Raw genomic sequence first — 115,343 nt, forward strand, 5'->3', positions numbered from 1 at the left:
AGACGATCAAGCGGCTGAAATCACACTCGAGATTGCAGAAGAATGCTTACAAAAGAAGAGCTTCGTCCACGACAAAGGCGGCGATGCTCATTATGATGTATTATCAGCATTTCAAAAATCAGTGCGCGGAAGTGATGTAAATGCAGCACTCCATTATTTAGCACGCCTTATTGAAGCAGGTGATTTACAAAGCATTGGCAGACGCCTTCTTATTATGGCTTATGAAGATATTGGACTTGCTAGCCCACAAGCTGGACCACGTACACTAGCTGCAATTGAATCAGCTGAACGAGTTGGATTCCCAGAAGCACGCATCCCACTTGCAAATGCCGTTATCGAGCTATGCTTATCACCAAAATCAAATTCAGCTTATAAAGCACTTGATGCTGCATTACACGATTTACGCAACGGTCAAACAGGTGACATTCCAAGCCATTTAAAAGATAGTCATTACAAAGGCGCAGAATCACTTGGAAGAGGCATTGGATATTTATATCCGCACGACCATCCAAACGGCTGGGTAAGGCAACAATACTTACCTGATAAAATAAAAAGCAAGCAATATTATAAACCGAAAACGACAGGAAAATTTGAGCAAGCACTTTCTACTGTTTATGAAAGATTACAAACTTCGAATAAAACGAAAAATAAAGGGTAACATAAACGAAAACGTCACCATTATGGAGGCTTCGCTTATGAAAACACGTCAAGATGCATGGACAAAAGAAGATGATCTCCTTTTAGCAGAAACTGTTTTACGACATATTCGCAGCGGAAGTACACAAATAAAAGCATTTGATGAAGTTGGCGATACGTTGAACCGGACTTCAGCAGCTTGCGGCTTTAGATGGAATGCTGAAGTAAGACCGAATTACGAGGATGCGGTGCAGCTTGCAAAAAAACAACGTAAAGAATTAAAACGTTCTGAAGCTAATATAGAAAAAGATCGGTTCACGAAAACGAAACAACTCGTAATTGACGCCGATTTTTCAGAAGATATTACGCCAAGTAAACAAGATCTTACGATGCAAAATGTCATCTCATTTTTGCAAAACTTGGAGCATAATAACCCTTCACTCGCAAAGTTGCAAACGGAAAATGATGTATTACAAGCTCAGCTCACTTCTCTGCAAAAAACGAATCATGAACTTGAAACGAAATTAGCGGTACTCACAAAAAAACAACAAGCAATCGAAGAAGATTACGCGATGCTTGTTCGAATTATGGATCGTGCTCGAAAACTTGTTTCAGTCGAAGAGCAAGAAGAGCAAATTGCCCCAATTTTCAAAACTGATCAAAATGGGAATTTAGATATTATTTATTCTGCAGAGAATTAAAAACAGGGATGTCACTTTTTTAACTGAGTGACATCCCTGTTTGTTTTCGGTGAGCCATATATAGATATCGGTAAATGAAATTATATTAACGGTTTTTCGAATATATCTATCACAACTTGCAATATATCAACGATTTTTCAAATATATCTATCACAACTTGCAATATATCAACGATTTTTCAAATATATCTATCACAACTTACAATATATCAACGATTCAATAAAGGATATCGATTTAACGACAAAGATTGACAATAACATTCCTCCTTGTCATACAAGGAAACTCCTAAAACTGATTGGATATTTTTTACTAAAATGTCATTATAAACATATACCTTTAAAGGGAGATGGTTGCTATTTCATTAATAATCTTCAAAATAACTCTTGGCCTTCTCGTCCTAACTTTAGCTCTTTTCACCATTAACAGTCTAAAAAAGACATCCGCCTATAAATCAGATAAATATGATTATTGCTTACTAACCTTACTTACATTTGAACTAGTAGTGATGCAAATATTCATATTTCTTTAATACATATAAAAAAGCATATACCCAAAATGGATATATGCTTTTCTTTTATTCTTGCCCTACACGTTTCACTTCTACGTTTTTAATGCGTTCACGTACAACGTGACTTGCCATAATTAAGCCTGCCACAGATGGTACGAATGCATTTGATGAAGGCGGTAATTTCGCCTTACGAATTTTTGCATTCTCGTCTGGTACAATTTCTTTACGTACTTCTTCACGAATTACGATTGGGTTTTCGTCAGAGAAGACAACTTTTACACCTTTTTTAATACCCTCTTTACGAAGCTTCGTACGAATGACTTTCGCAATTGGATCTGTATGTGTTTTAGAGATGTCCGCAATACGGAAACGAGTTGGGTCCATTTTATTCGCTGCACCCATACTTGAGATAATTTTAATTTTACGACGTAAACATTGTTTAATTAAATGAATTTTGAACGTAATCGTATCAGATGCATCCACTACAAAGTCTAAACCGTACTTAAAGAACTCTTCATATGTTTCATCTGTATAAAACATTTCTAGTCCAATTACTTCACACTCTGGGTTAATGTCCGCGATACGCTCTTTCATTAATTCTACTTTTGAACGTCCTACAGTAGATACTAAAGCGTGAATTTGACGGTTTACGTTTGTAATATCTACAACGTCTTTATCAACTAATACGAGACGTCCTACGCCAGAACGTGCTAACGCTTCAGCTGCAAAAGAACCTACACCGCCAATTCCTAAAATACCGACTGTACTATTTTTTAATATTTCAAGTCCTTCTTTACCGAAGGCTAATTCATTACGTGAAAATTGATGTAACATTCAGCTCTACACTCCTATTACAAAAATGGTCTACCATGTATTCTAGCGTTTTTCCGACTATTTGTATAGAAAAAGTTATAGAATTCTTAAAAATACATATTTCGAGAATGAAAACATAGACCAGAATTTTATTTCTTCCTAAATACACGTTTAAAAAAGAGGATTTAGAGAACCGAGCAGATCGAGGCGCTGAAGCCAGGAGGAGCGCAGTGTAGAAACACTACTCGAGCACCGGACTGGCGAAGCAACGATGAGATGCGACAGTTATCTGAACCAGACTTTTTAAACTTCCTTTCAATACACGTTTAAAAAGGAGGATTTAGAGAACCGAGCAGATCGAGGCGCTGAAGCCAGGAGGAGCGCAGTGTAGAAACACTACTCGAGCACCGGACTGGCGAAGCAACGATGAGATGCGACAGTTATCTAAACCGGACTTTTTAAACAACCTCTCAAAAAAAGTCTAGACGGTTATAGTATAACCATCTAGACCCTATTCTTACTTCTCTTCTTTCAAGCTTAATTTTAAGTTCAGTTCTTCAAGCTGCGCTTCTGCAACTGGGCTTGGAGCTTCTGTTAATAAGCAGCTTGCGCTTGCTGTTTTCGGGAATGCAATTGTATCACGAAGGTTCGTACGGCCTGCAAGTAACATAACAAGACGATCTAAACCTAATGCGATTCCGCCGTGTGGTGGTGTACCGTATTCGAATGCTTCTAATAAGAATCCGAATTGCTCTTGCGCTTCTTCTTGTGAGAATCCAAGTGCTTTGAACATTTTTTCTTGTACGTCACGCTCGTAAATACGAAGTGATCCACCACCAAGCTCATAACCGTTTAATACAAGGTCATATGCTTGTGCACGTGCTTTTTCTGGTGCTGTTTCTAGTAACTCAACGTCTTCACGGAATGGCATTGTGAATGGGTGGTGAGCTGCGAAGTAACGATCTGCATCTTCATCGTACTCAAGTAGTGGCCAATCAGTTACCCATAGGAAGTTAAATTTACTTTCATCAATTAACTCAAGCTCTTTACCTAGACGTAAACGAAGTGCGCCTAAGCTATCTGCAACAACGCTCTTCTTATCTGCTACGAATAGTAATAAGTCGCCAGCAGTAGCTTCTAATGTGCTCATTAACACATTTGCATCTTCTTCACCGAAGAATTTCGCAATCGGTCCTTTTAGGCCGTCTTCTTCAACTTTAAGCCAAGCTAGACCTTTTGCACCGTATACTTTCACGAATTCAGTTAATGCATCGATGTCTTTACGAGAATATTTACTTGCAGCACCTTTTGCATTAATTGCTTTTACTTGTCCGCCGCTTTCTACAGCACTTGTAAACACTTTAAAGCCACAATCTGCTGCAAACTCAGATAAGTCTGTTAGTTCCATTTCAAAGCGTGTATCTGGCTTATCAGAACCGTAGCGAGCCATTGCATCAGCATATTTCATACGAGGGAATGGTGCACTCACTTCTACACCTTTTGCATCCTTCATAACTTTCGTCATCATACGCTCCATCATATCTAAAATTTCATCTTGTGTTAAGAATGAAGCTTCGATATCGATTTGCGTGAATTCTGGTTGACGATCCGCACGTAAATCTTCATCACGGAAACAACGTGCTACTTGATAGTAACGCTCAAATCCGCCGACCATAAGAAGCTGTTTAAATAACTGTGGTGACTGTGGTAATGCATAGAATTCACCATCATGTACACGACTTGGCACTAAATAGTCACGAGCTCCTTCTGGCGTGCTTTTCGTTAAAATTGGTGTTTCTACTTCTAAGAACTCTTCTGTATCTAAGAAGTTACGAATTGTTTTTGTTACATCGTGACGCATTTTGAATGTGTTGAACATTACAGGACGACGTAAGTCTAAATAACGATATTTTAAACGCACATCTTCTGATGCATCTGTATCATCAGCAATGATAATTGGCGTTGTTTTCGCTGCATTTAGTACATTTACTTTTGTTGCTTGTACTTCAATACGACCAGTTGCCATATTGTCATTAATTGCGCCTTCACCACGTTCAACAACTGTACCTTCTACGTGTAATACGTATTCGCTACGAATTGTTTCTGCTACTTCTAACGCTTCTTTTGATGTTTCTGGGTTAAATACAACTTGTACGATACCTGTACGGTCACGTAAATCGATAAAGATTAATCCACCTAAGTCACGGCGTTTTTGTACCCAACCTTTTAATTGAACTGTTTGTCCAACAGCTTCTACTGTTACTTTTCCACATGCATGTGTTCTTTCAGCCACTGTAAGTTCCCCCTATATTAATTTCTCTGCTACGTATGAAGCAAATACATCTAACGCTACTTCTTCTTGTTCACCTGTTGCCATATCTTTTAAGTTAATGATACCTTTATCTAGCTCATCTTCTCCTAATACAGCTACAAATTTCGCCTCTAGACGATCTGCTGATTTAAATTGTGCTTTCATTTTGCGATCTAAATAATCTTTTTCAACTGACAATCCAGCTTTACGAAGATCGAACGCAACTTTTGCAGCATGGTCTTTCGCTTTTTCGCCAAGCGCTACAACGTAACAATCAATGCTATGTTCAAGTGGTAATTCAATGTTTTCAGCTTTTAGCGCCATAATTAAACGTTCAATACTCATTGCAAAACCGATACCTGGCATTTCTGGTCCACCGATTTCTTGTACAAGTCCGTTATAACGGCCACCACCGCTTAATGTAGTGATCGCACCGAAACCTTCTGCCTCACTCATAATTTCAAAAACAGTGTGTTGATAGTAGTCTAAACCACGCACTAAGTTCGGATCTTTTTCAAATGGAACATCCATCATCGTTAATAGTTCTTGAACTTTGTCATAGTATACTGCTGAATCTTCGTTTAAGTATTCTGTAATAGATGGTGCTGTTCCCATTAATTCATGGTTACGGTCTTTCTTACAGTCTAAAATTCGAAGTGGGTTCTTTTCTAAGCGAGATTGACAGTCAGAACAGAATTCGCCGATACGTGGCTCAAAGTGTGCGATTAATGCATCACGGTGTGCTTGACGGCTCGCTGCGTCACCTAAACTGTTTAATACAACTTTAATATTTTTTAAGCCCATGCCGCGGTAAAATTCAACAGCAAGTGCAATTACTTCTGCATCAATTGCAGGGTCATTACTGCCGATTGCTTCGATACCGAATTGTACGAATTGACGATAGCGACCTGCTTGTGGTCTTTCATAACGGAACATTTGACCGATATAGTATAATTTCGTTGGTTGTGTCGCATCACCAAACATTTTATTTTCAACGTAAGAACGTACAACAGGTGCAGTACCTTCTGGACGTAATGTTAAGCTACGCTCTCCACGATCTTGGAATGAGTACATTTCTTTTTGTACGATATCTGTCGTATCACCAACACCGCGTAAAAATAGCTCAGTGTGTTCAAAAATTGGTGTACGAATTTCTTTATAATTGTAACGACGGCAAATTTCGCGTGCTTGCCCTTCGATATACTGCCATAACTCAACAGTGCCTGGAAGAATATCTTGCGTTCCGCGTGGGATTTGAATAGACATATTCAGTTCCTCCTCAAATTGTTTTAATCTTAATAAAAATAAAAAAACTCCCGCCTCTACTGTTTAAACAGTAGGGACGAGAGTATTATACCCGTGGTGCCACCCTAATTGAAGCACGTATGCTTCCACTTTTTTAATAACGCTTAAATATGCGTTCATCCCTACTAAGCATATATGCCGTTCAAGTTGAAACCTCTAGAGTGTCATTCAATCAGTCATCATGCAGAAATGTTTTCAGCCTAAGACATTCCTTCTCTTTCCATGTGTGTCTCATTTACTCTTCTCTATCAACGGTTATATTCATATGTAAATATAAAATTACTATACGTTTGTTAAGTAGGATTGTCAAGTGCTCTAAGAACGTTCAATCTGCTTCTTTAAACGCTTTACATCTTGAAGAGAAATCCCAAACTCCGAAGCAAGCTCCATTGAAGTATTGTTTTGCTCTTTTGAAATAAAATCATGAAAATTCACGTTAAACAGTTGATTTGCACCATTTGTAACAGAATGCCCTTTTTCATTCATACGCATACGTATATCCCTCACATTCAATATGGATGTTTTACTTTTTATTGTTCCATATTGATGAGAGAGTTATACATAACCGAAACTGCTATTGATTCCAAATAAATGAACAAAACATACAACAATGTATAAAAAAGAGAGGATTATATAACCCTCTCTTTTTTATGAACACTATTTACTTTCTACAATTAAGGTCACCGGACCATCATTGATTAAAGAAACGTCCATCATTGCTCCAAACTTCCCTGTTTCCACATGTAATCCTTGTTTACGAACTTCTTCATTAAAGAAATCGTATAAACGCTCTGCATAATCAGGTTTCGCAGCATCCATAAAGTTTGGACGTCTGCCCTTGCGGCAATCTCCGTATAATGTGAATTGCGAAATAGATAGAACTTGTCCTTCTACATCAAGTACAGAATGATTCATCTTTCCGCTCTCATCTTCAAAAATACGTAAGTTTGCAATTTTTTCCGCAATGTAAGTTGCATCTTTTTCTGTATCTTCGTGCGTAATGCCAACTAGTAATGTTAAACCGAACGGAATTTGTCCTACGATCTCACCGTCTACTGTGACAGACGCTTTCTTTGATCGTTGTAAAACAACTCTCATCTTTCTACACTCCCTATTAATGCATCATGCGTCGTACTGCATAAATTTCTGGAACGCGTTTAATGCGTTCTACTACTTTTTTCAAGTGTTGTAAGTTACGAATCGAGATTGACATATTAATTGTTGCCATCTTATTACGGTCACTTCTACCAGAAACAGCTGAAATGTATGTTTTCGTCTCTGTAACAGCTTGCAGTACTTCATTTAATAAACCGCGGCGATCGTAACCTGAAATTTCAATATCAACGTTATACTCAATTTCTTTTTCAGGGCTACCTTCCCACTCTACCTCTAATAATCGTTCTACAGCTTCTTCTGTATGAACATTTACACAATCACGGCGGTGAATTGATACACCTCGGCCTTTCGTAATATACCCAACGATATCATCGCCCGGAACTGGGTTACAGCATTTCGATAAACGGATTAATAAATTATCAGCACCGCTTACCTTTACACCAGAATCCCATTTTCGAATTTTCATCGGTTTACGGACTTCTTTAACTTCAACAATTTCTTCTTCTTCGCGTTGTTTGCGGAACTTGTCCGTTAGTCGCGTAACAATTTGCGAAGCTGTAATTCCGCTATATCCAACTGCTGCAAACATATCTTCTTCATTTGCAAAGTTAAATTTCTCAGCGACGCGTTTTAAGTTATCCGGCGCCAATACTTCTTTCATCTCATACTCTAGACCACGTACTTCCTTTTCAACAAGTTCACGGCCTTTTTCAATATTTTCGTCTCTACGTTGTTTCTTAAAGAATTGACGAATTTTATTTTTCGCATGAGATGTTTGAGCAAGTTTTACCCAATCCTGGCTTGGGCCATATGAATGTTTCGACGTTAAAATTTCAATGATGTCGCCTGTTTTTAATTTATAATCCAGCGTCACCATTTTCCCGTTTACTTTTGCACCAATTGTTTTATTCCCAATTTCCGAATGGACACGATACGCGAAATCAATCGGAACAGATCCAAGTGGTAATTCCATTACATCGCCTTTCGGTGTAAAGACGAATACCATGTCAGAGAATAAATCAATTTTTAATGACTCCATAAATTCTTCTGCATTAGAAGCTTCATTTTGCCATTCTAATATTTGACGGAACCATGTGAGTTTCTTCTCTAATGTACCTGTTGTTTCTGCTGTTTTTCCTTCTTTGTATGCCCAGTGTGCCGCGATCCCGAATTCTGCAATTTCGTGCATTTCTTTCGTACGAATTTGCACTTCAAGTGGATCACCTTTCGGTCCAATTACAGTCGTATGAAGAGATTGATATAGATTTGCTTTTGGCATTGCAATATAATCTTTAAAACGACCTGGCATCGGCTTCCAGCACGTATGAATAATTCCAAGCACAGCATAACAATCTTTAATACTATTTACAACGACACGTACAGCTAATAAATCGTAAATTTCATTGAACTGCTTATTTTGCAGTGCCATTTTACGATAAATACTGTAAATATGTTTCGGTCTTCCAGAAATCTCAGGTTGAATTGCAACTTCTTTTAATTTCTCACGAATACCAGTCATTACTTCGTCTAAATATTCTTCACGTTCTGCACGTTTACGCTTCATTAAATTTACAATACGATAATATTGTTGTGGATTTAAATAGCGAAGTGACGTATCCTCTAGCTCCCATTTAATAGTACTAATTCCGAGTCTATGTGCCAAAGGTGCAAAGATTTCTAACGTTTCATTCGCTATGCGACGCTGCTTCTCTTGAGGCAAATGTTTCAATGTACGCATGTTATGAAGACGATCAGCTAGTTTAATTAAAATAACTCGAATATCTTGAGCCATTGCAATAAACATTTTGCGATGGTTTTCTGCTTGTTGTTGTTCGTGAGATTTATATTTGATCTTCCCAAGCTTTGTAACGCCATCAACAAGCATAGCAATTTCTTTGTTAAATTCCCGTTCAATATCTTCTAACGTAATCTCTGTATCTTCCACTACATCATGTAAGAAACCTGCTGATACCGTAGCTGGATCCATGTGTAAATCAACTAAAATACCTGCAACTTGAATCGGATGAATAATATACGGTTCACCCGATTTTCTATATTGTTCGCTATGCGCATCACGTGCATATTCATAGGCACGTGCCACTAGCTCAATATCTTCATCCGCTAAATATTGACTTGCTTTCTCGAGTACCTGTTCAGCTGTTAGTACCTGCTCATTTGCCATCGAATCACCTTTTATTGAAAATTGACTTTATCTTTATTTAATAGAATAAATTATATTCTATCATTATAACCCAATGATTGTGAATTGTGAAAAGGAAAAGATTTTACTGACATTTCACCATAATTTTTTGTTCAATTATACAAAAGTACCCGCTCCTCTCCAAGAGATTCACGGGTACTTTTTATCACCGTAGTTTTACCTATATAGTGATTAGTATTTTTCTAATACTAATACATCGTAACCATCTAACATTTTACGACCATCTAAGTAAGTAAGTTCTACTAAGAATGCAATTCCTGCTACAACTCCGCCTAGCTCTTCAACTAACTTAATTGTCGCTTCGATTGTTCCACCTGTAGCTAATAGATCATCTGTAATTAATACGCGTTGACCTGGCTTAATTGCATCTTTATGGATTGTTAAAACGTCTTTACCATATTCTTTACCGTAGTCAACTGTAATTACTTCACGTGGTAATTTTCCTAATTTACGAACTGGCGCAAATCCTACTTCTAACGCATAAGAAACTGGGCAACCGATAATGAAACCACGAGCTTCTGGTCCTACTACAACATCGATATCTCTTTCTTTTGCGTACTCAACGATTGCATCTGTTGCTGCTTTGTATGCTTTACCGTCATTCATTAAAGGTGTAATGTCTTTAAACACAATACCTTCTTTCGGATAATCCGGTACAATTGCGATATGTTGCTTGAAATCCATATTTCTGAATCCTCCTCAGATCTAAAAGGTTTGTAAATACAAATCCTTTACCCTAACTGTTCTACTTCTTTATGATTACGAATCGTTTCAAACCATGTATATAGTTGCTGATATGTGCTATAAACCAATTCTTTTTCTAATTGTAAGTGGTTCATTTTCTCACGATATGTGTTCGATTCAATTAAATCACGCTTTTGTTTTTTGTCTGCCATAAAAATGACGCCATCTTTTATTGTAACAAATTCTAACTCAAAAAACACCTGTGTCATGAAATTTACTGTATCTTTTGACCAACCTTTATGACGACATAGTTGTTCTCCATATTGTCTTAAAGAAAATGGTGTTTTTTGGCTTAAGAAAGAATAGTACCATTTAAAGTGTTCTCTCGTCGGAACTGTACTAAATAAGTGGTTATTCTCTTGATAAAATAGCGTATAAATTCGCGCTGGGAATCCTACCTTAAATAGCTCACGTAATTCATCTGTTCCTTTTGGTAAATCAAGTAACACGATATATTGATCATCTAAATGCGTTACTTCTGAAGCATGCATGAGCTTTTCTTTATAGCTCTCTAAAGAAAATTTATTCAATACCTCTTCAGAAAAATACACCATTGTTATTTTTTCTTTCGGAAGTTCTGCTAAATTTGCTTCTGCATTACGCATACTACGCCAATCAAATAATTGCCACGCCTCTACAGCAATATCTTGTACCATTAGTTGTGGCTTCTTAAAGTTATTCCATTCATTAATAGACGCTTCTCCTATTACAGATACTTTTGCAACTGGAGAGATTTCTTTCGCATATGCACCAAAGCCAAATCCAATTGTATCCAGTGTTGCTTGTCCATCACGAAGAGCCATTTTTAAATGAGAGCCATCTGATCCGATTGCGCGAATGCTTTCTAACTCTGCATCTTTTACTGCAATACGTGGTTTCGGATTTCCAACACCAAACGGGGCTAGTTTTTGCATATCTTCAATTGCCGCTAGCGTTACATCCTCTACTTTACAAAAAACATCAACTGCTGTAATTGGAATAAAATCTTCTTCTGTTAAAATCGCATCTGCTTGTTCATTTAAGCGGCGACGTAATTCATCTACATCATTCATATGTAGCGTCATTCCCGCTGCCATCGGATGCCCTCCGAAGTGTGGTAATAACTCTCTACAATCTGATAAATTTGCAAACAAATCAAATCCTGCAATACTACGTGCTGAGCCTTTTGCTGTTTCTTTTATAGGATCAATGCTTAATACAATCGTCGGACGATAAAAACGTTCAACTAATTTCGAAGCAACAATTCCAATTACCCCTGGGTTCCAGCCTTCTTTCGCAAGTACTAATACTTTATTTTCTTCTGGTGGGAAGTTATTTTCCACTTCAGCGATAGCCTCTTCTGTAATTTGCTTTACAATATCTTTTCGCAGTTTGTTCAGCTCATCAATTTCTTCAGCTAGCTCTTTCGCTTCCTCTGGATCATCTGATAATAAAAGGTGTACAGCCGGCGCAGCATCTTCTAAACGCCCAACCGCATTAATACGAGGTGCAATTGAGAAACCAATACTCTCTTCGGTAATTTCACTTTGCGAAACGTTAGCAACTTTAAACAATGCCTTCAAACCAATATTTCTCGTCATACGCATATGTTTTAAACCGCGTTTCACTAGCAACCTATTTTCACCATGAAGTGATACTAAATCGGCTACTGTACCGATTACTGCGATCTCTAATAAATGTTCTGGTACACGGCCTAATAGTGCATGCGCAACTTTAAACGCAACACCTACACCAGCTAAATAGTGAAACGGATATACACCGCCATCTAATTTCGGATGTATAATCGCAAGTGCTTCTGGCAATTCTGGCGGTGGCTCATGGTGATCTGTAATAATTAGATCTATTCCAAGCTCTTTCGCTACATTCGCTTCATGTACCGCTGCAATACCAGTATCGACAGTAATAATTAGCGAGAACCCTGCGCTATGCGCCCAACGAAATGCTTCTTCGTTCGGTCCATACCCTTCTGTAAAACGATTTGGAATGTAAAATTCTACTTCTGCACCTAATTCTTGAAGAGCAAGATATAAAACTGTCGTACTACTTACTCCGTCCGCATCGTAATCACCAAATATTAATATTTGCTCTCCATTTTGAATCGCCTTATTTACACGTTCTACCGTTCTATCCATTCCTTCTAATAAAAATGGATCATGAAATTCTTGATTTTCTGTATTTAAAAAATCTAAAATCTTATCTTCTGTATCGAGTCCTCTACCGAGGAATAACGAAACGACAAGTGGCGATAACTGTAATTTACTTGCTAATTCACTCACTCGCTCGTCATTATATTCTTTTTCTTTCCAACGCGTCTTCGGTTGTAACACGAAATCACCCCTTAACCTGTTCATTATACAAGACAGATTAAGGGGTGACAATATAATGCAAACTACGATGCAATATCTATATACTAAAATGTTAATGATGTTTAATTTGGAGAATACGGATTTATATGTACGAATACATTTTGTACATTATCTTGTTTCATAAGTATTTCTTTCACATGTTTTCCAATACGGTGTCCTTCTTCTACAGTAATGTATGGATCTACGGACACTTTAATATCGACAATAACATAATGACCATGCTCCCGTGCATATAAAGAACCAATTTTTTTCACACCATCTACTTGAAGAACTGCTTCTCTAAGCGGAATAACATCCTCCTCATGAAGAACATGGTCAAGCGTTGCATGAATTGCTTCCGCTCCAATGCTCCATGCCATTTTTACAACAAGAAGTGAAACAACTAATCCCGCAATTGGATCAGCGTATACAAGCCAGTCTATACCAAGCTTACCACCTATTATAGCTGCACAGATACCGATTAAAGCTGCAATTGAAGAAAATACATCCGAACGGTGCTCATATGCATTTGCAATAATTGCATCACTGTTTACTCTTTTCCCTAATCGGAATTTATATTGAAACATTCCTTCTTTCACGACGATTGAAAGAACAACAGCAAATATCGTAATTCCTTTCGGCGGTTCTAGTTCTTGCGAAAAAGCTTTTATAGACGAAATCGCGATTTCAAGTCCCACAATAAATAATAATACCGCAACAATAATCGCTGAAATCGATTCCGCTTTACCATGACCATACGGATGATCCTCATCAGGTGGCTGCTTTGCCGCTCGCAATCCAAAAAGTACAGCTAGCGAACCTATTACATCTGATGCAGAATGCACGGCATCCGCTAATAGCGCTTTACTGTTCCCAATATAACCAATTACCGCCTTTACAATCGCTAATATAATATTACCAACGATCCCGACAATAGCACCAAACTCGGCCTGTTTAAAACGTTCATCTTTTTCCATAATTAAAATCCCTTCTTTTCTTAACCTATCTTTTTATTTTAACAAAAACAGCGATAGCACCACCACTTTCTTCCATCTTCTTTCTGTTAAAAAGTTGCTATCTTATTGTATCCACAAACGAAAAAAGAGATGCCTCATAAAGAGACATCATCTTTTCTATACTTGCGGTTCAGATTCTACTTTCTCAACCTTCTTCTTGTTTTTTCCCTTTTTCAAACGACGGTTTTCAAGCATTAACCAAATTTGAGAGGCAACGAAAACAGAAGAGTACGTACCTACAATTAATCCAACAAGTAACGCAAACGAGAAGTTACGTAGTGACTCACTACCGAAGATAAGCAGTGCAATTACTGGGAATAACACTGTTAATACGGTGTTAATCGAGCGACCAAGCGTTTGGCGAATACTTGCATTTACGATTTCTTCTAGATCTTTTATATCGCGCACTCGTTTTTTCTGTTTGTATAATTCACGGTTTCTATCAAATGTAACAATCGAGTCATTAATAGAATAACCGATGATTGTTAGTACTGCAGCAATAAACGTTAAGTCTACCTCTAGTTGGAAAATACTAAACATAACAATCATAACGAATGCGTCATGTAATAATGCAAGTACCGCAGATAACGCATACGTAAAGCGGAAACGAATACTTACGTATAAAATGATAACCGCAGAAGCAATCAGTACTGCGATAAATGCATTTCGTGCAATTTCTTTACCGATTGTCGGTGAAACTGTACTTACGTTTGGATCTGTACCATATTTATCGTGGAAGAATGTTTTTGTTTTCGCAATTTCATCTTTTGATAAAACACCTAATGTACGAACTGCGAAACCTTTATTGTCATCTCCAGTCGGTACAATATTTTCTTCCTTCACATCAATGTTCAATTCTTTAAAATCTTTATGAACATCAGACACAGTAACGGCTTGTTTTGATTGCAAGTCGATACGTGTACCACTCGCAAAGTCAATACCAAGGTTCAATTTGAAAATTGGTAAGATAATTGCTCCTGCAATTACAACTACAATCGAGAAAATAAGGAATTTATGACCGATATTTACGAAATTAATACGATCAAATCTCGTTGGCGGATGTACTACACCTTTTGTTAATGGAATAATATCCTTTTGTTTCACACCAAAATATCCTGGTTTTTTATCAAAGTAACGGCTCTTTACAAGTAGACCTAGTAAGAAACGAGTACCGAATACGTTCGTAATAAAACCAACTAAAATACTTACGATTAAACTTGTTGCAAATCCTTTTACAGAGCTATTACCATAAACGAATAACACACCAGCTGCTGCAAGAGTCGTAACGTTTGCATCTAGAATTGTTGCTAATGAACGATGGTTACCAGCACGGAATGCCGACATCATTGACTTACCGATTTTCAGCTCTTCTTTCAGTCTCTCGTACGTAATAATATTCGCATCAACTGCGATACCTACTCCGAGCACTAACGCTGCAATACCTGGCAACGTAAGAACTGCATGCATCCAGTTAAAGACAAGTAATGTAACGAAAATGTATAAACCTAACATAATAACCGCTACAAGTCCTGGTAAACGGTAGAATACAAGCATAAATAAGAAAATAAGAGCGATACCAATCGCACTAGCGAAAATCGTTTGCTCTAACGCTTGTTGACCAAATTTCGCTCCAACAGATGTTGAATACATTTCTTTTAAATCAACAGGAAGTGCACCTGCATTTAATAAAGATGAAAGTTGTTTCGCACTTTCAACTGTGAAGTTTCCACCTACGATAGATACTTCAGCTTGGTTAAATACTTGGTTTACTGTTGCTGCTGATAAGAATTTCGGATTCGGTTTTGCAGATTCTGCTTTATACGAATCTTTTCCTTCTTCAAAGTCAAGCCAAATTACCATTAAATTCGTTGGTGGTGGCATTTTAGAAATTTTTTCAGTTACTTCACGGAATTTTTCAGCGCTTTTTAGTGTAAGACCTACGCTCGCACGGCCTTGCTCATCAAATGTTTGCTTCGCTCCGCCGCCTTTTAAATCCGTTCCATCCATAAGAAGGTTATCGTCCACATCACGGAATGTTAATTTCGCTTGTGTTGATAACATTTCACGTGCTTTTTGCTGATCTTGTACACCAGCAAGCTGTACACGAATTCGATCTTGCCCTTCGATTTGAATGTTCGGCTCACTTACACCGAGAACATTGACACGATTTTCAAGAGCACCTACTGTACTTACAAGTACATCTCGATCGATTTTATCACCTTTTTTGGCTGGTTTTACTTCATACAGAATTTCAAAACCACCGCGAAGGTCTAGTCCTAGACTAATTCCTTTTGCTATGTCTTTTCCTGCCGCACCAATTACTCCACCGATTAATAAGACGATGAGGAAAAAGGCGGCAATTCTCGTACCACGCTTTGCCATATGTACCCTCTTTCTGCTACTAACACTTTCAATAAATCTCTTACGATTCACTGCTATACGTGTGCATACGCCTAGTTAGTAGACTTCCTTTCTATAATTTTTGCTAGTTCATCACTAGCTCTATAGGTAAGCTTTTACACTACCTACACTTCCATCATTTATTTTCCTCTTCACTACCTCCTTTATATATAATCTTAGACATAATTATTTCCTCTTTATCAATACATATCATTATACTGCAAAAGGAAGAACAAACCAATTGCAGTCGGTTATTTATTTTCGTACTCATCAAATGACCAAAGTGGCGCTTGGTAAGCTTCAACAGTTAAATATGTCATATATTCATTAGCTGTTACTGTTAATACGTCATTAACTAATTCATACAATCTAACATCGCTGTCTATCTTCTTCCACTTTTTCACTTTAAGAAACTTCCAAATGTCATCATCTGTCACTCGGTCGTAACCAAACATTTGAAACTCTTCTACTTTACTTTCTAAAACGACTTGTAACTGTCCGCGGTATGATTCTACCAAAGCCTCTCTATCTAACATCTATAAACATCTCCTTCTTATTTCAGCACGAAAAAGTCGCTTTAATCCCGCTCTAATGGACAGCAATAACTACTTTCAAGAGCACTATCATACTTCACTCTCTTAAATGCTTGTCATTCTTGTCTCGTACGTGCATATAAATTATTGTAAATCATTCCATTGATTTTGAGAAGGTAGGAGAAGAACATGACGAGACAAAGCTTTTTAAAAGGCGCATTTATTTTAATGATAGCCGGCTTTATTACAAAAATACTCGGCTTTATCAACCGCATAGTAATGGCACGTATTTTAGGAGAAGAAGGCGTTGGTCTTTATATGATGGCCGTTCCTACATTCATTTTAGCAATTACATTGACACAAATTGGTCTTCCTGTCGCAATCGCAAAATTTGTAGCAGAAGCGGAAGCTGTGAACGATAAACAAAGAGTTAAAAAAATATTAACCGTATCACTAGCTGTTACATCCGTTATTAGTATCATTTTAACAATCGGAATTATGTTCCTCACACCTATTTTAGCAAAAACATTATTAACCGACGAAAGAACCTACTATCCATTAATGGCCATTTTGCCCGTTGTTCCTGTTATTGCTGTTTCTTCTGTGTTGCGTGGTTACTTTCAAGGGAAACAAAACATGAAACCTAGCGCTTATGCGCAAGTTCTAGAACAAGTCGTCCGCATTACCATTATCGCTATATGCATTCAATTATTTTTACCTTACGGCATAGAATATGCTGCAGCCGGCGCTATGTTATCAGCTGTTCTCGGTGAAGTTGCATCCTTATTATTTTTACTCACGTTATTTCAGCGAGAAAAACATTTATCAATACGCTCTGGATTTTTCACTACTGTAAAGGAAAGCAAAGGGACATTTTATTCTCTGATGGATATTGCCCTTCCAACTACAGGAAGTCGTTTAATCGGCTCCGTTTCATATTTTTTTGAACCTATTGTCGTTATGCAAAGCTTAGCAATCGCTGGTGTCGCTGCTTCTGTTGCAACCCAGCAATACGGTATATTAAACGGTTATGCATTCCCGCTCCTATCACTACCTGCCTTTATTACATACGCTCTCTCTACAGCGCTCGTTCCTTCTATTAGTGAAGCAATGGCAAAAAGACAACATAAATTAGTAGAGCACCGTTTACAACAAGCACTTCGAATTTCATTAATTACCGGCGGATGGTCTGTCGTTATATTATACGTATTCGCTTCTCCTGTTTTAACTCTTATGTATGGATCAGACAGCGCAACAGCATTCATTCAACTTCTTGCGCCTTGCTTTTTATTTCATTATTTCCAAAGTCCACTTACCTCTGTTTTGCAAGCTTTAAACTTAGCAAGAGCCGCAATGATGAATACATTTATTGGTGCCATCGTGAAATTAATCGTTATTTTTGTACTAGCATCAAGGCCAGAGTTTCAAATGATGGGGGTTGCACTTGCTATTGCTGCAAATATTGTAACAGTAACATTTCTTCACTACGCTACTGTTTTAAAAAAGATTACATTTACCATTTACGCAAAAGACTATATTTTCGGCGGACTTGCCATCGGTATCGCAGGCGCCTTCGGTTTTTATCTTCATAAATATATTATTTTCTCTCATTCCCTTGGCATACAAACATTATGGGAAATCACTTTAACAACAATTGTTTATATCGTACTTCTCTTCACTTTCAAACTCATTCGAAAAGAAGAGTTAAGTCGTCTCCCTATCATTCGTAAGCTTTCATTTTTGAAATAAGGTGAAACTTTAATCAGTGGGGTAATCTCCACTGATTATTAGTTATACTAATCATCCTTACTCTTCCAAAGGATAAGTCTCTAATTTTCTTTTACATCAACAAAAAATTGTCCATTTTGAAAACTACAGTATAAAATTTGTGTTATATCGTTATAACCTAAGTTTTTTAATTTCTCAATAAGCCATTCATCTGTATGCTCAATCATTTGTAAATGACTAGATTGAATTTCTCCATCAATAATAAGAGGAAGCGTAAACTGCAATGTATCTTGTTTATTTTTTTGTTTTTGAAAGACAGATAACTTCCCAGACGGTTCCAAAATAGCATATTCTACATCCCGAATATCTCCAACTCCTTGTTCCCTTAATTGCATCATTAAATCATCAATATTATATCGTTGGTTTCTCATCTTTTTTTCATCAATCTTTCCCGCATTAATAATAATTGCTGGTTCACCTTCTATTAAATGCCGAAATCGTTGAAACTTTAATGAAATGACTGACAAAATGATTTGTATGCACATAAGAAAAGTCATCGGAACTAATTGATGCAAAAGTGATTTATCGGTATTTTCAATTGCTACTACAGCCATTTCTCCAAGCATAATAAATACGACTAAATCTAATACACTTAGCTCTCCTATCTCACGTTTACCCATAAGACGAAAAATAATTAAGATGATGATATACAAAAGCATTGTCCGTCCAATTACCGATATCCATTCCATTTCTACATCTCCTTTTTTACGTATAGACTCCCCTATAAAAAAGAAACTAGTCTAACTTGAGCAAAAGGAAAATATGCTTGTATTAAAAAGGGGGAATGCATAAATGGATGGAACGAAAAAATTATCAACTGCAATTGGCTTCGGTATTGTTACGCTACTAATTCTCGCATCTATTACTAGTATGATTATGGCTCTTTTATTAAAGTTTACGAATATAAATGAAGGGACATTAACCGTTACTATTTTTATACTCGCTCTTTTATCTATGCTTATGTCTGGATTTACTGCCGGCAAAAAGGCTCAAGGAAAAGGTTGGCTAGTAGGTTTCACAACAGGGCTCACGTTCACTATACTCGTCTTTCTAGTTAACTATTTAGGCTTTTCTCAAACCTTATCGAACTCACAATTACTATATCAATTAGCATTAATGGGGGCGAGTACACTCGGTGGTATTTTCGGTGTAAATATGTCAAAGCAAAGTAACTAAAAAAGGCCCTGCACATTTCATGCAGGGCCTTCCACATTAGTTTTTCACAACTTCACGAATCGCATTGCGATCGAAAGTTAAGTGTGAACCACCAGATTTAATAACGATTTTTGTCTCATCTACTGATTCGATTGTACCGTGTAAACCACCGATTGTTACGATAGCATCACCTTTTGCTAACTCACTTTGCATTTGAGCAACTGCTTTTTGACGTTTTTGTTGCGGGCGAATTAATAAGAAATAGAAAATCGCAAACATCGCAACGATCATAACGATATTCATCATACCTGCATTCATCTTTTGTTCCTCCTTTTAAATTATGTATTAGAAGTTTTTAGCATTCGGTTTATTAAAGCCATACTGTTCAAAGAACTCTTCGCGGAAATCGCCAAGACGGTCTTCACGAATAGCTTGTCTCACCTGCTCCATTAAGTTTAACAGAAAATGAAGGTTGTGATAAGACGTTAAACGAATTCCGAACGTTTCATCACATTTCATTAAGTGACGAATGTACGCACGTGAGTAGTTTTTACATGTGTAGCAATCACAGTTTGGATCAAGCGGACCGAAGTCTCTTGCGAATTTCGCATTTTTTACAACAAGGCGACCTTCACTTGTCATACACGTACCATTTCGAGCGATACGAGTTGGAAGTACGCAGTCAAACATATCAATCCCACGAATTGCGCCATCGATTAACGAGTCAGGAGAACCTACACCCATTAAGTAACGAGGCTTATTATCTGGAAGAAGTGGTGTTGTAAACTCAAGAACACGGTTCATAATATCTTTCGGTTCACCAACAGATAAACCACCTACAGCGTAACCAGGGAAGTCCATTGAAACAAGGTCTTTCGCACTTTGACGACGAAGCTCTTCGTACTCCCCGCCCTGTACAATACCGAATAAACCTTGATCTTGCGGACGTTCATGCGCTTTTAAGCAACGTTCTGCCCAGCGGCTCGTACGCTCTACAGATTTCTTCATATATTCAAAAGTAGCCGGGAATGGTGGACACTCATCAAATGCCATCATAATATCTGAACCTAATGCATTTTGGATTTCCATCGCTTTTTCTGGTGATAAGAATAATTTATCTCCATTTAAGTGATTACGGAAGTGAACGCCTTCCTCTTCAATACGACGGAAGTCACTTAAACTGAATACTTGGAAACCACCAGAGTCTGTTAAGATTGCACGATCCCAGTTCATAAATTTATGCAAGCCGCCTGCTTCACGAATAATTTCATGACCTGGACGTAGCCATAAATGATACGTATTACTTAAAATAATGCCAGAATCCATTGCTTTTAATTCTTCTGGTGACATTGTCTTAACTGTTGCAAGTGTACCAACTGGCATAAATGTTGGTGTATCAAATGAACCGTGCGGCGTATGCACACGACCTAAACGGGCACCCGTTTGTTTACATGTCTTAATAAATTCATAACGAATTGCTGTCATAACTTACTCCTTTTATTTGTTTCTCATTTTAGCGTGAGATGCAACGAACATTGCATCACCGAAGCTAAAGAAACGATATTTTTCTTTTACTGCTTCATTATAAGCATGAAGTACATTATCTCTATTTGCAAATGCACTTACAAGCATAATTAATGTTGATTTCGGTAAATGGAAGTTTGTAATTAAACCATCAATTGCTTTAAATTCATATCCCGGATACATGAAAATATCTGTCCATCCAGAAGCGGCGCAGAGCTTACCGTCATGATCTGTTGCAATTGTTTCTAACGTACGAGTTGATGTCGTACCTACAGTAATAATACGTCCACCATTCTCTTTCACACGATTTAATAATGCCGCTGTCTCTTCAGACATATGATAATATTCTGCGTGCATATGGTGTTCTTCAATCGTGTCTGCAGAAACTGGTCTAAATGTTCCAAGTCCTACGTGAAGTGTAATGAATGCTAACTGAACGCCTTTTTGCTTTAACTTCTCAAGTAACTCTTCTGTAAAGTGAAGTCCCGCAGTCGGCGCTGCTGCTGAACCGATTTCTTTCGCATATACTGTTTGATAGCGATCGCGATCTTCCAGCGTCTCTTTAATATATGGAGGAAGCGGCATTTCCCCAAGTTCATCTAAAATTTCATAGAAGATGCCATCATATGAAAATTCAAGCTGGCGTCCACCTTGATCTGCAGTTCCTGTGCAAGTTGCTTTTAATTTCCCTTCGCCAAAAGAGATAACAGTTCCTTCTTTTACACGTTTCGCTGGCTTTACAAGCGTTTCCCAATTATCACCTTCTTCTTGTTTTAAAAGAAGTACTTCAATGTGCGCGCCTGTATCTTCTTTCACACCGTGCAAACGAGCAGGCATAACTTTCGTTTCATTTAAAACTAAGCAATCCCCCTCATGTAAGTAAGAAAGAATATCCGTAAAATGTTTATGCTCAATATCACCTGTTTCACGGTCTAACACCATTAATCTTGATGTTTCACGATCTTCTAACGGGACTTGTGCAATAAGTTCTTCTGGTAAATGAAAATCAAACAGATTTATATCCATAGCTATATCCACCTATTTCTTATTTAAATCGATTTATTATATACATAATAAAAGATAATACAATACTTAACACAATACATGTAATGATAGGAAAATAAAAGGTAACGTTTCCTTTTTTCACAAAAATATCGCCTGGAAGCCTTCCAATGAACTTCCAAGCTAATCCAACAACGATGAGTAAGATCCCGGCTGTAATAAGCAGCTTTGGCATCTCCGTCATACTTTTGGTATCTCCATTCCGAAATGTTCATACGCAAGCGGCGTTACAATTCGGCCCCTTGGCGTTCGTTGTAAAAAGCCAATTTGTAATAAATACGGCTCATACACATCTTCAATCGTATGAGATTCTTCTCCAATTGTTGCTGAAACCGTTTCTAATCCAACTGGACCGCCACGGAATTTCTCAATAATACCAAGCAGTAATTTATGATCAATATGATCTAGACCTAATTTATCTACTTGCAGTAGCTCTAATGCCATTTGTGTAATTTCCATCGTAACCGTTCCGTTACCGCGAACTTGCGCGAAATCACGTACACGTCTTAAAAGACGATTCGCAATACGAGGTGTACCACGAGCACGTCTTGCAATTTCTAATGCAGCTAACGAATCGATTTCAACTTCAAATACTTCTGCTGTACGTTCAACAATCGCAGAAAGCTGATCTACTGTGTAGTACTCTAACCTTGAAAGTACACCGAAGCGGTCACGAAGCGGTGCCGATAATGCTCCAGCACGTGTTGTTGCTCCAACTAATGTAAATGGCGGTAAATCTAGGCGTACAGAACGTGCTGAAGGCCCTTTTCCAATTACAATATCAAGGCAAAAGTCTTCCATCGCAGGATACAATACTTCTTCAATTGATCTATGCAAACGATGAATTTCATCAATAAATAATACATCCCCTGGCTGAAGCGCTGTTAATACAGCAGCTAAATCTCCTGGTCTTTCAATTGCGGGACCTGAAGTTGTTCTAACATTAACGCCCATCTCATTGGCAATAATATTCGCAAGCGTCGTTTTACCAAGACCTGGTGGTCCATATAAAAGCACGTGATCTAACGTTTCTTCACGCATTTTCGCCGCTTCAATAAATACTTCTAAATTATGTTTTGCTTTATCTTGGCCAATATACTGACGGAGCGTCTGTGGCCGTAATGAATATTCTAAATCCGCATCTTCATATGCAGATTCCCCTGAAAGGAGACGTTCGTCCATTATACTCACCTCTTACCATTTAGTAAAAGACTAAGTGCCTTTTTAATATACTGATCCGTCGTTAATGATTCTTTTAATAACTCTGGTACAACACGAGAAACTTCGCGTTCTGCGTATCCAAGTGCGCGGAGAGCTTCCAGTGCCTCATCAAGCTCAGCTGATGAACCTTTCTTCTCATCAAAACGTTCTGTGTCTGAGAATAAATCAACAAATGCATCTGGTACGACATCTGCTAGTTTTCCTTTTAAATCTAAAATCATTTGGCGTGCTGTTTTCTTTCCGACGCCTGGGAATTTCACTAAAAACTTCTCATCTTCATGCTCAATCGCTTGAACGACCTGTCCTGTTTGACCAGAAGCTAAAATTGCAAGAGCTCCTTTTGGCCCAATGCCAGACACGCCTAACAACTTTGTAAATAATAAACGCTCTTCACGTGTTTTAAACCCGTAAAGTGCCATAATATCTTCTCTCACATAATGATATGTATAGACACGGATTTCTTGCTTACTTCTTTGAAATACATACGGATTTGGTGTGAAAATTTGATAACCAATTCCATTATGATCAATTACGACATATTCCGGCCCTACATACTCCACGTAACCTGTAACATATTCAAACAAAATACGATCTCTCCCTCTTAAATCATGTATTCCATTTTAACATATTTAATGATAGAAAAGCGAGACTGCCCCAACAAATGTTCTCCACTTGAAACTTCTGTTATTTTCCATTGACAGAAAGGTTAAAGCACCTTAATATACAGGAGTCGATAATGATTATCAATACTAATTAAAGGGGTTACATCAGGATGAAACGTAAGCTATTTATTTTATTTACTATTATGCTCGTTGTTCTTTCTATCGTTGGCTGTTCTTCTCAAAAAGAAGAATCGAAGGCAAAAGAACAACCGAAAACAAAAGTTGTAAAACATGCTAAAGGTGAAGCTACAATTCCAGTAAATCCAAAGAGAATTGTTGACTTATCTGGATCAACAGAAGAACTATTACTTCTTGGACACAAACCTGTTGGTACAGCAAATACATATAAAGATAAAATCCAAAATCACTTAACAGACAAGTTAGATGGAGTAAAAGCAGTAGGTTGGTACTGGGCACCTAAAGTTGATTTAGAAGCTGTTACTGCTTTAAAACCAGACTTAATTATTTTAAACAACCGTCAATTAAAAATTTATGATCAACTAGAAAAGGTTGCACCTACAGTTGTTCTAGAAACAAACTTAGAAGACTGGCGTGGTAAGTTTAAAGAAGTAGGTAAGCTATTTGACGAAGAGAAGAAAGCAGACAAATGGATTGCAGACTACGATAAGAAAGCAGACTCTTTATCTAAAAAAATTAAAGAGAAAACAAAAGATGAGAACTTTATGTTCGTTGCAGTTACACCACAAAACTTCCGTGTATACGGTAGCTTCGGATACGGTGACATCATCTTTAATGACTTAAAACTTCCAGCAACAAAAGGTACGGATTTAAAACAAACGATGGCGCAAGTATCACTAGAAGGTCTAGTTGCATTCCAGCCTGACCAAATGTTTATTGTAAACTTCGGCGGCGAAGCTGATAAAGTTTACGAAGACTACAAAAACAGTGCCGTTTGGAAAGACAATAAAGCAGTTAAAAATAATCACGTATATGAAGTATCAAATGAAGTCTTCAATACGAAAGCATTCAATCCAATCGGAAAAGATATGCTAATTGATGAAATCGCAAAAGAAATTTTAGCTAAAAACAAATAAGAAAAAAAAGCAGCTCACCATGAGCTGCTTTTTTTCTTACTTTGAACTGCGTATTGCTTCATTTTTTCAATCGTCTTCACAAAACCTTCTTTTGATTTAATACGAATGCCACGTTTCAATTTCGCACGTTCATAGCTCTCAAGCTTTTTCATATCAATTTGAAAGAAAGAATGGATCGCATTATCACTTTTCGGTACACCTTTGAAAATTTGTAATATCCCTTCCTCTGAAACACCAAAATACCCGCTCGTTTTCAATAACGGAGAAATATCATCAACTTTCTTTTGCAATACAATTTGTACATCATCACGATCAACGAGCTGCCATTCTTTATACTGCTGTAAAAACTTTTCTAAATCCGTCACTTTTTCTGTAAGTATTTCTTCGCTTACTTCGCCATCAACATACATACGCTCTAATAAAATTGTAACCTCAGGTTCTTTTTTCGTTACTTCTGGTACTGGCCCTTCCGCCTTCACATTCGTTCCATAAACGAAACAAAACATCATAACGAAAGCTTGCATCGCAATCAGTATCCATTTCATTTCCGTTCACCTCTTTTAGGCAAGATCATACTTTCATTAGTAGTTTTTCCGGAAATGGGGGTTTTATCCATATTACATTTCTTTCGAAAAATAAAAAATGCAGATAAGGGTTTACCTCATCTGCATGTATCATTTACTTTTATATAAAATGAAAGACGCCTGCAAAGCAGGCGTCTTGATGCGTTTACGGCGAGAGACCAGGCGACCACATTCGCGTGTTTAGCACTTAAGCATATCTCTCGTCTTACGTAAATTAGCTCATCGCTTTGCTAATATAACATTAATAAAGTATAAGTGCAACATGTTTATAAAAATATTTTATTTCCTCTTTCATCCAAATTATTTTATGTAAATTATAAATTGATAATTGCAATATATATGTTACAATTAATGTGACAGCGAAATCATAATAAGCAGGGGATGAATATTATGAAAAAAATAAAGGATGAACGCCTCATTCTTCAAATGTTAAAAAACATACGTATTGTCTTTCTTTTTCAATACATTGGCGTAGTTGGAATTTTAGGCTATATCGGATTCATTGAAGGCATTGATCAAATTACGAAATCTCCATTGTGGCTATTATTTATGTTTACAAGTATTTTACTTGCTTATTTACAGTTAAGTGTTTCAATCGATGTAGAAGAAGGCGAAAAGGAAATACAGTTAACTCCTTATTACAAACTTGTCTTCCACTCCCTTATTGTAGGAATCGTTACGGCTATTATTTATATTATTTTCATTCCAGAAAGACCTCTATTTGAAGCTATTTCAACAGGTAGTATTCTTTTCATATGCTTTTTAGTTTCTTATTCCGTTAGTTATTTTATTAAAAAACGTCGCTTACAAGACAACGATGAATAAAGAGGAAGGGCTATCCCTTCCTCTTTTGTTTTGTTATCGCACTGTACCAGTTAAACCGTAACGAATGTCTCGGAACATATTCACTATGTCACGATTAAAATCGTTTGTAACTGTACCGTTACGTAGACGCGTACTCATTGCATCGACACGAGTAAACATATCATTTCTTACAGAAACATATACGTTTCTGTTTCCAACTTCATTTGCAACAGCTTGACGAATTTCGTTAGCCATCGCCGTTTCATTTGTCACTGTGTTACGTGGTTTTACCGCAATCGCTACATCGTTTCCATATACAACTGTAGACACACGGTCTACGTTATTCATACGTTTCACACGATTTGTTATTCTTTCAGCTGTTTTACCATCATTGTTAATGTATGAATTGTTCATTGTAATATTACGAGTTGGATGCGGATTAGCAATTTGTCCATTGTAATTTACATCTCGATAATAATTGTATCCTGTATCGTTACGACCATTTCTATATGTTACATAATCTGTATAACGATCATTACGTGTCACATTATCACGATACTGGTGTGTATCATTATAAGATGTACGCTCGTAATTGTAGTTACGTCCATCCATTGCATTGTTATCTTTCGGTGTACCACATGCAGCTAATGCACTGGTAACTAACAAAGAAGCAGCAATCACTTTTACTTTCGTATTCAATACAAAAACCCCCTCTGTTAGAATGAGCTTCTCTACTGAAAAGCTCCCTCTTATGATGAGTAACCGAGAAGGTTTTTACACTGTTAATATTTCACTGGGAATTTTCTAGCACTTCATAAAAAAACTTCATTTTCTTAATTAACAGGAATGTAAAAAAGGCGGGAATACTCCCGCCTTTTTAAACTTCTTCTTCGTCCTCTTCTTCTGAAACGGGCTCTCCAAATACATTCGGTGGATCTGGTTGATAATACATCGTTCCTGGCTGTGGTGCATATGCAGACTGAGTTGGTTGGTAATATAAAGGATTCGCATATTGCGGACCGCCTGGTTGTGGACTATATAGTCTACTTTCTCCTCCGCATCCACAATCTTCCTCACCCTGCACAAGCGGCGGCATATTATTATCCATTGGCATCATATTCTGGTTTGGCATAGACGTATATTGCGGTCCGAACGGCGCTCCTTGCTGATATGGCATTTGATATGGATTTGGTTGTTGATAATACGGATTCGGCGGCATCATGGGCTGTTGATACGGCATTTGATAGGGCATCATATTGGGTGGTTGATTGTTATCCATAATCGGCATCATATTCGGCATTTGATTGTTATCCATAATCGGCATTATATTCGGCATTTGATTGTTATCCATAATCGGCATCATATTCGGCATTTGATTGTTATCCATAATCGGCATCATATTCGGCATTTGATTGTTATCCATAATCGGCATCATATTCGGCATTTGATTGTTATCCATGATCGGCATCATATTCGGCATTTGATTGTTATCCATAATCGGCATTATATTCGGCGGCTGGTTGTTATCCATAATTGGCATTATATTCGGTGGCTGGTTGTTATCCATAATTGGCATTATATTCGGTGGCTGGCTGTTATCCATGATTGGCATTATATTCGGTGGCTGGTTGTTATCTATGATTGGCATTATATTCGGTGGTTGGTTGTTATCCATGATTGGTATTTGAATATTTGGCATTTGAATATTTGGCGGTATGACTTGTGGAATAACTACATTTTCTTTCGATACATTTGGCGATACTATATTCCCTACGTTTTCTTTTTTCACTTGCGGTGACACTATATTCCCTACATTTTCTTTTTTCACTTGCGGTGACACTATATTCCCTACATTTTCTTTTTTCACTTGCGGCGATACTATATTTCCTACATTTTCTTTCTTCACTTGTGGCGATACTATATTTCCTACATTTTCTTTCTTCACTTGCGGCGATACTATATTTCCTACATTTTCTTTCTTCACTTGTGGCGATACTATATTTCCTACATTTTCTTTCTTCACTTGCGGCGATACTATATTTCCTACATTTTCTTTCTTCACTTGCGGCGATACTATATTGTTTTTTTTCGTTTGCGGAGAAATGATATTGTTAGGTTTCATTTTACTAATTTGAGGAGCAATTAACTCGCTTCCTTTTTTTATTACATCTGAAATTTTATATTCTTTTTTCGGTTTTATTGGTGGTTGTGGCGGCTGCGGTAATACATTTACCGAAAACTTCGTGTTTTCTTTTTCCGCCGGTTTTTGTTTTTCTATCACAGGTGGTTTTTGAATAACAGACGGTTTTTCAACTGGTTTTTCTTTTTGAATTGGCTGTTCTTTTTGCACCTCTTTTTGCGGTTTCACCTGTACTTCTTTTTGTGGCTTTACCTGCATCTCCTTCTGTGGTTTCACCTGTACTTCTTTTTGCGGCTTTACCTGCATCTCCTTTTGCGGTTTTACTTGCACTTCTTTTTGTGTTTGTTGCATAGCTGGCTGCTGTGTAATTGGTGCTGATTGATACGTAACTTCTTCTTCATCTTCTATTCCAAGCGGAGTTGGTGTTGCTGCAAATTCTTTTTGCTGCACTTCTTTTACGTATTGCTTTGGAGGCGCTGAACCTGCTCCAGCCTGTTGTTTCATGTGAACACTCTTGGATGGCACTTTAATTTTCATACCTGGCATAATTAAATCTGGATTACTAAGTTGTGTATTTGTTTTTTTCAACGTGTCAAAATCCACTCCGTACTTTTTCGCAATTTTCCAAAGGGTATCCCCTTTTTGCACGATATGAATTTTCAAATTTTCCCCCTCCTGTATAACTTATCTATAAGTAACAAATCTCATGAAGTAACTCTTTCTAAATAACATTAACTTCTTTTCACTTTTATCACTTCTTCGATTTTCAATATCATTCGAAGCGGAATAAGCATAAAGAACCACAATGATTTCTTCAAAACAATGTATGCCCATTTCGTTCTCGTTATGATTATATGTATGAAAAAAAGCAACAGGAATACCGTTGCTTTACACACGCTCTAACATACGATTTAATGCAAGAACCGCTTCTGCCGTTACTTGTTTGTCTACGCTAATAACGTTAATTTCTTCTCCTCTTTCTATCGTTTCAAGTGTCCATAATAAGTGAGGCAGATCAATTCGGTTCATCGTTAAGCACGGACACATAAATGGATTAAGTGAAACAATTTCTTTATCTGGATGTTGCTGAATAATTCGGTTCACTAAATTCATTTCTGTACCAATCGCCCATTTGCTACCAGATGGCGCTGATTCAATCATATCAATAATATATTTCGTTGAGCCTGCATAATCTGAAGCAGCTACAACTTCATAGCAACATTCTGGATGTACAATAATATTCATATCAGAATGATTTTTTCGTACGCTCTCAATGTTCTTCACTGTAAAATTTTGATGAACAGAACAATGCCCTTTCCATAAAATTACTTGAATTTCTTCTATATCCCCATCGTACTCTAATGAATCTGTGTGTGGGTCCCATACTGCCATTTTATCTAACGGGATACCTAAATCGTACGCTGTATTTCTCCCTAAATGTTGGTCTGGTAAAAAGACGAGACGTTCTTTTTGAGTAAACGCCCAAGATACCATTTGCTTTGCATTAGAAGATGTTACTGTTGCTCCTCCGTTACGACCACAAAACGCTTTAATTGCAGCTGTAGAGTTCACATATGTTAACGGAATCATCGTATCTCCAAATAATTTCGTGAGCTCTTTCCATGCTCTTTCTGTTTGTTCAATATCTGCCATATCCGCCATCGAACAACCTGCACGCATATCTGGTAAGATGACAACTTGATCATCTGTCGTTAACATATCTGCTGTTTCCGCCATAAAGTGCACCCCGCAAAACACAATATATTTTGCGTCTTTATTGCTCGCTGCAACTTGTGCAAGCTGAAGTGAATCCCCTGCTGCATCTGAAAATTGTACCACTTCATCTTTTTGATAATGATGCCCTGGAATGAATAACATTTTCCCCATTTTCTCTTTAATTTCACGAACACGCTTTTCCATATCTTCCGTTGACATCGTGTAATAACGCTCTGGTAACATCGTTTCAATTGGCTGTACTTGTTCTAAAATACTCATATACGTTTCTCCCCTCTAAGCCACTTTCCTTATCCTTCAATATTGAAACTAATATCAAGTGCTTTCACTGAATGTGTTAACGCTCCAAGTGAAATATAATCTACCCCTGTTTTTCCGTATTTCGGTAAATCTTCAATTGTGATGCCCCCTGAAGCTTCTGTAACGATAGCACTTGGTACAATTTTTGAAAACTCCCGGATTTCATCTGGCGTACGATTATCGAACATAATAATATCAGCACCAGCAGCAACAGCCTCTCTCACCTGTTCCTCAGTTTCTGTTTCTACTTCTACTTTCACCATATGTCCTAACTTCTCTTTCACTGATGTAACAGCTTTTGTAATAGAACCAGCAAACGCAATATGATTGTCTTTAATCATGACACCATCATATAAACCGAAGCGATGATTAAATCCACCGCCGCACACGACTGCATGCTTATCAAACATACGTAGTCCTGGCATCGTTTTTCGCGTATCACAAATGCGAGTATGACTGCTATCTAAAGCAAGAACCGCTTTACGCGTCATCGTCGCTATTCCGCTCATACGCTGAATAACATTTAATATAACGCGCTCTGCTGTTAATAACGATGCAATTGGACCTTGCACAGTTGCAATGATTTCGCCTTTTTCTACAAGGTCCCCATCTTTTTTATGAAGCTCTACTTCAATTCTCTCATCAATTAATTTAAATCCTGATTCAATTACTAAACGTCCTGCAAAGACCCCTGTATCCTTCGCAAGAAACGTTCCTTTCGAAAGCAAGTTATCTGGAAAAATAAGCTGAGATGTTACATCTCTTTCCCCTATATCTTCTAAAAAAAATCGATTTAATGCTTCTTTAACTTTTATCGTGTTCATAAAGCCCCTCTTCCCCTCATTACACAAGTTGTCGTTTTCTCTTTACTCGAACAATCTCTTTCTTTCCTATATTTCTATCTGGATAATCACTCCGGTAATGCCCGCCAATACTTTCTTCTCTTTGCAAGGCTGACACAACTATAAGCTCACAAACCGTTAACATATTAATAAGCGTTATCTCTTCATTCGTAAGAACATCATGTTGTAATATCATATTTCGAACACCATACTTACTAAGCCATCTCTTCGCATAAGATAAACTTTGCTCTGTTCGCACAATCCCAACATATTTCATCATGCATTTTTGTATTTCTTCTTTCGTCGGTAAATGATTCAGAACGATAAACTTTGCTTCCTTTTCGGCTAGCATGTTCACCTTTTCTTTTGTCTCTCTAGATAAAATGTGTCGTCCGATTCTTTTTCCAAACACAAGACCTTCTAATAATGAATTACTCGCTAATCTATTTGCACCATGAACCCCGTTACAAGCTACTTCACCGACTGCGTATAAGTTCGGAATAGACGTCTCTCCATCACAGTTCGTTTTCACGCCGCCCATGTGAAAATGAGTACCAGGCACGACTGGAATAAGTTTTTTATTTATATCGACTCCATTTGTTTTACATATCGATGACACGGTCGGAAAGCGTTGTTCAAAGTTTTGAATCATTTCGATGTTTAAGTACACTTTTTCACCCGCAAGTAGCTGTTCATGAATAGCCCTTGCGACTACATCACGAGGCGCTAAATCCTGTTCGGAATGTATATCCATCATAAAGCGCTGCCCTTTTCCATTTACAAGGACAGCTCCTTCTCCGCGAACAGCTTCGGACACAAGACCAGAACAACGCCCACCCGCGTATAACATCGTCGGATGAAATTGTATAAACTCTAAATCTACAAGCTCTCCGCCTGCACGGTACACCATTGCAAGTCCATCGCCTGTAATCGTCTCATCATTAGAAGTAAAGGCGTATAAACCGCCAATACCGCCTGAAGCTAACACCGTATAATCTGCATTGTAACGTTTCAATTCTCCTTTATTGTTGCGAGTTAAAGCCCCAACACATTTATCTTTTTCTATAATAAAATCGAGCACCATTTCCTGTTCCACTACCGTAACGTATGGAGCTACTTCTTGAATAAGATGCTCTAATAAATTCTTTCCTGTTGCATCGCCACCTGCATGTAAAATACGACGTTTTCGATGCGCTCCTTCTTTTCCAAGATGAGGACCTGTTTCATCTCCATCAAATTTCATTCCATTTTCAATAAGGTTATTAATTTCTTTCGGTCCTTCCTCGACTAAATAACGGACCACTTCTTCATTGTTATAATGACACCCTGCTACTAGCGTATCTTCAAAATGATCATTAGGATTGTCGTATGTAGCTACCGCTGCGGCAATTCCACCTTGAGCTAAATGTGTATTATTATTACGTTTCGTCTCCTTTGTGATAATAATCACATTCTTTTCGTGACAAATCTCTTTTGCAACACGAAGTGCCGCAACGCCACTTCCAATAATTAAGACATCTGCGCTTGGCATAATTGTTGCCTCCTACTTTACACTTTTCAACTGTCTTGACACCTATATTTACATAGTTTTAAAATAATGACAAGAGTTTTTTTATAATTCTTATTTTCACTACCATTTAAAAAGTAAAAGAAATGTAACTCTTACTAGAGAGAGGAACTTACATGATGATATATCTTGACTATGCAGCTACTACACCTATGAGCGAGGAAGCGTTACAAACATATATGAAAGCAGCTTCACAATACTTCGGAAATGAACAAAGTTTACATGATATTGGAGGAACGGCTTCTTCTTTATTACAAGTTTGCCGAAAAACATTTGCGGAAATGATTGGAGGCAAAGAACAAGGAGTATTTTTCACAAGCGGTGGATCGGAATCGAACTATCTTGCGATTCAATCACTTCTAAATGCCCGAAATAAGAAGCATATTATTACGACACCTATGGAACATGCATCCATTCGAAGTTATTTTCAATCTCTAAAATCAAAAGGCTATACGATCACTGAAATTCCTATTGATAAAAATGGACTCATTTGTTTAGTAGATTTAGAGGCAGCTATTACGGAAGATACTGTGCTAGCAAGTATACAGCATGGAAACTCTGAAATCGGAACCGTTCAAAACATTACAGAAATCGGGGCACTTTTAAAAAAATATAATGTTTTATTTCATACGGATTGTGTGCAAACGTTTGGTAAACTGCCTATCCATGTTTTTGAGATGGGGATTGATAGTCTTTCTGTTTCAGCACATAAAATATACGGACCAAAAGGTGTCGGCGCTTGCTACATAAATCCGCAAACTCGCTGGGAACAAGTATTTCCAGGAACTTCTCACGAAAAAGGATTTCGCCCAGGTACAGTGAACGTTCCCGGCATCGCATCTTTTTTAACAGCTGCTGAAAATATATTAAAAACTCAATGGGAAGAAAGTTTACGTTTTAAAGAGTTACGATCCTACTTTTTAGAGCAAATACAAACACTTCCGCTAGAAATTGAAGTAGAAGGTCATTCTACTTCTTGTTTACCACATATTGTTGGGGTTACAATAAAAGGAATAGAAGGTCAATATACTATGCTAGAATGTAATCGCCATGGTATCGCCATTTCCACCGGAAGTGCTTGCCAAGTCGGTAAACAAGAACCTTCGAAAACTATGCTTGCAATTGGAAAAACGTATGAAGAGGCAAAACAATATGTCCGCTTCTCTTTCGGACAACAAACAACGAAAGATCAAATTGATACTACTATTCATGCACTACACACAATTGGAAATCAATTTTATAGAGGTGTTAAATCATAATGAAACAAAATGAACAAAAAAAGATTTTAGGTGAAGAAAGACGACAACTTATCCTCCAGTGGCTTCTTGCTGCAAATGAACCGTTATCGGGGAATGAACTATCGAAAAAGACGAACGTAAGTAGACAAGTTATCGTGCAAGATATTTCCTTGCTTAAAGCACGAAACGAACCAATTATTGCGACCGCTCAAGGTTATTTATATTTAAAGCCACAAGAGAAGCAACAAACTTTTGAACGCGTAATCGTATGCCAACATAAACCAGCAGAAGTACGTCAGGAACTTACAATGCTTGTCGACCATGGCGTTACGATTAAAGACGTAAAAGTTGAGCATCCTGTATACGGTGACTTAACAGCCTCCATTATGGTAAGCAATCGCTTTGATGTAGAGCAATATTTACAAAAAATCGAAAACACAAATGCTTCCTATCTTTCACAACTAACAGATGGTATTCACTTACATACAATCGAGGCAGATTCTAAAGAAAAATTAGATGCTGCTTGTGAGGCGTTAGATAAAGCAGGATTTCTCGTTTATTAATGTAAAGCACAGAGTTTTTATCATTCTCTGTGCTTTTTTAATGCTATAATATTGTAATCAATCGTAAAGGAGATCAAATATGGGAATTGAACTCGTTCACTTTAGCATTGGCAAACCGAAACAAATGAAATATGGCGAAGATAAAGAAATGATAACAGGTATATGTAAAGATCCTACAGAAGAGGCCTTTCTCTCAAAAGACGGATTTCGTGGTGATGACGTAGCGGATTTAAAACATCACGGCGGACCTGATCGCGCTGTTTGTGTGTACCCACACGAGCATTACGCACTATGGGAAGAGGAATTTCAAACTACGCTTCCCGCTTCCACATTTGGTGAAAACATTACCGTAACAAATATGTTAGAGCATGACGTATGCATCGGAGATACATATCAACTAGGCGAAGCAATCATTCAAGTAACGCAAGCTCGCGTACCTTGTAGCACAATTTCAAAACGTCTTGGCATCCCTGGCATACTGCCGCGTATTGTAGCAACTGGATTTACTGGCTACCTATGCCGCGTTCTTCAAGAAGGTACTGTACGTAAAGATTCAAAAATTACATTACTAGAACGTCCATCAAGCAATGTTTCTGTTTTATTCTCTAACGAAATTTATTTTCATAATAGAAAAGATAAAGATGGCATCGAGAAGATTCTTGCTGTTCCAGAACTAGCTGATATTTGGCGTGGTCAATTAGAAGATCGTCTTGCGAAGTTAAAATAAAGTGAAACTTTAATCAGCCCTCACCAATCGGGCTGCCCGGCAAATAGCGGGATAAAGAATCCCACCTTTTGCAGGTGGGATTTTATTAATCTATCAAAAAATATACTAGGCAATGAAATGATATGGACGATTAGGCAAATACAAATATTCCATCTACATCTTACAACCAATAAGAAGAATAACTCCCCAGTACAGTAACAGAAAAACCGAGTGCTTCAAGTTCCATCGTTACGCCTGGCAATAATACGTCATCGTATGCTTTATCGACATCGATTAAGAAAAAGTAATTTCCAAGACCTGTTTTCATCGGACGCGATTCGATTTTTGATAAGTTTAATTTTCTCCATGCGAAAGCTGATAACACTTGATATAGGGCACCTGCATAATCTGCAGGTAACGTTATCATAAGCGTCGTTTTCTCTCCGCAGTTCTCTCCGTTATTCGGGAGTACTGCTTTCTTTTTCTTATGGAGTACTAAGAAACGTGTGTGATTATTTTTATGCGTATGAATACTACGTCTCACAATTGTTAATCCGTATTTTTCTGCAGCCGCTTCATTTGCAATAGCGGCAATTTTCTCTTCAGGATGTTCTTTCACATATTGTGCAGCAGCACTTGTAGATGTCATATCTCGAACAGTTACTCCTTTTAATTCTTCATTTAAAAATTTATGGCACTGTGCAATGGCATGCGGATGAGAATGCACTGCATATACTTCTTCCCACACTTCTGCATACTGCGGATGTACAAGTAAATGCTGCTGAATTGGTACTGTAATTTCTCCTACAATGGAAAGCGGCTGCTCATGTACAAGGTAATCAACCGTTATATTCACTGAACCTTCTATTGCATTTTCTAACGGTACAACTGCGAAGTCTACATTTTCATTTGCAGCTGCATCTATACAATCTGGAATCGTTCGATACGGTACATGCTCTGCTTCCGGAAAAAAACGACTCACCGCCATATTTGTAAATGTTGCTTCTGGTCCTAAATATCCTACTCGAATCATCGTCTTTTCCCCTCTTTTTCGTTTTCTTACTGTTATACCATACTTTTTTATATTCTTCTATGTAAATTTCGAATATTTAAAAAAGACTAGCATTCGCTAGTCTAAATGTTTCTTATACTCTCTTTGAGCGAAGAAGAAATAAATGATACATGCTGCGATATAAAACAGAATGAACAAACCTACTTTTCTGAATGATCCATCCATAAAAAGCGTATTATGAAACGTATATAATGCAACTGCACTATGCATACTCCCTACTATAATTGGCGCAAAAAATAGCATACATAATTGCCAACGAGAAATTTTCCATACTTCTTCCTTCGTCATTCCAAGTTTAGAGAGTGCACCATACTGCTTTCGGTCCGATGCAATATTATGGAACCATTTAAAATACACGATACTACATGAAGTGAGAAAGAATAATATACTAATAAATGAGCCTACAAATAGAGTAATATCGCCGCCTTCTTTCATATTTACATACAACTCCATATTGCTTCGAAATGCATTATTATTATCTTGTTTTATATGTCTCCGTAAATCTTCATTTAATTTCTTCGTCTTTTCGATATTTGATAATGTGTAGCCTCTATATATCATTTTTTCAGAATCAGGAACCTGATTTGCTATACTGTCAAAATCTTCATCATTCATAACGAAGAACAGACCATTAATGTACGAAGGGTGATGGTTAAATTGAACCCCTTCTTTCTGACCGTTAAATACGAATTGATATGGTTGATTCATTACTTGCAATTGAATCTCTTTTTGATTATATACATTCGAATTATTGTATTTATTATAATAAACGAGTGTCACTGTACCTTTTTTAGGACGATACGTTTTCTGTCTTTGTTTCCTTGCTTCTTGGTTATATTCACTTTCTTTTATAAGCGGTACTATTGTTGTTTCTCCCTTATTAGACTGAAAGGATGCATAAACTCCAACAAAACTCATATATTGAAAATCATCATACTCATATTGATGCAGTAATTTTTCAACCGCACCTTCCTCAAAGACTTCATGAGTAGAAATACCTTTTTCTATGTACGAAAACGAGTGTACCCCTCCAGTTCGCCACATATCTTGCATGCTAGAAAAATATAAGAACACCGTACCTGTTGCTGTAACTACAAACGTCGTTGCCATAGACATCAGAAAGAAAAAGCGACCATTTTCCTTCATTCGATGTGACAATTGATTCACTATAAATAAATACGGATATGTATACATAATCTTTTTATTTCGCTTTATCATTTCTAACACTTGGGTAGCTCCATGTTTAAAAGAAAAGTACGTTCCAAAAAAGACAAGTATAGACACAGGGAAAAAGTATATTGCTATCGTAGTCATCGTCACTTGTAGCGCCAACGCATACCCGCCCACTAAACAAGCAAAACCGAATAAACAAAGCCACTTTGATGTTTTCTTCTCTTTTTTATCTGTTCGAAATTCTTTCAATAACCGAATGATTTTTATATTCCATATACGTAAAGCACTTATAAAAGATAACAAAATAAAAACGACCATATATGTAATAAATGTTACACCAATCGCCCTTACGTCAAATATCACAGGGAGTTCTTTCGGAAGCCCCAGTAACATACTAAATACCATGAAGAAGAGCTTTAAAAAGATCAAGCCCAGCCCTATACCGAAAATATTAGCAAAAATTCCAATTAATATTTGCTCGGTCATAATTACTCCTATTACGTTAGACTTCGTTGCTCCCATTAACATATATAACCCTAATTCTTTCTTACGTGCTTCTATGAAAATAGAAGTAGAGTACAAAATAAATATGACGAAAAAAGAAATGATTATAACATTACATATGATAAGTCCCCAACGTACGTTTTGATACCACATCGTCTCTTGCATATACGGATGCACAATGACAGACATATATGCGTAAGAAGCAAATATTGCAAAACAACTACTTAAGAAAAACACTTTATAATTACGCCAATTTCCTTTTATATTTTGCAGCGCTAGTTGCCAAATGTTCATCTATCGTCCTCCTGTAACTTACTACATAGGCAAAAAGCTAGAGGTTCCCCTAGCTTTTTACGTGTTTTAAATATCCTCTTTGCGCGATCATAAAGTAAATGGCAGAAGCTAAAATGTATGCTCCAATGACAAGCGCACCTGATTTCCATAAATCAATATAAAGCATTTTCCCTAACGTATGAAGAGCAACTCCACTATGAATGGAACCGATTAAAATTGGGATAAAGAAGATAACTCCCATTTGTCGAATCGCAATTTTGCGAATTTCTTTATCTGTCATACCGATTCTCTTTAACGATTTAAATTGAATACGATCTTGTTCTTTATCGTTAAACCATTTAAAGTATGTCATACTACAAGCGAAGAAGAAGAACAGTACCGCTACGAAGAAACCGATGAACATTGTAATTGCTCCACCTTCTCTTATATCCTTATACGCAAACACTGAATTTCTCAATTCTCCTTGCTTTTCTGGTGCAATTTCATTTTTCAAATCTAATACAAGATTTTCTGTATTTTTCCAATCCTCGATATAATAACCGTAATATTTCGTCTTTTCTTCATCTGGTACGAGTTTTGCATATTTCTCAAAATCTTGATCATTTACAATAAGATATTCACTATCATTAAAAACAGAATACTGCGTTGGATTATTTAATTGAACAGACTGCTTTTGCCCGTTAATTGTAAATTCATACGGTTTCGTACGATCTATCTTCATCAGTTCATTTGACATATCAACCATAACCATCGTTGCACTACCTGGTGCATTATGAACTTCTGTAGGTTGCTCTCTCTTTTGTTTGCGCACTTCTGCATTATATTCTTTTTCTGAAATAATCGTCATCGGTACTTCATGTTCACTATTAAACAACGTTATTTTCTGTGTTGCCGGTAGTTTAACGTAGGTTACTTTTCGCGCATCTTCAAACCCGTGTCTCTTCACAAGCTCCTGTACCTTTTCTTCATTAATAAGATTATGCGTATTTAACCCCTTTTCCTCATATGAAATAGCATGTGGTGTAAGTTCTACCGTTTTCGCACTCATATTTTCAAAATATACGTACAGTGTACCTACTGCTGAAGATACTACCGCCGTAATAATAGAAATTACAAATAGAAAACGAGCATTATCTTTCATTTTATAAATAAGATTGCTAAGAACAAACATATTTGGATACGTATAGAAAGATTGCTTTCTTTTTTGTAATGCTTTTAATACAACTGTACTACCTTGTGTAAATAATAAATACGTTCCGCCAATTGTCAGTCCTACCACCGGTAAAAAGAGGATGAGGAAATTCAGAAACGTTACTTGGAAGCTAAGTACATATGCAGCAATAATACATCCTATACCAACTACACATAACCATGTAAATGCAAACGGCTCTACTTTTTGCTTTCTAGCTTCTCTTAATAAATCAATAATTTGCAAGCGTCCTACCGTCCAAACGCTAAACAATGATAGGATTAAAAATAGGATAAAGTATACGCCAGCTGTAATAAGAACTGCTTTACTATTCCAAACAAGTGGAAGTGTCTTATCTATTTTCAATAATACGCTTAACGCTTGGAAAAATAATTTTGAACAAAGCATTCCAACCCCAATACCAATTACAATTGCAATACTACCTAACATCAGTTGCTCTAATATAATCATTCGGCCGAGCTGCGATTTCGTTCCGCCTATTAATGTTAGTAGACCAAACTCTTTTTTTCTTGCTCGTAAAAACGTTGAATTTGCATATAAAATAAAGAGTGCCGAGAAGATGACCACAATATAATTCATCGATTCTAATCCTTTTGTGATCATCTTTCTCATACTAATATTACCGCTTACGACATCTGGATGATAAATAAAAGAAGCATACATGAAAAATACGACAATCGATAAACAACTACTTATAAGAAACGCTTTATAGTTACGCCAATTTCCTTTTACGTTATTAAGCGCGAGCTGGCGAAAGTTCATGATATTCTCCTCCTAGCATCGCAAGTACGTCCAGAATTTCTTGGAAAAAGGCTTGTTTCGTTCTTCCTTTATGTATTTCCGAGAAAATTTCCCCATCGCGTATGAAAAGGATACGTTCACAATAACTAGCCGCTACTGGATCGTGCGTAACCATTGCAATCGTTACTTTCTTTTGCTCATGTAAATCTTGCAGAGCGCCCATTAGCGATTTCGCTGACTTCGAATCTAAGTTTCCAGTTGGCTCATCTGCTAAAATTAACGTCGGTTCATGAATGATTGCTCTCGCTGCTGCTGCACGTTGTTGTTGTCCCCCAGATACTTCGTATACTTTTTTATTTAAAATTTCTTCGATGTTTAAAAACTTCGCAATTTCCAGTACTTTCGCATCGATTTCATTTACAGATTTCTTCGCCATTACAAGTGGTAAAATAATATTTTCTTTAATCGATAGCGTATCAAGTAAATTAAAATCTTGAAAGATGAACCCTAAATGTGTACGGCGAAACTCCGCTAATTTTGCAGCACGCATTTGATTAATTTCTTCACCATTTACAAGCACATGACCTGAAGTTTGCTTATCAATTGTTGCTAATAAATTTAAAAGCGTCGTTTTCCCGCTTCCTGAAGGACCCATAATCCCTACAAATTCGCCTTCTTCTATTTTAAAATTTATATCGTTTAAAGCAGTCGTCGCTACTGAACCTTTTGATTGGTACACCTTCGTTAATCCTTTTACTTCAAGAACACTCATTTCTAATCCCCCTACGTGTTTTCTTCTTACATTTACTATAAGAAAAATAAGAAAAAGAAACGAGTGATTTCCCTTACAAAACGTTTTGTTATCTTACAGTTTTGTCATTTTTCTCATCAATGTATGATATTCTTCATCTTTTGCAAATTGGAACGTGAATGTTGTCCCTTCTCCTTCAGCCGATTGAACATACATTCCATGATGTAAATTATCGCAAATTTCCTTCGTAATATATAAACCCATTCCAGTCGCTTCTCTCGTTTTACGGCCATTTACCCCCGTAAAGAATGGATCAAATATACGCTTTACATCTTGCTCTGGAATACCGATTCCATTGTCCTTAATATGTAATAACACCTTTTGGTCTTTCTCTTCAATTTGAAATTGAATTTCTTTTTTCTCTGCCGCTGAAATTTTTGTATACTTAATTGCATTTACAACAATTTGACCTATAGCAATACTTAGCCATTTTCTATCAGAGGCAACCATACAAGTATCTTCTTCAAACATCACTTTCGGAAATACAGACGATTGAATGAAGGATTTCCGATTTTCATTAATAATACCTCGCACGACATCTATAACATTTACTACTTCTACCTTATAATCTTTCGCAAACTGCTCTAGTCTTGCCATATGTAACGCTAAATCTAAACCATTTAGTATACGATTATTTTCTTCACGAATACTTTCAACTGTTGCTCTTGCCTCACGATGCTCTTTGCCAAACTTTTGCAGCAATAATTCAATAACAGATACTGGTGTTTTCATTTGGTGAATCCATTGGTTCATAAATATCATTTGCTGTTGCTCTTTCGCATGCTGTTTATGAACTTCATTCATATATTGCTGTCTTAATAACGTAAAAGATTCAACGACCATTTCTTGCTCTGATGTATAAGATTCATCAATAAGTAAAGAGTCATGTAATGTATTTCCACCAGTAACATACTTTTCGATCCTCTTTAAAAACACACTCCGTTTTCGGTAATCGTAAATGAGGTATACAGTAAACACAACTGTTCCTAATAAAAGTCCATATAACCATGTACTCCAATCAATGGATCGCTTTTCTAAAAGACTTTGCAACTGTAAAACGAGCCCAAATAAACAAAGGCTAACAATATAAGAAAGAATTAAAGAAAAGCGGTCCATGAGGTAAATTTTAACCTTCATGCCCTTCGCCCCACTCCGTAAGAAGCGCATAACCATATCCACGTTTCGTTACAATTGCATTTTTAATGCCTAACTCCTCTAGTTTCTTCCTTACACGTTTTACATTTACGGTTAATGTATTATCATCCACAAATGCTACTTCATCCCATAGAGCTTCTAACAGTTCTTCGCGCGTTACATATTGATTCACCTGTTTCATTAAACACTCTAATAAGTAAAACTCATTTTTTGTCAGTTCAGTTTGTTGTCCTTGCCACTCAACAATATGCTGAGACGGGAATAACAACAGTCCATTTACACCTAAACAATCACTCTCAGCAGCAGAAGCATACTCTCCGTAACCACGGCGAAGCGCACTCTTCACCTTTGCCATTACGATATCTAAATGGAATGGCTTCGTAATATAATCATCGCCGCCATTTTCAATCGCCATTACTTGGTCCATTTCTCCTGTTCTTGCAGAAACAAAAATAATTGGCGCATTCGATACAGTACGAATTTGACGACACCAATAAAAACCGTCAAAGTACGGTAAATTAATATCAAGTAACACGAGATGAGGATTCACTTTTACAAACTCATCTTTTATTTGACGTAAATCACTTGCTCTAAATGATTGATAGCCATATCTTTCTAAATGCTCTTCTAATATTCCCGCGATTTTCTCATCATCTTCTACAATTAATATTTTATACATGTTCGTTTTCTCCCCATAAAAAATTCTTCTAAAAACCACTCCCTTTTTATTATAAATTGAAAATTTAATTAGTGGGGATTTTTTCCTATATAAATCCGATTTTTACGATATAAAAAAAGACTGCCGTATTTCGGCAGTCTTAATCGATAAATTCAAATTCATATTCAAGAATTTTTACAATATCTCCGTCTTTTGCACCACGTGCACGAAGCGCTTCATCAATACCCATTCCGCGCATTTGACGAGCGAAACGACGTACAGATTCATCACGTGAGAAGTCTGTCATCTTGAATGTTTTCTCGATATCGTAACCAGAGATAACAAACGTGCCATCACTTTCACGTGTAATTTCAAATTTAACACCTTCAGTATCAAATTTGTACATTACACTTGTATCAGACTCATCCGCAACTTCATGTATTGGGAATTCTGGTGTTGTTTCTATTAAGTTCGCTACTTCAAACAGTAAGTCACGAACACCTTGTCTTGTTACAGCTGAGATTGGGAAGATTTTTACTTCGTCTCCCACTTTCTCTTTAAATGCTTGTAAGTTTTCTTCTGCATCTGGCATATCCATTTTGTTTGCAACAACAACTTGCGGACGCTCAGTTAAGCGAAGATTGTATTCTTTCAATTCATTATTAATCGTTACGTAATCTTCATATGGATCACGGCCTTCTAAACCAGACATATCAATAACATGCACGATTACACGTGTACGCTCAATATGACGTAAGAATTGGTGTCCAAGTCCGACGCCAGCATGTGCGCCTTCAATTAGTCCTGGAAGGTCAGCCATAACGAAGCTGCGGTTATCACCAGTTTCAACAACACCAAGATTCGGAACGATTGTTGTGAAGTGATACTCTGCAATTTTCGGACGCGCTGATGATACAACAGATAATAATGTAGATTTACCTACACTTGGGAATCCAACAAGTCCAACGTCTGCTAGTACTTTAAGTTCTAGAATAACATCACGCTCTTGACCTGGTTCCCCGTTCTCAGCGATTTCTGGCGCTGGGTTCGTAGCTGTTGCGAAACGTGAGTTACCACGGCCACCACGGCCACCTTTTGCAATTACAGCAGTTTGTCCATGCGTTACTAAATCGGCAAGAATTTGACCAGTTTTTTCATCTTTTACTACTGTTCCTGGCGGAACCTTTACAAGTAAATCTTCAGATTTACGTCCGTGCTGACCTTTACTCATTCCGTGCTGACCGCGATCAGCTTTGAAATGACGTTGGTAGCGGAAGTCCATTAATGTACGTAAGCCTTCCTCAACTACGAAAACAACATCTGCACCTTTACCTCCGTCGCCACCTGCTGGGCCACCTTTTGGTACATACTTCTCACGACGATACGCAACCATACCATTACCACCGTCGCCGCCTTTTACATATATCTTGACCTGATCTACAAACATTATTTCACCACACTTTTTTCAATTGGTTGTAATATAACTGAGACTTCTTCGTCTCGCACTGTATAAGAAATGGAATACCATTTATTGTTTTGGGTCGCAAGCCAATTCTGTAGTTCTTCTACACTCGTTAGCTTACCACGAAAATCAAAAAAGAAACGAGCATTATCCGCGTCACATTCAATTGTGATACAAACATAATTTTCAACATATACGTCTAAACTATGCTGAAGCATCGAGAAAAATTGATTCGTCCATGTACATACAGTCTCATCTAAGTGAGATAAGTTATGTAATTTCCCTAATACTTCGTACTCCAATAAGCACGGCTGCTGTTTCCAATTATATGTTAAAATCCACTCTGAAAATAAAGGCATTGATAGCCCCATCAGATTGGATTCTTGTCTCGCTTCTTGGACAAAACGATCGATGAGACTATGAATTTCTTCCACTTTTCCAAGGGAAAGGTTTCCTTTCACCATCTGCATACGATTGAGCCAATCATGTCTTGAATGGCGCAATGCATCTATAATTGTCCATTTTTCATTCATTTAGATACCCCTTAATATAGAAAAACTCTAACCTGCACTCAGGTTAGAGTTTTCCGTGAGTTCTTATGCTTCTTGAGCAACAGGATATACGCTCACTTGTTTGCGGTCACGACCAAGACGCTCAAAGCGTACTACGCCGTCAACTTTCGCGTATAAAGTGTCATCGCCACCACGACCAACGTTAACACCTGGATAAATTTTTGTACCGCGTTGACGGTAAAGAATTGAACCACCTGTAACCGTTTGACCATCTGCGCGTTTAGCACCAAGACGTTTTGACTGAGAGTCACGACCGTTCTTTGTACTACCTACACCTTTCTTAGATGCGAAAAACTGAAGATCTAATCTTAACATACGTTACACCTCCTGCACTTTTTCTATTAAACGGATATACTTTCCGTAATCAAGTTCGATCGTCTTAAGCGAAACAACTAATCCTTCTAAAAGCGTTTGTGCTTTTTCTGCTGCATGAACGTCTAAATCATTAGGCAATTCATACGTTAAGAATCCGCCATCACTTCCGAGTTCAATAGTTGCTTGCACATTACAAAGTTCTTCCACTGCATTTATAGAACCAAACACAACCGCTGTAGTTCCAGCACAGACAAGGTCTTGTCCATGTGGCGCATAATCGGCATGTCCAGTCATTTTAAATGATTGGATACTTCCTAATTTCGTGCGACTTATCGTAATTTTAATCATGTTAACCAGAATTAAGCGTTGATAGCTTCAACAACTAGCTTAGTGTAAGGTTGACGATGACCTTGTTTCTTACGATTGTTCTTTTTCGCTTTGTATTTGAAAACGATGATTTTCTTAGCGCGACCTTGTTTTTCAACTTTCGCAGTAACTGTTGCACCTTCTACAACTGGGCTACCAACTTTAACGTTTTCGCCACCAACGAAAAGAACTTTGTCAAAAGTAACAGTTTCACCAGCTTCAACATCTAATTTTTCAATGTAGATTGCTTGACCAGCTTCAACTTTAATTTGTTTTCCACCTGTTTCGATAATTGCGTACATACTTGCACCTCCTCTTAATTACTAAGACTCGCCAAAAACGAGGTAGACATAAATGCCTTTAGGGAACCTGTCTTGTGCGGTTGTAGCATATAGCCGTTTAGGTGCTATAAACTATAACATAAAGATGTTATCATGAATCATAGACGGTTGTCAATAAATGTTCTGCTAACTATTTTTTCCGTTCTACAATTTCTTTTTTACTTCCAAAACGAACGATAGCATACTTTTCGATAATATCATCTTTGAAATAAATTTCAAATGGAATATTTTTTTGTAATCCTTTTTGCAAAAACTGTTTTTGCAGTTCTTTAGGCGCAGCGATTAATACTGCTTCATCTTCTATATTGCCATATGTGATTAGTTCTCTCTCTAACTCATACGCAATTGTTTCATGCGACATCACATAACCCGTCGCTTTGCAAGGTACACACTCTTTTAATAATACGTCCCGTAAAGAATGCTTTTTACGTTTACGTGTCATTTCCAAAATCCCTAGCTCCGTAAAGCCGAGCACCCTTGTATATGTTCGGTCATCTTGCATAGCAGCTATGAGACATTCTCTTACCTTTTCTTTATCTTCTCTTTTTTTCATATTAATAAAATCAATTAATATCATACCACCAATATCACGAAGTCTTAATTGGCGTGCAATTTCTTCAGCGGCTAGCTCATTTGTGCGAAGTACTGTATCTTGTAAATTTTGTTTTCCCGTAAACTTGCCCGTATTCACATCAATTACAGTCATCGTCTCCATTTGTTCTACAATTAAATAAGCACCATTTGGAAGCCAAACAATTTTTTGGAGTGCTTTCTCAATCTCACGCTCTATTCCAAAATGGTTAAACATCGAAGACTTTTCATTATAAAAAGATACTTTTTCTTTTCCAACTTTGTCTTCTAATTCCTTTACTATACTTCTTGTATCTACAACTACTTTTTCAATTGTTTCAATTGGGTTCTCTTGAAATACACGATCTAAAAAGGTCGCCGGTCGATGAAGTAATAACGGCACCTTTCCTTGACCCTCTTTTCTTTTTAACTCTTCATACAACTGTTGTAATCCTTGCATTTCAGCTTGTATTTCTTCAATTGCTCCTTTTTCAGAAGCAGAACGGAAAATGTACCCCCCCGTTCCCTCTATTTCAATTTGGAGTAACTGTTGTCTTCTTTTATTATTTTTTATTTTTCGAGAAACAGCGCGCATCTCATCAAACGGCATATAAACGACATATTTCCCGGTAAATTCTATATTCGCTGTCAATTTAGGCCCTTTCGTATCAATTGCCTCTTTCACAACTTGTACGAGTATCGCTTGCCCTTCATGTATACGATAAGAAGATGGTACATCATCGTATGAAAGGTAAGCATGTTTTTCTAAACCGATGTTTACAAAAGCTGCATTCATTCCAGCAATTGTTCTTACGACACGTCCAACATAAATATGCCCAACAATCTCTTGCTCTTCATTACGTTTCCATAAAAACTCAACAATCTTTTTCTTCTCTTCAATTGCAACGCGCTTTTCCGAACCAGCGTAATTCACATATAACGTTTTCAAAATTATTTCCTCACTTTATAATCTTCTTTGCTTTTACAATAATAAAAGGTTAGTGCTATCGTCAACACTAACCGATTAATTCTTCAACTGATGAAGTTGTTCGTTTTTCAGTAAAATATGCATAGAGCAATTCATTTTCATCCAATGTGTAATGCTCTTTATATTTTCCACGGACGATAATAGAATGCTTATATCCTCTACGAAATTTTGTGAAAATCGTATATAAACGATCTTCCGTTTGCACTTCAATAGGTGCAATCTTTTCGATTCCTCTTTTGTTTCCATAATAACGTTCTAATAAAAAACGCATAAATGCATACCGTCTTTGTTTCCACTCTTGATATAATGACACTGCTAAAAATATGAGTAGTACCCACATCATAATATTGTTACTATTCCAAAGTAACTGCCATCCTAATATTACACTAAAAAAAACACATGACAATTGCATCATCTTTTCATGTGCTTGTAAATAAGGGAAACGATATGATAATACATTAAACAATACTTTCCCGCCATCTAACGGCCAAATAGGAAGTAAATTGAATGCTAAAATAATTATATTATTCCACATGAAGAAATAATATAAATCTGCATTCAGCCAACCAGCTTTGAACAACATATAACCTACCAGCATCATCCAAACATGTTGAATCGGTCCTGCAATTACGACAACAAGTTCCTCTTTCAATGACTTATTACCATGTTCCTCAAGCTCGGCAACGCCACCAAACGGCAAAAGCTGAATTCTTTTTATACGCCAATTATAGTGTGCTGCTGCAAAAGCATGCCCAAGTTCATGAATAAGAACAATACAAAATAACAGTAGTAACTCTTTAAAACGCGCAGTAAAAATACCAATGACAATAATAACCCAAAATAATGGATGCACGGAAATTTTCGTTAAAACGTCCCTATATTTAATCAAATGATATCACCTGGATCGGATCAATAAATTTCTCATTCTTTTTTATCGCGAAATAAAACTTTCCATTTTTATCATTTGTATCATTACTCACCGTTCCAATTTTTTGTTTCTTTGAAACGTAATCATATAATTTCACTGACATATCGTTTAAGTTTGCATACCATGACTCCGTACCATCTGCATGTTGAATTTGAACTGTATTTCCAAGTTCCTCTTTCTTGCCTGCAAAAACAACTAACCCTTCATTTACTGACTCCACTTTTGCATTTGTAGCTGTTTGGACAAATACACCTTGGCCATTTTTTTGAAACCCTTGCATTACCTTTCCAGAAGCAGGAATTGCATAATCTTTTTGCTGAATACTTCCTTCTTTTTTCTCGTTCGGCGAATAGAATACAAGCGGTTTTCCAAATTGCTTTTCGTACCATTTCGCTACAGTAGCAAACTGAAATTCCTCTTTCATCACTTTTTCTGTAACAGCTTTAGCTCCATTGAATGAAGAAGGAGCATTCTTATATAAAATAGCAACCGAAAGAACTAATATTGCTGATAATAAAACTTTGAAGAAAAAGACTTCCTTTCGAAATAAAGGATGCATTTCCTTTTCTCCATCTTCAATAAATACTGCTTCACTATCAAAATTCCCTCCGTTAAAATACTGCTCTTCCTCCATCCTTTCTTGCTCGGCCTTCCTTTTTGCAATCCGCTTTTTAATTTCTTCTACGCGTCTATTCTTCATACTGTCTCCTTTCTTTCGTTAAGCTAATTTCATTAGAAACAGTTGTATACAGTTTGTACATATGTATGAGCTAAGAAAGAAAGATATTCGTGTGAAGAAAAAAGAAAGCACCTCGCATATGTGCGAAGTGCTCTTAACGGATTCCAAAGAAGTTTTTCACCTTTGCAAATACCGATACCTTTTCTTGTTCAAATGCTTGTAATGGTACATTCTCACCTAACAAGCGTCTTGCAATATTACGATAAGCCAACGCTGCTTTTCCGCTTGGTTGCAACGCCACAGGTTCACCTGTATTTGTAGCTCGAATAACTTCATCGTCATCTTCGACAACACCAAGAAGCTCGATTGACAATGTACGTACAATTTCATCAACATCTAACATATCCTGTTCATGAAGCATATGACTACGTACACGGTTAATAACAAGTTTGGGTGGTTCAATATCCTCTTTTTCTAAAAGCCCAATAATACGATCCGCATCGCGCATTGAGGATACTTCTGGAGTCGTAACAACGATTGCTTTATCCGCACCAGCTACCGCATTTTTAAATCCCTGCTCAATCCCCGCAGGACAATCGATTAATATGTAATCATAATCTTGACGTAATACTTGTATTAATTCATCCATTTGTTCAGGTGTTACCGCTGATTTATCACTCGTTTGTGCTGCAGGTAATAAATAAAGATCATCAAAACGTTTGTCTTTAATAAGAGCCTGAGGTAAACGGCAACGCCCTTCAACGACATCAACAAGATCAAATACAATACGATTTTCCAGCCCCATTACTACGTCTAAATTTCGAAGACCGATATCTGTGTCAATTAAGCACACTTTCTTTCCAGATAACGCTAGGGCCGTACCAATGTTCGCAGATGTAGTAGTTTTACCTACTCCGCCTTTTCCAGATGTAATTACTATTGCCTCTCCCACAGCTATACAATTCCCCTTTCTAACTTTGTTAAATTAGGTCTAAGATGAGTGAGAAGTTGCAGGCGATCGACAACAATGTGATTGTTCTCATTAATATACGCACATTCTGCCGCCTCCGCTCCGTCTTCTTTCTCTTCCGGAGCCCGCATTGCCACATCACTAATTCGAAGTTGCATCGGGTTCATAACAGATGCAGCGATTACAGCATCCGAATCCCCATAATACCCAGCATGTGCAATTCCTCTTAATGATCCTACGACAAAAATATTCCCCCCAGCGATAACCGTTCCGCCTGGATTAACATCTCCAATTAACAACAAATTTCCTTTTACATGTAAAACTTGTCCAGAGCGAACAATTTTGGAAATAGGGACAATTTCTGTTTCTTCTTTCCAAGCTATTGCTTCTGCTTTAGTGATAACATCACTTTCAATTGAATCCACAACAAGATTCTTTTTATTACGAATTAACGTACGAATCTCTTCTTGTTGGACTTCTGTTAAATAACGATTTCCTACTTTCACATGCACTTCAATTAAAGAGCGCCCATCACCATCGTAGTAATGTGTAGAAAGTTTTTCGTCTAATTCCATCAATAATTCTGAGAATGAACAACAATCATCTAAATGAAGCGTTATCCCATCTTTTGTCCCTTTTATCGTTACATTTTGTTGCTTTTTTTCTTCCACTAAAGTTCACCCCACCGATTCAATTCGACATAAAATTAGAAAATCCTTTTTTCTTTTTCTTCCATCGCTTTTGAAAGACGCACTATATATCGTCTCAGTGGGAAACAAACTATCAATAAGAAAATAGCATTTAACAATAAAGTAGAAAGGAGACGATCTGTGAAAAAGACATACGCTGGCATATGAGTACGTCCTAATAAAGTTAAGAATCCATACACATAATACTCTAGTGCTACAACGCTAGCTAATATGATAGAAACAACAATAAATAAATTCAATTGTAGTACTTTCATCACACTATATACTAAATAAGCTAAAATCGGATAAGCAAAAATATATATCCCGACAAGTTCTGTGTATACGGTATCAAATAAGAAGCCAAATAATAGTCCGTAATAAATCCCTTGGACCGGACTATAATACACTGTAATAAAACATAAGACGATTATAAAGAAATGCGGTGCTGCTATGCTGTCTTTCCAAAATACATCCGTTGGAACAACAGTAGCAAACATATTTTCAAATAGAAACACAAAAAGGAGCAAAAGAGGAAGAGCTGCTCTTTTTAATATCTTCATCATCTCTTCTTCTCCTCCTATTCTAATGGCGCTGAAGGTGTTGCACGTTTAGCAACCGTAATATGCTCTACGTCATTTAAATCAGCGGCAGGTTTTACATAAGCTGTTTTTGTTAAGCCATATGCATCCGGCTGAACTTCAACGATTTTTCCAATTACAAGACCTTTCGGGAAAATATCACCCAGTCCAGATGTTACAACTAGTTGATCTTTCTCTACCGGTGCATCAGAGCCAATCTTTGTGAAAAGAAGTAATTGCTTTTCTTTGTCATAACCTTCAATCAATCCAAAGATTTTCTCTTGCCCTTGTACAATAGCAGAAACGCGATTTGTTCGGCTCATAGAACTTAGTAATTCTACTGATGATGTAAACTGAGATACACTTTTCACTCTTCCAACTAACCCTTGTGAAGTTACTACAGCCATATCTTTTTTAATTCCTTGCTGTGCCCCTTTATCAATTCCAATTAAATCGTACCATTTATCTGGATTACGAGAAACAACAGTAGCTGGAATTTCAGTATACCCGCTATTTAACTCTTTTTTACCAGTTAGCTCTTGTAACTTCTTGTTATCATCTTCTAATTGTTTTACTTTCCCTGATAGACCTGCATAATTATCTAATTTTGCTTTTAATTCTTTATTCTCTTCATACGTGCGCTTTACATCCTCTACATTTTCGAAGAATCCAGCTACGTATTTCGCTGGCTTTTGGAATACACGTTCTACAACACCGACAGTATCTTTAACAAACTGCTCTGGCCATGTTAAACTGTTCCGTTCTTTCAATGAGATTCCAATCAATGCCACGAGAAGAATAATACTAACCAACAAAACAATTAATCTTTTGTTTAAGAAAAACTGTGGCACGTTCACACCCTCTTAATTTCACTGATTTTTATTTTGCAATATTATCGAGCAGCAGTTTTGAAAAGATCGATATTGTCTAATGCTTTACCTGTTCCAATTGCTACGCAATCTAATGGATCTTCTGCAACAAGAACTGGCATTTTCGTTTCTTCACTAATTACTTTATCTAAATTACGTAGTAATGCCCCGCCACCTGTTAATACGATACCGCGGTCCATAATATCAGCCGCTAATTCAGGTGGAGTTTTTTCTAACGTATTTTTAACTGATTCTACAATCGCATCTACTGTATCTTTTAATGCATCTGCAATTTCTTCTGGCTGAATTAGTACTGTTTTTGGTAAACCACTTACTAAATCACGACCGCGAATTTCCATAGGCTCGATACCTTCTGGCTCGCCTGCAGAACCAATTTCTAATTTTAATGCTTCAGCTGTTCTTTCACCGATCATTAAGTTATAGCTTTTCTTAATGTACTGAATGATTGAATCGTCCATATCATCACCAGCAACACGGACTGACTGGCTTGTTACAATACCACCTAGAGAAATAATTGCAACTTCTGTTGTACCGCCACCGATATCAACAACCATACTACCAGTTGGTTCCCAAACAGGTAAGTTTGCACCAATTGCTGCTGCAAATGGCTCTTCGATAGGATAAGCATCACGAGCACCCGCTTGACGAGTCGCATCGATTACTGCACGTCTTTCTACAGCTGTAATACCAGATGGTACACATACCATTACATACGGCTTACGTGAGAAGAAACCGTTTGATTTTTGAGCTTGTTGAATGTAATATTTCATCATTGTTGCAGTTGTTTCATAATCAGCAATTACACCGTCTTTCATCGGGCGAAGTGCCACAACGTTCCCTGGTGTACGACCAATCATTTGTTTTGCATCGCTACCTACAGCAACGATTTGTTTCGTATCAGTTTGTAACGCAACTACTGAAGGTTCACGTAAAACTACACCTTTTCCTTTTACATATACAAGCGTGTTCGCAGTTCCTAAGTCTATTCCAAGATCGCGAGTAAATCCACCAAATCCAAACATATTATTTATCTTCCTTTCTTGTTTTCACGGACTCATTTTTTCTTACTTTATATTATAAAAACAGTACGTTTTTTATATCTTTATCCTTTTTGTAGATAAATTTCTACAAAAAACTCATAAATCACATTATAAAACAAAATAAGTAAAAAGCATAGTCTTAAATATGACCTTTTTCCTTTAAACTCACGAATTTATGGTCACCTATTATAATATGATCAAGCACTTCAATTCCGATAATCTGGCCGCATTCTACTAAGCGTTTTGTTACTGCAATATCTTCACGGCTCGGCGTGGGATCTCCTGAGGGATGGTTATGAAGACATATGATAGAGGCTGCTGCACGACGGAAGGCTTCTTTAAAAACTTCCCTCGGGTGTACAATTGACGTGTTTAAACTTCCAATAAAGATCGTTTGCCTATGTATAACTTGATTTTTTGTATTTAAATATAAACAAACAAAATGCTCTTGTTGTAAAAAACGCATTTCTTCCATCATGTATTTCGCACAATCTTCTGGACTTCGAATACTATATCTATTTTGATATTCTAAACGTACCATTCTTCTGCCTAGTTCAAAGGCTGCCATAAGTTGCGATGCCTTTGAAATCCCAATACCATGTATACTAATTAGCTCTTCTAATGTTGCATCTTTCAACATACGTAAGCCATCAAATTGATGTAAAATTTTATCTGATAACTTTAAAACTGTTTCTTCTTTAGAACCTGTTCTGAGTAACACTGCGAGAAGCTCTCGATTTGATAAACTTCCAGCACCTTCTAACAATAAACGCTCCCGTGGCTGTTCTTCTCTTACAACATCACGAATACCGTTCATCTCTCCACCCCTTTATTTGTTCTCTCAAAGAAAACCCCATGCAATTTTACGCATGGGTTACATCAATATCAAATTGTTTTAATTCCCGAACGAGACGTGCAATTGGTAAGCCAACTACACTATAGTAGTCCCCTTGAATATTTTGAACGAAAATAGATCCTTTACCTTGAATCCCATAACTACCGGCTTTATCAAGAGGTTCTTTCGACGCGACGTATGTATCAATTTCCTCTTCTGTTAACTCCCAAAATGTAACTTCTGTACGCTCATAAAAAGTAACCGTTTTTTCTTTTGCTATAATTGCAACACCTGTATACACTTCATGTGTTTTCCCTGATAGTAATTGCAACATCTCTTTCGCCTCATCCTCATTAGAAGGCTTACCAAGAATACGCGACTCATATGTAACAATTGTATCTGCACCTAACACAATGTGATCACTATTATTTTCTGCCACCGCTGATGCTTTTTGCAAGGCAAGCGACATTACAATATCAGAAGGCGATGAATATGCACCAATTGTTTCCTCTACTTCACTTACAACGATTTCAAATGGCACACTAGCTAACTCAAGCAATTCCTTCCTCCGAGGTGACCCTGAAGCTAAAATTATTTTTCTCATATTTTCTCCTTCCTTTCTCACATGAAGCAGAACAATTTATATTAATCGTATCAAAGGAATAGTTTGTCCACAAATGAAAGAAATATTAATTTCTCTAACTAAAATAACACTTCTTTATTGCATACGATTATATTCCTGTCATAGAGAAAGCACTTTGCTCTAAATTCAAAAGAAAAGAAAGAAGTACATGTACTTCTTTCTTACTCATTTTATTATCCTATCATTTCACTTTCTACGAAACAATTTTTTCATACGAGAGTAAACCATCAATAATAACTTGATTTAATTTCGCCAAAGATTCCTTATCCATCTTCCCATCTTTTACTGTTTGTACAGCTACCGACGTATACATATACAGTTTCTTTGCTTCTTCTTGTTTCATACTTTTCCCTTCTTTTTCAACCTTTTTCCATTCTTTTTCAATTACTTCTATATCTTTTGCGCTGCTTTTTCCACCAACTTGTACGCTAGAAGCATATTTTGCTAAATGAGTGTATAATGGCTGCACTTTTGTTAAAAATGTTCCTACTTCTTTATCATCTTTCAGCAATGCTTTATCTGTTATATCCCAGTTCTTTTTTAAAACGGAGACACCATCATTTTTATACTTAGTCATTAATTGATTTATAGACTGTTCATCGCTAGCAATACCAACAACTATTGCATACTTATCACCGCTCGGTCTTAAAGCACCAATGCCCCCATTGCCTTTCCATTCTTCAAGAGCTGCCTGTCCCTTTTCTTCAGAAGAATAAAGCCCCCCTTGAACAAAAAATAATTTCATTGGATCCAATGACGTTCCTGCTTGTGCTTTTTGTTTTTCTTCTTTCGGTGCTGGTGTTTGTTCTGCCGTTCCACCCACCTTTGATTCTCCATTTCCAGTCGGCCTTGAAGCTGTCACTTCACTTCCTCCTGTCGTCCCTTGTCCAGTAAGTAAATGAAGCATCCCCATTCCAAACGCCGTACCGATAATGATTGCAGTTGCAACGATTACAATTAATGTATTACTCCACTTCTTTCGGTATTTTTCCACAGACATTGATTTCCCTTTTTGAAACGGAACAACATTTTTCGGTCGTTCACTTTCTACTACCATCCATTCAAATTCATCTTTCTTTTTTTCCTCATACTTCGCTTCTGTTCCATTCACTTTCACTGAGATCGTTCGTGATTGCTTGTCCATACACTCACACCTCACCTCTTATCGTTGTCCGCATCATATCATATTCATTTCATAAAAAAACGAGATATTTGTCAGAGGAATTCGCCAAATAACCCTATATATTTATCTTATATGTATGCATTTGACTTCATTTGTAGAACAAAAAAACTAGATAGCAAAGACTATCTAGTTTTTCTCGCAAATATATTTTCGTACTTCAGAAATGAAATAAAGAGAACCTGTTATGATAAAAACATCATTTTCTGCTATCATTTCAACTTTTGTATCAATTGCCTCTTTCCAATTTTCAAAAACTAATTTTGATTCTTTCTGTGAATATGATGCAAGCTTATCAGCAGAAATAGCACGATCAAAGGCGAATGTTGTAAAAATAATTTCATCTGCAATGGTTTCTAATTGGCCTACCATGTTATGTAATTGTTTATCACCAAGGGCAGTAAATAACACTATTACATTTTTATCTTTGTAATGCGCTTCTACTGTTTTCACAAGGCTTTCGATACCTTCTGGATTATGAGCACCATCTATAATAATATCTGGATTACTTTGCAGTTTTTCAAAGCGCCCCACCCAATACGCTTCCTGTAATCCAGTTCTTATTTCTTCTTCCTCAATTAAAAATGATAAGTATGTTTTTACATACATGACTGCCATAAGCGCAAGTGCTGCGTTTCCTACTTGGTGGCTGCCTTTCATTGTGATTCGCACATCTTCAAAAGAGGCGAAAGGACAAGTGAAATCGAACTGTTCTCCATCTTCACTAGACTGTTTATGTAATGCTGTAAAATGGTTGCCCATCTCGTATAAGTTTGCATGATTTTCCTTTGCAACATTTTGAATGACTTGCAAAGCTTCTTCATCTTGTACACCAGTAATTACCGGCACGCCAGACTTAATAATCCCCGCCTTTTCATATGCAATTTCTCCTAGTGTATTTCCTAAAATATGCATATGATCGTGACCGATATTCGTAATAATCGTGAGGACAGGGTGTATAACATTGGTAGAATCAAAACGTCCACCAAGCCCTGTTTCAAATAAAACAACATCACAGAAATTGAATTTGCCGAAATAGCAAATCGCCATAACAGTAATAATTTCAAACTCTGTCGCTTCCCCTAAATCCGTTTCATCTAGTTTTTCCACGACTGGTTTTACCAGCTTTACAAGTTCAGTAATCTCTTCGTCTGCAATTGGTGTTCCATTCACACTAATGCGTTCATTAAATGATTCGATGTAAGGAGAGGTAAACGTTCCTACCTTATATTTCGCGCCTTCTAACATGTAACGCATATATGTTAACGTTGAACCTTTTCCATTTGTACCAGCAAGATGAACACATTTTATATGACGCTCTGGATTTCCGAGCTCTTCTAGCATCCAATTCATTCTTTCTAATCCTGGTTTAATACCAAATTTCAATCGGCTATGAATCCACCCTATCGCTTCTTCGTATGTATGTATCACGTATGCTTTTCCCCTTTCAAAAGACAACTTTCATAGTTCTATTATACGCAAAGAAAAGAGACTCACCAATATAGTGAGTCTCTAAAAATATTTTTACTTTTCAAGATCTGCTAGACGTTGACGAACTGCTTCGCGTTTTTCTAGGTAATCTTGCTCTTTCGCACGCTCTCCTTCAATAACCGCTGCAGGAGCTTTCGCTACGAAACCTTGGTTAGAAAGTTTCTTCTGTACACGTTCTACTTCTTTATCGAACTTCTCAAGTTCTTTCTCAAGACGAGCTCTCTCTTCATCAAGATTGATAAGATCAGCTAACGGTAAGAATAACTCTGCACCTGATACGATTGCAGTCATTGCTTTTTCTGGCGCTTGTAAGTCCGTTTGAATTGTTAATTCGCTTGGGTTACAGAAACGCTCAATGTAAGAGCTATTTTTCGTAAGTTGAGCAAGTACAGCCTCATCTTTTGCTTTAATTTGCATTTGAACTTTTTTGCTCATTGGCGTATTTACTTCTGCACGGATGTTACGAACAGAGCGAATGATATCAACTAGAAGGTGCATTTCTGCCGCAGCCTCCGTATCTTGTAAATCTTCGCGAACTGTTGGCCACGCAGCTACTGTAATAGACTCGCCTTCATGCGGTAAATGTTGCCAAATTTTCTCTGTTACGAATGGCATGAATGGGTGTAATAGACGCATTGTTTGATCTAATACGTAAGCTAAAATAGAACGAGTTGTTTTCTTAGCTGCTTCATCTTCACCGTATAGTGGAAGTTTCGCCATTTCAATATACCAATCACAGAAATCGTCCCAAATGAAGTTGTATAATGAACGACCAGCTTCACCGAACTCATATTTATCCATGTTACGTGTTACGCTTTCGATTGTTTCGTTTAAGCGAGTTAAGATCCACTTATCCGCAACTGATTTTTCACCAGTTAAATCGATTTCTTCATACTTCATATCATCCATGTTCATTAATACGAAACGTGATGCGTTCCAAATTTTATTAATGAAGTTCCAAGTAGATTCTACTTTTTCCATGCTGAAACGTAAATCTTGACCTGGTGCACTTCCTGTTGATAAGAAGAAACGCATTGCATCTGCACCGTACTTCTCGATAACATCCATTGGATCAATACCGTTACCAAGAGATTTACTCATTTTACGACCTTGCTCGTCACGAACTAAACCGTGAATTAATACATCTTTAAATGGACGCTCGCCTGTAAACTCTAAACCTTGGAAAATCATACGAGATACCCAGAAGAAGATGATATCATAACCCGTTACTAGTGCATCTGTTGAATAGTAACGTTTGAAGTCTGCTGAATCTTCATTTGGCCAACCAAGTGTGGAGAATGGCCATAATGCTGAACTGAACCATGTATCAAGTACATCGTTATCTTGATTCCAGTTTTCAATATCTGCTGGTGCTTCTGTACCTACGTATACTTCACCAGTTTCTTTATGGTACCAAGCTGGAATACGGTGTCCCCACCATAATTGACGAGAAATACACCAGTCATGAATATTTTCCATCCAACGTAAATATGTGTTTTCAAAACGCTCTGGTACGAACGTTACTTTTTCTTCTTCTTTTTGTTGAAGCGCTACTGCTTTTTCAGCAAGTGGAGCCATTTTTACGAACCACTGTGTTGATAAATAAGGCTCAACAACCGCACCGCTACGCTCACTATGACCTACTGAATGCATATGTGGCTCGATTTCTACTAATACGCCAGCTTCTTGTAAGTCTTTTACTAATTCTTTACGGCATTCGAAACGATCCATACCGTTATACTTACCAGCTTTTTCGTTCATCGATCCATCTTCGTTCATTACTAAGATGCGTGGTAAGTCATGACGGTTACCTACTTCAAAGTCATTCGGGTCATGAGCTGGTGTAATTTTTACAACGCCCGTTCCGAAATCTTTTTCTACGTACTCATCAGCAATAATCGGAATCTCACGGCCTACGATTGGAAGTGTAACTGTTTTTCCGATTAAATGTTTGTAACGATCGTCTTCTGGATGAACTGCTACTGCTGTATCACCAAGCATCGTTTCTGGACGAGTAGTAGCAAGACGAATGTGACCAGAACCATCTGTTAACGGATAGTTCATATGGTAGAATGCACCTTGAACTTCTTTATGAATTACTTCAATATCAGAAAGAGCTGTACGTGTTGCTGGATCCCAGTTGATGATATATTCACCACGGTAAATTAAGCCTTTTTCGTATAATTGAACGAATACTTTATTAACCGCATCTGATAAACCTTTGTCTAATGTGAAGCGTTCACGAGAATAGTCTAGTCCTAAACCAACTTTCCCCCATTGTTGACGAATGTGAGAAGCGTACTCTTCTTTCCACTCCCAAGCTTTTTCAAGGAATTTTTCACGGCCAAGATCGTAACGTGAAATACCTTCTTCACGAAGTTTTCCTTCTACTTTCGCTTGTGTTGCGATACCAGCATGGTCCATTCCTGGAAGCCATAGTACATCGTATCCTTGCATACGCTTCGTACGAGTTAAAATATCTTGAAGAGTTGTATCCCAAGCATGACCTAAGTGTAACTTACCAGTTACGTTTGGAGGTGGAATTACAATTGTATACGGTTGTTTCTTCTCGTCTCCTGTTGCTTCAAAATATTTGCCTTCAAGCCACCATTGATAAAGGCCTTCTTCAACGGACATATGATCATATTTAGTTGGTAAATTCTTTTCCGTGTTTGACATTATTTTCCCTCCTTAAAATAAAAAATGTCCCTCATCCAAAAAGGACGAGGGACATCGCGGTACCACCTTTATTTACAAACAAATTCATAATTTGCTTATACTCTTAATTTGATAACGGACAAATCCGTCTTTTCCTAATAAGAACTATTCCGTTCAGAAAAGATGCTCCAGGGCTACCTTCTAACATAACTATCTAGAGAATCTCCCAGCTAATGATTCTCCTCTCTGAAGACGTTTCATGTTATACTCTTCCCCTTCAAGGCATTTATATGATTGTTAATTATTATATACAATAGTGTAAAAAACGAAACCTTATTCGTCAAGATAAATTTAAAACTACAGCTTTTGGTGCCAAAAAGAAGATAAGTAGAATCCTCTACTTATCTTCTTTACCCCGCTATTTGTGGGCAGTAAGACCTCCACCTCAAAACTCAGCTGAAGCAAAGAAGTTAGATGGGAGCCCTGGTGCCCGTAAACGCCCAATTAGTGAAGGCTAATCATCAGCGGGGAATGTTTACTTTATCCGTTCCCTTGCTGGGCAGCTTGTAATTGTGACAGGAAATATTCTATATTGCTAACGAGCCAATGCGATTGTTGCAAACTCTTTACTCCGCGCAGTTCATTTTCCTCGTTACGATTATCTCTTCTTTTCTTATAAGACTGGATTTGCCGAATAAATTGCGATGGATACGTCATATACGCAAACATAAGTAGTTGCTCTTCTTTCGTAAAAGGGAAATTTTTTTGATAAATTTGAAACCATTCAAACCGATCACTTCTTGCGATTGGATATGTGTTTAAAGACCGTGAATAAAAACCTACTATATCTTGCACAGGCGTTGCAAACTTCGATTTTTCTAAACTAATAAAATAGCCATTCCGTTCATAGTCAAATAAAAAATGATTCAGTGACACATTACCATGCACAAAAGTAATACGCGTTTTCTCCTTTTCTTTCATCGCATCGTTCCACTCATTTAATTGCTTCGTTGCAAATTCACGCGCTCTCATTACATGATGATAGTACGTACAATATTGCAATTCAAACGGGGACATATACCATTTTGATTCAGATTCTACGAGAAACTCTTCTAACATCTCACCATCATTTTCCCAACGATCGGATATACTTGTATAATGTTTTTCTAAATCTTCTTCCGTATACGTTTCTTCCTTCACAGTTTTTTGATGCAACGTTCCAAGTGTCTGAAACATTTTATGGTATTGATCATTGTCCTCACCGTTTCCTTCTGCACGTTCTAACCAAGGCATTAAATAATAATTATACGTCCCGTCACTTAAAATATAACTTCCATCCGTCGCATGATATATAGGTACATAATTTGAAAAACCTTTCTCCTTCAAATATTGAATATGATGCAGAAAGTTATTCCGCTCTAACTTTCTGCCTTCTATTTTCTTGAGTGCATATGGACCTTGATTCGTATAAATTTTCATTACATTTCCGTGCTCTTCCATATGCTGCGTATCCAATCTATATTGCCTCACGATAGGTTCATAGTGATTTCGCAACTCAATATCCATACGAATAACCCTTTCTATTCAAAACATAGCCTCTAAGAAAGGAAGTGAGTGAAAACACTCACTTCCTTATTTCGCCTTTACCCTTGAAACGGGAATATAAATAATTTGCCCCGTATTTAAAAATATATCTTCTGTTTGATTGACACGGTATAAATTTTGTACAGACGTTTCATAACGGTCTGCAATAGATTCAATTGTATCCCCTTCTTGCACGAAATACATTCTTAACTTTGTAAATTCTTCTTCCGGTTCTTTCGTAAATAGTTTTGTTAAATAAAGCGCATTTTCATCTCGCTGTGAGTACTCTTCTTCTTGTTCTTCCTGCTTTTTCGCTTTTTCTTTCTTGAAATCTTTTCGTCCGAACAGTTCAAATTGCGGCGTTGTTTCTTGCTCCTCTTCACGTTCCACAAATTCATGTTCTTCTATTTTCTCTTCTTCTAATTCCTGCTCTTTTCTTTCCTCTAATTGGAACGGTTCAAATGCGTAATCTTCCCACTCATCTGATTCCTTATATGCTGGTTCTTCTACATGCGGCGCCGGTCTATTTTCATCCTCTTGCGCTGAATCTTCTTCTAACTCAGCATACACCGTTTCTTCCTCTTCAACTTCATCCTCGCTTCTCTCTTCATCACACAAACCGGTAATAGATATATCCGCTAATAATTGTAAGCAACCATTTTCCTTTAATTCATAATCAAATTCCTCGATTGATACATATAGCTCTTCAATTACTTTCACTCGATTTCTCGGAATTGATATTTCAAGTGGAAAGGAATGAACAAGTTCATTAACCCCATCTTCTCTTGTTTCTACATAATCAATTGACTTTGCTGGCGATAGTTCTCTTAATGAATACGCGGAATCATCTTTTCGTGCAACATACTCTCCCGTTAAATCTAATTGTCCTCTCACGATTACTTCATGATCAAGCTCTTCTATCTCAACGTCTGGATCTAACGAAATTGACAAAAGTTCTTCGACTTCCTGTCCTTTTTGGAACCACACAGATTCTTTTAATGAAAATCGTAATGAATGATCTGTAGCCACTTCTTTTCCCCCTCCCAAACTATATGTCATTACAGATTTATGTGTGGGAAGCTTACTTTATGAATAAAAAAAATCGCTCCCCTTATGGAGAGCGATTTTCTCTAATACACTACGCTTTTAATTTTGACATTGCAATTTCAGCTGCTGCAATCGTCGCTTCAATATCTGCATCACTATGTGCTGTCGATAAGAATAAACCTTCGAATTGAGATGGTGGTAAGAATACACCTTGTTCTACCATTTCACGATAGTAAGCCGCAAAGAATTCTAAGTTTGAAGATTTTGCTGCATCGTAATTAATAACGGGTTCATCTGTAAAGAAAATACCAATCATAGAGCCTGCACGGTTAATATGATGCGGAATGCCATGTTTTTCAGCTGCTTTACGTAATCCAGCTTCTAACATTTCAGCTTTACGCTCAAATTCTACATATGATTCTGGCGTTAACTGTACTAACGTTTCATAACCTGCCGCCATTGCAAGTGGATTACCTGATAAAGTACCAGCTTGGTAAATCGGTCCGCTTGGCGCAACTTGGCGCATAATTTCTGCTTTACCACCGTATGCTCCTACCGGTAAACCACCACCGATTACTTTACCTAGGCATGTTAAATCAGGCGTTACGCCATAATAACCTTGGCCACAATTATAAGCTACTCGGAACCCTGTCATTACTTCATCAAAAATAAGCAATGCACCGTTTTGTTCTGTTACTTCACGAAGACCTTCTAAAAATCCAGGCTGCGGAGGAACAACCCCCATATTTCCTGCTACTGGTTCTACAATTACACAAGCAATATCATCACCGAATTGTTCAAACGCGTATTTTACGCTTTCTAAATCGTTATAAGCTACTGTAATCGTATTTTTCGCTACACCTTCTGGTACACCAGGACTATCTGGTAAACCTAAAGTCGCCACACCAGAACCAGCTTTAATTAATAACGAATCACCATGACCGTGGTAACAACCAATAAATTTCAAGATTTTATTACGACCTGTATAACCACGAGCTAAGCGTAGTGCACTCATTGTTGCTTCCGTTCCAGAGTTAACCATACGCACAATCTCAATTGATGGCACGCGCTCAATAACAAGTTTTGCTAATTTATTTTCAATTTCTGTTGGTGCACCGAAGCTTGTACCTCTTTCAGCAACAGATTTTAACGCTTCTACAACACGATCATTTGCATGACCATGAATTAAAGGACCCCATGATAATACGTAGTCGATGTATTCATTCCCATCGATATCATATACTTTAGAGCCTTTTCCACGCTCCATAAACAACGGATTCATCCCAACAGACTTAAAGGCACGAACCGGGCTATTTACGCCACCAGGCATTAAGTCTTGCGCCTCTTCAAACGCTGCAATTGACTTATCAAACTTTTTCATTATTTAGCGCCTCCTTCTTGTAACCATCTTGCTGCATCTTTTGCATGATACGTAATAATTAAATCTGCCCCTGCACGTTTCATACTAATTAATTTTTCAAGAACAACTTCTTTTTCATTAATCCAACCATTTTGCGCTGCCGCTTTAATCATCGAATATTCACCACTTACATTATAAGCGACAACTGGTAAATTAAAGTTATTTTTCACATCACGAACGATATCTAAGTAAGAAAGAGCTGGTTTTACGATTAAGAAATCTGCACCTTCCATTACATCTGATTCTGCTTCACGGAATGCTTCCATACGGTTTGCCGGATCCATTTGATATGTTTTACGGTCACCAAATTGCGGTGCACCGTGCGCAGCATCACGGAATGGTCCATAAAATGCTGATGAATATTTCACAGCGTACGACATAACTGGCACGTGTCCAAAACCATTTTCGTCTAATGCATGACGAATTGCTGTTACGAAGCCGTCCATCATGTTTGATGGCGCAATAATATCCGCTCCTGCTTTCGCTTGACTTACAGCTGTTTTCGCAAGAACTGCAAGAGACTCGTCATTTAAAATAATCCCATCTTCAATTACACCGCAATGACCATGGCTTGTAAATTGACATAAACATGTATCTGCAACTACTACTAGCTCAGGGAAATCACCTTTAATTTGCTGAATAGCACGTTGTACAATTCCATGATCACAGTATGCTGATGATCCAACTTCATCCTTTTCAGCAGGTAAACCAAATACAATAACAGAACGAATACCTAAATCAACAACTTCTTGCATTTCAGCTTGCAATAAATCTAAAGACATTTGATATACGCCCGGCATAGAAGGAACTTCATTACGAACATTTTCACCTTCTAATACAAAAATAGGGTAAATAAAATCTTCCGTATGTAAAAACGTTTCACGCACAAGTGCACGCATGCCCCCGCTTTGTCTTAAACGACGATGACGATTAAATTGTAAAGAGTTCATAGATTTCTATCCCCATTCTTTCATTTTATAGATTCACAAACATATTGTAGTAATGCTTCTACAGTGTACTCTTTCGGCACAATAACAGACGAAAAATAAAGACTTGCCTCTTTTTCCGTAATAGGTCCTATACAAGCAATTGTACATTTTTTTGTCCATTCTCTCCAGTTTGTACCCTCAAGTAAACGAACAAAACTAGTAACAGTTGAAGGGCTCGTAAATGTAATAATGTCTACTTTCCCTAACTTCAATGCTGCTATAAGTTCTTGCTTTTTTTCTATATTCACTTTCGTACCGTATACGATTAGCTCATCTAGAGAAACACCAATTTCCCGAAGTGCAACCGGAATTACCTCTCTTGCTAAATTCCCTTTCGGAAATAAAATACGTTCGTTTCCACTTAATTCTTTTAGAAACTCTTCTGCAAATGCTTCTGCAACAAATGAAGTCGGAACAAAATGAACTTGATAGCCCCTTTTTTCTAACTCTAATTTTGTTTTCACACCTACCGCAGCGATTCTAATGGTTAGCGGTAGTTTCTTTTTTAAACTATCTAGAAAAAAAGCTACACCATTTCTGCTCGTAAAAATAACCCAGTCGTATGAATGTAGCTGCTCTTCAATATGTTGAATTTGCCTATGAGACATACCTTCCATACGCAAAAGCGGAATTTCCAATGGAATTCCGCTCTTTTCTTTCACTGCTACACTCATTTGTTTCGCTTGATGCTGGGCACGTGTAATCAATACCGTTTTTCCAGCGAGAGCGTTCATATTTATTGTTGCTCCTTATTTGCAGCAAGAATGAGTTCTTTGGCGCCTTGTTTAATTAAACGGTCCGCGGCCTCTAACCCTACTTCCTCAGGGTTAGTACCCACTACTGTCTCTTTTAATAAAACAGAGCCATCCATAGAGCCGACAAGAGCTGTTAATTCGATTGCATCGTTTTCTGTAAGGGTTGCATATCCAGCAATTGGAACTTGGCATCCACCTTCAAGTTTATGAAGAAATACTCGCTCCGCTGCCACTGTTCTTTCTGTTATCGTATCATTAATATGCGCTAACAACTGCAATAAATCCTTATCATCCTCACGACACTCAATCGCTAATGCACCTTGTCCTACAGCAGGTACACATAACGTATCATCTAAATGTTCTGTAATAACATCATTATCCCAGCCCATTCTTTGTAATCCAGCTGTCGCTAAAATAATCGCATCGTAATCTTCTTCTTTTAATTTACGTAAACGTGTATCGATATTCCCGCGAATCCACTTCACTTGTAAATCTGGTCTCGCAGCGAGTAGCTGTGCACTACGTCTTAAACTACTCGTACCTAAAATAGCACCTTCCGCTAACTCTTTAAACGATGCTCCATTTTTTGAGATAAAAGCATCACGAGGGTCAACACGCTTTGGTGTACAGCCAATCATTAAACCTTCTGGAAGTACGGCTGGCATATCTTTCATACTATGTACAGCCATATCGATTTCTTTCGTAAGTAACGCATGCTCAATTTCTTTAACGAACAAGCCTTTTCCGCCTACTTTTGAAAGAGTAACATCTAAAATAACATCACCTTTTGTGACAATTTCTTTCACTTCAAATTCATATGGTAGACCTAGGGCTTTTAACTGATCAATAAACCAGTTTGTTTGCGTTAATGCTAGTTTACTCTTTCGTGACCCTACAATAATTTTGCGCATAATTCTCTCTCCTCATTATAAATACCAAAAGTGGAAATTGGACAAACTGCTTAATAGAAAAATGTTTACTAGCATTACGAGAAACGATCCGATATTCCACTGTACAATTTTCTTACCTTGCAACACATCTGCCGCTCGTAAATATAAACCTGTGCAATACACAAATAGAACGACAAAAGATCCGATTACTTTCGTATCATACCAATGGAAATTATCCAATTTTGTATATCCCCATATACATCCTAATAAAATTGCTAGTAAGAAAAATGGAACAGAAAATAAATTTAATCCGTAAGACATAGATTCTAGCTTCGGTAAATTCCCTAACCTTCTTAATCTCGCATTCCATTTTTTCTTTTTTAATAGGCGATATTGCAATAAATACATAATAGAAAAAATGAACGATACAGTAAACGTTGCGTAAGAAATAATTGCCATACCGACATGCACGTATACAAGTTCTGAAACTAATTGTTCCGCAAGTACTGGCGACATCTTTCCGAGCGGTGTAAAAATAGAAAAAGCGCTTACGCCAAATGCTACAACATTTGTAAAAAAGACTAAAAAGTCAATTCTCATAAATCGATTAATAACTAACGACATCGTAATCAATAACCAAACATAAAAATAAATCCCTGATAATAAAGTTAAAATAGGATTCGTTTCTGAATCTGTAGCTCTAAGCAACATAAAAATAGACTGCAGGACCCATACAATCGCAAGTAACCAAAAAGCAAATCGGTTCGCCTTTCGGTTACTTTGGAAATAATCTATAAAATATAAACTAATGCTACAAGCATATAAAATAATTGCAATATGATAAATAATACTGTTATTTAAAAAACTCATCCGATCATCCTTCCAAATTATAAAGATGGAACGGATGGTGTCCACACTCTTTTATGTTCTACTTCTTCCGCACGACTCTCTACTTCTTCCGTTTCTAAATCAAAAATCTTTGCAAATAACGCTAATTTTTCGCTCGCTCCCTCTTCAGCAGCTATTTCTTTCGCTACTAAAATTGGGTCTTTTAATAATTGATTAATAATACTTTTCGTATGCTTACTAATAACTTTTTTCTCACGATCACTAAGGTTTGGTATTTTTCGCTCTAGGCTTACCATCGTTTCACTTTGGATTGCAAGTGCCTTATCACGAAGAGCTGATATTAATGGAACAACACCAAGTGTACTTAACCACGTTTTAAACAGAACAATTTCCTCTTCAATCATAAATTGAATTTTCTCTGCCTCTTTCAAACGCTCAGCACGGTTTGCCTCCACTACTCCTTGTAAATCATCAATATCATACAAGAAAGAACCTTCTAGCTCATCAATCGCTGGATCAATATCACGCGGCACTGCAATGTCAACCATAAATAATGGACGACCAGAGCGCATTTTCTCCACCTTTGTCATCATCTCTTTCGTAATGACATACTCAGATGCACCAGTTGAACTAATTAAAATATCTGCTTCTAATAATGCACATTGTAATTCGCTTAACGATTTTGCATGTCCCATATATTTCTCAGCCATTACTTCTGCTTTCGAAAGCGTCCTATTCATAACTGTTACTTTACGAGCACCACTTCCATATAAGTTTTGTAGTGCAAGTTCGCCCATTTTACCAGCACCAAGAATAAGCACATGACAATCTGTTAACTCGCCAAATATTTTCTTTCCAAGCTCAACAGCAGCATAACTAACAGACATTGCACTTTCCCCGATTGTTGTTTCTGAGTGGGCACGTTTTGCTAATGTAATGACTTGCTTAAACAATTCATTAAAAATTGTGCCTGTTGCTTTAACTTGTTGCGCTTCTAAAAAGCTATCTTTTATTTGACCTAAAATCTGCGTTTCTCCGACTACCATTGAATCTAAACCGCACGTTACGCGGAATAAATGATCTATTGCGCCATCTTGTTCAAAAATAGTTAAATATGGCGCGACTTCTTCTATTTCAAGCTGAAACCAATCAGCTAAAAACTTCTTAATATAATACCGTCCCGTGTGTAATTGATCGACAACAGCATAAATCTCAGTGCGATTACAAGTTGACACAATGACATTCTCTAACACGCTCTTTTGATTTTGTAATGTAGTCATCGCTCGCTCTAGTTCTGCTGCCTGAAATGTGAGTTTCTCACGAAATTCTACAGGGGCTGTTCGATAATTTACACTAACAACAAGAATATGCACGCAGCATGTCCCCCTTCACCCGTTTTATCACTTTATCTACTATCATAATACAACTTTCCTCTTATGAATCTGACAATCGTGTGAACAACCGATTATTTTTTTATTTATTCTCCGTATGTAATAAAGGAGATTCAGTAAAACGAATAAAAACTTTCTACTTTATAATGATTATAAATTAATAACTCTATTTGTACGTTACCAAAAAAAGCCCTCATAATCAAGTGATGGAAACTATTCCATATGAATTATAACATCATCTTTCCTATCTTCTTTCATCATGAAGGAAAATATGTATGATTGTTCCAAATTGTAGCACGAACTTTCTCCATACAATGTATTTGACATTGTATTTCTTTTTCGTTATATTGGTTTTACAAAATTAAATTGTGCACAATTTAATAAGGAAGGAGTTATGTATGGTAGATAATTCTTTACATCTAGATAACCAACTTTGTTTTTCTATTTACGCCTGTTCTAGAGAGGTTACACGCTTTTACCGACCGTATTTAGAAGAAATGGGCATTACGTATCCACAGTACATTACTTTACTCGTACTATGGGAGCAAGATGGACTCACAGTAAAAGAAATTGGAGAACGTCTATTTTTAGATTCCGGTACGTTAACACCTATGTTAAAACGAATGGAATCATTAAACCTTGTAAAACGCGTTCGTTCCAAAGAAGATGAGCGAAAAGTATGTATTGAATTAACAGAACAAGGTAAAGATTTACAAGATAAGGCTTGTTCATTACCAACAACAATGGCAACAAATTTAGGAATTACAGAACAAGAATATCGTTCTTTATTAATTCAATTAAATAAACTAATTGAAACAATGAAAACAATTAATGATAGAAAAGGGGAATAAACATGGATAAATTATATACTGCTTCAGTAACTGCTACAGGTGGAAGAAACGGAAAAGTAGTCTCAGATGATGGCATATTAAATCTTGATGTGAAAATGCCGAAAGCACTAGGTGGTGCAGGCGGAGAGGCAACAAATCCAGAACAACTATTTGCTGCTGGTTATGCCGCTTGTTTTGATAGTGCATTACAACTTGTCATTCGTACAAAACGTGTGAAAGTAGAAAGTACAGAAGTAACTGCTCACGTTTCTATCGGAAAAGATACAGATGGTGGTTTCGGCCTATCCGCTGTACTTGATGTACATGTCGCTGGCGTTTCACATAGCGAAGCACAAGAACTTGTAGAAGCCGCTCACGGTGTATGTCCTTACTCGAAAGCAACACGAGGAAATATTGAAGTTACATTAAACGTACGCTAAAAAATTTAGCAAAACAAAAACGCGCGACATTCGTCACGCGTTTTTTGTTTTTGTAAATTTATGAATTGCTTTCCACGCTTCTTCTTTTCCAAGTCCTGTTTCAGAAGAGAATAGAACAATTTCATCGCCAATTTCAACAGCAAGCGTTTCTTTTACAACTTTTAAATGCTTTTGCCATTTCCCTTTCGGAATTTTATCGGCTTTCGTCGCAATAATAATTGTTGGGATTTCATAATGCTTTAAGAAATCATACATCATCACGTCATCACTTGTTGGTTGGTGACGTAAATCAACTACTAATACAGCTGCGTCTAATTGTTCACGCGTTGTAAAGTACGTTTCAATCATTTTCCCCCATGCAGCGCGCTCCGATTTAGATACTTTCGCATATCCATAACCTGGAACGTCAACAAAGTGCATCATCTCATTGATTAAGAAAAAGTTCAGCGTTTGCGTTTTTCCTGGTTTAGAAGAAATACGTACTAACTTTTTACGATTTAAAATTTTATTAATAAAGGAAGACTTCCCCACATTTGAACGACCTGCTAATGCAATTTCTGGTAAATCACTGTCTGGATATTGTTCTGGTTTAACAGCACTAATTACAATATCTGCTTTTGTTACTTTCATTGTTTCACTCCTACTAATGCGTGCTCCAATACTTCATCTAAATGAGATGCAAGCACAAACGTAAGGTTTTCTTTTACGCTCTCTGGAATATCATCTAAATCTTTCTCGTTTTCTGCTGGCAAAATAATTTTTGTTAAGCCTGCGCGGTGAGCACTTAATGTTTTTTCTTTTAAACCACCAATTGGTAATACACGACCACGAAGTGTAATTTCACCTGTCATACCGACTTCTTTACTTACAGGAATACCTGTTAGCGCAGAAATAAGTGCCGTTGCCATCGTAATACCTGCTGACGGTCCGTCTTTTGGAACTGCTCCTTCTGGAACGTGAATATGAATATCATTTTTCTCATGGAAATTCGGATCGATCTGAAGCTCTTCTGCACGAGAACGTATATAACTAAACGCAGCTTGTGCTGATTCTTTCATAACATCCCCAAGTTTCCCTGTTAAAATTAGTTTCCCTTTTCCTGGCGCTACAGAAACTTCAATGGCAAGTGTATCGCCGCCTGCTGCTGTGTAAGCTAGACCTGTTGCCATACCAACTTGGTCTGTTTTTTCAGCTTGCCCATAACGGAATATGTGTTTACCAAGTAAATCAACAATCTTTTTCTCTGTCACAACGATACGTTTACGTTCTGCTGTAACGATAATCTTCGCTACTTTACGGCAAACTTTTGCAATTTGGCGCTCTAGCGTACGAACACCAGCCTCACGTGTATAATAACGAATAATCTCAAGCAGCGCTTCATCACGCACTTGTAAATTACCTTTTCGTAAGCCATGTTCTTTTAATTGTTTCGGCAATAAATGCTCACGAGCAATGTGTACTTTTTCAAGTTCTGTATAGCCAGCAATCGAAATGATTTCCATACGGTCAAGTAATGGACCTGGAATACTTGAAAGTGTATTAGCAGTTGCTACAAACATAACTTTTGATAGATCATATGGTTCTTCAATGTAATGATCACTGAAGTTATGGTTTTGTTCTGGATCTAATACTTCAAGTAATGCCGCTGATGGATCTCCACGGAAATCGTTAGACATTTTATCAATCTCATCTAATAAGAAGACTGGATTAACTGTTTTCGCCTTTTTCATACCTTGAATAATGCGTCCTGGCATTGCTCCAACATATGTACGGCGGTGACCACGAATTTCAGATTCATCACGTACACCACCAAGAGATACACGGACGAAGTTACGATTCAATGATGTTGCAATTGAACGCGCTAACGAAGTTTTGCCGACCCCAGGAGGGCCTACTAAACAAAGGATAGGTCCTTTTAATGAATTCGTTAACTTCTGTACAGCTAAATATTCAAGTACACGCTCTTTCACTTTTTCAAGACCGTAATGATCGTTATTTAAAATCTCTTCCGAATGAGCAAGATCAATTATATCTTCTGTTGCCTCTGTCCACGGAAGCGCTAATAACCAATCAATATAATTGCGAATAACACCACTCTCCGCAGAACTTGCTGGTAACTTTTCATAACGATCTAATTCTTTCAGCGCAGCCTTCATTGTTTCTTCCGGCATTCCTGACTGTTCAATTTTCTCACGAAGTTCTTCTACTTCTCCGCCCTTGCCTTCTTTGTCGCCAAGTTCAGTTTGAATCGCCTTCATTTGCTCACGTAAGAAATATTCTTTTTGCGTGCGCTCCATGGAACGTTTCACTTTTTGCCCAATTTTCTTTTCTAGGCTAAGTAACTCTTGTTCATCTTGAATAATTGAAATAAGTGTTTGTAATCGTTCTTTTACAGATACAATCTCTAGAATCTCTTGTTTCTGCTTCGTTTTAATCGGCAAGTGAGAAGCAATTAGATCAGCTAATCTCCCTGGTTCTTCCACATCAGCTACCGTTGCAAATGTTTCATTTGAAACTTTTTTCGAAACTTTAATATATTGTTCGAAATGCTCCAGTAACGTACGCATAAGAGCTTTCTCTTCTAAATCATCTTCTACTTCTTCAGTTACCGTTTTAATCGACACTTGTACTACATTTTCTTCTTCGATAAACTCTATTACTTCTGCTCTATGTAAACCTTCCACAAGGACACGAAGCGTACCGTTCGGCAATTTTAACATTTGCTTCACTTTCGCCACCGTACCTACACTATATATGTCATCTTCTTTCGGATCATCGATATTCATTTCTTTTTGCATTGCTAAAAAGATGATATTTTCATCCATTGCCGCCTGCTCTAGTGCTTGTATCGATTTATCACGTCCTACATCAAGATGCAAAACCATCGTTGGATATACGAGAACGCCTCTTAATGGTAGGAGGGGCACGATTCTTTCGTTCGTATTCATACTAGACATAGCACCTCCATAATAAATTAAACTCCTGTTCAACTATTTTATATTACAATACACCTAGATGCAATTGCTGAGATTCCGCGCAATTGTAAATAGCTTGTTTTTCTACCTCACGAAAAGAAAAAAGACTCCGATTAAGCATACAAACTTAAACGAAGTCTGGCAAATTTTATTATTGTTTATTTTTACATAGATTGTGCATCAGTTTCGTCTACCTTAGTATGTACATCTAGCTCTCTATGCATATTTTCTTGCATAAACGTTAACTCAAATACTTCTTTTAACTTACGGACAGGAATAATTTCAATTCCCTTGATCGTATACAAAAATGGTTGCATATTTTCAGCAGGAATAATGACTTTCTTAGCTCCCGCTTTTTTCGCAGCTTTTATTTTTGCGTACACGCCACCAATAGGTTTTACTTCTCCGTGTATACTTATTTCCCCTGTCATCGCTACTTCATTATTTACATACGTGCGGTGCACCGCAGAATATACACCTGTTGCCATAGCGATTCCTGCAGAAGGGCCATCAATCGGGATACCACCTGGAAAATTAATATGTATATCATATCCTTCTGGCAACACATCTAAAGAACGAAGTACTGTTAATACATTATCAACAGAGCCTTTCGCCATACTTTTACGACGAATCGATTTCGTTTGACTACCAATACTTTCTTCTTCCACAATTCCGGTAACATTTACCGATCCTTTATCTTTCGCCTTGATTGCTGTTACTTCAATTTCTAATAACGCACCTGTATTTGGTCCGTATACAGCAAGACCATTTACAAGACCAATCCTTGGAATCGGATAAATGCGCTTTTCATATTTCGGTGTAAGCTGACTTGAGTGAACAACCCACTCTATATCTTCATCCTTAATGAAAGAACGTTCTTCATTTATCGCCATACCAGCAGAGATTTGCACGAGATTAATCGCTTCTCGTCCATTCCTTGCATACATCCCGATCATTTCAATACCATTTTCACCTATTTGCATTTCCACTTTTTCCGCGGCATTTTTCGCTACTTTTTGAATTTCTTCCGTATCTAATTCACGGAAAAATACTTCTAAGCAACGTGACCGAATAGCAGGAGGAATTTCCTCTGGCGAACGTGTCGTTGCTCCAACTAAGCGAAAATCTGCCGGTAAGCCTTTTTGGAAAATATCATGTATATATGTTGGGATCATCGTATTTTCTTCACTATAGTACGCACTTTCTAAAAATACTTTTCGATCTTCTAACACCTTTAACATTTTGTTCATTTGAATCGGATGGAGCTCGCCAATCTCATCAATAAACAAAATACCACCATGTGCATCTGTTACAGCACCTTTTTTCGGTTGCGGAATACCTGCTTGCCCCATCGCCCCAGCACCTTGATAAATCGGATCATGCACCGAACCTATTAAAGGGTCTGCGATACCACGTTCATCAAACCGAGCTGTTGTCGCATCAAGTTCAATAAATGTTGCATTCGTACGAAATGGAGATTTAGGATTTCGTTTCGCTTCTTCTAATACAAGACGTGCTGCCGCTGTTTTCCCAACACCTGGCGGGCCATATATGATTACATGTTGCGGATTCGGACCACAAAGAGCCGCTTTTAACGACTTAATTCCGTCCTCTTGCCCTACAATATCTAAAAAGGTTGTAGGACGCACCTTTTCTGCTAGCGGCTCTGTTAAAGAAATCTCACGCATTTTACGAAGCTGTTCTAATTCTTTTTTCGATTCTCGATCAATTGAAACTTTTTGTGTTCGTTGATTTCGAAGTAAATGCCAGAAATACAATCCGACAATTACACCAAAAACAAGTTGAACAACTAAAAATATATTTGTCCAGCTCATTATTTATTTCCTCCCGCAATATTTTATCTCTTAGTATTTCCGCGGAGGAACGTAGCTAAACATAAAGAAAAACAGCAATTATAAAAATTGCTGTTTCCCTTTCGCATTATGCAGATGTTTTTGTATCAAGTACAGTACCGTCTTGTAACACCAATTTTGGCGGCTCATTATCAGCTACTGTTTCTTTTGTAAGAATACACTTCTCGATATCTTTACGAGATGGAAGTTCGAACATTACATCAAGCATTAAGCCTTCAATAATAGAACGAAGTCCACGAGCACCCGTTTTACGTTCAATTGCTTTTTTCGCAATTTCGATTAGTGCACCTTCTTCAAACTCTAACTCAACATCGTCAAGCTCCAATAATTTTTGGAATTGCTTAACAAGTGCATTTTTCGGTTTCGTTAAAATATCAACAAGAGCATCTTCATCAAGTGGCTCTAGGTTCGCAATAACTGGAAGACGACCGATAAACTCTGGAATTAAACCAAATCTTAAAAGATCCTCTGGTAATACGTGAGATAAAACATGCTTCTCATTCACATCAGCATTTTTCTTCTCAGAACCAAATCCAATTACTTTTTCACCAAGGCGACGTTTAATAATCGGCTCAATGCCATCAAACGCTCCACCACAAATGAATAAGATGTTCGTTGTATCAATTTGAATAAACTCTTGGTGCGGATGCTTACGACCACCTTGAGGTGGAACGCTTGCTACAGTACCTTCTAAAATTTTCAGAAGTGCCTGCTGCACACCTTCACCAGATACATCACGTGTAATTGATGGATTTTCGGACTTACGTGCCACTTTATCAATCTCATCAATATAAATGATTCCTTTTTCCGCTTTCTCTACATCATAATCAGCTGCTTGAATTAATTTTAGTAAGATATTTTCTACATCTTCCCCAACATATCCAGCTTCTGTTAAAGATGTTGCGTCCGCGATTGCAAATGGAACATTTAAAATACGCGCTAAAGTTTGTGCCAGTAATGTTTTACCACTACCTGTTGGCCCGATAAGTGCGATATTACTCTTCGCTAATTCTACATCATCAATTTTGCTGTTAGAATTAATGCGTTTGTAATGGTTATATACCGCTACCGCTAGTGCTTTTTTCGCGCTATCTTGCCCGATGACATACTCATCTAAGATTTCACGAATTTCTACCGGTTTCGGTACATCTTTGAATTCTACTTCTTCGTCCTTCGCAAGCTCCTCTTGTACAATTTCAGTACAAAGTTCGATACACTCGTCACAAATGTAAACACCTGGACCTGCCACTAACTTTCGAACTTGCGTTTGTGTTTTACCACAGAAAGAACATTTTAATTGCCCTTTTTCATCATTAAATTTAAACATATTTTCACACCCCTTACAAAGTGCTAACCTCTTGCCTTCGTATGTACACGATAAATGTATCGTATGTAAATACATATTATGTCACTACGTGGCGAGAAATACAAATAATATGACTAGTTATGTACAAATAAAAAATTTTTAAAACTTTTGAAATATGTATATTCGACTTGTAAAGGAACTTTTCCTTCTCCATCGAAAAGTTTTATAAATATATTTCTATATTTATAAAACAAGGCACGATTTTAATCGTGCCTTGTTATTTTATTATGCAGCGTTTTCTACTAAGAAGTCTACAGCTTTACGCACTTTAAGATCTTCAGCTAAAGCGTCTACGCTTCCAAGAGCTTGCTTGATAGCGTCTACTGGCATACCGTACATTTCAGCCATTTTTTCAACTTCTGCAGTTACTTCTTCTTCAGTAACTTCGATGTTTTCAGCTTCAATGATAGCTTCAAGAACAAGATTGATTCTTACACGTTTTTGTGCATCTTCTTTCATTTGCTCTTTTAATTTGTCAGCATCAGTACCTGTGAATTGGTAGTAAAGCTCAAGGTTCATACCTTGTTGGCTTAAACGTTGCTCGAATTCACGAACCATACGATCTAACTCAGTGTTGATCATAGCTTCTGGAATTTCGATTTCAGCGTTAGCAGCAGCTAATTCTACTACTTCGTCACGTACTTTGTGCTCAGCTTCGTGCTTTTTGCCTTCTTCTAAGTTTGTGCGAAGTTTTGCTTTTAATTCATCAAGAGTTGCAACCGCTTCGTCTGCTTCTTTAGCGAACTCGTCGTTTAACTCAGGAAGTTCTTTTGTTTTGATTTCGTGAATTGTTACTTTGAATGTTGCTGGTTTGCCAGCTAATTCAGCAGCATGGTACTCTTCTGGGAATGATACTTCAACGTCTTTAGACTCACCAGATTTAAGACCGATTACTTGCTCTTCGAAACCTGGGATGAATGTACCAGAACCGATTGCTAGAGAGTAGTTTTCGCCTTTTCCGCCTTCAAATGCTTCGCCATCAACGAAACCTTCGAAGTCGATTACAGCTGTATCACCGTTTTCAACAGTTCCTTCTTCTTTAACAACTAGTTCAGCTTGACGTTCTTGTAAAGATTTTAATTCGTTCTCTACATCTTCGTCAGTTACAGTTGTTTCAACTTTTTCTACTGCTAAACCTTTGTACTCACCTAATTTAACTTCAGGTTTCACTGTAACTTTTGCAGTGAAGATAAGGTTAGCATTTTTTTCGAACTTCTCGATGTCGATTTCAGGATGATCAACTGGGAAGATACCAGCTTCTTCAATCGCTTCACCGTATGCTTTTGGTAAAATGATATCTAAAGCATCTTGGTATAAAGATTCAATACCAAAGCGTTGTTCGAATAATGGACGAGGCATTTTTCCTTTACGGAAACCTGGTACGTTAATTGTTTTTACTACTTTTTTGAACGCAGCGTCGATAGAGTTGTTTACTTCTTTAGCATCAACTTCGATTGTTAAAACGCCAACGTTACCTTCTAATTTTTCCCATTTTGTAGACATTTATTCTTTCCCTCCAACTATAATAATGTATGCACATACCTCTATAGATTAAGATCTTCATTATCTCTTTTTTGAAATAACAAATACACAAATAATCCTCTAGCAAAAGCTTTCAGATATAATGTTCCAATCTACTAATTGCCCAGAAGACAACTACGGTATATTTTGTTCGAGAATAATATGAAACATATTAAGTAAGAGAATTACACTTCTCTTCTCTTACAAACAGGCAGTTTTCTGCCTTTTGCAACCCTTACATTATAACATAGAATATGCTCGTTTCAAGAACTGAACGATTCTTTTTCATAATTATACGGGCAAATATCCTTCTCTTTCAACACGTAATAACCATTGATAGGCAATATGAAACTCTTCCAATTCGATATTGTATGCTGCCATAAGCTCTTCTTCATCAATAGCCAATCCGAAACGCTTTCTTCCAATTCTCTCTAAAACAGCTGACCAAATCTCTTCTTTATCCATTAATAGAGCAAATGGGAAAACACTAATTTGCAATTCTTTCCAATATGTAACCATTGCTTCAAATATATCGGGATAATTTTGCTCTAATCGACTTGATAATTTATGTATAATGTTATTGGATTGCTCCTCATTATGACCTGTAAATGCTGGAATTACCTTAATCGTATTCCCAAACTTTTCTACCTCTATTTCCTCTTCTACCTGACTTTCTATCATTTTATACAAAATAGAAGTTTTCAAATAGGGGTGTTGCTCTTCTTCTATTAAAAATTTCTTTAAAACAGGTAATGCAAGATCTAAGTCTTTTAACGAAAGTCGCTGAATCGCTCTTAGCTTCTGTCCAAAGTTTTCTCCAAAAATTTCATTAGTAAACTCATCCAACTCAAAATTTGAATCCACTAGCGATGCGTCTCCCTCATTGAGCATACCTTCTGCAAATAAAGCAAGTTGCGCTAATTTTTCCTTTTGATCAGGCATTATATCTTTCGTTTGTAAAACCTTTTCAACAGTTTCAATAACACCTTCATAATCATTTGTTTGAACTAAAATAGTCACGTACGTTTCAAGAATATCACCAAATAAGACAACTCCTGTTTTAAGCAACTGTTCACATTTGTCTTTCGCTTCTTCCATACGTTTTAATTCGAGTAAACAAATAACTGAAGCTAATTCCGTTTGTTCCGTTTCCGCATTATACTGACGTAATATTTCAAAGCAGCGCAATGCATCTTCGAACTTCCGCTCTTTCAGCGCTAAAAAACCTTCATCAATATAGCGCTCTGATAGTTGTGGAAACAATACGACCGTATTTTCTTTTTTATCCATACGTCCGCCTCTTTTTCTTGATTTTAATTATGTTCAAAGTAAATATATCAAATGCGTAATGAGAACACAACATCCCAAAACTATTTGTTTGAAATATAAAAATATTTAATTTTTACATTCCAATACGAATAAATCTCTACTAAAAATTAAAATTGTACAAATAAAAATCCCCAGCAACAAGCGCAGAGGATTCATCATTAATGGAAAGCTTTTATAATTGTGGGGTATATTACAAGGGTAATAATTTGGAGAACAATAATTGCCATAACAATCATGCTAAAATAGAAGATTGGTTTACTTCGCTTCATTAAAAACATAATAATAAGCATCGTACAAGCAAACAAACTTAAGAAGAACAAACTTGTTGTCGAACTAAGTATACCACTTGGGACAAAGAACAATAACACTACACTACAAGTACCTATAATTCCAAATAACCATTCCATTCATTCACTCATTCCCTTTCCCTCTCATGGCTGTTTTCTCTAAGCAATCAAATGTTTCACAACATCAACTACATACGTTAATTTCTCATATGCTACAAATCCAAAAGCAACCGTTAAGCCCGTTACAACTAATCCTTTCATCATTTCTGCCTCCTCGTTTTATCGTTGTTATCTTCATTATAAAAGATTAGCAATTTGTTACCATCGAACTACCTTACAGTTACCTTACAGAATTGTAAGATTTCAAAAGAGGATAGAAAAACACCTCACATAGCTTGAGGTGCTTTCACGGAATTTCTCTATAATCACTTGCAAAATTAACTTTTTTCTCTTGGTTATTTTTCGGAGAATCCAATCTTAAACTAATAGATTTACTAAATAATTTAGGATCAAAATAATTATTCATTACTTTTCTTAACTTACCTTCAGATATTTTCGTATTACAAGAAAACAAAGGATGAAAATGATGTTAATATATTTTTATACAATTAAGAATTTAATTTACAAGGGGGATTATATATGTTTAAAAAAATGGCCGCAGATGTATTAGGACTAAGCGATGTAGGTTCTGTTATTACACCTAAAGACTATGATAAGGTCGATGCCGATGATTATGTAATGCATGAAGATGGAGAGAAAATTTACTTTCTAATTAAATCGAAATCAGATGAATATTGCTTCACAAACAAAGGGTTAATTCACTTAGACGGTACAAGCGCAACAAGTAAAAAACGTACACTACGCCGCTTTCGTTATAGTAAATATCAAATTAAAAACGTAGCACTCGAAACTGCAGGAACGATTGATTTAGATGTAGAAATTAAGTTTCAAATGGGCGATGAACATTACTCAATTGATGTTCATAAAAAACATATTGAAGAATTAAAAGATTTATATAAGGCTTTACTTAAAATCGAAGAAATTTCATACGACAACGATATTACATTACAATATGCACATAAAAGTTTAGATATGGCATCTAATGCCTTTAGCCGCATTTCAAACGCACAAGTAAATTTAGCAGAGCAATTTAAAGAAATGAACGAGATTGCCTTTAACTGGCTTGTTGATACGAAGAAACAATATAATGTGAAAGATTATGGTTTTGTATTTGAGAAGTTTATTAACAACTAATTTAAAATACACAAAAAACCTTGTTATCAAGAGATAACAAGGTTTTCTTAGCGTCCCAGGAGAGATTCGAGCTCCCGCTCCGCCCATTTCCGTACTATTTTATATATTTTGATCGCAGTCTTAATATATCTTCTCCTTCGCGAATGCCTGCCGATCCCTTCCTCACATTTTTTACGACAGTCCAATTCGGGTTAGTTTCATCACCGATGTTCTGTACTGTAAAATTGCCATCACCATATTTTCGGTGGCCTTCTGCCAATTTCTCCGTTAAATCATTCTCATTTGATCTCGCCATCTTTGCGCCATCTCCCTTTTTTATACGACCTTCTTAAACCATCTAACCAATCACAGGTCCAGTCAATTGGAGATTCTCATTTTCCGCTTCTATTAATTGTAACACACTGCCGGGGATAAGTTCCGATAACTGCTGCTCAACCGTACTAGAATGGTAAAGAATTTTATAATATTGCAAGTAAACAATTAAGAGAATCTGGATATGGATTTGAGTTCCATCATAAACCTATTAATTCTTTAAATTAAATAAGATGAATAGGGCGCATAAATGGCGCTCTTTTTATTTAAGAAAAAAAGTACATATGCAACTGCTTAATATCAAAGGAAAGGTCGCAAATATTAAGCATGAACTACACTTATAACCCAAACATCAAATTTTAGACAAACAAAAAACCTTGTTATCTTTTGATAACAAGGTTTTTTTAGCGTCCCAGGAGAGATTCGAACTCCCGACCGTACGCTTAGAAGGCGTATGCTCTATCCGGCTGAGCTACTGGGACATGGAGCGGGTGAAGAGAATCGAACTCTCGACCAGAGCTTGGAAGGCTCTTGTTTTACCACTAAACTACACCCGCATATGTTATTTTCTTTTCTTCGTTAGCGCCGTTGCCCTATCGACAATATTTATTATATGTATAACCACACATAAAGTCAACACCTTTTTTAAAAGAGGATAAATTTTCTTATCCTCTTTTAAAAACTGCCTGTTCAACTAGTTGTCCGTCTAACGTTTCAAAACGAACTTCCATTTGATTTTCATCCATTTCTAATAAAGCAAATGTCTTTTCTACACGCTGACGTGGTAATAAAATACTGCCTGGATTAATAAATAAAACGCCCTCGATTAATTCCGCACCTAATACGTGAGAATGTCCGAAGCATGCAACTTGCGCTCCCACTTCTTCAGCATGGTACGCTAGCGTTTGTAATGTCATTTTTACATTATGTCGATGCCCATGTACAACTAAGAAGCGAATTCCATCTACATCAGTTACAATTTCATCTTGAAAGTTAGCATAATCACAATTTCCTTTTACAACATGGAAACCTTGCAGCTCTTCATGAGCAGGCGTTAGCTCTGAATCACCGCAATGAATCATGATATCTACTTTCCCTTCATACTTCTCTTTTAACTGCTGTAATTCCTTCACAGAGCTATGACTATCGCTTACGATTAAAGCTTTCATCAATCTCTCTCCCTTATTCTCCTAAAAACCATTCAGGGATTTTTTCTTCTAGCTTACGAAGAGCACGTCCGCGGTGACTAATAGCATTTTTTTCATCTGAACTTAATTCCGCCATTGCTTTTTTGTATTCTTCCACATAAAAGATCGGATCGTATCCAAAGCCATTTTCTCCGCGGCGTTGTTCTAAAATAAATCCTTCACATGTCCCGTTTACAATGACAGGCTTTTTATCACCTTCAGGGAAAGCTACTGCTAATGCACAGTAGAAGCGAGCTTTACGCTTATCAAACGGTATTTCATTTAATTCTTGTAAAACTTTATCAATATTCGCTTGATCATCTTTTGGCTCTCCAGCAAAACGAGCTGAATACACGCCTGGTTTCCCGTTTAACGCATCTACAATAAGACCTGAATCATCCGCAATTACAATTGCATTCAACTGTCTACTCAAACTATCCGCTTTTAAGATCGCATTTTCTTCAAATGTTTCACCAGTTTCTTCGACTTCTTCAATATGAGGAAAATCGTGTAATGATTTCACTTCTAAATCAAATCGCTCAAATAACTCAGCAAATTCACGTACTTTCCCCATATTTTTTGTCGCTACAACAACTTGTTTCATACTTTCCACCTCTACTCTATATGAGATACGATGTCACCTAACGCTTCTTTTTGCATATCAATCAGTTGGAAAATGCCTTGTTCTGCTGCATCAAGTAATTCATTTAACTGCGCTCTACTAAACGTCGCTTCTTCTCCAGTTCCTTGCACTTCAACAAACTGACCTTTTCCAGTCATAATTACATTCATATCAACGTCTGCTTTAGAATCTTCTGCATAGTTTAAATCTAAAACAACACCTTGCTCTTCAACAATCCCTACTGACGTTGCTGCTAAATAATCTTTTACTGGAATTTTAGATACTTTTTCTGCTTGTAATAACTTCTCAAACGCTAATACCATCGCTACGTATGCACCTGTAATAGAAGCTGTTCTCGTTCCACCATCTGCTTGGATGACATCACAGTCAATCCAAACTGTTCTCTCGCCAAGCGCTTCTAAATCAACTACAGCACGTAATGCTCGTCCAATTAAGCGCTGGATTTCCATTGTACGCCCTGTTACTTTCCCTTTGCTTGACTCCCTAATCGTACGTTGTTCTGTTGCACGCGGAATCATCGCGTATTCAGCTGTTACCCATCCTTTTCCTTCTCCACGCATAAACGGTGGTACACGCTCTTCAATTGTTGCTGAGCAAATCACCTTTGTATCCCCAACTTCAATTAATACAGATCCCTCTGGATGTTTTAAATAATTCGTATGAATATGTATATGGCGTAATTCTGTTTTCTCTCTACCATCTACTCGCATAAAAATAACCTCCTCTTAATTACTACTCGTTAGTATAGCCAAATTTAAATGTATGATATGTATACAATAAAAGAAGGAGAACCCAAAAAGCAATTCTCCTTTCTTACTTAAGTATATCAAATTATTCAAGATTAAAAACTACCTGTATTCACGTTTTCTGGACGATCTACAGGTTTTATTAACTTTCCGCCCTTTTCATCTATAAGATTTGCTTTTCCATTCACTTCAATAGAAATATTTTTCACACCTTTCTTTTCTGTTAAAGATAAAACTAACGACTTCAATACGTAATTTGAGATCATATTTTTATCTGGGTTTACAAATATATTTTCATTAAAGTTTAATGTAAGATTTCCGTCTTGTAATTTCGGATTCGTAATAAGCTTAACGCCTGGATTAAAATCATTCAGGAGCGATTGATGGATCGGACCTTTTACAAGTTCATCTATAATTGCTGCATAGTCATTTTCTTTACCTTCCGCAACGCGGCGTGTGACTGGTACGTAGTATTGCTGTTTATTATTATTTTGCGCCATAAAATACAGTGTGACTGGTTTTGTATTTGTTACATCTGCTACTTGTTCATCATCGAAGTTAATACCATTTGCACGGCTCACTCCTTCACCAAGCGGTGTACCACCAACCGGCATCTTTGCCAATTTCTCACCATTTATTTGGAACTGCACTTGTTTTATCTCTGTAAATTGCGTCAACGTCCAAGCTATAGATTCAACGATTTGACGCTCTTCTTCTTTCGCATAGTTTTTCATTTCTTTAGAGAAATCAATAACTGCCGTTCCGTCCTTTTTCAAATCTAAAGTCATCGTTGTATTCGCCGGAATGACTGCACGAAACCCATTCGGTAATAAATTCGTTACCGGTCCATCTTTCACAAGGTATTCTAACGTTTGCTTCACAGTCTCATTTGCTTTCGGAGTAGGTATAGCTAACGTTTGTGGTACAACATAACCATTTTTATCAACAAGGTATAGTTCTCTGTTTACCATTTGCCCTTGCTTATCTTTTTTAGCTACTTCTTTCTTCCCACCCTCTGTATACGTAACTTGTTTTGGCGGATCAATTTGTTCAGTTGCTTTCTCTTGATTTATAAAGCCACACCCTGTTAGTAAAACAGCGCTCACAGTAGCACCAACAACCCATTTAAAAGTGGATTTAGGCATGCCATTCCCCCCTAAAATCTAAGTTTGTACTATTATGTATACGAGCTGTTTCACGTTTTAGAACAAGCTGCGCCTCTTATAAATTGAAACTTTAATCAATAGGGGTCTTACTCCCCAGCAAATAGCAAGATAAAACAAAAACTCCTGATTTCTCAGGAGCTCACTTATATAAATTCTACTATTATTCTTTTTCTAAATGAATATGCTTCACATTTTCAATCGGTTGACCGAACCATTTTGATGCAATTTCTTTAAACAAGCCTATTTTTCCTGTTGTTAAGAAGAGATGATCGCTTTGTTCTTCTCCTTCATTCAACATTTTACTATGATATAAGATTGTACTTACTTCACGTGCTGTTTCATCACCAGAACTAATTAGTTGCACTTTATCTCCCATTACTTTTTTAATAACAGGTCCTAAAATCGGATAATGTGTACACCCTAATATAAGTGTATCAATATCGGTACTTTTCAGTGGTTGCAACGTTTCTCTTACAACTTCATACGCCATTTCACTTTCGAAATTCCCACTCTCTACAAGTTCAACGAAAGGTGGACAAGCTAAACTTTCTACCATAACACGGTTATTAATAGACTTTAACGCCTCTTCGTATGCACCACTTTTCACCGTTCCAATCGTTCCAATAATCCCAACGTGATACGTGTTTGTCACTTTTAAAGCTGTACGTGATCCTGGGTGAATAACTCCTACTACTGGAATTGGTAATTGTTTTTGCATCTCTTCTAATACAACTGCAGTTGCTGTATTACACGCAATAACTAACATTTTAATATTTAAGTCTAGTAAATGCTCTGTCATTTCCCACGTAAATTGACGTACTTCTTCTCGAGAACGTGGACCATAAGGACAACGTGCTGTATCTCCTAAATATATGATACGCTCTTTCGGCAACTGACGAATTAATTCCTTCGCTACTGTTAAACCGCCAACTCCTGAATCGATAACACCGATTGCTCTATTCAACTTCATCACCCGTTTTCTCATTCATCATCTTTTATGTTTATCATTATATTTTACACACTTTAAGTTCGCTCACTTCAAATGCTTCTGTATGAAAATTTTCATTTTCCCATGTATAGACTAGGACCTTTTTTATTTTGCTCCTTTTTTTCGTAATTTGCAAGATAGAAAAATAACCGACCTTCTATAAGAAAGTCGGTTTCTTCTATATAAAGTGCATATTCATTGCTCCATCTTTTTTTGAAAAGAAGACATTCCCATTAATAAGAAGAAATGAGCAGCAATTAAAATGACGATCAAAATAAAATTCAATCGATAACTATTTGTAGATTCCATAATTTTGCTCGCTACAGCTGGTCCAAATGCCATACCGAAAAAGTTAATTAAATTATATAAACCAAGACCGACTCCAACTTTAGCTGGATTTAATGTTTTCGGGATAAATGTGTTTAATGATACTTGAATTGCCGAATAACTCATAAATGTTAAAATAACCGCAAATAAAATAAAGAGTAAGTTCCCGTCCGGAATAATCCCTAAAATTAAAAAGCCAATGATCATAACTACAGAAGCTACATACATCATCTTCACATTCCCAAACGAAGGAATAATCTTTCCGGTAATAAAACTAGATACAATACCAAAGAGAGATGCAATAAACAATACAATTCCAATAACGAATGGAGACAATCCATGTCCTCTTCCTAACAGTAATGGTAATAATAATAAACTAGCACATAACGCCACATTAATGATAAATCCGACCGCTATTAAACGAAGTAATGGTTTATTTGTAAATAACTCAATATCAATAAACGGCGACTCCGTTCTCTTCATATGAGCCTTAAATAAAAATAGAAAAACAACAGATAACACAAAAAGCCAACTATTAATATTAACTCCTAATAAAATGGTCGTAATCAATACAAATAATAAAATTGCTCCAATGAAATCAAAGCGAAACACTTCATCTGTATGTCGCGCCTCTTCTGGCATAAATTTTACGAGTAAGAAAATACCAATCATTGAAATAACCATAAATAAAAATAAATACGGCCACCCTAACGTATTTGTAATTGCCCCACCTACTAAAGGTCCAATACCAACCGCTAATGCAATAGAAGAACTAATCATTGCTAACGCACCTGGTTTTTTAGCTGGAGCAACTAATTTCGCCACCGCAATCATACTAAGCGCAATAAACGCTGCTCCGCCGCTCGCCTGCACTAACCTTGCGAAAATGATAATTTCATAAGATTGATTCATAAATCCAACAATAGAACCAGCTACAAATATGATAATAGAAATAATTAATAGTCTTTTTACACTGTAACGATCAGCCAGCTTTCCATATATTATCGAACCAATACCGACAACTAAGGAATACCCTACTACAATCCAACTTACTTTCGATTGACTAATTGATAAATCATTGGCAATATCCTCTAGCGCTACATTAAATAACACAGCGTTCATCGGTCCTAACAAAACAATAAAACATAATGTAAAAACAAACCATTTCGAATGGTTTCTTATATCTTTCCCCATGTGTAACACTCTCCTGATTGCAATTTTAAAACTATCAAACTATAGATAAAAAAATGAACTTATTTAAATGTTGTATCACCACTAAACAACTTCATTAAATGTATAAATGGTGCTAATTTATCGCGCGATAAATTGAATTCGAAACGAAACACGTATGTTGTTCGATATTCATGGAACTATCATAGTTTCAGCATTACAGTTTGTCAACGAAAAATATACAAAGTAAACTAATTAAGTCTTTTTAGTTTACTTTGTTCAAAAGTTATTATACACTAATTTCGAAGCCGATATAAGGAGGACTGGCATGATTATTCAAATTTACATTTTTTAACTTAATAAAATGAAACGCATACAGAACTTTTATATAAAAGAGACATTATAGGAGGATTATGATGAAGAGAAAAATGTTAGTTGTATTAACAAGCGTAGAAAAATACCCAAATTTAAATAGGGCTACCGGACTTTGGCTTGGTGAAGCTGTACATTTCGTAAAAAAAGTAGAAGAAGCGGGTTACGAAGTTGATTACGTCAGTCCACAAGGCGGTTATACACCAATTGATCCACATAGTTTAGCAATGGCGGAGAGTATCGATTGGGAATGGTATCAAAAGAAAGAGTTTATGAATCGCCTCGGTTCTACAATGAAACCAAGTGAAGTGAATCCAGAAGACTACGCTGTTATTTATTACGCAGGTGGCCACGGGGTTATTTGGGACTTCCCAGAAAATAAAGAACTTCAAAATATTAGCCGCAATATTTATGAAAACGGCGGAATTGTTTCTTCGGTTTGTCATGGAGCTGCTGGTTTATTTCATATTACATTAAGCAATGGGGATCGTTTAATTAGCGGTAAGAAGGTAACAGGCTTTTCAAATGAAGAAGAAAAATTAGCTGAATTAGATCAATTCGTTCCATTTTTAACAGAAGATAAACTCATTAAAAATGGAGGACTTTACGAAAAAGCCGCGCAACCGTGGGAAGCTTATGCTCTAGAAGATAATCGTGTTATCACTGGTCAAAACCCAGCTTCAGGTGGTCTAGTAGCCGAATTAGTATTAAAACAGTTGCAAAAATAATATGTACTAAAAAAGCAGATTCTCCTCTATTAAGGGAGATCTGCTTTTTTACGAAATCATTTGCAAAATAGCAATAACTTCTTTTTCAATTTCAGAATCATCAATTGCTTCTATATACTCTGGTTTAAAAAGTTGATACTTCTTTAATTGATAAAAATCAAGTATCGCTTTCTTTAACGTAATATCGTACTGAATACAAAAAGAATGATCTATAATACGTCTTAACATCACATCATCTTGTACCATAAATAATTGTGCATTCATTTTATTAAAATAACCTTGTTCCATACCCGCTTCAAAAAACATTTGCAAATTATGGTTACGATTTTGTTGGGCAGCGACTAATTGATCCGACAAATGCGGATATGCTTCTTTCAAATCTTGCAAAAAAACATCCGAAATATATGTCACACATTTTAAAGAATGGATAAACGTCTTTTGGAAACGTTCTGTAAATGACATACTTTCATCTTGATTATCCGCATCACCTTCGAGTAGATAGTTCATGAAATCCTCTACTACCGCCTCAATAATTTCATCTTTCGAAGAAAAACGTTTATATAAAGTAGCTTTACTAATATCCATATATTTCGCAATTTCATCTATTTTCAATTGGCTAAAACTTGTCTTTCTAATAATGGGCTTTATTTTATTAATATAAGTATTTGCACATGCGACTTTTCTCATTTAAAAGAGCCTCCCCTTTTGTCCATACAAAATAGTATAGCAAATTCACGAATGATTATAAATGAAGTTATTATACTCACTATGCCTTTTTAGTTTATTACATTTTCATATACTATACATAAAAAACTATAATCAATTATTACCAACTGGACGGTTACAAACCAATTTCGAGGCGGGAATTTTAGAATACAGTGAAACTTTAATCAGTGGGGGGGGCGTTCATCCCCACTGATTATTAGCTCTCACCAATCGGGGGTCCTACTGCCCGGCAAATAGAGGGATAAAAATACCCACTACCTTTGTTAGTAGCGGGTACTTTTTCTATAATTTATTTACAGCCCTTTTTATAGCCTTACCTATTTCCACGCTAGACTGTGGATTTTGTCCTGTAATTAAATGACCATCTACTACTACATGCGGCGTAAAATTGGGGGCTACATAAAACAAAGCTCCTTCTTCTTTCAACTTACTTTCTAGCAAAAACGGAACGCGCTTTTCTAAATGTACAGCTCTTTCTTCATCGTTTGTATAACCTGTTATACGCTTACCCGCAACAAAAAACGAGCCATCCTTATTTTTCACACCGACTAAAGAGCTTACTCCGTGACAAACAGCCGCTACAATCCGGTTATTGTTATACATATTCTCAATCAAATTTGCTACATATGGATTACCTGGAAAATCTACAATCGCCCCGTGCCCACCACCAAATAAAACCGCATCATAATCCGAAAAATGAACATTTGAAATCGGCTTCGTATTTTGCAATAAAGAAGCTACATGCTTGAATTCGCGAGGTATACCATTCGGAATAGACACTCTATCTATAGGTACTCTCCCGCCTTTTATTGACACAATATCAACATCAAACTTAGCCTTTTTTAATACATGATAAGGAGCTGCGAGCTCTTCAAGCCACAAACCAGTCGGGTGTCCATTCATATCATGAGCACTTGTTGAAACTAACAGTATCCTTTTCAACATATCCCCTCCTTATTACCTATTTATGTATGAAACGTTTTTATCATTCATATAGCAAGTGAAGCAAACAAAAAAATAGCCGACTTTTATATAAAAGTCGGCTGCTTTCTTATAATTCGAGCTCTCCCATACGAAGAAGCTCCACAACTGCTTGTGAACGTCCTTTAACCCCTAGCTTTTGCATTGCGTTTGAGATGCATAGTGTTTGCAAATATCAATAAGCTCATTAAAGCTGCGAACTTTCTTGTACTGATAACATGTCGGCAACTTTTTGTAAGTTTTCAAAATTCCCTTTTGCAAAAGGATTATCATATTCTTCAATCCGGTCAATACTTTTAGGGTCACACAGTAATTCATTAATTATCTCTAACTGCCTTTTGACAACTTTCATTATACTGTCCAATTCTTGTTGCTTTTGTACATACTCAGTCTCTGTTTGCTTCAACAATTCATTTTTTTGTTGATTTTCATCATTTAACTTTTGGGCATCTCTATAGTGTATTGCCTTTTGTTGGATACGCTTCAAAGTGTATTCTTTAATTAGAGGGTGAGATTCTAACTCAATCACCTCTTTTAAAATATTGGCGTCAGAAAAATCCGTCAATCTCTGAACTTCCAAATCTGTAGCGACCCTTTTTATACGATCTCGAGAAGTGTCTTCTAATAAATAGAATTGACAACTATTATAAAAATCAACAACTTCTGTTGACATAGTCATTTTTTCTACAAACATATAGAAATATTTAGCTCTCATCATTTTTATATATCCATCCCAGTCTTCAGTAAAAATAAGATCAGGTTTGTCCGTTTGTAACTCTATAACTATATCTTCTAATCTGTAAAAGTTTTTCTCTTTTTTCAACAATATGTACTTTTTACTTATTTTCTTTTTATATGAATCCCATTCCCCATTTGGAAAATTTTCTGGTTTTTGGGTTTCCATTAATTCAAGCAATTTATTTAAATCTTGTTGACTAAAATACCTATTTATCTTATCATTTATTTTTTCCTCCAAAGCATTAATTGCTTCGGATTTATATTCCCGATGCTCATTTTCATCTAAAAAATCTATTTTATTATCCAATAAACGATAAGCAAACAAATCATTCATATTAGATGAAGAAAAACTGTAACTATACCTATCCTTCAATATAAGTCTTTGAATAGCCTCTTTTCTTATTTTAATCCATTTTTCCTGTTTAGCATAAAAAGGTTTTTTTCTTTTCAACAAATCTGTTGGTTTAAATGTAGCATCAGATCCTAACTTATCTAGCCAAATATTTCTAAATGCTAACAACATTAAACTAATATATATCAATAAGATCCCAAACGAAACAAGTGAAGTGTACGATGTATCTTTACTTAAAGCATTTTTCACATTGCCCTTCTCATATTTCACACTCAAATCCGCTTTTGTAATTCCTGTAGATTGTATCACCAATTTTAAACTTCCATCCACTGATAATTCCGGATAAGCAAGTTCAAACCCCTTATCTCCATAGACCTTATACTTATCTTCTTGAGAATTTGGTATAACGCGATACCCTGACAAATGCTTATTAACTTGTATTTTTAAGCCTTTAGCAGGTGCATCCCCAATATTTCTTACTTCTAATTGTTGTACTGTCTCTTGCGTATCATTATTTGAAGTCAAAGGAATGTTTTCAGAAAGTGTATAAACTAGATTAGATTTTTCAGTCATAAAATTACTTGTTATAAAATATCCAACAACCAATACTATAATTGGATACACTACAAAATTCATCAAATTTTTTCCCACAAAATGCCCTCCAATTCCCCATGTAGATTTATTTATTTTATTATGAATATAGTATAGCAGATTACAGGAATAGTGGGCATTATCGAAAATCAAATAAAACATATTATAATAATCAAGATTCCTCATAATTTTTATGCATCTCAAATGTATAAGTAATATCCACCGTCCCATCTTGATGAATATTTATTTTTTTGATTAACGCTTGAAATACATAAATCAAATCTTGCTCTCGCTTTTGTAACTGCTCAAAAGCTTGTTTTATTGTTTGGATATCCATTTGAGCATGATTACCATTTTGTATCACCAGTAATTCATGATCCGCTTTGATTATTTCCGCTTCAAGATCGTTCCGTTTTTTTTCAAACTCCTCTTTATTAATAAGTTCTTCTAAATACAAATCTAGTAATGCTTTTTTCTTTTGCTGATTTGTGCTCATAAGCTGTTGTAACTTTTTTATCTTTTTCTCTTGCCCCTTTTCGACATTGCTTTGAAGCTTTAAAGTCACAGACCCGCCTTTTTCCACTAGTAAATTTATGATAAACTGACGAAAATCCCCATATTGAATCGGCACATGATTTACACAACTATACTTTCCTGCCCGACGATATTGAGAACACTTTAAATATTTCCATTCTGTTCGCTCTCCACTTTTCTTTTTCAAGTGAGACTGTACAACTACCATATTAGAACCACAGACCGCGCATTTTGCTAGATTGCGAAATTCATTCCAAGCTGTGATTTTCGTTTTATTTTTTTTATTTTTTTTTCGATTTGCTTGATCCCATATCTCTTCTTCAACAACTTTAGGGTGATGGTTAGGAAAAACAAACCATTTTTCTTTTGGGTTTCGAATTTGTTTTTTCTTACCACCAACTTTTACTGAAGTATATTGGTTTAAAATAAAGGTTCCTTTATAAATTGTACTTTGAAGAATTCTTTGAACTGATGTCATTTGCCAGTTCTTTTTAGTTTTCGACTTTATACCCAATCGATTTAATTCATTTGTTATCTTTTTATATCCCCAACCTTCGCAATACCATTTATACATCATTTGGACAACTTGCGCTTCCTCCTCATTAATCACCAATTTTTGCTCTTCACGATTGTACCCATACGGAACTTTCCCAATATGTTCCCCGCGTCGTACTTTTACTGCCAAAGCAGCCGTAATACTAGATGAAAGTGTTCTACTGTACTGAGCTGAAAATAAAGACCACAATTCAAATGCCATATCATTTTTTCCAGCCTTTACAGAATCGTAACCTTCTTCAACTGAAATAATTCGAACATGATGAGCCAAAAACACTTCACGAATCTCTAGTGAATCCTTCAAATCTCTCGCCAAACGAGAAATAGATTTAAAAACAACCATATTAATTTCTTTTGCTTTTGCTTTCTGTAACAACAGCTGAATAGAGGGACGATCTACAAATAAAGTCCCACTTATTCCTTCATCTTTAAAAACACGTTTTTCATTCCACTTAAACCCATTTCGTTCTAACCAATTTCGGCAGATATCTATTTGGTTTTCGACAGATGAGACTTGTTCATCCCGATCAGTTGATACTCGAACATAAACTGCATAAGATTCCATACTAATTTCACCTACCTATAACAACAGATATACCTCTTTTTTATATACATATGTTCTATATTTTCACTTTACTAACACAAAAATTTTCATGTAATTATCATGAATCTTATTCACAACTTATTTTTCATAGTATGGGATATATACTTCAATTTATTCATAATAATAAAAACGTTTTACATTAATGAACTAGACACATTAAGCTCTCTTTAATGTTATAATATGGTCATAAATAAAAATTATGGAATTGCAGGTGAAGTAAATGAGCATACCCGAAACTACTACACACGTTAAATCAACTGAAGAGGAGCTTCGTGATGGGGGATATTATGCCATTAAAGGCTTTTTGTATCAATTTGATTTGACAATTGAAACAATCCTAAATAATCCCTCTCAACATATTGAATTTGAAAATGTACAAGATATTAACTATGAGACATATGTCATTCAAGTAAAACACAAAGAAACTCAAAATTATCAACCCAGCCAAATTCGCAAACCGATTATACAATTAATAAAAATTTTCCAAAATAATAGTTCAAAAAAACTTTGTCTATACTGTCATTTTAAAGATAGACAACCAGAAGCTAAATCTTTAACTTTAGAAGCGTTAAACCAAATCTTAGGAGTAGAAAAGGATAAATTTGATGCCGATTTAAAGAACGAATTTTTAAATAATTTTATCCTTCGCTTTTTTGAAGATTATGAATCACGTTTTACTAGTTTAATTGGGCTAATAATGACTAGCTATAATTTAGTCGAACAAGAAATAGCACTCCTTTATCATGGCATTATACGCTCTAGATTATTAGAATTATCCATCAAGGATAGAGCATCCAGATCTATAAACAAACAGGAATTAGATCAATTGATTTCTAGTAACGAAAAAGTTGTTTTTCACGAAGCTTATAGAAAATACCTAGACAATGAAAAATATGAAAGGTTTATTAAAAAGGAATACTTCACACACAGAAGACCCAATGTGTTACCATTTGAACGTTTATTCATCATTGATGGCGAAGGAACAACCACCACAGAACCACATTTGTTAGATACTATAGAAGTTTTATTCTCGAAATACTATAGAATAGGTAGTTCACCAGCACCATATGTTTGTTTCAGAAACATTAACCCTTCAATAATTACAAATGTAAAGCATACCTTAGTGGACAAGAATTTTGGGTTTACAGACGGTACATGCTTTAATGGTGATTATTTTAGGATTAATAAATTAATTGAGTCCGCAACAAAAGAGAATGGGATAAAAATCAAATTTATAACCGAAGAAAATCTCCCTCAGTTACTTCATCATTTAAAAATTGATGAAGTATATGATTTTTTCCATTTACATAATTCAGAAATCGACACTAATGGCAAACATATAAAAATTAATATCTCTGATATCAATCAAGCATTAAAAATAATTAAATAAAGAAGGAGGACACATTTATGAATATAGCCACTGAAGAAAAAATAGCAAAGGTAATATCAGTCTTACCAAATAAAATTAAAATTGAGGTAAGTGATATCTTAAAATTTAAGATAGAAAGCGAAAAATTCACAGTAGGTTCATACTTAAGAGTTTCAGACCATGAGGATTGTGCCCTTATATGTATAATTGAAAATTTTTCAATTGAAAAAGATGAAAATAAAGGTGAACATTATATTTTAGAAGCTGTTCCCATTGGTTTTTTAGATAGTGAAAATCATTTTACCAGAGGTGGTAATAATATCGCTATTCCTCCAACAGGTGTAGAACTTGCCAAGAAAGAAGAAATACAAAATATATATACTTCTTTAGACACAAATAAACAATTTTGTTTTTCCGTGTTATCACAGGATACATCAATAAACATACCTGTCAATGGAGATAGATTTTTTAATAAACATTTAGCTGTAGTTGGTTCCACTGGTTCTGGTAAATCCCATACTGTAGCTAAATTATTGCAAGAAGCTATCTCTTTAAAAGAAGGAGAATATACAGGATTAAATAATTCACATATTATTATTTTTGATATTCATTCTGAATACCAAAGTGCTTTCCCCCATGCAAATTATATTAATGCTGAAGAATTAATTTTGCCATATTGGTTAATGAGCGGTGAAGAATTAGAGGAATTGCTTGTGGAGTCTAACGAGCATCAATCCTATAATCAATCTTCTTTATTGAGAAGATTGATTACTAAAAATAAACAAAAAAGCAATGGTATTGAAGATGTCACTTTTGATACTCCCATAAAATTTTCAATCACAGAAGTATTAAATTGCATTATCAACCTAAGTAAAGAAACTCGATATACCAAAGATCCTCAAACTATCTGTTTTAAAGATGAAGATAAAAAATTTGAAGATGACGAAATAAAAATTGATAAATATTTTGAAGAAGCAATTGATTTCAAAGAGGTTAAACAAGGATCCATTAACAGAGGAATTTATAATGATGGTACCCTCGAAAAGTTCATATCCAGAATGAAAAACAAGATATCTGACAAGAGACTTGAATTTTTATTAGGAGAAAAAGTGAATTCCATTTCCTTTGAAGATACATTAAAACAATTATTAGGCTATAAAACAACTAATCCCGCTAATATTACAATAATTGACCTAAGCGGTGTACCCTTTGAAGTTCTAAGTATTACTGTTTCTCTTATTTCCCGACTATTATTTGAATATGGGTATTATTATAAAAAACATTTAGAAACGGCTACACAGCCCTCTCAACAAGAGCAAAGCGAAAACCCGTTAACTCCTCTTTTATTAGTATACGAGGAAGCACATAAATATGTACCCAAAAGTCAGTATGCAAAATATAACTCGTCTCGCCATTCTATTGAAAGAATTGCAAAAGAAGGGAGAAAATATGGCGTTACAGCTATGATTGTAAGCCAACGCCCTTCTGAGATATCTGAAACAATTTTTTCTCAATGTAGTAACTTTGTAGCAATGAGACTCACCAACCCTGAAGATCAAAACTATGTAAAAAGACTAATTCCAGATGCTCTTGGTCCATTAACAGATTCTTTGCCCACATTGAAAGAGGGCGAAGCAATTTTAATCGGAGATTCCATTATCATGCCATCACTAGTACAAATAAACAAATGTAACCCTGAACCTTCTTCTAATGACATACACTACTTACAGGAATGGAAAAAGAAATGGTTCAATGTAGATTTCGAAACTTTATCTTCTTTTTGGGCTAAATAAGCGTAACCTCTTTATTTCTTGTGACCAATAATCATAAAATATAATCCTAAAATAAAAACTAGCCACATAAAAATGGTTAGTTTTTATTTTAAACTTCCATTAACAAAACTCTTATAATAAGAATAAAATAACAAACTTCATAACAACTTTGTTACATAAGAACGTTGTTATGAACAGTGTAATATACCATTTGTATCAAAATAATTTAACAAATGAATACAAGCCGTAATCATTCCAAAAATCTTTCTACTGCCTTCCCACTCCTATAACATACTCCCCTTACTTATTCCAAAAACCCCTATCAAACTTTGAAACTACATCTTAATATCCGTACACCCAAAACCGAAAATCTTATAGCTTGTTCTGCTTGACCACATCTCAAAACCGAATACTTATTTCACTGAATTTCTTTTATTTATAAGAAAAGGACAAGAAGCTAGAAATCCCATGGGATAAGCCTTCTTTTTGTCCACTTTTTCGGTCTAGGGTTGCGCTAGAGATGGCTAGCATAACCAGAAACCGCAGAAGTGGACAATTGAGTTTCACGTAACCTTTCCCAAAACCGAATATCACTTATACTACTTGTCCAAAAAACAATATTTTCATAGCAAAAAATTACTAACCTTGTAGATTGGATACGCAATTTTTGTGGTACTTTATGGTCTACATAGAATAATTTGTACTATTCTTCGCTTTACGACATTTCAATCGCCATTTCTTTTCCCTCTAACATTTCAGCACAAAAATATAAAAGAAATTTAAAAAAACAAGCTTTCAAAGTCCCTTGTTTCCTTGTCTCATTTGGACTAGTCCAAATGACTTTTTTACATAAATCTTATTCTAATTTTAGCACAAAGAAAAAATACAATGAAAAAACCTCCTTCTTATTTTCTAGAAAGAGGCTTTTTAGTTACATTAAATGCTCATTTATTGATAATACCAAATTCCCATCCCTTTTCACGTGTATACATTTAAAAAACTGTAGCAAAAATGCTCTTAATTTTTGGGTATCTACGTTTTCTTTAGCGAATTCATGAATTAAATGCTGTGGAGGAAGATATTTCTTTTGTTGCATAGTCTTTGCGATACGATCAATTCGTTCCTGTAGTCCAACCTTCTTATCTTTTACTGTATGTAGCTCGTGTATTTTGTTGGTACGATGCGACATAATGATACTCATAAACTCTAATACTTTTTTATCAATTGTTTCTTTGTCATAATAAGATTTCATTTCTACATTTAATGCTTCAATTTGTTGATTTAATTTGGCGATTTCCTCATCCAATTTTTTCTTTGAACCTTTCAAACTTTGCATTTCCTTCTTTAGCCTTTCTTCTATTGCAGCTTCTACTTGTTCCTTTTTCCGCTGCGTTACCTGCTCCAACACATAGGGAAGATAGTCCTTTCGAAATCGTTCGTGAATCATATTAGCTTGCAACTTGAAATCACATTTTTTACATTCGTAAATTCTTCGTTGCTCTTTTTTCTTCTTCCCCTTATATTTCTCTCCACCTGATTGTTGATTTTTCGCCAACATTAACTCTTTACATTGATCGCAATTTAAAATACCTCTCAATAAAAACGGTGTACTATAGTCTCTCGAATGAACTTTTCTTTTTTTACGTTCTTCAAATAACCTCATAATATATTCCCAATACTCCCTTTTAAATAATGGGGTCATATTCTTCGGCGTTCCCTCCACCCATTGACTTTGATCGTTCAATACACCGTTATCATAACGATTCATTGAAATAAAACCACAATAAAAAGGATTTGTGATAATATATCGTATCTTTTCTTTCGTCCATTTCATGTTTTCATCTAATTTTCTACTGTGTATCTCATTTGCAATTTGCTGAAATCCATATCCTATTTCAAATAAACGGAATATCTCCATCACAGCTTCTTGTTGATCTTCCTCATCTTTAAAATATTCCTTCCGAGTTTTTCTTCCACCATCGTTTTCTTCTATGACCCGATACGTATATCCATAAGGGGCTTTGCCACCCAACCAAGTACCCCTTTTTATTTTACTGCGAAATGTATCCTTTGTACGATCTTGAATTAAAGCAGCTTCAATTCTGGTTAGCCCGTCTTTTACAGCTTGCGAAACAACTTCTCCAACGGTATATAGTTCACTTGAACTGCTTACTACTACATGGATATTTAATTCACGCATTTTCTCTCGAAATAGCTGGTGCTCTTCAATTCGCCTAGCAATACGATCATTTTTATACGTTATAACAACATCAAATTTACCTTTCTCTGCATCTCGTATTAAATTTTGCAAATCCTCTCGCTTTTCAAAAGGCACTTTTATAGCAGATATCGCTCGGTCAACATATTCCTTATAAATTCCACACCCATACCGTTGTAAAAATGTTTCAACAGAATGCTTCTGCATGTCATATTCTTGTTTTTCTGTAGAATATCGTGCATATAAAACGATTCTTTTCCCTGGCTGTACTACATCTTCTAAACGAGCTTGGTCATATCTGTTCACTCTCTTGATGTACCTCCTGTATAAGTATGAATGGATGTTTAAACGCAATATGATATTCCCAAGTATCTACATGTATACAATGAATCATTTCGCGATAAAAATGTACCCGATGTTCTTTTTCGAGTAGTAAAAGATCTGCTGGACACTCCAAGTGAGATATCCATTCTTTCGCTTTTTCTCTAAAATTACGAATTTCATGTAGTCGTAATTTTAAATGCTTCAATTTCTTTTTCTCTTTTTTCAATGCTTCGTTTGTTTCTTTTATTTCTTGTTTATGCTGATTGTTTTTACACTTCTCACATTTATTACTCTCGTACTCCCGCATTCTTCTTTGACAGCTCAACCATGCATCTACACACTTTCCAACTTTCTTTTCATAGTTCTCAACTGTTTTTTCTTGATTTCGAATCAGTTTTTGTATTCGTTGTATATTTTGATACTTACTTCTTTCATACAATTTATCAAAATTTGTATCTAATAAACAATAAAAAAACTGCTTTGCATGTTTCAATATTCCCTCTTCTATATAACTTGCTTCCACGCAAACATCATGTTCTTGACATTCATACACATTGTAAGGTTTGTACTGCTTCATGCGTGTTTTCGTGATAAGCGGCTTTTGACATTGGTAGCAATAGAGGATATTTTCAAGTAAAAATCGAATTTTTTCTGTATTAGATTCTCTTTTCACAACAATTTGGTTCAATTTTTCATTTGCTACATCCCATTCTTCTTTTTCAATGATTTTCGTATTTTTATATGCCTTTGTGTACGTTTCATCACCAAACTTCATAACACGTAAACCATAATAAATAGGGTTCGAAATAAGCTTGATGATTCTTGATTGATCCCATGGTTTATCATCTTGATCTTGAGTTTTTGTTTTTTGTATTTGATTCACATCGTCACATAATTCTTTTATGCTCTCATACTTTTTATTTACCAACATATTAAATATTGCCTTCACCATTGTCTTTTTATGAGGGACAGATAAAATCGTAACCTTACCATCTTCAGGGTCAGGTTCACCACATTCATAGCCGTATGGCAAGTTCCCTGCATACTTTCCACTTAAAAACTTTGCAATTTTTGTTTCTTGAATACGTTGCGCGATTAATGAACCTTCATTTTCACATATAGATCCCAGAATCGCTTCAACATATTCACCAATAGGAGAATAATACATTTTCACTTCACTATCTGACGAAAAATGAACCTCGATACCATGTTTTTGAAATAAATGATATAACTGCATATGCTCTTTTAATTTACGAGCCAACCGGTCTCTTTTATAAACAATCACGCTTCCTACAATCCCTGCCTCTATATCATTAATCAAGCGGCGCATATTTAGGCGCTGCATTAATGTATTTTTACGAGCAGAAGTATCTTTATCTATATATTCCTCATCAATAGCAAGCTGATGTTTTACGCTATACTCAAACGCTTTGATTTGTTGCATTTCAATGGAGTTTTCCTGAAAGTCTGCAGAATTCCGGTAATACGTCACTGTCTTTTTCACACTTCACCACCACCCTCTTCATTTTCAATATACGTTTGCTCGTCTATTTTAGAAGAGGAGTTCATAATTTTTTCATGCAAACATTCTAAATACAAAGCAAACCATTTTTCTGCAGCTTGCGGGTCATGAACATATTGAATAGAGCCTAACGTTACCTGTTTTATTTCTTTCCGTTTTACCATCTCTTACACATCCTTTACTCATTAAGGAGGAATCTTTTATGATACAAAATCTTGGACAAACCATTCGTAATTTAAGAAAGCAAAAAGGAATTTCTCTTCAAAATTTTGCTGAACAAATTGAAGTCTCTCCCGGATATTTAAGCAACCTTGAAACACAAAAGACAGATACTATTTCTTTAACGCTACTCGCAAAATTGAATGAGGAATTTGATTTATTTCCTTCTCTGAATCACACAAATTCTCCTCATCATGAATTACATTTCCGACTAGATCGGGTGTGCGAACTACTGAAAACGTTACATGATACCAATCCCGAGTTAGCCAATTACTTTATTTCTCACATTGAACAAGGGTTGATATTATACCAAAAGGAATAACCTTTATATGGATATTGTTACCAACAAATAACCATTTATTCATTTTAATAAAATTAATTTATAAAAATGAATAAGGGAATATAAAAAAGAGAGCCTATTCTTCCAAAACGGCTCTCTTTTCCATATCTTCTAATAACTCTTTTATTACTTTATTATAGAGACGATTTATTTGTGTAGATTTTTCATCTGTTCGTTGATAAATATACTCGTCCCCTTTCTTTATTATCCCCAGATGTTTATCTTCTTTTGGAAATACAAGATTGCAAAAGTCTTGATATATTTGCAGTCCCTTCTCCCCTTTTAATGAATATATACGATCAGGAAAGAGTCGTTTAAATTGAGCTCTTAATAACCCCTGAAATGCTTTTTCATCCAAATTCTGAACCATATTTTCATCTACGTTGTTCGGTTGTTGTCTGTTTTCAATCACCATGTCCAACTTACTCACTCTTTTTTGTAATAAATCATTTTCCTCTGCCGCTTGTTCATATGCATCTTTCATCCATTGATTCTGCATTTGCAATGCCGATATCTCTTCAGACATCATATCCAACATATCACATAAAAAATCTATATCCTCCTTTTTACTCCCTTCTACAATTTGATCCCTTTCGATGTTATTACCTTGAAGGAGAATTTGCATCTGCTTTTTCATATGATTTATATCTAGTACAACATGATGATATTCCTGTAAAATCCGCCGTAATCCTGGACGTTTCTTTTCAATGAACTGAAGCAAATCTTCTTCACGAATACTCCATCCCTCTTTTCGATTCTCTGATGGGACTGCTGGTATTTCTAACTTCCGCAGCCAATCTGTAACTGTTTTATAACTCACTTTTATGTAATGCTCCTCTAAAATCTCCATTGCCTCTTGTACATTAATCCACCTTGTCATATTCCACCTCACCTCATGTCTCTACTAATTTTATGAATTTCATATAACAGATATAACTACACAAAAGTAATATTAAAAACAAAAAAGATTTAGCTCTTCCCCAAGCTAAATCCCGTTTACATAATCTCACTATTGTTATCTCGTTAATTTTGATTCGTTCTTTCTTAAATCCATAAATTTTTTATAAATGATACCCGCTTCGGTTTCTGTGTGAATATCAAAACTCCAATACATTTCAGATCTTAACTCGTCTTCATTTATTTCTATTTCATGTACTAATTTTCCAACTACCTCTAAGACATCTTCATTCCACAATTCTTCTTTTAATGTTTGATTTAACACCAATTGAGCTACATCCATTGCCTGAAATATAACATCTAATCCATATCCCATCCTACTTACTCCCATTACAATGTATCCCATCACTTCTGTATCTTTCAAAAACTTCAATCCTTTCAACATTTCATTTTCATAAAAGTCATTTATAAAAAGTCTCTTTTCTTTCCCTACTGCATATACTTTTAAAAATATAACATTTGTTTAAAACCTAACTAAGGGAGGTATTTATTTGTTACAACATCTCGGGCAAACCATCCGAACATTACGAAAACACAAAGGGATTACACTAAATGACCTTGCAGCAAAATTACATGTTTCACCTGGTTACCTCAGTAATTTAGAAACAATGAAAACTGATACTGTTTCACTTGCATTTCTAGAACAAATACAAGAAGAACTGAACCTGTTTCCTGCTCTCACCCAGGAGACAGATTCCTCAAACCATGAACTTAATTTTCGCTTAAAACGTTTATGCCAAGTATTACAAAAAACTCATGATGAAAATCCAGTATTAGCAAATTACTTTTTGTCCCATGTCGAGAAAGGTTTAGAAATATATCAGCAATCTCAATAGTTCCGCTACTTTCATTTTGAACAACTTGTCTACCCTTTATTCATTATTATGAATTAATTTTATAAATATGAATAAATTCACAAAAAAAGGAGAACCTTTATAAAAAGAGGTTCTCTTTTTTCTAATTAAGGAGCTGAATATACATGAAAAAAGAACTAGTACAAGTAGTTGAAAGTTATATAGATTGGATACACATCCAATTTGAAGATGGTGGCAATTTTATTGGGGATGATTACATTGACTCTATTGAAGACATGTTTCAAGAAGCTGGTATTTCATACAATCAAGATGACCTAAAACAAACTATGCAAGAAATTGTTCATTCCCTGAGTAAGAAGTATGGAAGTAATAATGTTTTTTACGGATCTCCAGAACATACAATTTTGATTGGTAATCAATACGTAACAATCTATAACCAATTAATTGTACTAATCAATCATCAATTATAATGACTTCTTTATTTTCGTAAATTCATATGGGTTGATTGTTAGAATACAATTTTCTTCTTTTTTAGGAGGCACCAAGTACATGAAACTTATCACATTAAATAACGGAATAAAAACAAAACAATATCCAGACGTTAAATCCCTTATCGATTTCTTTGAAGTAGCCAAAAACTATGGTTTTCTCTTCTACACTGCAGATTTAAAAAAATTACCTCTAGATGAATATTTTCATATTTACCATCATTCAAGTAAAGGTAGTGGTGGGTATCAGCAAGCTTTTCCAATTCCCAGCACGTTATACCATTCTTTAAAAATCGATCATTATTCACTTAAATGGTTCAATATCTTTTATCAATTATATTATCAAGATTCCCCTCCGCCGCCTTGGCAATGGAAACATTGGGATTCTTATATAGGTGAAAAGTATGTATGGATTTATAAAACTGAATAATCATTTCTCCTATACCACCCTCTCCAGAGAAATAAAAAACTCCTGATTAATCAGGAGTTTTTTTGTCTTGCTGCTTTATAAAATACATTTTTAAAGCCTCTAGAAATGCTTCTTCAATTTTTATCGTACCGTATATTTCATTACCTAGTTTAAGTGGAGAGGTTTTCATTGTCATAATTCATCACCTCATGACCACTATATGATTTTGAAATATGTGGACGACCCTTTTTTATTAATTTTTTCTATTGTACGCTTTGCATTTCCTAAACTGTTACCTTATTTACTTCATATAACTTTTGGAAAAGCGCAGTAAAATTATCAATGGTTTGTGAAGTTAATTTTATATCTGGCTCTTTTTGTAACTTCTCTTTAAACGCCTTTGCAATTAAAGCCTTACTTTTCTTCTTCTTATTTAATAATCTAGAATTATCCAGATCATCTTCTTTTTCAGACAATTCTAGGTCAGGCATTATATAGCTCAAAAAGTCTTCCCTCGAAAACAAATCTTCAATTGCAAATTGGGGGTTATCACTTACAAAAATCAATTGTTCTTGTGTCAATAATAATTTTTGCTCAAGTTCTTTTTTTTCTTTTTTACCTGCATTATCATTATCTAATAAAACTTTAAACTGTACTCCCCAACCAATTAATAAAGAAGCCAGTTTGTCAATTTGCGAAGCTCCTATACTTGGAATAAATCTCATTACTCCAAATGCTTCATCATAGTTAATATACTTTTTCATTATCTCTAAATAATAATAATCAGAGATCCCTTCAACTATAACATTGTGATCCCCAAATGTACCAAAACTTTTTGATAAATCTAAACCAATCGCTGTCATTATTGGAGTATAGACCTCTTGATCAGCGATAGAAGCTGCATGTATTTGGTTCTCAATAACAGTACAACTCTCACTGTCTCTTGTTACTAAACGAACTCTTTCTAATGTATTCGGATTTATTAAATACGGACTATGTGTTGTGAAAATGATTTGATCCGACTTTGCTAAAATCTCTAATGCTTTTAAAATATCATTCTGTGCCTTTGGATGTAAATAAGGACCAGGCTCATCAAGTAAAATAATATCCCCTGTTCTTTGAACAGCACTAATAGCAAAAAAGAAGGATAAAAACCATTGAAACCCTTTACTTCGCTGACTCGGCATAAAATCAATTTGACTTTCACCATCATATATATAGACATCTAAAGTATTATTAACACCTACATCAAATTGTAAATTTATTTGACTTTGCGAATACACATCGTGAAATAGAGAAGTAATCTCTTTTGAAATCCTATCCATACCTCTTTTTATATCTCTGTTGGACATTTCAAAAACATTTCTTCCCCCATTACCTTGCAATGATTTTTGTATGTATTGAGCCCATACTCCTTCTGTTTCATCAAAAAAGTCCACAGAATCAGGTAACATTTTTTCAAATGATTGAAGTAATTTAAACTTCGGTATCACTACTTTTTCTTCAAACCTTTGATAATTCACAATTACCATTTCACTTAAATCAAAGAATCTATTTATTATATCAGCTCCTACAGCTATTCCTTTAATTCCCCTACTTTTATTTTCTTTAGAATACCCTCTATTATCGCTAATATTGTTATATATATCCTTCGCTTTATCTCTATAATCCATTAATCTATAGATAACATCTTCCAATTCGGAAAATTTCTCTAGAAGTTCATGTCCTTCTCTATATAAGTATTCTGCGTTAATTCTTATATTTTTAGGAAGTTGGTCATCTTCAATAAACACCACTAAGTTATCGTTGATTCTTTCCATTATTTCCAGAAAATCTCCGCTAAAAAAATATCTTTGAATTGATCCATATGTAGATTGATGGTTATATTCAAACTCTTTTCTAACTATTAAGTTATAATCCTCCTGAGGATGCTCGTTCTTCGTGGGGAAAATTTTTATTATATCTTCAAGATTTATCCTAAAAGATACTTCTATTAAGGGGTTGCTTTCCTCTCTTGTCTTTCCCTCTGGAAAGTCTCCATCAGAAAACTCATCCGTCGAAAACACCTCTAAGGCTCTTAATATATTACTTTTTCCACTTTCATTTTTACCAGCTAAAACAGTAAGCATAGGATCTATATATAATCTTCCTGTATCATTAATTGAGCGAAAATCTCTAATTTGAACCCACTCTAATTTCATAAGTGTCCCACCTTTTAAAAATCTATTGATATAAATTTTACCATAATATCTCAATTGAAAGTTGGATTATTCATAATTTATCCTCTGTCTTTTTATTTGCAAACACTACACATCACATTTGAGATGTGGTTGCGAACTGTCTTTTCACTTATAAAAAGTTCACCTGCAATTTCCTTCGTTGTTTTATCTTGAACCAGCAATTCAAATACTTCTCTCTCTCTCTTTGTGAGTAAAGGTTTAGATTGATACGCTTTTTCCTTCAACTGGTATAACCCTCCTTGCTTAAGCCAGAGCTGTGTATGTGTAAGTTGGGTGTTTATTTAGTCAAGATATTGTATGAACGAAATGTGCAGGTGGTGAATGAAAATGGGCTTTATTTCCTATGTTATTTTAGACTTTTATACAGTGCGTACACTCTTTTTATCCACTTACTTTCCAACGCGCCATATTTGTTCTAGCAATATACTTACAACCGTACCTACAAATAAGCCATTACCGAATATATATTGCATAACAGACGGCAAGGATTGGAGTGCTCCAGACGGTAAAAACATAACGCCGCTGCCAAATAATACTGCAACGCCTAAAATCGTTACATTCCTTTCACTCATCGGCACTTGTTTTATATTATTAAATCCAATTCCAATTAACTGTACGAACGAAGCCATTAAAACAGCCGATGCGACAGCTGATGGTAAAGATGCTAAGTAACGAATAATACTTGGAAAAAGAGACATTACGACTAGTAACGCACATGCCATTAAGAACGATTGGATATATTTTTGTTTTGTTAAACGTATAAATCCTGCCGTTGCTGGTAACGGAACGACACCTACAGTTGAAAATACAGAAGAGATGATATGCGAAATCCCCCCAACCCATGTTCCATCTTTCAACTGTTTTTGTTCAATAGTCGCTTTATGAATAGTTGCTTGATTAATTGCTATAATAGCTGCCACCGTATTCGAAACTAAAATACACACCATAACGAAACTTGATACAGCCATACCTGTATTCCATTTTGGAAGTCCCCAAGCAAATATATGTGGAAGTTGCACAAAATGAGTTACTTGAGATGGGATTGTCACTTTTCCTGCAATGAGAAAAATAATCCACCCACTAATTAATCCTATTAAAACTGCATAACTTTTGACAAAGCCTTTTCCAAAATTAGATAGTATAATAACGAACAGAAATATACTAAACGCGATCATTGCTGTAAATCCGTCGATTTGAGAAATAGTAGCTGTAATTCCTAACATTCCTTTTAAAAATACACCACTTAATTGTACACATAATAAAAGTAAAAACGTCCCTGTCACAAGCGGCGTAAATAAAAATAAAATACGTCCTATAAAACCAGTTACTCCTAATCCTATTAAAATAATACCGGAGATTATCATTCCTAATTCTAAAATTTGCAGTGTACTATGTAATTGATCTTGTCCGGCCGTTGCATAAGCAAGTACGGTAAATACACCAACCCAAGATCCAGCCGGCCCATCCGCAATTGGTAGTCTATGCCCAAGCCATCCTTGTAAAAAAGAAGATATACCAACTACAAAAAACGTACGCTGCATTAAATAAAATATTTCTTCCGTCGTAAGATGAAATAATCCGCCAACGACAATTGGTAGTGCGATTGAATTTGCTAATAAAAATATAAACCATTGTAAAGTTCCCATAATATGATTTTGGTTATGTTGATTGTCCAATTTTTTCATCCCTTCTAGCTTTCCTATAAAAATATATTGTAAGAATAAAAAAGAAGAGTTCTATACTCACCATTAGAACCCTCCTCAAAATATTTAAACGATTCTTCTACACAAGATTATTTAATTCCACCTCATTTAAACTTCCAACAACAATATTTCCTTTATACACGACTAAACGTTTTTCTGTTTGACGCGCTACTGCTTCAGCAGCGCATGTCGCATTCGTCAAAACAAAGCTCGCTTCATCCCCTACATTCGGCCATACTCGCTTCCCTTCCTTATTTAACGTTTCTTTTCCTCCTGTAATAAAGCGGAGTGCTTTTCCTAAAGACCTTTCGTCACTCCACCCAAAACGCTCTGCTAATCGATTCGCCTTTTGAAGCATATCACCTGTTCCAAACGGTGACCAATGATCTGTAATGCTATCATTGCCTAATGAAACCGTAACACCTTTTTTATCTAATAACGGAATTGGGATTACTTGTTTACCAATTGGCACTGTTGAAGTAATATCAATATTTACATTTGCGAGTCTTTCTGCCACTTCTTCAGCCTCTTTATCAGTAACACCACCAAGTCCAAGTGCATGACTAATCGTTACACGGCCTTGCCATCCTGCTTCTTCTGTTAAACTTGCCAATCTCTTCATCGTAAACGTTCCAAGATTATTCGCATCGTGCAAATGAATATCAACATCCGCATTAAATTCTACTGCGATATCCATAATTGTATGTAATGACTTTTCAATGTCATTATCCACTGTAGCTGGATCTACTCCTCCGACTAGATGAGCACCCATACGCATCGCATCTTTCACGAGTTGCACAGAATTACTGCGCAATAATCCATGTTGCGGAAACGCAACAATTCTACTAAATACTCGATTTTTATATGTTTCTAATGCCGCTAACGTCGCCTCCAAATTACCAAGCCCAATAATTGGATCAACATTACAATGCGTTCTAATATTCGTTGCACCATTTTGCAGTAGTAACTCTAGCATATTTTCCGCTCTATTTTGAGCAGTCGCTAATTGCTTTGGTAAAATTTTTTCTTCTTCATTAAAACGTGTAAAAATACTTTCTGCTGGCATACAAGCTTTCCATGGGCCACTATAATATGTTTTATCAATGTGAATGTGCATCTCTTTGAAAGCTGGCAACATTAATAAGTTCTTAGCATCAAAAGTTACTATATCTTCCTCTTGAACAATCCCTTTTATAATTTTTTTAATTCGACCATCTTCAATAAGTAAACTGCATAATTCTGTTTCTGTTTGTGAAATTCTCTCTTCTTCATATGTATATCCTGATTCAAGCATTACGTTAGTCAACCAATATACTGTCATCTCTATTTCCCCACCCTTTATTAAAAATCACCTCATAACTACAAGTTTAATATCCACTGAAAATTAAGACAATTAATACGATCGCTTCTCACAAAAAAAATGTAATACAACCCCATAGTCTTCTCATAAATTTCCATATAGAATAAAAGTATGCAGTTTGATATAAAAAGGAGTTGATTGGAATATGTCAAAAAGGTTATGTAAATCCGAAACTGATAAAATGCTATTTGGTATATGTGGTGGTTTAGGAGAATATTTTGATATTAGCTCTACTCTTATTCGTATCATTTGGGTTATTGCTGTTTTATGTTTTGGGACAGGATTTTTAGTTTATTTCATTTGTTTATTACTTATGCCACGTTCGTACTAATGGCATCATTTCACATACTTAAGAAGAGCAAATCACCTATAGAATCCTATAGGTGATTTTTTCATGAAGAATATTTCATCGTTAAATGTAATACCGCCACTTCTTCTTCTTCATTTTTATAAATATGCTTCTTATTCGCTTCAAATTGAATGGAATCAAACTCATTTAATTCGTATACATCATTCTCCACTTGAATAGACACTTTCCCTTTCATTACCGTTACAAGCTCAATCGCACCTTCATGATGAGCTTCTGGCTCATATATACTATTTGATCGTAAACAAGCACGGTGCATTTCCATCCCTGTTTCTTTCGTATAACGGAACATCGTTTCTAAATGCCACGCTTGTCCTTCATCTACTGCAAATCCTTCTCCACAGCGCGCAACAGCTACAGGTTCTCCAGCAACCATTAATCTGGATAAAGGAATTGATAACCCTTTCGTTATTTTCCAAATGACAGCTAGTGTCGGATTTGTTTCCCCTCTTTCTATCTTTCCTAATGTTAATTTACTAACTCCTGTTTTATGGGCTAATTCTTCTAAACTTAATTTCTGTTCATTTCGAATTTGTCTCAATAACTGTCCAACTTGTTGAATGACTTCTTTCGTTTGCATATCTTCATTTTCTTTCATATATAAAACCACCTCAAAGTATAAAATAGTTTACTTTTAACAAATGAAAGTATATCATACTATACATAATTATTTATTTTCGAAAGGAGTGCTATACTTCATGCGCGCAATTTTATTAGGTCTTTTATCATCGGCCTTTTTTTCTGCAACCTTTATTATTAATAAAGCAATGAATGTATCTGGAACGAGCTGGGCTTGGACAGCTTCCTTCCGTTTTTTATTTGCTCTTCCTATTTTATTCCTTATCGTTTTATTTCGCAAAAACTTTAGGGGATTATGGGAAGAGTTAAAAAAACATCCATTGGCATGGATCGGATGGGGTTCTGTTGCCGGTATTGGTTTTTATTCTTTATTAAGTTTCTCAGCTGTCTTTTCTCCAGCTTGGCTCGTTGCTGGAACTTGGCAAGTTACGATTTTAGCTGGTTTACTACTATCACCACTATTTTTCGTGAAAATAGAAACAAAATCAGGTACGAAACTTGTACGCGGAAAAATTCCACTTCGTAGCTTATATGTTGCATTATTTATTTTACTTGGTGTAATTTGTATGCAAGCAACTGCCGCAGGCCATATTACAATGACTCAGTTCATTTTAGGTTTTTTACCTGTCGTATTAGCCGCTTTCTTATATCCGTTCGGTAACCGAAAAATGATGGAGCTTGTTGGTGGACGCCTTGATACGTTCCAACGTGTATTAGGAATGGCAATTGGAAGTCTTCCTATAACAATCTTGCTTGGTATATACGGATTTTCTACTACTGGCATTCCAACATCCAACCAAATGCTTCAAGGATTTTTGTTAGCATTATGTTCCGGCGTTATTGCAACGATGACATTTTTCTTTGCTACTGACTTAGCAAAAGATAACCTCGCTCTACTTGGAGCTGTTGAAGCAACACAAGCTGGAACGATGGTCTTTACCGTACTTGGAGAAATCATTTTCTTAAATGGTTCACTCCCTGGAGGACTTTCTCTCATCGGAATGATTATTATCATGTTAGGAATGGTTGCAAATAGTATTTTAAACCGTTCTGTTCCAGTCGTTAAACAGAAAAAATCGGCATAAAAAAAGGGTATGGTTCTATAGAGATGAACCATACTCTTTTTTATTGTCCCCCTATTTCGCCTTATCAGAATAGTATTTCATTGGCTGTTTATACTAAAACTTATGTTATAATACGTTTCATGCGCATTAATAGGAGGTAAATTATGTTAAAAAAAGCAATCGCTGAATTTATTGGTACATTTGTACTTGTATTATTCGGAACTGGAGTAGCTGTCACTGGCGGCGGAATTGAAGGAATTGGAACATTAGGAATCGCTATGGCTTTCGGCTTATCTATTGTAGCTATGGCATATAGCATCGGAACAATTTCTGGATGTCACATTAACCCAGCAGTATCAGTAGCTATGTTCATCAACAAACGAATGAACGCTATGGAACTTTGTTATTATGTATTAGCTCAAATTTTAGGTGGTTTATTAGGAACTGCAACGTTAGTAACAATTTTAAAATCTGCTAAAACACCTTTAGATAATTTAGGACAAAATGGTTTCGGAACTCTTGGTTTATCTGGAGCATTTTTAGTTGAGTTCATTTTAACTTTCGTATTTATTTTAGTTATCGTTGCTGTAACAGGTAAAAAAGGAAGTTCTTCTTTAGCTGGACTAGTAATTGGTTTCACATTAGTTTTAATTCACTTATTAGGAATTCCGTTAACTGGAACATCTGTTAACCCAGCTCGTAGTATCGCACCAGCTTTATTTGTTGGTGGAGAAGCACTTTCTCAACTATGGGTATTCATCGTAGCACCAATTCTTGGTGGTATCTTCGCAGCTATCGTAGGTAAATTCATTTTAAATACTGAAAAATAGAATTTTCAATATTTCTGAATAAAAAAATGCGAGCCCTCATTATGAGGAAGCTCGCTTTTTTTATTCTTTCATTTTAGACTTTAAATTTGTAACTAATTGATCTACCGTTACATTTGCAAGTACGTTTTCCATCGCTTCTTGCGCTTGCATTAAAATAATTTCTAATACTGATTGAATATTAGCTCCTACTGGACATTCAATGTTGGGATTTTCATGGAAGGAAAATAGTTGTCCTTCTTCTACAACTTCCACTGCTTTATATACATCAAGTAATGTAATTTCTTCTAAATCTCGAGCAAGTGTCGTACCACCTTTACCAGCTTGTACATCAACAAGTCCTGCTCTCTTCAACATTCCTGTAATGCGACGAATCACAACTGGATTTGTATTCACACTACCGGCAATCCATTCAGAGGTACAGCGAGAGTTTCGATCTATCGCAAGTAATGTCAGCATATGAACACCTACTGTAAAACGACTACTAATCCCCATCTGCACACCCTCCTTTTTATTCATTCTATTAAAAGACGACTCTTATTATTATATACTATTTTTAATTTATACATAAAGAAAAAGCATGATTTCAATAGGAAATCATGCTTTTCTCTCATTATTGACGCTTTATAAATTTCGCTAAATCTTTAAATTTCACTTTATCTGAGTAATTCATTACGCCGTTTACGTAAATGCGGCTTGTAACAGCATTTAATACTGCAATTGTCGCCAATAAGACTGCTAATGTTATCGTAATTTCTAGCATACCTGCTTCACCAGCTACAATACGTGAGAAGGTAACCATCGGTGTAAAAAATGGAACGTAAGAACTTACAACAACGATAGTACTATTCGGATCACTTAATGATTTAATACTAATAAAGAATGCAGCCATAATTAAAATCATTACCGGGAAAGATACAGCTTGTAAATCTTCCGTCTTAGATACGACAGCTCCAGCAGCAGCATACATCATCGCATAAAGTAAATATCCCGTAATGAAATAAACAAGAAACATGCTGATAACTTTTGCATCTAATTTTGTAAAGTCAATTGGAATACCAAATAGTGAGGCACTTTCTAAATCGACCCAACCTAACAAATATGGAATAAGATAACCACACGCCAATACGACAAGTTGCAATAACGCCGTTGAAACAACCGCTAAAATTTTCGCATACATCATCGTAAGAGGCTTCACTTTCGGAAGCATTACTTCCATTACACGTGACGCCTTTTCAGATGCAATATTCATTGCGATTGTATTTCCGAACGCTACAATAAACATATATAAAGCAAATGTAAAGAAATAGGCAATTCCGAAAGAAGATGTACGATCTTTTATCGCTTCTTGCTTCACTTGAATTTCTGTTTGTAATTGCTGTGCAATTTCTGGTGAAACATTATTTTTGGCAATCGTTACCATCGTATATTGTTGCTTTAAATATCCTGCCATAATTGCAGAAGTTGCTTGGCTTGGAAATCCATTATACATATATGTAATCGATGGAGCCCCACCCTTTTCCGTCACATGGAATAGACCATCTAAATCGCCTTCTTCTACTTGCTTATGCAGTTTATCAAAATCATCCTTTGAACCAATTGTTATTTTTGCTGATGGCAATAGCTTATTTAGCTCATCTTTTTGTACTTTATATGTGGAACTCTCTACTACAACTGCAATTTTATCTTTATCCTTATTTTTATCATCGCCTGAAGTAAAATGATTAAATGCAAAAATCCCAAACACAACTAAAAATAAAATCGCACTCGTAATTAATGATTTCTTAGATAAAAACGCTTCCCTAAAATAAAATGAAAATACGTGAGAAAATTTACGCATCGTTATTTCGCCCTCTCTACAAAGATTTCGTTTAACGTCGGCTCTAACATTTTGAATTGTCGTAAGCTAACACCTTGCTCTTGCAACTGTTGCAAAATCTTGAGAGCTTCCGCATCGTCTTGTACTTTCACATAAAGAAGGCCTTGTTGTTTTTCATACGATACATGTATAGCTTCTAATCCCTTTTCATTCTCTACTGTATCTTCAATCGTTAAATTACGGAAACCGTATTCTTTCTTAATATCACTTAGCTGTCCTTTTACGACTGCTTCACCTTTTTTCAAAATACATACATGTTGGCAAAAAGCCTCTACTTGTTCCATACGATGACTTGATAAAATAATCGTCTTTCCGCTCTGTACTTGTTCTTCAATAATACTAGCTAACATCCCAGCATTAACTGGATCAAGGCCGCTGAATGGTTCATCTAAAATGAGAAGTTCCGGATTATGAAGAAGAGCAGCAATTAATTGGATTTTTTGCTGATTCCCTTTTGAAAGCTCTCCAGCCGTTTTAAATTTATATTCTGGTATCGCTAAACGCTCTAACCAGTGATCAATAGCGTGATCCACTTCTTTCTTCGACATTCCTTCTAATCTACCAAAATATCGCAGCTGATCTATTACTCTACTTTTTGTATATAAACCTCTTTCTTCTGGTAAATACCCAATTGTTACACCACTATTTCCAAATGCTTTTCCATCCCATGTAATCGAACCTTCATTAGGCGTTAATAATCCGAGAAGCATTTTGATTGTTGTTGTTTTCCCTGCACCATTTCGTCCAAGTAACCCTAGTACTTCACCTTTTGGTAACGAAATTTGCAAACCGTTAACTGCTTTTGATTCCCCAAATTGTTTCGTTAAGTTTTGAATTTGTAAACTCAAGTATAAAGCCTCCCCTTTAGTATCATTCGTACTCTCTTTCAAAGACTATGTTTATTCAAGACAAAATATAGCACCACGCTTCATCCTCTTATATGTAAACATCGTCATGAATCCA

General features: G+C 36.1%; 109 protein-coding genes, 2 tRNA genes, 3 pseudogenes and 3 other annotated features (1 of these 117 running past the window's edge). Of the genes and pseudogenes, 23 read left to right on the plus strand and 91 right to left on the minus strand.

What is annotated here, in order from left to right:
- Both GD442_RS21580 and GD442_RS21585 read left to right on the plus strand, forming a co-directional pair.
- A protein-coding gene (locus tag GD442_RS21580) for a replication-associated recombination protein A (RefSeq protein ID WP_000812943.1) crosses the window boundary here: on the plus strand, window positions 1-658 show its 3' portion. The gene continues 629 nt to the left of window position 1, outside the view; the window shows 658 of its 1,287 coding nt (coding positions 630-1,287); its start codon lies beyond the left edge, outside the window; its stop codon occupies window positions 656-658.
- 37 nt (window positions 659-695) lie between these two features.
- Window positions 696-1,337 (plus strand): RsfA family transcriptional regulator, encoded by a 642-nt coding sequence (locus GD442_RS21585; RefSeq protein WP_086401437.1) that lies wholly within the window; start codon window positions 696-698, stop codon window positions 1,335-1,337.
- Window positions 1,338-1,911: 574 nt separating this feature from the next.
- On the opposite strand, the gene GD442_RS21590 is transcribed toward GD442_RS21585, so the two are convergent.
- From GD442_RS21590 to GD442_RS21635, 11 genes are all read right to left on the minus strand, one after another.
- Entirely contained in the window at window positions 1,912-2,679 is a 768-nt protein-coding gene (locus GD442_RS21590) for a tRNA threonylcarbamoyladenosine dehydratase (RefSeq protein ID WP_000903179.1), read from the minus strand.
- Window positions 2,680-3,175: 496 nt separating this feature from the next.
- Window positions 3,176-4,951 carry an aspartate--tRNA ligase gene (gene aspS / locus GD442_RS21595; RefSeq protein WP_000840891.1) on the minus strand — a complete coding sequence of 592 codons (1,776 nt, stop codon included), beginning with the start codon at window positions 4,949-4,951 and terminating at the stop codon, window positions 3,176-3,178.
- Window positions 4,952-4,963: 12 nt separating this feature from the next.
- Window positions 4,964-6,235: a histidine--tRNA ligase gene (hisS, locus tag GD442_RS21600; RefSeq protein ID WP_159365193.1), complete on the minus strand. Its 1,272-nt coding sequence runs from the start codon at window positions 6,233-6,235 to the stop codon at window positions 4,964-4,966.
- A 69-nt stretch (window positions 6,236-6,304) separates the two neighbouring features.
- Window positions 6,305-6,535 (minus strand) — a binding site (T-box leader).
- A gap of 54 nt (window positions 6,536-6,589) precedes the next feature.
- The gene (locus GD442_RS27870; RefSeq protein ID WP_001242605.1) at window positions 6,590-6,766 is read right to left on the minus strand and encodes a hypothetical protein; all 177 of its coding nucleotides are present in this window, start codon (window positions 6,764-6,766) and stop codon (window positions 6,590-6,592) included.
- 165 nt (window positions 6,767-6,931) lie between these two features.
- Window positions 6,932-7,372 carry a D-tyrosyl-tRNA(Tyr) deacylase gene (locus GD442_RS21605; RefSeq protein WP_001266965.1) on the minus strand — a complete coding sequence of 147 codons (441 nt, stop codon included), beginning with the start codon at window positions 7,370-7,372 and terminating at the stop codon, window positions 6,932-6,934.
- Between the two features lie 16 nt (window positions 7,373-7,388).
- The gene (gene relA / locus GD442_RS21610; RefSeq protein WP_001262795.1) at window positions 7,389-9,572 is read right to left on the minus strand and encodes a GTP diphosphokinase; all 2,184 of its coding nucleotides are present in this window, start codon (window positions 9,570-9,572) and stop codon (window positions 7,389-7,391) included.
- 210 nt (window positions 9,573-9,782) lie between these two features.
- On the minus strand, window positions 9,783-10,295 hold the full coding sequence (locus tag GD442_RS21615; RefSeq protein ID WP_000346215.1) for an adenine phosphoribosyltransferase: 513 nt from the start codon (window positions 10,293-10,295) through the stop codon (window positions 9,783-9,785).
- A gap of 47 nt (window positions 10,296-10,342) precedes the next feature.
- Window positions 10,343-12,682, minus strand: a complete 2,340-nt coding sequence (recJ, locus tag GD442_RS21620; protein WP_000941229.1) for a single-stranded-DNA-specific exonuclease RecJ — start codon at window positions 12,680-12,682, stop codon at window positions 10,343-10,345.
- Window positions 12,683-12,783: 101 nt separating this feature from the next.
- Window positions 12,784-13,677 carry a cation diffusion facilitator family transporter gene (locus GD442_RS21625; protein ID WP_000409743.1) on the minus strand — a complete coding sequence of 298 codons (894 nt, stop codon included), beginning with the start codon at window positions 13,675-13,677 and terminating at the stop codon, window positions 12,784-12,786.
- Window positions 13,678-13,833: 156 nt separating this feature from the next.
- The gene (secDF, locus tag GD442_RS21630; protein WP_001119066.1) at window positions 13,834-16,098 is read right to left on the minus strand and encodes a protein translocase subunit SecDF; all 2,265 of its coding nucleotides are present in this window, start codon (window positions 16,096-16,098) and stop codon (window positions 13,834-13,836) included.
- Between the two features lie 269 nt (window positions 16,099-16,367).
- Window positions 16,368-16,652 carry a post-transcriptional regulator gene (locus tag GD442_RS21635; protein ID WP_000886980.1) on the minus strand — a complete coding sequence of 95 codons (285 nt, stop codon included), beginning with the start codon at window positions 16,650-16,652 and terminating at the stop codon, window positions 16,368-16,370.
- Between the two features lie 186 nt (window positions 16,653-16,838).
- Here GD442_RS21635 and spoVB point away from each other — a divergent pair, with 186 nt between their 5' ends.
- Window positions 16,839-18,398, plus strand: a complete 1,560-nt coding sequence (gene spoVB, locus GD442_RS21640; protein ID WP_000198301.1) for a stage V sporulation protein B — start codon at window positions 16,839-16,841, stop codon at window positions 18,396-18,398.
- An 80-nt stretch (window positions 18,399-18,478) separates the two neighbouring features.
- On the opposite strand, the gene GD442_RS21645 is transcribed toward spoVB, so the two are convergent.
- Window positions 18,479-19,126, minus strand: coding sequence for a DUF421 domain-containing protein (locus GD442_RS21645; protein ID WP_000454833.1), 648 nt, complete (start codon window positions 19,124-19,126; stop codon window positions 18,479-18,481).
- Between the two features lie 103 nt (window positions 19,127-19,229).
- Between GD442_RS21645 and GD442_RS21650 the strand changes: the two genes are divergently transcribed.
- Entirely contained in the window at window positions 19,230-19,613 is a 384-nt protein-coding gene (locus GD442_RS21650; protein WP_000349148.1) for a TIGR04086 family membrane protein, read from the plus strand.
- A gap of 36 nt (window positions 19,614-19,649) precedes the next feature.
- Here GD442_RS21650 and yajC read toward each other — a convergent pair whose 3' ends face one another.
- From yajC to ruvA, 6 genes are read right to left on the minus strand one after another with little or no spacing between them, the layout of a single operon-like run.
- Window positions 19,650-19,910 (minus strand): preprotein translocase subunit YajC, encoded by a 261-nt coding sequence (yajC, locus tag GD442_RS21655; RefSeq protein ID WP_000991115.1) that lies wholly within the window; start codon window positions 19,908-19,910, stop codon window positions 19,650-19,652.
- A gap of 27 nt (window positions 19,911-19,937) precedes the next feature.
- On the minus strand, window positions 19,938-21,077 hold the full coding sequence (gene tgt, locus GD442_RS21660; protein WP_000125365.1) for a tRNA guanosine(34) transglycosylase Tgt: 1,140 nt from the start codon (window positions 21,075-21,077) through the stop codon (window positions 19,938-19,940).
- Between the two features lie 12 nt (window positions 21,078-21,089).
- Window positions 21,090-22,142: a tRNA preQ1(34) S-adenosylmethionine ribosyltransferase-isomerase QueA gene (gene queA / locus GD442_RS21665; protein ID WP_086401439.1), complete on the minus strand. Its 1,053-nt coding sequence runs from the start codon at window positions 22,140-22,142 to the stop codon at window positions 21,090-21,092.
- Between the two features lie 19 nt (window positions 22,143-22,161).
- On the minus strand, window positions 22,162-22,362 hold the full coding sequence (locus GD442_RS21670) for a DUF2905 domain-containing protein (protein WP_000138162.1): 201 nt from the start codon (window positions 22,360-22,362) through the stop codon (window positions 22,162-22,164).
- Complete coding sequence (gene ruvB / locus GD442_RS21675; protein WP_000344449.1) at window positions 22,359-23,360, minus strand: Holliday junction branch migration DNA helicase RuvB; 1,002 nt, start codon at window positions 23,358-23,360, stop codon at window positions 22,359-22,361. Before ruvB ends, GD442_RS21670 begins: the two co-directional genes overlap by 4 nt.
- A 5-nt stretch (window positions 23,361-23,365) precedes the next feature.
- Entirely contained in the window at window positions 23,366-23,983 is a 618-nt protein-coding gene (gene ruvA / locus GD442_RS21680) for a Holliday junction DNA helicase RuvA (protein WP_000464511.1), read from the minus strand.
- A 188-nt stretch (window positions 23,984-24,171) separates the two neighbouring features.
- On the opposite strand from ruvA, the gene GD442_RS21685 reads away from it, so the two are divergent.
- Entirely contained in the window at window positions 24,172-25,116 is a 945-nt protein-coding gene (locus GD442_RS21685; protein ID WP_000823606.1) for an iron-hydroxamate ABC transporter substrate-binding protein, read from the plus strand.
- A 14-nt stretch (window positions 25,117-25,130) separates the two neighbouring features.
- Here the strand turns inward: GD442_RS21685 and GD442_RS21690 are convergent, their stop codons facing one another.
- Window positions 25,131-25,661: a BofC C-terminal domain-containing protein gene (locus GD442_RS21690; RefSeq protein WP_000871192.1), complete on the minus strand. Its 531-nt coding sequence runs from the start codon at window positions 25,659-25,661 to the stop codon at window positions 25,131-25,133.
- Window positions 25,662-26,090: 429 nt separating this feature from the next.
- Here GD442_RS21690 and GD442_RS21695 point away from each other — a divergent pair, with 429 nt between their 5' ends.
- Window positions 26,091-26,525, plus strand: coding sequence for a hypothetical protein (locus GD442_RS21695; protein WP_000721221.1), 435 nt, complete (start codon window positions 26,091-26,093; stop codon window positions 26,523-26,525).
- A 33-nt stretch (window positions 26,526-26,558) separates the two neighbouring features.
- Here GD442_RS21695 and GD442_RS21700 read toward each other — a convergent pair whose 3' ends face one another.
- The 5 genes and pseudogenes from GD442_RS21700 to nadB all read right to left on the minus strand — a co-directional run bounded on the left by GD442_RS21700 (window position 26,559) and on the right by nadB (window position 33,051).
- The gene (locus GD442_RS21700) at window positions 26,559-27,203 is read right to left on the minus strand and encodes a YhcN/YlaJ family sporulation lipoprotein (protein ID WP_001093536.1); all 645 of its coding nucleotides are present in this window, start codon (window positions 27,201-27,203) and stop codon (window positions 26,559-26,561) included.
- Window positions 27,204-29,150: 1,947 nt separating this feature from the next.
- A pseudogene (gene safA / locus GD442_RS28530) lies at window positions 29,151-29,307 on the minus strand (SafA/ExsA family spore coat assembly protein); the annotation flags it as partial.
- Between the two features lie 225 nt (window positions 29,308-29,532).
- Entirely contained in the window at window positions 29,533-30,639 is a 1,107-nt protein-coding gene (nadA, locus tag GD442_RS21710) for a quinolinate synthase NadA (protein ID WP_000025339.1), read from the minus strand.
- A gap of 29 nt (window positions 30,640-30,668) precedes the next feature.
- Window positions 30,669-31,502 (minus strand): carboxylating nicotinate-nucleotide diphosphorylase, encoded by an 834-nt coding sequence (gene nadC / locus GD442_RS21715; RefSeq protein ID WP_001092227.1) that lies wholly within the window; start codon window positions 31,500-31,502, stop codon window positions 30,669-30,671.
- 19 nt (window positions 31,503-31,521) lie between these two features.
- Window positions 31,522-33,051: an L-aspartate oxidase gene (gene nadB / locus GD442_RS21720; RefSeq protein ID WP_001138533.1), complete on the minus strand. Its 1,530-nt coding sequence runs from the start codon at window positions 33,049-33,051 to the stop codon at window positions 31,522-31,524.
- A gap of 152 nt (window positions 33,052-33,203) precedes the next feature.
- Between nadB and GD442_RS21725 the strand changes: the two genes are divergently transcribed.
- The 3 genes from GD442_RS21725 to GD442_RS21735 all read left to right on the plus strand — a co-directional run bounded on the left by GD442_RS21725 (window position 33,204) and on the right by GD442_RS21735 (window position 35,615).
- Window positions 33,204-34,346, plus strand: coding sequence for an IscS subfamily cysteine desulfurase (locus GD442_RS21725; protein WP_000973775.1), 1,143 nt, complete (start codon window positions 33,204-33,206; stop codon window positions 34,344-34,346).
- Window positions 34,346-34,888 carry a transcription repressor NadR gene (locus GD442_RS21730; protein WP_000812275.1) on the plus strand — a complete coding sequence of 181 codons (543 nt, stop codon included), beginning with the start codon at window positions 34,346-34,348 and terminating at the stop codon, window positions 34,886-34,888. Before GD442_RS21725 ends, GD442_RS21730 begins: the two co-directional genes overlap by 1 nt.
- A gap of 79 nt (window positions 34,889-34,967) precedes the next feature.
- Entirely contained in the window at window positions 34,968-35,615 is a 648-nt protein-coding gene (locus tag GD442_RS21735) for an MOSC domain-containing protein (RefSeq protein WP_000510666.1), read from the plus strand.
- Window positions 35,616-35,775: 160 nt separating this feature from the next.
- Here the strand turns inward: GD442_RS21735 and pheA are convergent, their stop codons facing one another.
- The 32 genes from pheA to hemA form a co-directional block, all read right to left on the minus strand.
- Window positions 35,776-36,627 carry a prephenate dehydratase gene (gene pheA / locus GD442_RS21740; RefSeq protein ID WP_000621704.1) on the minus strand — a complete coding sequence of 284 codons (852 nt, stop codon included), beginning with the start codon at window positions 36,625-36,627 and terminating at the stop codon, window positions 35,776-35,778.
- Window positions 36,628-36,723: 96 nt separating this feature from the next.
- The gene (locus GD442_RS21745) at window positions 36,724-38,637 is read right to left on the minus strand and encodes an ABC transporter permease (RefSeq protein ID WP_071740491.1); all 1,914 of its coding nucleotides are present in this window, start codon (window positions 38,635-38,637) and stop codon (window positions 36,724-36,726) included.
- A gap of 49 nt (window positions 38,638-38,686) precedes the next feature.
- Window positions 38,687-40,609, minus strand: coding sequence for an ABC transporter permease (locus tag GD442_RS21750; protein ID WP_001011410.1), 1,923 nt, complete (start codon window positions 40,607-40,609; stop codon window positions 38,687-38,689).
- Window positions 40,584-41,360, minus strand: coding sequence for an ABC transporter ATP-binding protein (locus GD442_RS21755; RefSeq protein ID WP_000114529.1), 777 nt, complete (start codon window positions 41,358-41,360; stop codon window positions 40,584-40,586). Before GD442_RS21755 ends, GD442_RS21750 begins: the two co-directional genes overlap by 26 nt.
- 93 nt (window positions 41,361-41,453) lie before the next feature.
- Window positions 41,454-42,536: a HAMP domain-containing histidine kinase gene (locus tag GD442_RS21760; RefSeq protein WP_000865181.1), complete on the minus strand. Its 1,083-nt coding sequence runs from the start codon at window positions 42,534-42,536 to the stop codon at window positions 41,454-41,456.
- Entirely contained in the window at window positions 42,526-43,233 is a 708-nt protein-coding gene (locus tag GD442_RS21765) for a response regulator transcription factor (protein WP_000276723.1), read from the minus strand. Before GD442_RS21765 ends, GD442_RS21760 begins: the two co-directional genes overlap by 11 nt.
- Before the next feature lie 139 nt (window positions 43,234-43,372).
- Window positions 43,373-44,659, minus strand: a complete 1,287-nt coding sequence (obgE, locus tag GD442_RS21770) for a GTPase ObgE (RefSeq protein ID WP_000497128.1) — start codon at window positions 44,657-44,659, stop codon at window positions 43,373-43,375.
- A complete protein-coding gene (locus GD442_RS21775) occupies window positions 44,659-45,207 on the minus strand; it encodes a sporulation initiation phosphotransferase B (RefSeq protein WP_001003584.1) in 549 nt (182 codons plus the stop codon). Before GD442_RS21775 ends, obgE begins: the two co-directional genes overlap by 1 nt.
- Window positions 45,208-45,270: 63 nt before the next feature.
- Window positions 45,271-45,561 (minus strand): 50S ribosomal protein L27, encoded by a 291-nt coding sequence (gene rpmA / locus GD442_RS27875; RefSeq protein WP_000944958.1) that lies wholly within the window; start codon window positions 45,559-45,561, stop codon window positions 45,271-45,273.
- Window positions 45,562-45,564: 3 nt separating this feature from the next.
- Window positions 45,565-45,909, minus strand: coding sequence for a ribosomal-processing cysteine protease Prp (locus GD442_RS27880; RefSeq protein WP_001973720.1), 345 nt, complete (start codon window positions 45,907-45,909; stop codon window positions 45,565-45,567).
- 11 nt (window positions 45,910-45,920) lie between these two features.
- Window positions 45,921-46,229, minus strand: coding sequence for a 50S ribosomal protein L21 (gene rplU / locus GD442_RS21785; protein ID WP_000270907.1), 309 nt, complete (start codon window positions 46,227-46,229; stop codon window positions 45,921-45,923).
- Window positions 46,230-46,243: 14 nt separating this feature from the next.
- Window positions 46,244-46,321 (minus strand) — a sequence feature (ribosomal protein L21 leader region).
- A gap of 77 nt (window positions 46,322-46,398) precedes the next feature.
- Window positions 46,399-47,787, minus strand: a complete 1,389-nt coding sequence (locus GD442_RS21790; protein WP_000855491.1) for an Rne/Rng family ribonuclease — start codon at window positions 47,785-47,787, stop codon at window positions 46,399-46,401.
- Window positions 47,788-47,854: 67 nt separating this feature from the next.
- Window positions 47,855-48,715: a stage IV sporulation intramembrane metalloprotease SpoIVFB gene (gene spoIVFB / locus GD442_RS21795; RefSeq protein WP_000599058.1), complete on the minus strand. Its 861-nt coding sequence runs from the start codon at window positions 48,713-48,715 to the stop codon at window positions 47,855-47,857.
- On the minus strand, window positions 48,708-49,454 hold the full coding sequence (spoIVFA, locus tag GD442_RS21800; RefSeq protein WP_000797471.1) for a stage IV sporulation protein SpoIVFA: 747 nt from the start codon (window positions 49,452-49,454) through the stop codon (window positions 48,708-48,710). The genes spoIVFB and spoIVFA overlap by 8 nt, the downstream gene beginning before the upstream one ends.
- 133 nt (window positions 49,455-49,587) lie before the next feature.
- Window positions 49,588-50,385 carry a septum site-determining protein MinD gene (minD, locus tag GD442_RS21805; RefSeq protein WP_000503309.1) on the minus strand — a complete coding sequence of 266 codons (798 nt, stop codon included), beginning with the start codon at window positions 50,383-50,385 and terminating at the stop codon, window positions 49,588-49,590.
- 2 nt (window positions 50,386-50,387) lie between these two features.
- On the minus strand, window positions 50,388-51,074 hold the full coding sequence (minC, locus tag GD442_RS21810; protein ID WP_000391521.1) for a septum site-determining protein MinC: 687 nt from the start codon (window positions 51,072-51,074) through the stop codon (window positions 50,388-50,390).
- A 35-nt stretch (window positions 51,075-51,109) separates the two neighbouring features.
- Entirely contained in the window at window positions 51,110-51,655 is a 546-nt protein-coding gene (mreD, locus tag GD442_RS21815) for a rod shape-determining protein MreD (protein WP_000975766.1), read from the minus strand.
- A gap of 14 nt (window positions 51,656-51,669) precedes the next feature.
- Window positions 51,670-52,521, minus strand: a complete 852-nt coding sequence (mreC, locus tag GD442_RS21820) for a rod shape-determining protein MreC (protein ID WP_001135488.1) — start codon at window positions 52,519-52,521, stop codon at window positions 51,670-51,672.
- 41 nt (window positions 52,522-52,562) lie between these two features.
- Window positions 52,563-53,582: a cell shape-determining protein MreB gene (gene mreB, locus GD442_RS21825; RefSeq protein ID WP_000466736.1), complete on the minus strand. Its 1,020-nt coding sequence runs from the start codon at window positions 53,580-53,582 to the stop codon at window positions 52,563-52,565.
- Between the two features lie 157 nt (window positions 53,583-53,739).
- A complete protein-coding gene (gene radC / locus GD442_RS21830) occupies window positions 53,740-54,417 on the minus strand; it encodes a RadC family protein (protein WP_001013390.1) in 678 nt (225 codons plus the stop codon).
- Between the two features lie 46 nt (window positions 54,418-54,463).
- Window positions 54,464-55,039, minus strand: a complete 576-nt coding sequence (locus GD442_RS21835; RefSeq protein ID WP_001226291.1) for a Maf family protein — start codon at window positions 55,037-55,039, stop codon at window positions 54,464-54,466.
- A 232-nt stretch (window positions 55,040-55,271) separates the two neighbouring features.
- Window positions 55,272-56,222, minus strand: a complete 951-nt coding sequence (locus GD442_RS21840; protein WP_000361018.1) for a hypothetical protein — start codon at window positions 56,220-56,222, stop codon at window positions 55,272-55,274.
- Between the two features lie 165 nt (window positions 56,223-56,387).
- Window positions 56,388-57,689: a bifunctional folylpolyglutamate synthase/dihydrofolate synthase gene (locus GD442_RS21845; protein WP_000582039.1), complete on the minus strand. Its 1,302-nt coding sequence runs from the start codon at window positions 57,687-57,689 to the stop codon at window positions 56,388-56,390.
- A 93-nt stretch (window positions 57,690-57,782) separates the two neighbouring features.
- A complete protein-coding gene (locus GD442_RS21850) occupies window positions 57,783-60,428 on the minus strand; it encodes a valine--tRNA ligase (RefSeq protein ID WP_000072244.1) in 2,646 nt (881 codons plus the stop codon).
- Between the two features lie 37 nt (window positions 60,429-60,465).
- Window positions 60,466-60,697 (minus strand) — a binding site (T-box leader).
- Window positions 60,698-60,947: 250 nt separating this feature from the next.
- Window positions 60,948-61,973 (minus strand): spore coat protein YsxE, encoded by a 1,026-nt coding sequence (ysxE, locus tag GD442_RS21855; protein WP_000350656.1) that lies wholly within the window; start codon window positions 61,971-61,973, stop codon window positions 60,948-60,950.
- A gap of 66 nt (window positions 61,974-62,039) precedes the next feature.
- Entirely contained in the window at window positions 62,040-63,050 is a 1,011-nt protein-coding gene (gene spoVID / locus GD442_RS21860; RefSeq protein ID WP_002024850.1) for a stage VI sporulation protein D, read from the minus strand.
- A gap of 79 nt (window positions 63,051-63,129) precedes the next feature.
- Window positions 63,130-64,419, minus strand: coding sequence for a glutamate-1-semialdehyde 2,1-aminomutase (hemL, locus tag GD442_RS21865; protein ID WP_000712943.1), 1,290 nt, complete (start codon window positions 64,417-64,419; stop codon window positions 63,130-63,132).
- Window positions 64,419-65,408, minus strand: a complete 990-nt coding sequence (gene hemB, locus GD442_RS21870; RefSeq protein ID WP_001087065.1) for a porphobilinogen synthase — start codon at window positions 65,406-65,408, stop codon at window positions 64,419-64,421. The genes hemL and hemB overlap by 1 nt, the downstream gene beginning before the upstream one ends.
- Before the next feature lie 20 nt (window positions 65,409-65,428).
- Window positions 65,429-66,181, minus strand: a complete 753-nt coding sequence (gene hemD, locus GD442_RS21875; RefSeq protein WP_071740488.1) for a uroporphyrinogen-III synthase — start codon at window positions 66,179-66,181, stop codon at window positions 65,429-65,431.
- Between the two features lie 2 nt (window positions 66,182-66,183).
- Window positions 66,184-67,113 (minus strand): hydroxymethylbilane synthase, encoded by a 930-nt coding sequence (hemC, locus tag GD442_RS21880; protein ID WP_001226407.1) that lies wholly within the window; start codon window positions 67,111-67,113, stop codon window positions 66,184-66,186.
- 15 nt (window positions 67,114-67,128) lie between these two features.
- On the minus strand, window positions 67,129-67,962 hold the full coding sequence (locus GD442_RS21885) for a cytochrome c biogenesis protein (RefSeq protein ID WP_000008991.1): 834 nt from the start codon (window positions 67,960-67,962) through the stop codon (window positions 67,129-67,131).
- 17 nt (window positions 67,963-67,979) lie between these two features.
- A complete protein-coding gene (gene hemA, locus GD442_RS21890) occupies window positions 67,980-69,314 on the minus strand; it encodes a glutamyl-tRNA reductase (RefSeq protein ID WP_000547868.1) in 1,335 nt (444 codons plus the stop codon).
- Window positions 69,315-69,730: 416 nt separating this feature from the next.
- Here hemA and GD442_RS21895 point away from each other — a divergent pair, with 416 nt between their 5' ends.
- Entirely contained in the window at window positions 69,731-70,183 is a 453-nt protein-coding gene (locus tag GD442_RS21895) for a MarR family winged helix-turn-helix transcriptional regulator (RefSeq protein ID WP_000228198.1), read from the plus strand.
- Window positions 70,184-70,185: 2 nt separating this feature from the next.
- Window positions 70,186-70,602: an organic hydroperoxide resistance protein gene (locus GD442_RS21900; protein WP_000359781.1), complete on the plus strand. Its 417-nt coding sequence runs from the start codon at window positions 70,186-70,188 to the stop codon at window positions 70,600-70,602.
- Window positions 70,603-70,635: 33 nt separating this feature from the next.
- Here GD442_RS21900 and ysxC read toward each other — a convergent pair whose 3' ends face one another.
- The 7 genes from ysxC to GD442_RS21935 form a co-directional block, all read right to left on the minus strand.
- A complete protein-coding gene (ysxC, locus tag GD442_RS21905; RefSeq protein ID WP_000869116.1) occupies window positions 70,636-71,232 on the minus strand; it encodes a ribosome biogenesis GTP-binding protein YsxC in 597 nt (198 codons plus the stop codon).
- Window positions 71,229-73,559 carry an endopeptidase La gene (lon, locus tag GD442_RS21910; protein ID WP_000097289.1) on the minus strand — a complete coding sequence of 777 codons (2,331 nt, stop codon included), beginning with the start codon at window positions 73,557-73,559 and terminating at the stop codon, window positions 71,229-71,231. Before lon ends, ysxC begins: the two co-directional genes overlap by 4 nt.
- Before the next feature lie 182 nt (window positions 73,560-73,741).
- Window positions 73,742-75,412, minus strand: a complete 1,671-nt coding sequence (lonB, locus tag GD442_RS21915) for an ATP-dependent protease LonB (protein WP_000119176.1) — start codon at window positions 75,410-75,412, stop codon at window positions 73,742-73,744.
- A 106-nt stretch (window positions 75,413-75,518) separates the two neighbouring features.
- On the minus strand, window positions 75,519-76,778 hold the full coding sequence (clpX, locus tag GD442_RS21920) for an ATP-dependent protease ATP-binding subunit ClpX (RefSeq protein ID WP_000472289.1): 1,260 nt from the start codon (window positions 76,776-76,778) through the stop codon (window positions 75,519-75,521).
- A gap of 264 nt (window positions 76,779-77,042) precedes the next feature.
- Window positions 77,043-78,320: a trigger factor gene (gene tig, locus GD442_RS21925; RefSeq protein ID WP_000105215.1), complete on the minus strand. Its 1,278-nt coding sequence runs from the start codon at window positions 78,318-78,320 to the stop codon at window positions 77,043-77,045.
- Between the two features lie 309 nt (window positions 78,321-78,629).
- Entirely contained in the window at window positions 78,630-79,628 is a 999-nt protein-coding gene (locus GD442_RS21930; protein ID WP_000358277.1) for a hypothetical protein, read from the minus strand.
- Window positions 79,629-79,825: 197 nt separating this feature from the next.
- A complete protein-coding gene (locus GD442_RS21935; RefSeq protein WP_001983650.1) occupies window positions 79,826-80,074 on the minus strand; it encodes a hypothetical protein in 249 nt (82 codons plus the stop codon).
- A 519-nt stretch (window positions 80,075-80,593) separates the two neighbouring features.
- Here GD442_RS21935 and GD442_RS21940 point away from each other — a divergent pair.
- Window positions 80,594-81,208: a PH domain-containing protein gene (locus tag GD442_RS21940; protein WP_000473863.1), complete on the plus strand. Its 615-nt coding sequence runs from the start codon at window positions 80,594-80,596 to the stop codon at window positions 81,206-81,208.
- A 94-nt stretch (window positions 81,209-81,302) separates the two neighbouring features.
- On the opposite strand, the gene GD442_RS21945 is transcribed toward GD442_RS21940, so the two are convergent.
- Window positions 81,303-81,503, minus strand: a complete 201-nt coding sequence (locus tag GD442_RS21945) for a hypothetical protein (RefSeq protein ID WP_000124460.1) — start codon at window positions 81,501-81,503, stop codon at window positions 81,303-81,305.
- Window positions 81,504-81,655: 152 nt separating this feature from the next.
- Here GD442_RS21945 and GD442_RS28535 point away from each other — a divergent pair.
- A pseudogene (locus GD442_RS28535) lies at window positions 81,656-81,748 on the plus strand (DUF6572 domain-containing protein); the annotation flags it as partial.
- A 180-nt stretch (window positions 81,749-81,928) separates the two neighbouring features.
- On the opposite strand, the gene GD442_RS21950 reads toward GD442_RS28535, so the two are convergent.
- The 8 genes from GD442_RS21950 to GD442_RS21985 form a co-directional block, all read right to left on the minus strand.
- Window positions 81,929-82,002, minus strand: a tRNA-Arg gene (locus GD442_RS21950).
- A 1-nt stretch (window position 82,003) separates the two neighbouring features.
- Window positions 82,004-82,077, minus strand: a tRNA-Gly gene (locus tag GD442_RS21955).
- Window positions 82,078-82,185: 108 nt separating this feature from the next.
- Window positions 82,186-82,689 (minus strand): metallophosphoesterase, encoded by a 504-nt coding sequence (locus tag GD442_RS21960; protein WP_000645488.1) that lies wholly within the window; start codon window positions 82,687-82,689, stop codon window positions 82,186-82,188.
- Window positions 82,690-82,702: 13 nt separating this feature from the next.
- Window positions 82,703-83,311, minus strand: a complete 609-nt coding sequence (locus GD442_RS21965; protein WP_000815939.1) for an XTP/dITP diphosphatase — start codon at window positions 83,309-83,311, stop codon at window positions 82,703-82,705.
- Between the two features lie 11 nt (window positions 83,312-83,322).
- Window positions 83,323-84,060 carry a ribonuclease PH gene (gene rph, locus GD442_RS21970; protein WP_001261765.1) on the minus strand — a complete coding sequence of 246 codons (738 nt, stop codon included), beginning with the start codon at window positions 84,058-84,060 and terminating at the stop codon, window positions 83,323-83,325.
- A 131-nt stretch (window positions 84,061-84,191) separates the two neighbouring features.
- The gene (gene gerM / locus GD442_RS21975) at window positions 84,192-85,241 is read right to left on the minus strand and encodes a spore germination protein GerM (protein ID WP_001126746.1); all 1,050 of its coding nucleotides are present in this window, start codon (window positions 85,239-85,241) and stop codon (window positions 84,192-84,194) included.
- A 181-nt stretch (window positions 85,242-85,422) separates the two neighbouring features.
- Entirely contained in the window at window positions 85,423-86,232 is an 810-nt protein-coding gene (racE, locus tag GD442_RS21980; protein WP_000774005.1) for a glutamate racemase, read from the minus strand.
- Window positions 86,233-86,445: 213 nt separating this feature from the next.
- Window positions 86,446-87,771 (minus strand): MFS transporter, encoded by a 1,326-nt coding sequence (locus GD442_RS21985; protein ID WP_000513852.1) that lies wholly within the window; start codon window positions 87,769-87,771, stop codon window positions 86,446-86,448.
- 392 nt (window positions 87,772-88,163) lie between these two features.
- On the opposite strand from GD442_RS21985, the gene GD442_RS21990 reads away from it, so the two are divergent.
- Window positions 88,164-88,847: a type 1 glutamine amidotransferase domain-containing protein gene (locus tag GD442_RS21990; RefSeq protein ID WP_000823849.1), complete on the plus strand. Its 684-nt coding sequence runs from the start codon at window positions 88,164-88,166 to the stop codon at window positions 88,845-88,847.
- A gap of 48 nt (window positions 88,848-88,895) precedes the next feature.
- On the opposite strand, the gene GD442_RS21995 is transcribed toward GD442_RS21990, so the two are convergent.
- The 5 genes and pseudogenes from GD442_RS21995 to GD442_RS22015 all read right to left on the minus strand — a co-directional run bounded on the left by GD442_RS21995 (window position 88,896) and on the right by GD442_RS22015 (window position 93,889).
- On the minus strand, window positions 88,896-89,534 hold the full coding sequence (locus GD442_RS21995) for a TetR/AcrR family transcriptional regulator (protein WP_001233006.1): 639 nt from the start codon (window positions 89,532-89,534) through the stop codon (window positions 88,896-88,898).
- Between the two features lie 321 nt (window positions 89,535-89,855).
- On the minus strand, window positions 89,856-90,518 hold the full coding sequence (locus GD442_RS22000; protein ID WP_000919607.1) for a type 1 glutamine amidotransferase domain-containing protein: 663 nt from the start codon (window positions 90,516-90,518) through the stop codon (window positions 89,856-89,858).
- Window positions 90,519-90,624: 106 nt separating this feature from the next.
- Window positions 90,625-90,711, minus strand: a pseudogene (gene gerE, locus GD442_RS22005) (spore germination transcription factor GerE); the annotation flags it as partial.
- A 30-nt stretch (window positions 90,712-90,741) separates the two neighbouring features.
- Window positions 90,742-92,295, minus strand: a complete 1,554-nt coding sequence (locus GD442_RS22010) for a hypothetical protein (RefSeq protein WP_159365194.1) — start codon at window positions 92,293-92,295, stop codon at window positions 90,742-90,744.
- Window positions 92,296-92,407: 112 nt separating this feature from the next.
- Window positions 92,408-93,889, minus strand: a complete 1,482-nt coding sequence (locus tag GD442_RS22015; RefSeq protein WP_159365195.1) for a recombinase family protein — start codon at window positions 93,887-93,889, stop codon at window positions 92,408-92,410.
- Between the two features lie 259 nt (window positions 93,890-94,148).
- Here GD442_RS22015 and GD442_RS22020 point away from each other — a divergent pair, with 259 nt between their 5' ends.
- Both GD442_RS22020 and herA read left to right on the plus strand, forming a co-directional pair.
- Window positions 94,149-95,318, plus strand: coding sequence for a hypothetical protein (locus GD442_RS22020; RefSeq protein WP_159365196.1), 1,170 nt, complete (start codon window positions 94,149-94,151; stop codon window positions 95,316-95,318).
- A gap of 17 nt (window positions 95,319-95,335) precedes the next feature.
- Window positions 95,336-97,090: an anti-phage-associated helicase HerA gene (gene herA, locus GD442_RS22025; RefSeq protein ID WP_201450781.1), complete on the plus strand. Its 1,755-nt coding sequence runs from the start codon at window positions 95,336-95,338 to the stop codon at window positions 97,088-97,090.
- Window positions 97,091-98,000: 910 nt separating this feature from the next.
- Here the strand turns inward: herA and GD442_RS22030 are convergent.
- Genes GD442_RS22030 through GD442_RS22040 form a run of 3 tightly spaced genes read right to left on the minus strand, consistent with a single transcriptional unit; the run spans window position 98,001 to window position 101,297 of the window.
- Window positions 98,001-99,593: a recombinase family protein gene (locus tag GD442_RS22030; RefSeq protein ID WP_159365197.1), complete on the minus strand. Its 1,593-nt coding sequence runs from the start codon at window positions 99,591-99,593 to the stop codon at window positions 98,001-98,003.
- Window positions 99,580-101,115: a recombinase family protein gene (locus GD442_RS22035; protein ID WP_159365198.1), complete on the minus strand. Its 1,536-nt coding sequence runs from the start codon at window positions 101,113-101,115 to the stop codon at window positions 99,580-99,582. Before GD442_RS22035 ends, GD442_RS22030 begins: the two co-directional genes overlap by 14 nt.
- Entirely contained in the window at window positions 101,112-101,297 is a 186-nt protein-coding gene (locus GD442_RS22040; RefSeq protein WP_159365199.1) for a hypothetical protein, read from the minus strand. The genes GD442_RS22035 and GD442_RS22040 overlap by 4 nt, the downstream gene beginning before the upstream one ends.
- Window positions 101,298-101,335: 38 nt before the next feature.
- Between GD442_RS22040 and GD442_RS22045 the strand changes: the two genes are divergently transcribed.
- Complete coding sequence (locus tag GD442_RS22045) at window positions 101,336-101,674, plus strand: helix-turn-helix domain-containing protein (protein WP_159365200.1); 339 nt, start codon at window positions 101,336-101,338, stop codon at window positions 101,672-101,674.
- A gap of 94 nt (window positions 101,675-101,768) precedes the next feature.
- On the opposite strand, the gene GD442_RS22050 is transcribed toward GD442_RS22045, so the two are convergent.
- Together GD442_RS22050 and GD442_RS22055 are read right to left on the minus strand one after the other, a co-directional pair.
- Window positions 101,769-102,572: a helix-turn-helix domain-containing protein gene (locus GD442_RS22050; protein ID WP_159365201.1), complete on the minus strand. Its 804-nt coding sequence runs from the start codon at window positions 102,570-102,572 to the stop codon at window positions 101,769-101,771.
- 135 nt (window positions 102,573-102,707) lie between these two features.
- The gene (locus tag GD442_RS22055; RefSeq protein ID WP_236582423.1) at window positions 102,708-103,013 is read right to left on the minus strand and encodes a hypothetical protein; all 306 of its coding nucleotides are present in this window, start codon (window positions 103,011-103,013) and stop codon (window positions 102,708-102,710) included.
- 127 nt (window positions 103,014-103,140) lie between these two features.
- On the opposite strand from GD442_RS22055, the gene GD442_RS22060 reads away from it, so the two are divergent.
- The 3 genes from GD442_RS22060 (at window position 103,141) to GD442_RS22070 (ending at window position 104,382) form a co-directional block, all read left to right on the plus strand.
- A complete protein-coding gene (locus GD442_RS22060; protein WP_159365202.1) occupies window positions 103,141-103,485 on the plus strand; it encodes a helix-turn-helix domain-containing protein in 345 nt (114 codons plus the stop codon).
- A 143-nt stretch (window positions 103,486-103,628) separates the two neighbouring features.
- Entirely contained in the window at window positions 103,629-103,934 is a 306-nt protein-coding gene (locus GD442_RS22065; protein ID WP_159365203.1) for a hypothetical protein, read from the plus strand.
- A 79-nt stretch (window positions 103,935-104,013) separates the two neighbouring features.
- Window positions 104,014-104,382: a hypothetical protein gene (locus tag GD442_RS22070; RefSeq protein WP_159365204.1), complete on the plus strand. Its 369-nt coding sequence runs from the start codon at window positions 104,014-104,016 to the stop codon at window positions 104,380-104,382.
- A 46-nt stretch (window positions 104,383-104,428) separates the two neighbouring features.
- On the opposite strand, the gene GD442_RS28295 is transcribed toward GD442_RS22070, so the two are convergent.
- The 5 genes from GD442_RS28295 to GD442_RS22090 form a co-directional block, all read right to left on the minus strand.
- On the minus strand, window positions 104,429-104,557 hold the full coding sequence (locus GD442_RS28295; RefSeq protein ID WP_268895493.1) for a hypothetical protein: 129 nt from the start codon (window positions 104,555-104,557) through the stop codon (window positions 104,429-104,431).
- Window positions 104,558-104,645: 88 nt separating this feature from the next.
- A complete protein-coding gene (locus GD442_RS22075) occupies window positions 104,646-106,562 on the minus strand; it encodes an AAA family ATPase (protein ID WP_159365205.1) in 1,917 nt (638 codons plus the stop codon).
- Window positions 106,563-106,654: 92 nt separating this feature from the next.
- Entirely contained in the window at window positions 106,655-106,825 is a 171-nt protein-coding gene (locus GD442_RS22080) for a helix-turn-helix domain-containing protein (RefSeq protein ID WP_061185521.1), read from the minus strand.
- A gap of 165 nt (window positions 106,826-106,990) precedes the next feature.
- Window positions 106,991-108,286 carry a purine/pyrimidine permease gene (locus tag GD442_RS22085; RefSeq protein ID WP_086407793.1) on the minus strand — a complete coding sequence of 432 codons (1,296 nt, stop codon included), beginning with the start codon at window positions 108,284-108,286 and terminating at the stop codon, window positions 106,991-106,993.
- 97 nt (window positions 108,287-108,383) lie between these two features.
- Window positions 108,384-109,625 carry an amidohydrolase family protein gene (locus tag GD442_RS22090; protein WP_000219557.1) on the minus strand — a complete coding sequence of 414 codons (1,242 nt, stop codon included), beginning with the start codon at window positions 109,623-109,625 and terminating at the stop codon, window positions 108,384-108,386.
- Window positions 109,626-109,809: 184 nt separating this feature from the next.
- Here GD442_RS22090 and GD442_RS22095 point away from each other — a divergent pair, with 184 nt between their 5' ends.
- On the plus strand, window positions 109,810-109,995 hold the full coding sequence (locus tag GD442_RS22095) for a PspC domain-containing protein (RefSeq protein WP_000044334.1): 186 nt from the start codon (window positions 109,810-109,812) through the stop codon (window positions 109,993-109,995).
- Window positions 109,996-110,056: 61 nt separating this feature from the next.
- On the opposite strand, the gene GD442_RS22100 is transcribed toward GD442_RS22095, so the two are convergent.
- Window positions 110,057-110,629 (minus strand): helix-turn-helix domain-containing protein, encoded by a 573-nt coding sequence (locus GD442_RS22100; RefSeq protein WP_000661920.1) that lies wholly within the window; start codon window positions 110,627-110,629, stop codon window positions 110,057-110,059.
- 100 nt (window positions 110,630-110,729) lie between these two features.
- Between GD442_RS22100 and GD442_RS22105 the strand changes: the two genes are divergently transcribed.
- Window positions 110,730-111,695, plus strand: coding sequence for a DMT family transporter (locus GD442_RS22105; RefSeq protein ID WP_086407794.1), 966 nt, complete (start codon window positions 110,730-110,732; stop codon window positions 111,693-111,695).
- Between the two features lie 143 nt (window positions 111,696-111,838).
- Window positions 111,839-112,504, plus strand: a complete 666-nt coding sequence (locus GD442_RS22110; RefSeq protein WP_000913213.1) for an aquaporin — start codon at window positions 111,839-111,841, stop codon at window positions 112,502-112,504.
- A gap of 60 nt (window positions 112,505-112,564) precedes the next feature.
- On the opposite strand, the gene GD442_RS22115 is transcribed toward GD442_RS22110, so the two are convergent.
- The 3 genes from GD442_RS22115 to GD442_RS22125 all read right to left on the minus strand — a co-directional run bounded on the left by GD442_RS22115 (window position 112,565) and on the right by GD442_RS22125 (window position 115,228).
- Complete coding sequence (locus GD442_RS22115) at window positions 112,565-112,996, minus strand: Rrf2 family transcriptional regulator (protein ID WP_000512998.1); 432 nt, start codon at window positions 112,994-112,996, stop codon at window positions 112,565-112,567.
- Between the two features lie 118 nt (window positions 112,997-113,114).
- A complete protein-coding gene (locus GD442_RS22120; RefSeq protein WP_001224982.1) occupies window positions 113,115-114,341 on the minus strand; it encodes an ABC transporter permease in 1,227 nt (408 codons plus the stop codon).
- 2 nt (window positions 114,342-114,343) lie between these two features.
- The gene (locus GD442_RS22125; protein WP_000058117.1) at window positions 114,344-115,228 is read right to left on the minus strand and encodes an ABC transporter ATP-binding protein; all 885 of its coding nucleotides are present in this window, start codon (window positions 115,226-115,228) and stop codon (window positions 114,344-114,346) included.
- Between the last annotated feature and the right edge of the window lie 115 nt (window positions 115,229-115,343).

The organism is Bacillus sp. A260 (genome assembly GCF_009861435.1).
GTDB lineage: Bacteria > Bacillota > Bacilli > Bacillales > Bacillaceae_G > Bacillus_A > Bacillus_A cereus.

Bases quoted from the DNA above. Each gene is read 5' to 3' on its own strand.
- GD442_RS22100 (WP_000661920.1), bottom strand. From the start codon at position 110,629: ATGAAAGAAAATGAAGATATGCAAACGAAAGAAGTCATTCAACAAGTT.
- hisS (WP_159365193.1), bottom strand. From the start codon at position 6,235: ATGTCTATTCAAATCCCACGCGGAACGCAAGATATTCTTCCAGGCACT.
- GD442_RS21755 (WP_000114529.1), bottom strand. From the start codon at position 41,360: ATGAGTGTTCTTGAAGTAAAAGGATTAACGAAGGTGTACCAATCAAAA.
- spoIVFA (WP_000797471.1), bottom strand. From the start codon at position 49,454: ATGAAGAATAGACGCGTAGAAGAAATTAAAAAGCGGATTGCAAAAAGG.
- GD442_RS21735 (WP_000510666.1), top strand. From the start codon at position 34,968: ATGGGAATTGAACTCGTTCACTTTAGCATTGGCAAACCGAAACAAATG.
- GD442_RS21690 (WP_000871192.1), bottom strand. From the start codon at position 25,661: ATGAAATGGATACTGATTGCGATGCAAGCTTTCGTTATGATGTTTTGT.
- GD442_RS22090 (WP_000219557.1), bottom strand. From the start codon at position 109,625: ATGACAGTATATTGGTTGACTAACGTAATGCTTGAATCAGGATATACA.
- GD442_RS21935 (WP_001983650.1), bottom strand. From the start codon at position 80,074: ATGGAATGGTTATTTGGAATTATAGGTACTTGTAGTGTAGTGTTATTG.
- GD442_RS21985 (WP_000513852.1), bottom strand. From the start codon at position 87,771: ATGGGGAAAGATATAAGAAACCATTCGAAATGGTTTGTTTTTACATTA.
- spoVB (WP_000198301.1), top strand. From the start codon at position 16,839: ATGACGAGACAAAGCTTTTTAAAAGGCGCATTTATTTTAATGATAGCC.
- GD442_RS21615 (WP_000346215.1), bottom strand. From the start codon at position 10,295: ATGGATTTCAAGCAACATATCGCAATTGTACCGGATTATCCGAAAGAA.
- GD442_RS21625 (WP_000409743.1), bottom strand. From the start codon at position 13,677: ATGGAAAAAGATGAACGTTTTAAACAGGCCGAGTTTGGTGCTATTGTC.
- GD442_RS22110 (WP_000913213.1), top strand. From the start codon at position 111,839: ATGTTAAAAAAAGCAATCGCTGAATTTATTGGTACATTTGTACTTGTA.
- GD442_RS22045 (WP_159365200.1), top strand. From the start codon at position 101,336: ATGATACAAAATCTTGGACAAACCATTCGTAATTTAAGAAAGCAAAAA.
- GD442_RS21940 (WP_000473863.1), top strand. From the start codon at position 80,594: ATGTTTAAAAAAATGGCCGCAGATGTATTAGGACTAAGCGATGTAGGT.
- racE (WP_000774005.1), bottom strand. From the start codon at position 86,232: ATGAAGTTGAATAGAGCAATCGGTGTTATCGATTCAGGAGTTGGCGGT.
- GD442_RS21960 (WP_000645488.1), bottom strand. From the start codon at position 82,689: ATGAAAGCTTTAATCGTAAGCGATAGTCATAGCTCTGTGAAGGAATTA.
- GD442_RS22015 (WP_159365195.1), bottom strand. From the start codon at position 93,889: ATGGAATCTTATGCAGTTTATGTTCGAGTATCAACTGATCGGGATGAA.
- GD442_RS21945 (WP_000124460.1), bottom strand. From the start codon at position 81,503: ATGGCGAGATCAAATGAGAATGATTTAACGGAGAAATTGGCAGAAGGC.
- nadB (WP_001138533.1), bottom strand. From the start codon at position 33,051: ATGCCAAGCGCAGATGTCTTAATTATTGGAAGTGGCGTTGCGGCACTT.
- GD442_RS21745 (WP_071740491.1), bottom strand. From the start codon at position 38,637: ATGAACATTTGGCAACTAGCGCTGCAAAATATAAAAGGAAATTGGCGT.
- lonB (WP_000119176.1), bottom strand. From the start codon at position 75,412: ATGAGCTGGACAAATATATTTTTAGTTGTTCAACTTGTTTTTGGTGTA.
- hemD (WP_071740488.1), bottom strand. From the start codon at position 66,181: ATGAACGCTCTCGCTGGAAAAACGGTATTGATTACACGTGCCCAGCAT.
- radC (WP_001013390.1), bottom strand. From the start codon at position 54,417: ATGAACGGTATTCGTGATGTTGTAAGAGAAGAACAGCCACGGGAGCGT.
- GD442_RS21900 (WP_000359781.1), top strand. From the start codon at position 70,186: ATGGATAAATTATATACTGCTTCAGTAACTGCTACAGGTGGAAGAAAC.
- nadA (WP_000025339.1), bottom strand. From the start codon at position 30,639: ATGAGTATTTTAGAACAAGTACAGCCAATTGAAACGATGTTACCAGAG.
- gerM (WP_001126746.1), bottom strand. From the start codon at position 85,241: ATGCCTAAATCCACTTTTAAATGGGTTGTTGGTGCTACTGTGAGCGCT.
- GD442_RS21840 (WP_000361018.1), bottom strand. From the start codon at position 56,222: ATGGACAAGCAATCACGAACGATCTCAGTGAAAGTGAATGGAACAGAA.
- GD442_RS21750 (WP_001011410.1), bottom strand. From the start codon at position 40,609: ATGAACTTTCGCCAGCTCGCGCTTAATAACGTAAAAGGAAATTGGCGT.
- ysxC (WP_000869116.1), bottom strand. From the start codon at position 71,232: ATGAAAGTAACAAAAGCAGATATTGTAATTAGTGCTGTTAAACCAGAA.
- GD442_RS27870 (WP_001242605.1), bottom strand. From the start codon at position 6,766: ATGCGTATGAATGAAAAAGGGCATTCTGTTACAAATGGTGCAAATCAA.
- pheA (WP_000621704.1), bottom strand. From the start codon at position 36,627: ATGATTCGAGTAGGATATTTAGGACCAGAAGCAACATTTACAAATATG.
- rpmA (WP_000944958.1), bottom strand. From the start codon at position 45,561: ATGTTAAGATTAGATCTTCAGTTTTTCGCATCTAAGAAAGGTGTAGGT.
- mreB (WP_000466736.1), bottom strand. From the start codon at position 53,582: ATGTTTGGATTTGGTGGATTTACTCGCGATCTTGGAATAGACTTAGGA.
- relA (WP_001262795.1), bottom strand. From the start codon at position 9,572: ATGGCAAATGAGCAGGTACTAACAGCTGAACAGGTACTCGAGAAAGCA.
- GD442_RS21635 (WP_000886980.1), bottom strand. From the start codon at position 16,652: ATGTTAGATAGAGAGGCTTTGGTAGAATCATACCGCGGACAGTTACAA.
- GD442_RS22105 (WP_086407794.1), top strand. From the start codon at position 110,730: ATGCGCGCAATTTTATTAGGTCTTTTATCATCGGCCTTTTTTTCTGCA.
- GD442_RS21775 (WP_001003584.1), bottom strand. From the start codon at position 45,207: ATGAATGAAAAATGGACAATTATAGATGCATTGCGCCATTCAAGACAT.
- GD442_RS22070 (WP_159365204.1), top strand. From the start codon at position 104,014: ATGAAACTTATCACATTAAATAACGGAATAAAAACAAAACAATATCCA.
- GD442_RS21930 (WP_000358277.1), bottom strand. From the start codon at position 79,628: ATGGATAAAAAAGAAAATACGGTCGTATTGTTTCCACAACTATCAGAG.
- GD442_RS21995 (WP_001233006.1), bottom strand. From the start codon at position 89,534: ATGAGAAAAGTCGCATGTGCAAATACTTATATTAATAAAATAAAGCCC.
- obgE (WP_000497128.1), bottom strand. From the start codon at position 44,659: ATGTTTGTAGATCAGGTCAAGATATATGTAAAAGGCGGCGACGGTGGT.
- GD442_RS22095 (WP_000044334.1), top strand. From the start codon at position 109,810: ATGTCAAAAAGGTTATGTAAATCCGAAACTGATAAAATGCTATTTGGT.
- lon (WP_000097289.1), bottom strand. From the start codon at position 73,559: ATGTCTAGTATGAATACGAACGAAAGAATCGTGCCCCTCCTACCATTA.
- tgt (WP_000125365.1), bottom strand. From the start codon at position 21,077: ATGACAGCAATTCGTTATGAATTTATTAAGACATGTAAACAAACGGGT.
- GD442_RS27880 (WP_001973720.1), bottom strand. From the start codon at position 45,909: ATGATTAAAATTACGATAAGTCGCACGAAATTAGGAAGTATCCAATCA.
- GD442_RS22040 (WP_159365199.1), bottom strand. From the start codon at position 101,297: ATGGTAAAACGGAAAGAAATAAAACAGGTAACGTTAGGCTCTATTCAA.
- GD442_RS22050 (WP_159365201.1), bottom strand. From the start codon at position 102,572: ATGACAAGGTGGATTAATGTACAAGAGGCAATGGAGATTTTAGAGGAG.
- GD442_RS21670 (WP_000138162.1), bottom strand. From the start codon at position 22,362: ATGACGGAGATGCCAAAGCTGCTTATTACAGCCGGGATCTTACTCATC.
- GD442_RS21885 (WP_000008991.1), bottom strand. From the start codon at position 67,962: ATGAGTTTTTTAAATAACAGTATTATTTATCATATTGCAATTATTTTA.
- hemC (WP_001226407.1), bottom strand. From the start codon at position 67,113: ATGCGCAAAATTATTGTAGGGTCACGAAAGAGTAAACTAGCATTAACG.
- nadC (WP_001092227.1), bottom strand. From the start codon at position 31,502: ATGAACACGATAAAAGTTAAAGAAGCATTAAATCGATTTTTTTTAGAA.
- GD442_RS22120 (WP_001224982.1), bottom strand. From the start codon at position 114,341: ATGCGTAAATTTTCTCACGTATTTTCATTTTATTTTAGGGAAGCGTTT.
- GD442_RS22065 (WP_159365203.1), top strand. From the start codon at position 103,629: ATGAAAAAAGAACTAGTACAAGTAGTTGAAAGTTATATAGATTGGATA.
- GD442_RS21645 (WP_000454833.1), bottom strand. From the start codon at position 19,126: ATGGAATGGATATCGGTAATTGGACGGACAATGCTTTTGTATATCATC.
- GD442_RS21605 (WP_001266965.1), bottom strand. From the start codon at position 7,372: ATGAGAGTTGTTTTACAACGATCAAAGAAAGCGTCTGTCACAGTAGAC.
- GD442_RS21765 (WP_000276723.1), bottom strand. From the start codon at position 43,233: ATGTATAAAATATTAATTGTAGAAGATGATGAGAAAATCGCGGGAATA.
- GD442_RS22115 (WP_000512998.1), bottom strand. From the start codon at position 112,996: ATGGGGATTAGTAGTCGTTTTACAGTAGGTGTTCATATGCTGACATTA.
- GD442_RS21590 (WP_000903179.1), bottom strand. From the start codon at position 2,679: ATGTTACATCAATTTTCACGTAATGAATTAGCCTTCGGTAAAGAAGGA.
- GD442_RS21850 (WP_000072244.1), bottom strand. From the start codon at position 60,428: ATGTCAAACACGGAAAAGAATTTACCAACTAAATATGATCATATGTCC.
- tig (WP_000105215.1), bottom strand. From the start codon at position 78,320: ATGTCTACAAAATGGGAAAAATTAGAAGGTAACGTTGGCGTTTTAACA.
- GD442_RS22075 (WP_159365205.1), bottom strand. From the start codon at position 106,562: ATGAAATTAGAGTGGGTTCAAATTAGAGATTTTCGCTCAATTAATGAT.
- GD442_RS21695 (WP_000721221.1), top strand. From the start codon at position 26,091: ATGAAAAAAATAAAGGATGAACGCCTCATTCTTCAAATGTTAAAAAAC.
- GD442_RS22085 (WP_086407793.1), bottom strand. From the start codon at position 108,286: ATGAAAAAATTGGACAATCAACATAACCAAAATCATATTATGGGAACT.
- hemB (WP_001087065.1), bottom strand. From the start codon at position 65,408: ATGAACTCTTTACAATTTAATCGTCATCGTCGTTTAAGACAAAGCGGG.
- GD442_RS21895 (WP_000228198.1), top strand. From the start codon at position 69,731: ATGGTAGATAATTCTTTACATCTAGATAACCAACTTTGTTTTTCTATT.
- GD442_RS22000 (WP_000919607.1), bottom strand. From the start codon at position 90,518: ATGTTGAAAAGGATACTGTTAGTTTCAACAAGTGCTCATGATATGAAT.
- GD442_RS21760 (WP_000865181.1), bottom strand. From the start codon at position 42,536: ATGAAGGTTAAAATTTACCTCATGGACCGCTTTTCTTTAATTCTTTCT.
- GD442_RS22020 (WP_159365196.1), top strand. From the start codon at position 94,149: ATGAGCATACCCGAAACTACTACACACGTTAAATCAACTGAAGAGGAG.
- mreD (WP_000975766.1), bottom strand. From the start codon at position 51,655: ATGATGAAGATATTAAAAAGAGCAGCTCTTCCTCTTTTGCTCCTTTTT.
- queA (WP_086401439.1), bottom strand. From the start codon at position 22,142: ATGGATATAAATCTGTTTGATTTTCATTTACCAGAAGAACTTATTGCA.
- GD442_RS21685 (WP_000823606.1), top strand. From the start codon at position 24,172: ATGAAACGTAAGCTATTTATTTTATTTACTATTATGCTCGTTGTTCTT.
- secDF (WP_001119066.1), bottom strand. From the start codon at position 16,098: ATGGCAAAGCGTGGTACGAGAATTGCCGCCTTTTTCCTCATCGTCTTA.
- spoVID (WP_002024850.1), bottom strand. From the start codon at position 63,050: ATGACATATAGTTTGGGAGGGGGAAAAGAAGTGGCTACAGATCATTCA.
- GD442_RS21585 (WP_086401437.1), top strand. From the start codon at position 696: ATGAAAACACGTCAAGATGCATGGACAAAAGAAGATGATCTCCTTTTA.
- rplU (WP_000270907.1), bottom strand. From the start codon at position 46,229: ATGTACGCAATTATCGAAACAGGTGGAAAACAAATTAAAGTTGAAGCT.
- ysxE (WP_000350656.1), bottom strand. From the start codon at position 61,973: ATGGATATTGAGTTGCGAAATCACTATGAACCTATCGTGAGGCAATAT.
- GD442_RS21650 (WP_000349148.1), top strand. From the start codon at position 19,230: ATGGATGGAACGAAAAAATTATCAACTGCAATTGGCTTCGGTATTGTT.
- ruvB (WP_000344449.1), bottom strand. From the start codon at position 23,360: ATGGACGAACGTCTCCTTTCAGGGGAATCTGCATATGAAGATGCGGAT.
- herA (WP_201450781.1), top strand. From the start codon at position 95,336: ATGAATATAGCCACTGAAGAAAAAATAGCAAAGGTAATATCAGTCTTA.
- GD442_RS21725 (WP_000973775.1), top strand. From the start codon at position 33,204: ATGATGATATATCTTGACTATGCAGCTACTACACCTATGAGCGAGGAA.
- rph (WP_001261765.1), bottom strand. From the start codon at position 84,060: ATGCGAGTAGATGGTAGAGAGAAAACAGAATTACGCCATATACATATT.
- clpX (WP_000472289.1), bottom strand. From the start codon at position 76,778: ATGTTTAAATTTAATGATGAAAAAGGGCAATTAAAATGTTCTTTCTGT.
- GD442_RS28295 (WP_268895493.1), bottom strand. From the start codon at position 104,557: ATGACAATGAAAACCTCTCCACTTAAACTAGGTAATGAAATATACGGT.
- GD442_RS21965 (WP_000815939.1), bottom strand. From the start codon at position 83,311: ATGAAACAAGTTGTTGTAGCGACAAAAAATATGGGGAAAGTACGTGAA.
- yajC (WP_000991115.1), bottom strand. From the start codon at position 19,910: ATGAATGCAGGTATGATGAATATCGTTATGATCGTTGCGATGTTTGCG.
- GD442_RS21835 (WP_001226291.1), bottom strand. From the start codon at position 55,039: ATGAGAAAAATAATTTTAGCTTCAGGGTCACCTCGGAGGAAGGAATTG.
- GD442_RS21730 (WP_000812275.1), top strand. From the start codon at position 34,346: ATGAAACAAAATGAACAAAAAAAGATTTTAGGTGAAGAAAGACGACAA.
- GD442_RS21990 (WP_000823849.1), top strand. From the start codon at position 88,164: ATGAAGAGAAAAATGTTAGTTGTATTAACAAGCGTAGAAAAATACCCA.
- hemL (WP_000712943.1), bottom strand. From the start codon at position 64,419: ATGAAAAAGTTTGATAAGTCAATTGCAGCGTTTGAAGAGGCGCAAGAC.